The sequence below is a fragment of the Capnocytophaga canimorsus genome, from assembly GCF_002302565.1.
In the GTDB taxonomy this organism is placed as follows: Bacteria; Bacteroidota; Bacteroidia; order Flavobacteriales; family Flavobacteriaceae; genus Capnocytophaga; species Capnocytophaga canimorsus.
This window is the reverse complement of sequence record NZ_CP022382.1, coordinates 771,716-887,058: the sequence shown is the minus strand read 5'-3', so window position 1 is coordinate 887,058 and position 115,343 is coordinate 771,716. Positions and strand designations below refer to the sequence as shown.

Below are 115,343 nucleotides of genomic sequence, written 5' to 3'. Positions count from 1 at the left end.
AGCCAAGCCTGAAATCCCATAGCAAAAACCAACAAAACCGATAGTAGTGTAATTTTTTTGTTCTTCTTCCAAAAGCCAAATGAGGCTATTGCCAAAGCTAAAGTGGCAAATCCGGAAAGTGCCCCAAAAAGGCGATTTATGTATTCCACCCAAGTATGTACGGGGTTAAAAATTGCATAGCTATGCTTTGTGTATGGTTTCCAGTTGGTAGGCTGATAAATTTCCGTAGAAGTAAAATCTGATTTTGCTACCCAAAGCGCTTGCTCTCTGATGATGATTTGCCCTTTTTTATAATCGTGTTTGGGTTTCCAGAGTAGTTGCGAAATTTCCGTAGGCGGAATGTAGTATCCAAAGCATTTTGGCCAATCAGGGCAACCCATTCCGCTACCCGTCATCCGAACTACAGCTCCTGCCACAATAACTAAATATACTAATATTAGTGTTGTTTTTGCTATTTTTTGAAATGAAAACATTTTTTATAGGTTTAAAGTCCAAAGTTTAAAGTTCAAGTGCTAATAACTAATTCCTAACCCCTAACCAACTACATTCTTTTGAAACGATTGTGTGTCCACAGGTAATACTCGGGTTTTTGGTATATCTGCTGGTTGAGGCGTTCAAAAAATAAGTCAGTAATTTGGTAATTTGGCATTTCATTAGGGTTTTCAGCAAGGATTTCAAAGGTACATTGATAGTACCCACGCTTTACTTTTTCGATTTTTGCATAAACCATCACGGTATTGAGCTGTTTGCCCAAACGCTCAGCTCCAGTAAATACGGGTACGATTTTTCCTAAAAATTCTCTGCGATAACTTTTTGAGCTTGATGGAGATTGGTCTGCAGCGAAACCATAACAAGCAATGGTGTTTTCATCGCGGTGTTTTTTCATTTCCGAGGCAGCAGCATATCTTGATATTAAAAAGCCACGATGCTTCATACGGATTTTTTTGACCAATCGGTCAAAATACGGATTGGTAATGGGGGTGTAAAGTCCGTAAGATTTGTGTTTTAGGAAATAGCCTAAGGACATTAACCACTCATAACTGGCATAATGTCCGCATAAAAATATGATACTCCGTGAATTCTCATAAGGTTTAATCAGTTCGATATTGGTGTAAACCATACGTTTTTTGATTTCCTTTTCCGACATATGGTATGACTTTACCATTTCTAAAAACATATCACACATATGGTGATAGAATTTTCTTTCAATGTTTCGTTTTTCTGCTTCCGTTTTATCAGGAAAAGCGATGCTGAGGTTTTTTCGGACTACTTCTACTCTATATTTGAATATTTTATACACAAAAAGGTAAACAAAATCAGAAAAAATATACAGCCATCGGAACGGTAGAACCGACACTAACCAAATTACTGGAAAAGCAAGTATGTAGATTAATAAGTTCATCAAGGGTTAAAAATTTAGCAAATATAGTTATATTTGGCGGAAAATTTCAATTGGAATTTATGGAAAAATTATCATTGATTACGGGTGGGGTGATATTGGCGAATGTTTTGTTTTCGATGCAAGGGTTTAATAAAGTGGATTTTTTTGACCGATATAAATTTCATATTGGTAAAATCCGTCGAGGAGAGTATTGGCGAATGTTTACCAGTGGTTTTCTACACGCTGATTGGCAACATTTGATTTTTAATATGCTTACCTTGTATTTTTTTGCTGATGTAGTACTTTTTGCTGTGGGTAAGGTAGGTTTTTTACTTATTTATTTGGTTGCGCTTTATTTGGGTAGTTTATTTTCGTTGTATTTTCATCGCAAAGAAACGCATTACACAGCCGTTGGTGCCAGTGGCGCTGTAATGGGGATTTTGTATGCCGCTATTATGTTTGCCCCAAGTAATTACATTTATGTATTTTTTATCCCGATGCCTGCCTATGTTTTCGCTATTGGGTATTTGTTTTATTCGGTATATGGAATGAAATCGCGCCGAGATAATATTGGTCACGCTGCTCATATTGGTGGGGCAGTAGCAGGTTATATCATTGCAGTGTGCTATTTTCCGAAAATAATTGTGGTACATCCTGTTCTGAGTGTGGGGTTATTACTTCCAATAGGGCTACTTTTCTTGTTAAAAAATAAAAATAAAATTTAATTTCTTTAACGTTTCAATAGAGAAATGTAAAATGAAATAGACAATAATTACTATTTGGTTAATCTATTGATAAATAAATAAAATTTATGGATAGATTGTGTATATTTGTAACGTGGCTGCAAATCCAATTTTGCAGTCGCATTTAAAAAAGAAGTGTTTTCAAAAAGTAGGATACAGAAAAACAGACGCTGTTAGGCTGAGCCGAGTCGAAACTTGATGTCAAAAATTATTATCATACTTTTTGTAACATCATCAAACAAAAAATGTTGGGAAAAACTTTAATTGGAGTTATACTATAGATATAAGGTATAACTGATTTTGATTTATAAGATAATTATCTTACGAGAGCTCATTTTTCGTAAGATTTTGGTCGTTTGATTGTATTTGTTTAAGAAGATAATTAGAAACTAAAGCCCAACACAATGGAAGTACGAAAAACTCTCCCAATGAAGGTATTACTGTCTGTAATCAGTACACTCACGCTTTTCGGAGCCGATTTGTTCGCTCAAAATCATGTTCCTTTTAAAAAAGACCGTTATCAAGAAACGATAAAAGGGGATATGATTGTTGTAGGAAACTCCATTCTAAATGTAGGAAGTTATCCTGCAAATACGCCTTATATAGGAGATAATGGTTCAAATGCTTTTATTGAGCTCAATTATATTGATGTAGATGGCGCATATAATGGTACTACTAATAAAACACGTAATTCGAGTTCTGCAAATGTGACCTATCCAGCATCTGCTTGTATCAAACTAAGAAAAGCTGTGCTTTATTGGACAGCAGCTTACACTAACGTAGGTAAAGCGGCTGGTAATATGGTACCTCAACGTTACAAAAATGTAAAATTTAAGGTGCCTGGTGCGGCTAATTATACAGAGCTGACAGGGACAGCGATTTTTGATAATCCTAGTATAATAGTTAGTGGACAGGATAGAACAGAGGAGAATAAGCAACGTGCTTATGTGTATGCTACAGAGGTAACACATCTGCTTAATACAACTAACTTTTCAGGAACTTATACTGTGGCAGACATTCAAGCTCCTATAGGAAGGGAAGCCTCAGGGGTTGGTTATACCGCAGGATGGACGCTTTTCATAGTTTATGAAGATTCAAATATGCCTAGTAAACACATCACCTTATTTGAAGGTTTTTCTACCATAAACAATGCACATTCAAAATTAGAAATTCCAGTGTCTGGATTTAGAACTATTCCTTTGGGACCCGTTAGAGCAAAATTTGCTTTCTCAAGTTTAGAAGGGGAATTAGGTATAGCGGGAGATAAGTTAAGTATGAAAAGCCCAACAAATTCGGGGGTTTTGATTGATGCTGGTAATCAGCGATATAGTACTGGAGCAAATCCTAATTTCTTTAATAGCAAAATTACTAATACTTCTGGGGTTAATCTTGATAGAAATCCAGCCAGTACCAATTTGCTAGGATTTGATATAGGTATATTTGATATACCAAATCCTGGTAATAATCTTATAGCCAACAATTCCGATGAAATTACAATTGTTCCAGAAAATGCCCCTTCCCAAGGAGGGCAAGATGCATTTTTCCCTTTTATGATGGCTTTTGCTGTTGACGTTATCGAACCCAAAATCGTTATGGAAAAACGGGTTTATAGCGTAACGGGAACACCTGCCGATATTACAGGGCAAGATGTTACCTTGGGGCAACAATTACAATACCGAATTAAATTCAGAAATATCGGTAATGATGATGCTAAACAATTGAAAATTAAAGATAAACTTAATGTTAATTTACATTTTGATGATGTAATTACCAATCTTGTATTACCCACTGGGGTAACTTATCGCTATGAGCCTTATAATAAAGCCAATCCTGATAATAGCCATTATATTGAGTTTACCATTCCTGAAGATTTGGTAAAACAAAATAGTACAGAACATACCATTAGTTTTAACGTAAAGGTAGCCGAGAATTGCGATCAATTCCGTGATGCTTGTTCCAATGAAATTAAAAACATAGCCAGTGCTTCGTATTTCGGGGTTCAAAATACTACGACCATTCCTTTCCAAGCTGAGAGTTTTAACCAGTTTACCACTTGTGATGGTGGCGTGGTAGGTCCTTCCAATTTTATCGTTGATACAGCCGATTGTACCAGCAAAAGCCAAGCCATTTTGTGTGGCGATAAAATAACCCTTACCGCTGGTGCTGATTTTGATAATTATAAATGGATAAAAATCAATCCTGCTCCTATTCCTGATCAAGTTATAAAGAATGGAAAATTTCCGTCAATAGAAGTTACCCAAACAGGAGTTTATCGGGTAGAAAAAACAACAAATCCACCTTGTAGAAATATGACCGAAGAAATTACGGTGGTGCTTCACGAGCAGGCAAATGCGGTAAATCCTATAGAACCTTATGCTAGTGAAGTGTTGACCTGTGGAAATGACGGAATTAAATACCCACAAATTTACTTATGTGGTAAAAATAGTAGTAAGAATTTGATTCTCAACATAGGTAATGCCGTATCGTATGCTTGGCAAAAACGAAACGATTGCCCTATTCCTACTGACCACGTAGCCAGTTGTCCCGTTTATAACTTATATGGTTGTACGTGGGCGACACAAAGCACTCAAAATAACTTTAATGTTTCTCAAGCGGGGGATTATCGAGTGAGCATTACCTATCAAAATAATTGTGTTACTACTTATTATTTTAAGGTTACCAAAACGGAAATTGATCCGAAAATTAGTCGGCGAAATATCATTTGTAACACGCCAGGGCGTATTGAGGTTACCAATGTCCCCAGTAATTATGAATACGCATTACGAAATAGTGGCAATGTAATTGTAGTTAATTATCAGAATTCTAATATTTTTGATAATATCACCAATGAAGACTCATACACTGTTTTGATACGTCAAAAATTGGCTGCGGATGCTACCTATAAACCTTGTATTTTGGAAAGCAATCCCATACAAATAATTAAAATGACCCCTAAACTAGTGGTTTCTACTACTCCTTTGGCTTGTGAAAACTCCAAAGGAAGCATTCGGGTACAGGTGGCAGATGCGCTACCACCTTACAATTATGTAATTACAGATGCCACTTCAAGCATTGTAGCACAAGCTACAGCGACTCAAACCTCTGATATTACTTTCTCTGGCTTTAATGAAGGTACCTATCATATACAGGTAACCACTCCTGATGGTTGTAACCTTTCTAAATATGAAGAGGTAACCCGTATCGCACCATTACAAGTTAATGCTCAGGTGGTGAGAGGGTTGATGTGCGGTACAGCAATAATTCGTGCCGATGTTATAGGAGGAAAACTCGACTATGCCTTTTCCATTGATGGCGGAAATAACTATGTTTACAATTATGGGGAGTCTTTCTATGAATTTACAGTAACTCAGGCACAAAACTATACCATCAAGGTAGTCGATGCTAATAACTGTGAGGCAACTGATGATGTTGCTGTACAGCCTTTGCCAGTGCCTGATTTTGAGGTAAAACAAACTTTGAGAGATTGTGCTGCTTCACTTACTCTTGAAATTATCAATGTAACCAATGCTAATGGCTATACGCTTTCGTATAGTGTTGATGGTGGGGCAACTACTCAAAGTAGCCCTGTGTTTGCTAATTTGAATCCTACACAAAACTATGTACCTGCTTTAGTTTATAGTTTAGGAAATACAAGTTGTACATTAACCAAATCCATTACCATCAATAAAGGTAACGGACCTATAACCGTAGCCTTTGCAGGAGTTTCGAAATTGGTAGGTTGTGTAGGAAATGATAAAGCTGAGGTGCGTGTAACTAATGTTCAAGGCGGAACGCCACCGTATGAGTACAGCTTTGATAATAAGCAAACTTGGCAAAGTCAAAAAGAAGGGCAGGTAGCTCCAGGGGTAGATATTCCTATATTTGTTCGCGATGCTCAAGGGTGTGAGTACCAGATGAAAGTAACTATTCCTAATGCTCCAGTAAATCCTATTTTTCAGTCTTCGGTTACATATAATTGTGAAGGAAAAGGAACCATTACTCTGACTAATGATAAGCCTGGATACCAATATGTCTATAGCATTGATGGAGGAGCAACCACTCAAACCTCTCCTGTTTTTGATAATTTGGGTGAAGGTGAACATACCATAACTATTTCTTATGCTGACCCTACCGCTCCTACGCCCAATATATTATTTTTGGAAGATTTCGGGGTAGGAACGCAAAATGTCACTACGCCTTATATCAATCCAAAATATTTCTTTGAGCCTCAAAGGCAAAGAAATAACACGAATACCATTTTATATACTGATGGTACACGACGCATTGTAAATGGCTTAGGTGAGCCTGAAACGTACACGTATCACGATAATTTGAATATAAACGATGGGGAATATGTGGTATCTAATCGTATGAACCCAATTATTTGGGGAAGACAACCTAATGATCGTTCAGGAAATCCTAACGGAAGAAAATTATTTATCAATGTGGGAGATGTTTTAGGAACTGAGGGAGCCATTCTTTATCAGAGAGAAATGAAAGATGTTATCCCAAATCAAAATATTCGATTTTCGATAGCCGTATTTAACTTGATGCAAAGCGGAGCAGATGAAGTAAATCCTGATTTATCCATAGAATTATATACCAGTGAGGCTGATATTGCAGCTAATAATCCGCTAGTAGCTCAACGAATCACGCCTCGCGTTCCTCAAAATACAAGTGAAAACGATTGGTACGTTTATAATTTCTCATTAAATCCAGAAGGACATACCACATTGTATGCTGTGGTACGTTCGTATAGTTTAGTAACAGCAGGTAACGACTTAGTACTTGATGATATTTATTTGTATCAAATTCCTGAGACCTGTGGTTTTACCAAAACTATTAAGGTGAGGGTAGAATCTGATAAAGCGTTTGCTGAGGTGGCTAATTCTCAAATTACAACAAATGCTACTTGTTTTGGCGGAAACAACGGTTCGTATCGTATAACGCTTAAAAACTTTGATACGGCAAACGGATACGTCTATTCAGTAGATGGTGGTGCTTGGCAAACTTCTACGGCTAATCCGTTTGTGATGCCGAATTTGTCAGCAAAATCTTATAACGTAAAATTCCGTTACGATGCTACCTCTACCAATTGTGAGGTAAGTAAGGACTTTACCATTACAGCACCTGATGAAATTGTAGTGAATGATATCCCTGACCAGTTAATCCGTTGTGATGTAACTTCGGTAAGCGTCAATGTAGTTGCTCGTGGAGGTACAGGAGCGCTTAAGTATAAGCTTACGTTACCTGACAATACTCCCATAGTACAAAATTCACCCTTATTTACAGGATTAACGCAAGTAGGGCAACATCGCCTTGAAGTAACTGATGCCAATGATTGTGCTGCTCCAGTAAAAACTTTCGAAGTTACAGCCGCTCAAGCACCTAATGTATCTGTTGCAACAACATCTAACTATTGTTATTCGGCTGCTCAACCCGCAAGTATTACCGTTGAGGTTACGGGTGGAACAGCACCGTATCGTTATTTGCTCAATAATGTTGAAAAACATCAAGGGAATGATACTTCTTATACCTTTAACGGATTAACGCCCAATACATATAACATTAAGGTAATTGATGCCAATGGCTGTGATAAACCGCTTACTGAAACCATAGCTCTTGCATTAGATGCGTCTAACACCACTATTGTTAAGCCAATTACTTGTAAAGTAGCTCCTGATAACCAAGGAAAAATACAAGTTACTATAAGAGGCGGGTATCCACCTTATACTTATACAGTTAATGGCGGAACTCCGCAGAACGTAACGGGAAGTACCATTGAATATAGCACCGATACGCCCGATACCTATACCTTTGAAATTATTGATAGTAAAGGCTGTAAAACAACTGTGGCACGTACCTTAGCTCCAGCAGTACAGCCTACGGTAACCCTCACACCAACTCACGTGAATTGTTTTGGAGATAGTACCGGAAAAATCGTAGCGACGGTTACAGGGGGTGTGCCTCCTTATACCTATTTCCTTAACGGAGTAAACAAAGGCAGCCAAAATACTTTTGAAAATCTCCCAAAAGGAACATACAGAGTTAAGGTAGTAGATGCTTATCAGTGTGAAAAAGAGGAATCTGTTACAATCACCCAGCCCAATGCGGCTCTAACGGCTAATGTGGTGGTAGAAACACTGATTAGTTGCCGTGCAGACAAGACAGCCAAAGTAACAGTTCGAAATGTTAACGGAGGAACGCCACCTTACCAATACCAATTCAATACGGGTACGCCTTCAAATAATGCAACGGATTATTTGCCTGTTGGAACACATCAGGTAAGGATAATCGATAGCAAAGGTTGTACGTTATTGCATACTGTGGTGGTAGCCCCCGAGCCAACACCTCCAACCGTAAATACTGATCCTATAATTACCTATAATTGTGATGGTACGGGTAACTTTACACTTACGCCTACACCTGCAACGTTTGATTATGAATATAGTACAGATGGAGGTGTGAATTACACTACCAATAATGTATTCAATAATATGACTCCAAAAGTTCATCAAATACATATTCGTTACAAACAAAACAATGTGGCTCCTGCCGAAGATTGTTGGCAAACCATTTCGGTTTCTGTCAATGTGGAAAGCGGAAAAGCATTCTCATTAGGAACACCCATTGTAGAACACGTAAGATGTAATGGAGAGAATAACGGAAAAATCACAATTTCGGTAAGTAATTTTAATAATGTAGAAGGGTATCGTTATAGTGTTGATAATAAGGTTTCTTGGGTGAATATGACTACTTCTCCAATTGTTTTGCAATCACTTGTTGCCAATTCGTATAAGATTTTTGTTCAATACAAAAAAGCAGATGGTACTTTTGATTGTGAAAAAGAAGTTGATGTAACGGTTACACAACCTAATCCATTGCAATTACAACCCCCAACAATAACCGTTCCTGTGCAGTGTAACAATGCTGGAGCAACGGTTGAATTACAAGCCACAGGCGGAACATCGCCTTATCAGTATAGTAAAGATAACGGAGCTTCTTGGCAGAATTCTAATGTGTTTACGCCTTTATCAGCAGGAAATTACACCTTTGTAGTAAAAGATGCAAAAGGTTGTGAGTTTTCGTATCCAACACCTTTTGAGGTAACTGCACCTAAAACAATTACTTTCAATACGGAAATCGAACCTTGTTATTCTGGAAATAATGATGCAACCATAAAAGTAACGGTCACCGATGGTAACGGAGGATATAAGTTTAATATTAACGCAGGAGCTTGGCAACATCCGTTAGCGGGAAGTCCAATGACTTATACATTTAATAATCTTTCACAAGGTACTTATGCTATTCGTGTTTCTGATGCGTATGGTTGTGAGCAACCAGTTACGGTAACCATACATCCTCGTTTGATGATGCAAGTCAAAGCCACTAAGGCAAGTTGTAATGATGGTAAAATAGAGGTTACAGCACAAGGTGGTGATGGAACGTATGAGTATGCTTTTGTACCTAAAGGAACTATGCCTACCAATTTTGTTTCTACAAATACTTATGCCGTACCTTCGGCAAATGTAGGGGAATATGATGTTTACTTGCGTTCAGCGGAGTGTACAGTTTCTCAAACGATAAAAGTTGAACAGGCTCCGGCAATTGGCTTTACGGCAAATGCAGTAACTCCGTCTTGTTATGGTCAGGCGGTAACTGTAAAAGTAACCAATATTGTAGGGGAAGCACCTTATACCTTAACTATTGCCGATGCGGCAAATCCGGCGACTGCTTTACAAACCGTAAACAATTATATCAATACAAGTTATGATTTTGTGGGGATTAGCCCTACTATAAATAGCGTTGAGGTTAAGATTATTGACCGATATGGTTGTCCGAAAACAGAAATCATAAATATTACGCATCGTCCTCAATTTACAGCAACTTTTGAGAGTAAAGCTACGGGCTGTATAAAGCCAAATAGCACTGTTCCATTGGAAATGAAGGTGCCTCAAACGGTGATTGATGGATATTCTACCGATTACGATATGTATTATAGTGTAGATAATGGGGCTAACTGGCTCACATTGGCATCTGTTAACACCATTAGTAGTTTTAAACCAGGAGAAAGTTTTACGGTTCAAATTAAAACAGTAACCAAAGGTGCAGGGGCTACTGCTACTGCTGTTTGTTTGACCTTACTTGATAAATACAAGGTATCTTATCCGCTTAGTGACCTCATTGTAAGTACTACCTTGAATAGTATAACCAACGGTTGTCCAGGTACAGGAAATAGTCAATTTGAGGTTACCTTAACGGCACAAGGAGGAACTCCGTTTCCAGGATCTCCTGCTTATTACGAATTTACTATGGATGAAGATCATAATTCTCCTACGGCAAATTGGCTACCTGGAAATAGCTCCTCAACTGGACCTGGGGGTACGCTCGACCAATACACCTTTACAGGGTTAATACCAGGTAGAAGCTATAAATTCTATGTACGAGATAAGGATAATTGTATTAAGGAAAATAATGAGGATATTTATGCTGGTGATGTCCTACCTATACGTATAACAGGCAAAGTGATAGACGCTTGTCCAGGTGGAAAAGGAAGAATTGAGTTCACCATTAGGCATCGAGCAGGTTCTACTATGGGAAATATTTTCAGTTATGTTATAAAAAATAAAGCTGGAGTACCTGTAAGCACTATAAATCCAGCAGCACCACCTAATCAACTTGGTACTTGGAGTGGAAACCTTAATGTATTACCAGCAGGAGGAGAGGTAAATCACACTGCCATTGCCTTACCAATCAATGAAGAATATTATATGGAGGTGTTCCCTACAACAAACAATCAATGTATTTGGGCAAGTGAGAATTTCCGTGTTAATGAATTACCCCCAATGACTGCTACTACGCACGTAGTACGTGGCATTACTTGTAATTTACCAGGAATAATTGAAATTCAAAATCCTACGGGAGGTAGCGGAAAATACCTTTACAGATTAACCAGCCCTCAATTTACAGCTCCAATATTTGGTAATTTAGGAGAAAATATTATTGAAATACCGCAATCGGTTCTTAATGCAGGGGTAACAGGCAGTATTATTGTTCAGGTATCTATGTTTGATCAAATCCCGAATGTGCCTCGTTGTGAAGAAGATTTAGGACCAGTAACTATCAATATGGTAAGTCCGCCTGCTGTACCTATGGCAACAGCGGATAGTTGTACCGAGCCACTATCCATAGAGGTAACCTCTCCTTTAGGAAATCAGTTTGAATACCGATTAGGTACAGGTGCTTGGCAAGATGACAAACGTTTTACAAACCTAACGGCAGGTAATTACACCCTTGTAGTTCGTGATAAAACAACAGGTTGTGAAACCACTAACACAACACCTATTGTGCTTTATGACAAAATGAAGGTGGAAGTTAAGCAAACCAAATTGTTAGGTTGTAATGGAATAAATGCTGAAATTGAAATTAAAGTGCCACAAGGCTCAGGAGTTTATCATTATGAAGTTTCAGGTCAAGCCAATATCCCCAAAACACCATTACCTCCAAATCCGTATCGTATGACGGTTGCACAAGCAGGAACTTATACAATCAAAGTATATGACGAAGGAGCTCATTGTACTACTCCTATAACCACAACGGTTGTGGTAGCAGAGGCAATAAAACCTCAGTTTACAGCAAAAGGCTTTGATGTAAGTTGCTTTGGAGCATCGGACGGACGTATCGTCATTACAGAGACAAACTTAGGAGATGGTCCTTACACCTATACTATAACGCCAAGTACAGGAACGTATGATGCCGCTTCCAAAACCTTTACAGGGCTTACTAAGGCAAGTTACACCATAACCTCTCGAGGGCAAAATGGTTGTGAAACTCAATTTACTGTGGACGTGGGTGGACCCGATGCCATTAGTTCAAGTACAGGATTTGCAACGGTAACTCCTTTTGGTTGTGCTACGGGTAACAACGTACAGAATGCGTGGGTAAGGCTTGATCCCACTAAAATCAGTGGGGGAACGCCTCCGTACACCTACAAAATGGTTTACGATAATGCTACCCCTGCAAATACTGCCGATGATGTAGAGGTCTTAGGGCTTGAAATGATGATCAGCAACCACTTGGGCGGATCGGTGAAAGTATTGGTTACTGATGTTAATCATTGTGATCTATCTATTACCGAAACCATTATTCCTTTTGATGAGTTATCATCAGTAACGCCTACTGCTACCCCAATGGTTTGTGGAGGTACAGCAACCGTTACCCTTAATGTAGGTTCAACCACTGGTACCGCAGCCAAATGGAGGTTCTATCAAGGAGATACACCTCCTGCTTTGACTCATACGGCTTGGCAAACTTCAAATAGCTTTGGAGGATTGAACATAGGTACTTACACTTTCTGGGTGGCACATACCGATACAGGCTGTATGCTTTCAACCACTTATGAGGTTAAAAATCCTAACAATATTGTAATAGAGGTAGCAAACACTACGCAGGTAAGTTGTAAAGGAACGTCAACCGGAAGCATTACCTTCAATGTAACAGCAACTGGATACACTGCAGATTATACTTGGCAAATTACAGGACCATCACCCAAAAATGGAACAATAGCAGGAGGAGCTTCAACTACAGGGGCAATTACAGGGTTACAGGCAGGAAGCTATGTCTTCACAGCAACCCAACAAAATAATCCGAAGTGTAGTGAAACCTATAACTTTACCATTACCGAACCTGATGCCAACCTTACCGCAGCCACGCAAGTAACCCCTATTTCGTGTCGCTCTAACACGGATGGAGCTATTGAAATTGTCGGTACAACAGGTGGTTGGGGCGGATATACCTACTATGTAGGAACTACAGCACCTACTTCGGTAAGTTATGTAAATACTCCGTTGTTTAATGGTTTGGGTGCAAATACTTACCAAGTTTGGGTTAAAGACAGCAAAAATTGTGAGCAACAATTACCTGATGTGGTATTAAAAGTGCCAGACCCTATAACAGCCACCTTGAAAGTTTCCACTCACAATTGTATGGCAGCAAACGGAAGCATTACCGTAGAAAATACAAGCGGTGGTCAGGGAAGCAATTACACCTATCAACTTATCCGAAATGGCAATGAACACGGAGCGCCACAAACGGCTAATGTGTTTACAGGTCTTGCTGGAGGAACGTACACCGTGAGAATTTCCGATACTTGGGGATGTACAGTAACTCTTCCTGCAACTGTGGAAATTTTTGAACCTATTGTGATTAAAGCAGTGGCTATTGCTAAAGAGGTTACTTGTAATCCGAATACAGGAGGTACAGCTACCATTGATTATGAGGGTGGTTCTACCAACATACGATTTACCATAACCGATGGCGGAACTCTTAACCGAACACAAGTAAACAATCCTACCTTTACAGGTCTTCCAGCAGGAGATTATACCGCACACGTTTATGATATTACATCAGGATGTGCTACAACCACCACAATGTTTAAAATTACCGACAAAGTAGATGTAACTTTCGATGTAGCCAAAGCTGATGTGAAGTGTAATTCAGCAAATGATGGAAGTATAAGTGTTACTATTCCTGTAAGCAATACACAACCTCTTTATCAGGTTACGTTAAATAGTACCATTGCTGGTTTTGTGCCTCAAACCCAAAATGTAACAGCAACGCCTATAACGGTTAATTTCCCTAATTTAGCTGCGGGTAATTATACGGTAAAAGTGGTTTCGTCCAGAGGCTGTGAGGAAACAAAACCGATGACAATAGATGAGCCTAATCCGTTAATGGTAAATAACGCAGCTACGGTGATAACTCCGTTTGCGTGTAGTATAACCAATGTTCCGCAGTTAGCAACTATAACTGTGGTGGCTCAAGGAGGAACACCCCCGTATCGTTATAGCTTGGATAATACTGACTTTAATAATACTACGGGTACGTTTGCCATTACGGATACTGGGGCAGCTCAAAACTTTACGGTATATGTAAAAGATGCCCACGGATGTGAGGCTACTTCGTTACCGATAGTGATAAATCCGTTACCAAAAATCACTAAGTTAGAAGTAACACCATTAGCAGCCATTAGGTGTGGAAGTCCAGAACGTATTAACCTTGAAATTACAGGAGGAGCTAATGAAGGCTATCAAATTGAGGTAACGAATACGGCTTCGGTGGTAGTAGCACCGCAGACTTTGGCAGCAGGAACTCAAATGGCTATCTTTGACTTACCAATGCCAGGCTTCTACGAGTTTAAAGTTACGGACATCAAAACGGGCTGTTACACCACCACTGCTTATAATGTAGCGGGATACAGAACGATGCAAGTTCAAGCTACTCCAAGTCAGAACATTTCGTGCGACGGAGCTACTGATGGTAAAATAACTTTTGAGATTTCGGGCTACAGCGGTACAGCTACCTATCAGGTGTATGACACTGCAGGAACGGCTCTTGCAGGGGCTTCCGATAATATTCCAGCAGGTACAACTACTGTTATAATAAATAATATTCCGCAAGGGAATTGGTATGTGAAGGTAACCCAAACGGCTTATCCGTTTTGTGAGGAAAGTTCCGGAGTTGTCTTCATCTCTGGACCGACACATGCGTTGACCATCGATGCAGCCATCACTAATCATTTGACTTGTAAGGATAACGATGCCACTATTAGCGTAGTAGCTGACGGCGGTTGGGGCGACTATCAGTACCAATTGGTGGGGCATCCGCTTTATGGAACGTATACCACCACGACCACCTTTATAGGGTTAGGAGCAGGAAATTATACGGTACAAGTTATCGATAAAGAAGGTTGTTCAGTAACCCAAGTAGTTACAATCGCTCCACCGACACCTATTGCGGCAACGGCAAGTATGAGTTCCACTCCGATAAGTTGTTTTGGAGAGAAAACAGCTTCTATTGAGGCTACTGGAGTTAGCGGAGGTTCGGGTAATTATCAGTATGCGCTGATTACATACACGGCTTCTGGAGCTATAGAATCGGCAGCTCAAACCAGTCCAATATTCAGCGGATTAGGAGCAGGAAATTATGCTATAAAAGTAATTGATGGTTGGAATTGTGACTTTACCACCCCTCAGGTTACCATTGCTGAACCTACACCAGTAAAAGTTTCAGCAGAAATAACCACAAATATTACTTGTCTTAATACTTTGGCTACCATAACCCTTTCAGCAACAGGAGGAACGCCACCATATACGTATAGTGATGCTCCAATGGGTACTTTTGGAACAAGTAATGTGTTTAACAAAGGAGTAGGAGTTCATACTTTCTATGCTAAGGATGCTAACGGATGTCTTTCTAAGATATCAAATACCATTGAAATTTACCCAATACCTGATTTGAAATTGACCGTTGATACCACCGATGCTTACGTGAAATGTAATGGTGATAGTTCGGCAAGTATTAAAGCAAAAGCAACTGGCGGATTGGGCAATTACCAATACGAATTACTTGATGGAGCTTCGGCTTCCTTCCCAACGCCTATCGTTAGTATCGATGGTTTATTTACAAACTTAGCAGCGGGTACTTATCACGTAAAAGTAACCAGTGTGGATTGTGAGCAAATAACAGATGCGCCAATTGTTATTAACCAAGCTCCTGCAATGGTAGTAAATCATACGAAGACTGATGTAACTTGCTTTGGCAGAAATGATGGTGAAATTCGGGTGGAAGCCACAGGTGGAACAGGCGAGATTAAATATGCCATTTCACCACGATTAGATCGTTTCGAGGCTAAAAATCATTTCGATAAGCTAACTCCAGGTAATTACACCGTTATTGTTCAAGATGAAAACGGATGTTTTGAGGAGCTAACTTTTGTCATCGCTGAGCCAACTCTAATACGAGTTAATGAAGTTTCTGTAACTGATGAGAAATGTTTGGGTGCTTCTGACGGAACGGCAACCATCGCCGTTACAGGTGGAGTAGCCCCTTACTATACCTCGTTGAATGACGATAAGGATTCGGCAGATTGGCAACTCAATAAGTTCTATTATGACAATTTACCAGCTACCGCAGGAAATGTAATTTTCGTGAAAGATAGTAATGGTTGTATAGGGCACGTTATTCTCTCTGAAATAAAACCAGGGGTTGACCTTCAAGCCACCGCCACTGCCCAGTATGGTTGTGCGGCAAATGTGATTGAAAATAAAATAGTAGTGAAAGTAAATCCGCTTTATATGTCACAAGTAACTTACGCTTTAGATGGAGGTACACCTACCACCGACCCAATTTTCAGAGGAGTTTCCGTAGGAATGCATACGGTAACCATAAAACACGACAGAGGTTGCGTGGTGGAGCTACCAGTTGAGGTGGAACTTAAATCGCCACTTGCTTTAACTCCAACTCAGCAAGATGTTTCTTGTCACGCAGCTGCAGATGCTTTCGTGTCGGTAGCCGTTACCGGAGGTTCAGGTAATTATCAGTATGCGATTTCACCAAATCTGACGCAGTTCGGAAATTCAAATAAATTTGAAGGACTCAGCGGAGGTACTTACATTGTGGTTGTTCGCGATACGGATTATGGTTGTGAAGTAGAGCATACCTTTATCGTTGATGAACCATTACCATTGCAATTGAATTCGGTAAATATAACAGACGAATCTTGTTACAATGAAAAAGATGGTACGTTTACTTTTGAAATAGCTGGAGGACGTGCCAACTATCGCTACCAATTGGTAAATTCACGAGGAGCAATACATACTTCTCAATCTGGTATATCTGCGGGAAGTATAATTACTTTGAATAATCTTCCTTCTGGAACATATCTTTTGGAATATGCCGATTCAGGAACTTGTACCAATACGCATCAGGTAGTGATTAAAGAAGCACCGAATTTGGCGCCAGTAACCGTGAAGTTGGTTTACGAATGTGCTGAAGTGATAGGCAATTCAGTTACGAATTATTTGGAAGTAGTGTTTGATAATACCCAATTAGACCTAACCAATACTACTTATGCACTTAACAGTAGTGATATTGCCGATGCACGAAACTTCTCCGAGTTCAATGGTTCTCGAGCCATCATCAGAAATATACCCGTAGGAGCAGGTCAATATATTACCATTTTCCACAACGGATGTAAGCATACCATTGTTGCCAGTCAGTACTTCAATGTGGAAGACTATCAACCACTAATGCTAAACGATACTTCCGATGCCAGAACGGCTAATCAAGTTCGGGTAGAGGCAAAAGGCGGTGCGGCTCCATACACTTATTATTTCAATGGAGTATCTTACCCAACCAATGAGTATTACTTGAGAAAAACCGACCCAGGATATGTGAATGCTGCAGGTAAAGAAGTTAAGAGAATTACGGCTCGTGTGGTAGATAATTTAGGATGTGAAAGAGAAATTTTGATAGAAAGAGAATTTTTCGAGATTGAAATTCCAAATTATTTCACTCCGAATGAAGATGGAGAAAATGACCACTGGGGTCCTCGAAACACACGTAACTATCCGAATATTGAAACCTATATCTACGATCGATATGGCAGACTCATAGTTACCCTTAAAAAAGGAGAAACTTGGAATGGTAAATACAAAGGAAAAGAGTTACCTTCTGGCGACTATTGGTACACCATTAGGCTTAATCAAGATGACGATAATCGTGAATTTGTAGGGCATTTTACCTTGTTCCGATAATTCGATTTATAAGTTGTAAACAAAAAGGGCGAGTTGTAACATTACAACCGCCCTTTTTAATTGGTAATATTTGATAATTTGTGAGTAGTGATTATTCGAAGAGTTATCAAGAGGTAATTCTAAGTGTAGACGTGTAAAGACGACAGCTTCCATTACTTTGTTGTCAGGTACGGTAATGGCACGGAGTAAGCCCAAGTGATATGGGCGGTTACAACGAAAAAATGAACCGAGCCAAAGTGTGGTTGGACGACTTGAAGATTTCAATTTTTAATGCCATAGAAAGTTTTGCCCCTAGCAACGTACAACAGTAAAGACTATTGGAGGTTACGTGATTATTTAGATGTATTGGATTGTCTTCACGGGCAAAGTTACTTCTATTTCACAAGTAATAAATCGCAAATTATGGAGTTGTGCGAGTGGATAGAGACTCGAACCAGCGACAATGCTAATCCATTCAAAGGAGCAAATATCAGTACAACGGCAAATGCAACAACATACGACTCTAAGTTTACCTATATAATGTATCACATCAAGAGGTAGGGAAGCGGAATAAAATACACGGCTCAATTGCCGTGTTTTTGTACTTTTATATATATTTGTCTGTGATAATAAAATCCTCAAAAAATATAGATTTCATTTTGAATTTGGGTACATTTCGTTTTGCGGATTATAATTATTTTTTTTATAATCATTTGAATTTATAGCTAACTTATATAGTTTGTCGCACTCTAAAATCCTCCTTTGAAGAGAGTAAGTCTATGAAAATAGGATACATAGCAAAAGGCGGAAGATGTTTTTTTAGCTTTTACATCCCCTATTACTTCCTTGTTTTTCACTCACACCCTTCAAAGGGGGAATCAGTACGATAAACCATTTTGGGTTAGCTATGTCTATCCGCTAAGTCCTTGATAAAACGTTTTTATATGATCAATTTCAAAGCTATTATCTTGCCCCAAAAGGAATTGGAAAGCAAAAAAAGCTCCCACTACAATGAGTAACACCCCTGCGTAAAAAAGCATCTTTTTTGAAGTTGAAATTGCTAAACGAGTTAACAAAGCCATTATACTTGCAAAAACTAAATAAAGCAAGACTACCAAAAAATTATGATTTGCCCATCCAGTGATTAGCAACAATAATAGTACGGGAGCGTAAAGCCAAAACAACCCTTTTGTAACTCTATTTTTATCTTGATTTCGCAACAAAACATAACCCAAAACCCCGATAATCAGTAAAAAAAGAGGTAAAACCAAAGAATGATACCCATAAAGCAACACACCGCTTATCAAATAAGCCAAAATTCCTAAACTACTATTGAGTAAGATTGTTTTCATAAAAAAAAATTTTTCAAATAAATACAGTACGATTACAACTTTGTAGCCATAAAAAACCACAACCGAAATCAGCTTCATCACAATTCGCTGTTACATATTCTTCAGGGACAAATAGACACCATCTACAACTACATTTTCTTCGTGCTACACTTGGAATGCTAGAACCATTTAAATTTTCTCCTAGATAGTATGTTTCTTTCAATCCTTCAATGTAGTCAATAAACACTTTTGATACTTTTTCTTTTCCTAGGAATGAACCAGAATAATCATAATCATCTAATGAAGTAAACATTAACATAAAATCTTCTTTGGGAATATTATTAGCTAATCTGATGGTTGCTTGATTGAATGCCAAATATTTATCCTCATTTCCAAAATCCGAAATAAAATCTTTAATTACTCTAATATCAGCTCTAATTTCATTATCAAAATCTTAGTTTAAAAGGTATTCCAATTTATCAGTCCAAAGTTTTTGTTTGACATCAAAAGAAGCATTTTTAAAATCTTCACGCACTACACCTATCCCTTTCTCTCCGATAAATTCCTTTCTAAAAGACTTTTTTTCGGAAATGGTTTCTGTTCTGTCACAAGATGCAACAAAGGCAACGAGCAAAATAACTACAACAAAAGTTTTAATTTTAAAATTTAAATTAAACAAAATATCATATAGCTATATTCAATACTTTCAGCAAATTTACCTCCTTTCTTGTAACCTTGTTATTCGATTTTAGAATAAAATGACTTTTATACTTGTTTTTTCGTAAAAAAACGCTACCTTGCCAGAAAATTATAACCACACAGCTATGATTTTCTTAATAAACATCCGCAAAAAACGTATTGAAAAAGGTATTTCACAAGAAATGATGGCTTCGGAATTGGGAATTTCACAATCTGCTTATGCCAAAATAGAAAATGGTCAGCAAAAATTACCTATCCGAATGCTGATGCGTATAGCAAATATACTTGATGTCCCGATAGATAGCCTCTTTGAAAAGAAATAAAAATGAACAGACAACTTACCACTTACTCCTCAAAAAAAAATCATTGATTGAATGTAGGAAACTTTAACTTGAAATTATTCAAAAATTATCTTCCTTTTTAATTAACTTCATATACTACCACACCACATAACTTAAATAATAAAAAAGAGCAACTTAGGGTTTGCTCTTTTTTATGTTTTTCGCTTTTACTTTATCTTCTGTCCTTTCTCTTTCCCAACTTTTATTCCCACTCAATGGTGGCTGGTGGTTTGGAGCTGATATCGTAAACCACGCGGTTAACACCTTTTACTTTGTTGATAATCTCGTTGGAAATTTGCTGTAAAAACTCGTAGGGTAGGTGTACCCAATCGGCGGTCATTCCGTCAGTAGATTCCACAGCACGTAGTGCAACACATTTTTCGTAGGTACGCTCATCGCCCATAACCCCTACGCTGTTAACAGGAAGCAATATGGCACCAGCTTGCCAAACTTTGTCGTATAATTGGTGTTTTTTAAGTCCGTTTATGAAAATGGCATCGACCTCTTGGAGCATTTGTACTTTTTCGGCGGTAATATCTCCTAAAATACGAATGGCAAGTCCTGGTCCGGGGAACGGATGCCTACCGAGCAGTTCGGGGTCAATACCCAGTGAGGCGCCCACACGGCGTACTTCGTCTTTAAAGAGCATCCGCAAGGGTTCTACCACTTTGAGTTTCATAAAATCAGGGAGTCCACCCACGTTGTGGTGACTTTTTATGGTTGCAGAAGGTCCTTTTACGGAAATGGACTCAATTACATCAGGATAAATGGTACCTTGTCCGAGCCATTTGGCATTTTCTACCTTTTGTGATTCATCATCAAAAACCTCTACGAAAACACGCCCGATGATTTTTCGTTTTTGTTCGGGGTCGGAAACCTCTTTAAGAGCTTGTAAAAATCGCTCAGAAGCATCAACCCCTTTCACGTTCAGCCCCATACCTTCGTACTGTTTGAGTACGTTTTGGAATTCGTTTTTACGAAGTAGTCCGTTATTCACAAAAATACAATGCAATTGTTTGCCAATGGCTTTATTGAGTAACACGGCAGCAACGGTGGAGTCCACTCCTCCTGAAAGCCCCAAAACTACCTGTTCATCGCCTATTTGTTCTTTAAGATTTTTAACGGTCATTTCTACGAAATTATCAGGTGTCCAACTTGGGGTGATTCCTGCAATTTCAATGAGGAAGTTTGCTAAGAGTTGTTTTCCGTGTGTAGAATGATACACTTCCGGGTGGAACTGAATGGCATAAGTGGTTTCGCCCTCAATGCGATAGGCGGCATTAGCAACATCTTTGGTACTTGCCAAACATACTCCACTTTGTGGTAGCTGTTTGATGGTGTCGCTGTGACTCATCCACACTTGGCTGTTCTGCGGAATATTTTTGAAGAAAGGTTCGTCAGCTTTAATGAATGTAAGATTGGCACGTCCGTATTCACGGATGTTTGACGGAGCTACTTCACCACCATTGAAGTGTGCCAAATATTGAGCACCGTAGCATACCCCAAGTAAGGGTTTTTTGCCACGAATTTGGCTTAAATCGGGGTGTGGGGCTTCTTCATTTCGTACCGAAAAAGGTGAACCTGAAAGAATCACCGCCGAAAAATCACCAACATTTTCGGGCAAGTGATTGTACGGATGAATTTCGCAATAAATATTCAGCTCTCGAACCCTACGGGCAATCAGTTGGGTGTATTGCGACCCAAAATCTAAAATAAGTACACTGTTCATTGATGTAATGCTCTATAAATTAAATCGTTAATTGTAACGAATTTGTAAATCATTGTTTGAAATAAACCTTGGCAAATATAAAAACTATTTTTTGTTTATTACCTATCAAGTAAATAAAACATTAGCCAAAATTGAAAACGATTTGGCACGTAAATTGGTTGTTTGCTAAGTAAATAGCAAAGTTATGAAACCCCAAAAAGCACCCAAATGTGATTTACAAGCCCTTTCAGGAGTATATTTTGCCATCGGGCTGGTAATAGTAACGTGTTTTAGTTTGTTGGCTATCAATACTGAATTTAAAAAATCGCCTATGGAGTTGGTTCAATTCCCCGAAGTTAACCATTCGTTAGACGAACCTATTTTTCAAATAGTTGTTGAACCGCCTTTGCCTACACAACCACTAACAACATACGTATATGAAGGTGGTTGTCGTTTACCACTCGACACTTTGGATATTCTTGCTGTAAAAGATACTTTATTAGAACCAGAGCAGGATATACCTTATTATATAGTCCAAGATAAACCTAAATTTGAAGCCTGTAAAGATGTTTTGGGAGAAGAGTTTAACCGATGTTTTAAACAAGAATTAGACAAACACGTAAAAGCTCATTTTAGCTATCCAGAAGATTGTCGGGACATTTGTGTACAGGGTAGAGTTTTTGTTAAGTTTCGGATTACCCAAACAGGAGAAGTTGAAGTAATGCAAACGCGAGGCCCGCATCCGTCTTTGGAGAGAAAAGCTGCTGAAATCATCGAAAAATTGCCTTGTTTTATCCCTGGAACAAGTAACGGACAGCCTGTTAATGTTTTATATATTTACCCTATTACCTTTAAACTGCAATCTTAAAATCACAAAAAGATGAAAAAAAATTACTTTTCTTTGGTAAGCATTTTATTTCTAAGTTCAAACAGCTTTGCTTTTGAGATTGATTTGTTTGTTGAAATCCAACACGATTCTATCCGACCTGTTTGTGGTGAGCCTATCATAAATCCCAAAAATTTTTCTGTTGAAGATATCGGTTTTCCTTTCAATGCAGTAGATGAAAAACCGATGTTTGAAGTTTGTAAAAATGTACCCAAAGACAAACAGTTTGATTGTTTTAAAGAAAATTTAGATAAGCATATTCAGAAAAACATGTATTATCCTGAGCATCATCATTGTGAAATGCCATTAAAAACACGTGTTATTGTCCAATTTCGTATCAATATCGATGGAAGTGTTACCATAGCAAATGTGCGTAGCCCCGATGAGTTTTTTGACATCAAAGCACGGGAAATTATTCAGAAGTTACCGCGTTTCATTCCAGGGAAGCATCAAGGAAAACCCGTAGCGGTTTATTTCTTTTATCCCATATTATTCAAGTATGATTAAGTAAAAGCCCACAGATAAGAAGAATCTCTGTGGGCTTTTTTAAAATTGAGTGTCTTATGATTGGAATTATTTAACGTTGTGCATTAGTTTTTTCAAAATCGGATTTAGTAGCATTACCAATACAGCGGCGGCAGCAGGAATAATCGTAAAGAGGAAAAAGAAATGACTTAGCGAATAATTCTCTTTAATGACTTGTACTTGTCCGCCTAAAATGGCTGCCAATTTTTGAGCAATAGCAATGGCAATGTACCACATTCCGAACATAAAGGCAAGCATACGAGCAGGTACCAATTTTGAAACGTACGAAAGCCCCACAGGCGAGATGAACAATTCCCCAATGGTATGTAGTAAGTAAGTGATAACCAAAAATACCATCGAAATTTTTACACCTTCCGATGCCTCCATAGCCCCCAGACCTAAAACTAAAAAACCTAAGGCTACGAAAAGCAATCCGAAACCATATTTAAAAGCAGCTGATGGGTTGTATTTTGAGTCCCAAATCTTGGAAATGGTAGAAGCTAAAGCTATGATAAAGAAAGAGTTTAGGATAGAAAACCACGATACTTTAATTTCAGAAACCTCTGCCGAAAACTCGCGTTGAAGCATCCAGATGGCAGCCCCCCAAATGAGTATAAAACAAAGGAATAGTACAAGGTTTGAGGTCGCGATTTTCTTCCAAGTTACTTGAGCCAATCGGATTAAAACATACGAAATCAAAAGTAAAGGAACTATGGTGAGTAATGTATTTATGATGTTGAAAACCAGTAGTCCGTTGCCTTCCAATCGGCGGTCAATGTAATCTCGAGCCACCAAAACCAACGAGGTAGCACCTTGTTCAAAACTCATAAAGAAGAAAATCAAGAAAAAGGCTAACATAATTACTCCGAACATACGGTCTCTGACAATTTTTTCATACCGAACGATACGTGAAATCACTAAGTAAATGAAAACCAAAAGGGCAAACACAATCATAATGGTTTGTCCGCGAAGCAAATGCCCTCCTAAATTGGTGTCTAAAAAGTGAAAAATATCCACGATACCGTTTTTGGAAAGGGGGTCATTGAAGGCATATATGAAACCAATAACTCCTACTAAAGCGATAAGTATATAGTCTATCACCGTAAACGGATTTCTTTTTTCGATTAGAGTTTCATCGGTTTGGGTTTCTGATTTTTCCACTTTCTTATTCGGTAAACCTAAATCGCCCATAATGGGGCTTGCCAACCAAAACTGAAAAGTACCTAAAAGCATAAAGATACCAGCCAACCCAAAGCCCCAATGCCAACCAAGAGTTTCAGCAACATAACCACAAAGCATCATTCCAAAAAAAGCTCCTGCGTTTACCCCCATATAGAAAATGGTATAAGCGCCGTCTTTTTTTTCAGGAAGATTTTTGTACATAGCTCCTAGAATTGCAGGCATATTGGGTTTGAAAAAACCCGTTCCTAAAACTAAAAGAGCCAATCCTGCGAAGAAAGTAGCGTGAGTATCGAAAGCCATTGAGGCGTGTCCGAGGGTCATAATAATCGCCCCTATAATTACCGCCCAACGTGAACCGATGTATTTATCGGCAAGAATTCCTCCGAAAATGGGTGTGATATACAGAAACATAACATAAGTTCCGTACAGGGCGCCAGCCTGTTCGGCAGACCAGCCCCAGCCGGACATCGGGTCGCCAAAAAGTACTTTAGCCGTTAAAAATTGAATGAGCAAAACACGCATTCCGTAAAAGGAGAAACGTTCCCACATTTCGGTAAAAAACAAAATAAATAACCCAGAGGGATGCCCTAAAACTTTCGATTTGAAAAATACTGAATTTTGCGTATCGGTGGTCATAAATTTACGGATATAAATGTGATTAAATTTTTAGTGAATGATTATGATTTGAGTAAATCGGGTCGTCTTTTAAGGGTATGTTCGTAGGCTTTTTGTTCACGCCAAGCCTCAATTTCAGGGAAATTACCACCGAGTAAAACCTCAGGAACTTCCCAACCCTTATACGATGCAGGGCGAGTGTACACGGGCGGAGCTAATAAATCATCTTGAAAAGAATCGGTTAGTGCCGAAGTTTCATCATTAAGAACCCCTGGTATGAGGCGGATTACAGCATCACATAGTACGGCTGCCCCCAGTTCGCCCCCTGAAAGGACATAATCACCAATGGAAATTTCTTTGGTAATGAAATGGTCGCGCACCCGCTGATCTACCCCTTTATAATGCCCACAGAGAATGATGATGTTTTCATACAAAGATAATCGGTTTGCCATTTTTTGATTAAGTGTTTCACCATCAGGGGTCATATAGATGATTTCGTCATAATTACGCTGATTTTTTAATTTTGAGATGCACTTGTCAATAGGTTCAATCATCATCACCATACCTGCCCCTCCGCCGAACTGATAATCATCTATTTGTTTGTAATTTCCTGTGCTATAGTTTCTTAAATTATGAAAATAAACCTCTGCCAATCCTTTTTCTACAGCTCGTTTCATTATTGAACCCTCAAAAGGACTCGTTATCAATTCGGGAAGTACCGAAATAATATCAATTCGCATTTATCGTAATTCTTTGTTTTTGTTGATTTCGTTTTGCAACTGCCGACGTACTTTTTGCTCTCGGTCAATTGCCGATGCACGGTAGCTTTCGTACTCGGCTTGTAGCTCCTCCAAATCTTTAAGCGATTTTTGAGTAATTACTTTACCTTTTGAGTAGCGCAGTATGTAAAAGACCAATAAAAAGGTTAAAAACAAAACAATGCTCCACATAATAATTGAATACAACCCTTTGGAAATAAGTACTCCGAAGAAATTAAAGCTATCTTTTTCATTATTAGTAGTCTCCAAAGATTTTTCCAAATCGGTTATTTTGACATTGAGCTGCTCAATTTGTTTCTTTTGGTTCTCAATAGTTTCTTTTTTTTCGAGCATCTCATTTTTGAAGCCTTTTAAGGTGTCTGAAATGTTTTTTTGTAAAAGCATCAATTTAGAACGGTCAATGACCTTAAAATGCTGATAAGAATTTGATTTTGAAATTACTTCGTCAAACTGATTACTAATGGTGTTTTCACGTTTTTCGCTGGGTTGTACCTCTTGAGCAATTCCTTTTGAAAAGATAAATACAAAAATCAACAACAAGCACATTGTAAAATTCTTTCTCATAACCGATTTTATTTTTTTTTCAAGGAAACAAATATACTAGGTTTTTATGAAAGGAGAGTAGTAAAAACACTCAATAAGTATAAAATTTTCATTGTTTGAACTTGATATCTAAGAAAGAAATAAATGTCAAAATTTTGATTTACAGGTTTTTGTATTGTATTTAAAACAAGTTTGATAAAAATAAAAATTTAACGAAATTGCAAAACTTATTTAAAAAATATGGTAGGTAATCGGATTTTCTGTACATTTACCCATCAAAAAATAACTTTTTTCTGATGATTATAAATAAAACCGAAATATTAAAAAAACTTAATGATACCTCAAAAGGCAATTTTATGGCTTACTTGGGTATTGAATACGTTGATGTTGGCACAGACTATTTGACAGCTAAAATGCGGGTTACTCAAAACCTAACTCAAATTGATGGTGTTTTGCACGGTGGTGCCACGATTTCTCTTGCTGAAACGGTAGGAAGTGCGGCTGCTTTTTTTCTTTTTAGGGCTGAAAATCAAAAAGTTCGTGGTGTAGAATTAAGTGCAAATCACTTGAAAAGTGTTAAAGTAGGTGAAACGGTTTTTGCAAAGGCTTCGTGCGTACATCGTGGAAAAACCATCCAACTTTGGCAGATTAAGGTAACCGATGAGCATCAGAATTTGATTTCACTTTGTAAACTTTCAACCGTAACGATTTCTTAAATAATAACTTAATCTTTTTATCATTTGGAAAAAAATACGCTTCAATATAACGAAATTATTGGTAAAGCAACCGAATTGCTTGAAAAAGAAATTCCTTTTGTGATTTTTAAAAATCCGAATAGTATGCAAATTCAGCTGATTCATCAGGAAGATAATCAGTTGTTCTATTTCAATGATTCTTTTTCGGTAGAAGGTTTTGTTTTAGCTCCTTTTGATAAGGAAAAACCTACCATTTTTTTACCTGCGGAATATGCTTTTCAGGCTCAAATTGAGTCAATTGATGTTCCAACTGCCACTAATGAAAATCTACCAAACGATGAGGAAGAAACTTTCCGTTACAAAAAAATGGTGGAGCAAACCATTGAAACCATTCAAAACGGAGTTATTGAAAAAGTAGTGCTTTCACGAGAAATTAGCATTTTACAAGAAGGAAATCCACTATCAAGTTTTGAAAGAATGACTCAGAAGTACGCTGATGCGTTTTGCTATTTATTTTATCATTCTGAAGTGGGTACTTGGTTAGCAGCAACACCCGAGATATTGCTTAAAATCAAAGGAAATCAGATAACTACGATGGCTTTAGCAGGGACGCAACCCTATGTTGAACAAAAAGATATCATTTGGAAAGAGAAAGAAAAACAAGAGCAACAAATTGTAACCGATGTAATTGTAGATAAAATACAAGAGTGTGTAAATCAGTTACAAGTATCAGATCCACAAACGGTTAGGGCGGGTTCGGTAGTGCACTTGTGTTCTCACATAGAAGCAACGCTCAAAGAGGAACAAGATGTTTTTTCTGTCGTAAATCAATTGCACCCAACACCAGCGGTTTGTGGTTTTCCTTATGAAAAAGCCTTTGAGTATATTGCTCAAAATGAAGGATATGACCGAGAATTTTACACGGGATACTGCGGAATGATTTCAAATATTGCTGAAAATATTTTAGACTTTTATGTGAACTTGCGTTGTATGAAAATCACTGCAGAGCGCATCTCTGTGTATGTTGGTGGAGGAATTGTTAGTCAATCAGACCCCGAAAGCGAATGGCAAGAAACCCAAAACAAAGCTCGAACAATGCTTTCAGTAATTTGATTTTATAAATATCTTAAGGTCAATGAAATATGTTCGTCGTTTTTTAGGGATTATAGCTGTAATTGTCCTTATGGGTTGGTTGTTTCGAGGTGATATCTATCGCAATCTTATCACTTATCAATCCGTTGGAAATAGAGGAAATTTCGCCCTAAATAATAACGAATTGAAGGTAAAATTGGAAGGTATTTCTATAGAAGATCTTGATATAGAGAATGTTATTAATATTGCTCAAAAAGTTACTTCTGAAACTTTAACTTTTTCTTTTGAAAAGTGTGGAGATAATCCTAATCTGCTATTAGAAACTCAAAAAGCCAATTGTATGGGATATGCTCAATTTTTTGCCTTGGTTTGTAATTATATGCTGAAAAAGAATAATTTGCATAAAGAATGGGTAGCTAAAGTTTATATAGGGAAGTTGAAGTTTTTAGGCAATGATATCCATCAATATTTTCAATCGTCGTTTTTTAAAGACCACGATTTTGTTGTTGTTGAAAATATCAGAACCCAAGAAATCTATGCTGTTGACCCGACTCTTTACGATTATTTTATCATCAAAAAAGTTCGTTTTGTCAGATAGTGGATTGTATAACATTGAAGTAAAAAAAATGAGTATTTCTAGTGCTGGGTTTTGTTTACATCTTGCTTTCGTAACTTTTTTGCCTTTGATAAAAGGTCTTCTTTTCGAGATTTTATACCTTCAAGTCAATATTACACTTTGATATGAAATTGTTTTTTACAAAAAAGACATTTACTTAATGTGTTTTTCCAATTTTTTTCTTACTTTGCACGTCAAAGAAAATTAGATACCATATTTTGATACTCAACATAGCATACATACGTACATTGGTTCTGTTTTTTGCAGTGGGGTTATTCTTTGCCTATGGTCAGCAACCAGCCGAAAAAAGTAAAAAGATAGAAATTGTCAGTGAAAGTGATTTAACTATCGACCAAGAAAAATATCCAGGAGCTACGATCTTCAATAAATCAGGGGATAGTCAGGTGCAATTCAGGCATCAAGGAATAGATGTTTGGTGCGACGTAGCGGTACTTTACGATAAAAAAAATGAGGTTATTGCCTTTGGTAATGTCTTTTTACAACAAGGAGATTCTCTTAAAATGGATAGCCAATACATTGCCTATGACGGAAATTTAAAAACGGCAGTAGCTCGTGAAAAAGTAGTACTTCGTAATGATAAAATGCGACTCGAAACCGAAGAGTTATTTTTAGACCGAAATACTCAAGAGGCATATTACAACAATTTTGGAACCATTATAGACCAAGAGAATACGCTAACTAGTCAATCGGGTAAGTATTACATCATCCCTCGAAAAAATCATTTCACCAATTCGGTTAAGATTGTAAATAAGGATTTTACGGTAGAATCACAAGTGCTTGATTATTATCATATAACAGGTAATGCTTATCTGTATGGGGCTACCACCATAACTGGGCAAGACTATAAAGTTTTTTGCAAAAGAGGCTTCTATGATACTCGTAATGAACAGGGATATTTTATGAAAGAAGCTAAAATTGATTACGATTTTAAAACTTTAGTTGGCGATAGTCTTTATTTTGACAAACGGAAACAATTTTCTTCTGCAACTAATAACATCGTAATTACCGATACCATCAATAAAACTATTGTTAAAGGACATTATGGTGAACTTCATAAGGCTCAAGATTCGATGTTTATTACTCGCAAACCTTTAATTATTACTTTAGTAGAAAAGGATTCGATGTATATGCACGGCAAAAAGATTTTGATTACAGGAAAGGAGAAAAATAGGGTAATTCGTGCCTTTCCTGACGCTCGTATCTTTAAGGTGGATATGCAAGCAAAATGCGATTCTATCCACTCTTCGGAAATCAATGGGCTTACCCAATTGATTGGTCGTCCTGTGGCTTGGTCGGGTGAAAGTCAAATGACAGGAGATAATATCCATCTGATTTCCAACTTAAAAACTGAACAAATGGACTCCTTAAAAGTGTTTGATAATGCCTTTGTGGTGGAAAAAGATACCCTTGGCGACGGATACAATCAAGTGAAAGGCAAGAGCCTGTACGGAAAATTTGAAAATAACCGACTCAAACGTATTGATTTTATTCAAAATACGGAATCCATACAATACGTTTATGACGATAAAAATCAATTGGTAGGCATCAATAAATTGGCGTGTAGTCGTATCAAATTGCTTCTCGATGAAAAGCAACAGATTGATAGCGTTGTTTTTATTACGGATCCTTCAGGAGCGCTATATCCTGAAGACCAGCTTCATATCAACGACCGAAAATTTCGTGAATTCGTGTGGCGAGGTGATGAACGCATTCGAAATAAAGATGAAATTTTCAGTGATGAAGAAAAAAATATGCAGCCCCAACCCATTAGTGGTTTGAAAACACCAGAAGAAAATGATATTGAGGAAATAAATAAAGCCTTTGAAATTCAAGAAAAAACATCTGAAGAAAAATAACGTATACATCTTATTATGAATAAAACCATAGCTCAATATAATGAGGTTATTAGTCAATGTAAACAATTGTTTGTTAGTAAAATGACTGATTATGGGAGCGCTTGGCGGATTTTGAGATTGCCTTCACTTACCGATCAAATTTTTATCAAGGCTCAACGCATTCGAGGGTTGCAGGAAAACAAACCTAGAAAAATTCAAGAGGACGAGACTGCTGAGTTTGTTGGGATTGTCAACTATTCGGCAATGGCTCTAATTCAAATCGAAAAAGGAGTTGCTCAGCAACCTGACCTTGATACCCAACAAGCTACCCAATGGTATGACAAAGTAGTGGAACAAACCCGCCAACTAATGGAAGATAAAAACCACGATTATGGCGAGGCTTGGCGTGATATGCGAGTCAGTTCACTTACTGATTTAATTTTGCAAAAATTACTGCGTGTCAAACAAATAGAAAATAATCAAGGGAAAACTTTGGTCAGCGAAGGCATTGCAGCAAATTACCAAGATATACTTAATTATGCAGTTTTTGCTTTAATCCATTTGAACGAAAATAAATAATTCTTTGCTTCAAAATATGAAATATCTTATTCATTTAATACGACTTATAGTAGGTGTTATATTCATCATCAGTGGGCTTATAAAATTGAATGACCCTGTAGGTTTTGCTTTCAAATTAGAAGAATATTTTAGTGCCCAAGTACTTAATTTGCCTTTTCTTGAGCCTTTGGCTTTGGTGTTGGCTATTTCGGTTTGTATTGCTGAAGTGCTTTTAGGGGTTATGCTTCTATTGGGATACGCCAAAAAAGTAACGCTTTGGTCGCTTTTGGCAATGTTGGTGTTTTTTGCTTTTCTGACTTTCTATTCCGCGTATTATAATAAAGTTACTGATTGCGGTTGCTTTGGAGATGCTATTAAATTTACCCCTTGGCAATCTTTTGCTAAAGATATGGTTTTAATGGCAATGACCCTTATACTATTTTGGGGGCAAAAATACATTTCGCCTATTACTGAGGGAAGCGAACCCCTTTTTGTGACGCTTATGGCTTTTGTAGCTTGTGTTTTTTTTGTGATGCACGTGTACAATCATTTGCCTGTGGTCGATTTTCGTGCATATAAGGTGGGGACAAATATTCCTGAAGGAATGCAAATTCCTGAGAATGCCCCTCAACCCAAATTCGCTTATCATTGGAAATTTCAAGTAGATGGCAAAGAGCAAGTTATTACCACTATGGGAGATTATCCTAAAGTAGAAGGACAGTTTTTGGAAGTAAAAACGGAAGAAATTGATAGAGGGTATGTCCCTCCTATACACGATTTTACCATAGAAAAAGAGGATTTTGACTATACAAGTGAATTTATACAGGAAGAAAAACTGCTTTTGGTGGTTTGTTATCGACTTGACAAAGCCGAGAAAAAAGCTTTTAAAACCATCAAAGAAGTTACTGACAAAGCACTTAAAGCTGGGTATAAAGTGGTAGGAATGACCTACACCCTACCTTTGGCTGAAACTATCGTGAAGGATTTTGAACTTAATTTTGATTTTTACCTGACCGATGAAACCACTCTAAAAACCATAATCCGTTCTAATCCAGGTCTTGTGTTACTCAATAAAGGAACTATTATTGATAAAAAACATTTTAACGATGCAACCAAACTGCAGCTGTAACTTCTTACAATTTATAATAAATTGACAACAAAGCTATTCTGGGGAGGATATGTGTGGTTTGTTCTGTTATCAAATCGTTAAAAATAGAGCTATTCACTTTTGTTTTGGTGTTTAATACGTTGTTGATAGTTAAGTTAATACCCCAAGGAGCCGATTTTTTCTGATAGTTTAAAGTTAGATTTAATATTTGAAAATCACTTTTTTGATTGTAGGTATGGTTGGTGCTTTTAAAATAGGCATACTGTAAACCACTGGAAAAAGAAGCAAACGTATGGTCAGAGGAGACCGACCAATAATCTGTTGTTAATTTTGTTTGCGAAAGCCCTTTAAAGGTATTGAAAGTTTTATTATATGAAAACGTGAATATATTTGATTTGGCATATTTCATTCTAATTTTTCCCTTTAAAGTATGTGAAAGGTGCTTGTTTTCTGAGAGAATTTGGTTTGTTTTGTGATGATAATTCAAAGATTGATATTGATACAATAGCTCAAGTCTAGCTCGGTAAATATTTCGTTCAATACGGGTTGAAAAATTCCAAGTTTTTTCAGGATAGTTACCCCAAAGAGGAGTAGTAAGTTTGTTTATCCCCTCATAAAAGACTTCTTGTATGATGTTCCTTGACTTTTGGCTGTATATTAATTTAGAAAACAAAGATGCTTTTAAAAAATAGCTTGTTTTATTGTACGACAAGGTAAAAGTGTCAAATATTTCATTGAATAAAGTGGAATTTCCTTTAAAAAATTGGTTATAAGATTGCAAAGTTAGATTTCTTGCCATTAAATTTTCATTAGGGAATTCGTTTTTACGCAGATAATAAAATGAAATATCTTCGTTATCGTTTAGTTCGTATTTACTTTCAAAGGCGGGCTCGAAAGCGAAAGTTGTAACTTGGCTTCTATCAGGTTGGGATGTATTTAGCACATAATAGTGATTGAAAAAGGAAAATTTTGACACTAATTTTTTAATTTTAAAACGATAATCAACACCCCAAAAGGCATCTGTAAAACCGTGTTTGATGTCGTTGCCGAATCCTATTCGAGCTAAATCGTAAATATTGTTATCATCAAGAATTTGCGCCTCCCTTATGTGCAATTGCTTAATTTCCAATCGACTGCCAATGTTAAAATAAAGATGTGATTGCTTGTTTACAATCCAATAGTGTTTAAAAAGTACATCTAAATAATTTTGATGATGTCTTTTGGTTTGTGCTATAGAATACAAATCACTACTAACAAGGTGAAGTAATTTATTCTCTGAAAATGCTGGGGTTTGCCAATTGGTTTTCGGATTAGTATTTTGGTAAATGTGGTTGGCTACAAATGTGATGGTATGTTTTTCGTTATAAGCTTTGTGCCATTCGAGGTATTGTTTTAGTGAGATGTTATCATCGTTAAATGTGGAGGCGACGTTTTTTATATTGTTTTTGCCAAAAAATGTAGTGAGATGTGTATCAGATGTTCTATGGCTCATATCCCAATGTAAGTTATAAAACCACTTTTCCTTTTCAGATGGATTATAATCTAATTTTACATTTGCCATTGTTAATAAATCTTGTTGTATAATACTTCTTTGCCGAAATTCAAAAAACGGATTGGTATTTGCCAAATGTTCTATGCGATGTTCATACTGATAATCGGAGAAAAGTTTGGAAAACACCCCAAAACCACTAATATATAGCTTATCGTTAGGTGAAAACCCGTAGTTAACGGCTCCAAAATCCGATTTATGATTGCTCATATTATGATTATCCTTTACAAAGTTGGATAAATTGGTGAGTAATTTTGGCTTTTTTAAAGAAAATCGACTGCTTTCTCCTTGAAAGCGAACCAAATCTTGAAAACTAAAAGCTGATTTTCCGAAATTATTGCCATTACCTATGACACATAAATTCAACTCAGGACGGTAATAAAACACAGAGGTGTGAAGCAGGTGGTGTTTTTTAAAATTCGCCCCTATTTCCGATTCTCCAAAAACAAATCGTTTTTTTTCTTCTTTTAGTAGTACGTTCATTGCCAAATCTTCGGAGGTTGAAACTTCTTTTAAAAAAGATACCTCATTGTAACGGTCAATAACCTGTATTTTGTCAATGGCATCAGCAGGAATATTGTCAATAGCTAATTTGGAACCTCCGCCAAAAAAGAGCTTCCCTTCTACGAGCATTTGTGTTACTTCTTTTCCTTGTACGGAAACGATTCCGTTTTCATCAACTTCCACACCGGGTAACCGTTCCAAAACATCTTTCATTTTACGTTCGTTACCCAAGGTGAAAACATCTACCTTGTACGTGATGGTATCTTTTTTTATTACAATCGGGTGCTCGTACGAAATGACGACTTCCTTAAGTACTTCGCCTTTACTTTTCAGTAAAAAATGATGCTCTGATAGGTTGTCTTCGGCACGTATTTCAAGGCTTTGAGGAGCATAACCCAAATAGGAAACCGATAGTTGATAATCTGTATTATGGTGAAGCTCCAAGCGGTATCGCCCACGATGATCGGTAATGGCAAAAAGCACTCCGTTTTTTTGATTTAGAGGTCGTGCCAAAACATTAGCTCTTTCCAGCGGAGCAAGGCTATCACTTACCGTACCAGTAAAAACGCGTGTTTGCGTATATGCTATACCACAAAAAAAGAATAAAAATAAGGTGATTTTCTGCACGATAACTTATAAACGTCTAGGACCAAAATCTTTCTCCATCATTTTATTAAACTCATCGGTATATTGGTCAGAATTGATTGTTTTCTCTATTTTTGGGAAGTTCAAGTCAGGAGCTGTATCTAAAAATTCAATACGTTTTAAAACGGTTTTAAAACGCGCCCCTTGTTGTTTGGCGATAAAGACTACCCCAGGCAAACCAAAATACTCATCTGGTCCGCACTGCATCGGAAAATCGGGGCAAAACCACGCTTCCATAATATAAGTACCTATCCCTCTATAATCATCGTATTTGACTTCGCAAAAAGCGTAATAACAGGTGTATCCGTTAATTTCAGCCGATTTTTTGGTAATTGTCCACTTAAAAAAATCTATGGGATATTCTACAAAAAAACGTTTGCTATCTCTTTTAAAGGTTACATCTTCAACTACTTTATTATCAAAGTAGTAAAATTTTCGATTTGATGGCGGACGATAGCCTTCAGGAGCTAAGAGTTTTCCGTAAAAGTTATACCGAGCCTTATTACCAACGATCAAAAGCTCGTACTCCAAATCTTTAATTCGGTTTAAACGTTCCTCTATCCGTTTTTTAACGTTAGGGTCTTTGATATTCATCAGCTCCGTTTCAGACATACTCGCCAAAGTGGTATAAACAAAGCGATAATTTTGGGCATAAGTGTATGAAAAAGACCCTAAAAATAAGAAAACTAAAAATATTTTTTTCATAAGGATTATTTTTTAAAGAGGTTGCTTACTGGTAAAGTAAGCAACCTTGTATTTGGTACTTGTTTCTACATTAAAAAAGTTTTTCTTTCAGGCTTCGACTACGCTCAGCCCGACAATCAGAACTACCATTGTGCTTTTTATAACACACTTCTACTGCTCTACGCAAATGGGTAACAAGGTATTTTCTGCACCAACCTCATCACAAACATCATAATACCACCAAAAAGCTTCTCTAAATTGTTCACTGTCATTGATGCCTCCACATTGTGAATATTCGTGGCGAACAGCATTTCTCGCGTATTCAAGGCATTCTTGTTTATACGTTTTAACTTCAATAACTACTTTTTTTGCCTCCTTTTCCTCCAAAGTAATGGTGTTTCCATACGCAACTACCCCAAAACCAAGTGCTAAAGCACTAAATAAAAACCTTTTCATAATTAAGTAATTTTAATTGTTATTTATTGCAAAAATAAAATAAATTTATAAAAAAAGCAAAAAATAAATAAATTTTAACTTTTATTTAACTATTGAGATTTTATATATGCCTTGTCAAAAAAAGTGAGTTATTTTTTTGCAATTTCAAACAAGGTGGTATATTTGCAACACTGTAATTTGAGGCAAAAATGGCAAAAAACGGTACTGATTTGACCATTTTTATTTAGATAAAGAGCTTTATGGCAACAACTAAAGACGAAATGTCTTTTTTAGATCATTTGGAGGAATTGCGTTGGCATTTAATACGTGCTACTTTAGCTGTTTTAATTGTGGCTGTGGTGGCGTTCTTCTTCAAAGATTTTATTTTTGATGAAATCATCTTCGGTCCTAAAAAGGGCGATTTCATTACTTATCGTATGTTTTGTGAAATTTCACAAATATTTGATTTCGAGAGTACTTTTTGTTCTCAAGAATTGCCATTTACCATCCAAAATCGTACTATGGCAGGGCAGTTTTCGGCACATATCTGGACGTCCATTTGGGCTGGAGTAATCATTGCTTTCCCGTATGTTTTGTATGAAACGTGGCGATTTATCAGCCCTGGCTTGTATGAAAATGAACGAAGTATGGCTCGTGGTTTCATTTTGGTGGCTTCATTTTTATTCTTTTTAGGGGTTTGTTTCGGATATTATTTAATAGCTCCGCTTTCGGTTAATTTTTTGGGTACTTATACGGTGAGCCATCAGGTGGCTAATCAGATTGATTTGGCTTCGTATATTGCGGTAGTACGCTCTTCGGTGATTTCGTGTGGATTAGTATTTGAGTTACCTATAATCATCTATTTTTTAACCCGATTAGGACTCATTACCCCCGCTTTTATGAGAAAATATCGCAGACACGCTTTGGTTTTGGTACTTATTTTGGCGGCTATTATCACCCCCCCCGATGTAGCAAGTCAGATTATTGTTGCCATTCCTATAGCTTTCTTATATGAGGTAAGCATCTTTATATCAGCGTATGTGGTTAGAAAACAACAAATCGCATTAAAAAAACAAGAAATAAATAAAAACAATATATCTATTTAAAAATTTTTAGGTTTATGAATTATAAAGCCTACTTGGAACAACTTCCTGACGCCAAAACTTTGAAACAGATTTGTAAAGGGCGCGCAGTTATTGATTGGATTATTTGCGGACACGAATTTGAAACGTACCACACTTACTACAAAAGCAAGCAAGAGGAATACGATGGTTCGGAAGCTCAAATTGGGTTTGGTTTTGAGGAAGAAGACGGCACTTCGCTTTCTATTTACTTTATTGATAAGGCTTGTATCATTGTGCCTTCAACCAGTTTTGAAGACACCAAAGAAGCCAATAATCAAGCCTTTGAGAAAAAAATTCCAAAAGTGTTTTTGCCCTATTACCGCAAAAATTTTTCGGATACTGATATTCCTTTCGTGATTTGGACACTCGATGGAGTTACTTGGCAAGGGGAAGAAAACTTTGAAATAGATGAAAAAATAGAGAAATTTGCACAACTTACCACCGACCCTAAGGTGTACAAAACATGGGCTGTTGATTTCTTTGGCGATGATACGTTTTTGAAGCCCGATATGTCTGAAAAAACCATTTCTGATATCTATCAAGGTAAAGTACTTACCGAAAGTATGGTCTTTACTATCGTTTCAGAAGTGCACGATTGGGTAGATTTAGAAGATGAGTTGGATGAAATTCCTTATCGCTTTGATTTTTAGCGAAAGCCAAAACGATAGTAGCTTAATGGCACAATCTTTGGGAGATATCGTATATTTTAGTATATTGCGAGTTGAAAGTCATAATGTATGAAGTTAATCGTTAACGATATTGTTAAAATATACAAAGGGCGTAAGGTAGTTAAAGGCGTTTCTTTGGAGGTAAATCAAGGTGAAATTGTTGGGCTTTTAGGTCCTAATGGAGCAGGTAAAACCACTTCTTTTTATATGATTGTTGGGCTTATTAAACCTAACGGAGGGTCTATATATCTTGATAATAAAGAAATTACCCAGTATCCGATGTATAAAAGAGCTCAAAGCGGTATTGGTTATTTGGCGCAAGAGGCTTCGGTATTTCGTAAATTGAGCATTGAAGAAAACATTTTAAGTGTATTGCAACTCACTAAACTTTCCAAAAAGGAACAACAAAAAAAAACCGATGAGCTTATTGAAGAATTCAGCTTGGGTCATATTCGCAAGAATCGGGGGGATTTACTCTCGGGAGGAGAACGCAGACGTACCGAAATTGCCCGTGCACTGGCTACCAATCCGAGTTTTATTCTGTTGGACGAGCCTTTCGCAGGGGTTGACCCTGTTGCGGTGGAGGATATACAACGTATTGTAGCTCAGCTTAAAAATAAAAATATTGGTATTTTAATTACCGATCACAACGTACAAGAAACCTTAGCGATTACCGACCGAACCTACCTGATGTTTGAGGGAGGAATTTTGAAGGCAGGAGTACCCGAGGAATTAGCTGCTGATGAAGTGGTACGAAAAGTGTATTTGGGGCAGAATTTTGAACTTCGTAAGAAAAAATTATTTTCCTGACAATGAGTAATTATATCGAATATGATTTTGTAATCACTCCTTTGGGAGAGGCTTGTGAAATTTTGGTAGCGGAATTGGCTGAATTCGGATTTGAAAGTTTTGTTGATTCTGAAAGCGGAATTTTGGCATACGTACAAGAAAAGGATTGGTATCCAGAAATTTTAGACGATATCTATATCCTTAAAAATCCTGAATTTAAAATATCATATACCCAAAAACTCATCAAGCAGGTCAATTGGAATGAGCAATGGGAGAAAAATTTTAATCCCATTACGGTAAATGAGCAAATTACGGTACGAGCTCCTTTCCACGAAAAAACAAACACCCCTTTTGACATTGTTATCGAACCGAAAATGAGTTTCGGTACGGGGCATCACGAAACCACACATATGATGCTTGAGTTTTTGCTTAATACACAACTTTTGGGTAAAAAAGTACTTGATATGGGTTGCGGAACGGGCGTCTTGGCAATTATGGCAGCTAAAAAAGGAGCTACTGATGTAACGGCAATAGATATTGATACGTGGTGCTACGAGAATGCTCAAGAAAATATTCAACGCAATGAAACAGAATTTATTAAAGTACTTTTAGGAGATGCTACGTTGCTGAACGACCAAAATTTTGATGTAATTATAGCCAACATCAATCGAAACATACTGTTGGAAGATATCCCTATTTATGTTGAGTCGTTATGCGAAGGCGGAACACTTTTTTTGAGTGGATTTTATCAGGAGGATATTCCTGCTATTGCTGAAAAATGCAGTCAGAAGGGCTTGACTTTTGTTCAAAAATTGGAACGAAACCGTTGGGTAGCCTTGCAATTCAATAAATAAAACAAGAAAAGATGAAATTACAATACCAAGAACAAACTGTGGTTGAAGTCCTTGTGGAAGAACAAGTGGAAAAAGAATACTCCATCGTTTTATACAATGATGATGTCAACACGTTTGATCACGTTATCGAAACATTGATGATGGTTTGTGACCATACTCCAGAACAAGCTGAACAATGTGCTATAATTGTGCATTTTAACGGAAAATGCAGTGTAAAAAGCGGAGGTTATAACGAGTTAAAACCCGCTTGTACTGCACTTTTAGAAGCAGGGCTTAGTGCCGAAATACATTGAAGTAATTTTTTAAAAAGAAAATAGAATGAAGTTAGCCGTAATAGCCCACGATGGGAAAAAAGCCGAAATGGTGTCTTTTTTAAACAAGCATTTGACATTTTTGCATTCGGCAAACATTGAAATTGTAGCTACTGGAACTACTGGAATGCACGCTCAAAATGCAGGTTTGCAGGTGGAACGTGTACTTTCAGGACCTCACGGAGGTGATGCACAAATTGCTTCACAAATTGCTGAAGGTAAGGTACAAGGCGTGTTTTTCTTTCGTGATCCGCTTGATAAACACCCTCACGAGCCCGATATCAATATGCTGATGCGTATTTGCGATGTGCATAATGTTCCTATTGCGACCAATCCAGCAACTGCCGAACTCATTCTTAAGGGGTTGGAAAATGAAATGTCCTAATTTTGTTTCGCTTAACAATATAATACAAATAAGTTCTGATTCAATTATTTACAAATAAAAATGTAGCTCAAATTGTCATACGCTCAATAAAAAGTATTTTTTAAGTATGAAAAAATTACAATTACCCCTATCGAAAAAAAATTATCTAATAGGAGCTATTTTTTTAGGGTTGCCTTTCTTTACATACGCTCAATCTGATTTACAAAGGCAGTTCAGTTTGGAAGCCTCAATAATATCGTTAGGCGTTGCCTATGAACAACCTCTTTTAAAAAATACTGAAGCTGAATTGTCCGTAGGAGTTACTGACTTTTTTAGATCAGAAATGGGATACTCAATAAATTCACTAACTGAAAAATTTTCACCCTATACCAAAGTTGCTCTTCGTCATTATTACAATCGTAATCATCGTGAACATAAAGGAAAGGATAATTCCTTTAATAAAGGAAATTTCATTGCCTTTCAAAATAAAATACTATACGGAGCTACTCGTGATAATGATATAAGAATGATTAATGAAGTGCATTGGGGTGTACAAACACAACTCGCTAAAAGATTACTTTTTACCTTTCATATTGGTATAGGGCATTACTATCGCAAATCGTACGTTAAGCAAGAAAGCAATAGTAAATACTGGCTTTTCGCTCCTACCTTGGGGCTAAAATTAAAATATGTTTTGTGGTGAAAACCACTAGTTGTTTGGCTATAAGTAATAACATATAGTAACAAAATAATAATAAGATGATTTTTTGATGAAAAAATAATATTTTAAAATATTGTTTTTTAGTATGTTGTAAAAATATTTTAATTTTTCTGTGAATAAAGTTTGCATAAATAAAAAAATGTACTACATTTGCAACCGCAATAAAGCACTAAGGGTTCTTAGCTCAGCTGGTTCAGAGCATCTGCCTTACAAGCAGAGGGTCACTGGTTCGAATCCAGTAGGACCCACTTAGTTTAGATTTATGGTTATTTAGGGTTCTTAGCTCAGCTGGTTCAGAGCATCTGCCTTACAAGCAGAGGGTCACTGGTTCGAATCCAGTAGGACCCACTAAATCCTCGAAAGAAACTCTTTCGAGGATTTTTTGCTTTTGTAGAATGCCTAAAATAGCTATCTTTGTGCAAACCTAAATTTAGTTATGTACAAGCAAATTATTCGACCGCTTCTTTTTCTTTCAGACCCCGAAAAAGCACATCATTTTGTGTTTAACTTCCTTAAAATGGTTCATAAAGTACCAGGGGTGCCTACTTTAATAAGAAAAATACATCAAATAAAGCATCCAGCATTGGAGCGTGAAGTTTTTGGTTTGAAGTTTAAAAATCCAGTAGGACTTGCCGCAGGGCTCGACAAAGATGCCAAGCTTTACAAAGAGCTTTCAAACCTTGGCTTCGGATTTATTGAAATTGGAACGGTAACCCCAAAGCCTCAATCAGGAAATCCGAAAAAAAGACTTTTTAGATTAAAGGCCGATTCGGCAATTATTAACCGTATGGGCTTTAATAATGAAGGGGTTCAGGCGGCCGTAAAACGATTAAAATCCAATAAAAACGTTCTGATAGGGGGAAATATCGGTAAGAATAAAGTTACTCCAAATGAAAAGGCAACCGATGATTATTGCATTTGCTTTGATGCCCTTTTTGATTATGTGGATTATTTTGTAGTTAATGTAAGTTCACCCAATACGCCTAATTTGAGAACGTTGCAAGAAAAAGAACCGCTAACTCAACTACTCAATACTTTGCAACAACGTAATGTACAAAAAGTAAAACCCAAGCCCATTTTGCTTAAGATTGCGCCCGATTTAACCGATGAACAGCTATTAGATATTATTGATATTGTAAAAGAAACGCAAATTGCTGGGGTAATAGCCACTAACACTACCATTGCTCGTGAGGGGCTTAAATCTTCAGAAAGCCAAGAAATAGGAGGACTAAGCGGAAAACCCTTGAAGCACCGTTCTACGGAAGTTATTCGCTTTCTTTCGGAAAAAAGCCAAAAGGCGTTTCCTATTATTGGGGTAGGAGGGATACATTCGGCAGCAGATGCGATTGAAAAACTTGAGGCAGGAGCCTCTTTGGTACAACTCTATACAGGGTTTATTTATGAAGGTGCAGGGCTTATAAAACAAATCAATCGGCATATTATTCAAATGAATAAAAAATAGAAAATTTATGGTAAGGAAATACCTGTTTGTTTTAACTACTTGTTTGATAGTCGCTTGTAATACGACTAAAAATCAGCAACAAAAAGCTAATGAAAATCCGCCTAATGTCATTTTTATTATTGCAGATGATATTGGGTATGCTGATTTTAGTTGTTATGGTGCCACAGCAATTCAAACCCCTCAAGTGGATAAATTATCGCAAGAAGGCTTACGCTTTACCAATGCCCATACTACAGCGGCTACGTGTACCCCTTCCCGATATTCTTTATTTACAGGGCAATACAATTGGAGACGTAAGGATACTGGAATTGCCACAGGCGATGCAGGTATGGTAATTCGTCCTGAGCAATCCACTATAGCCAGTCTATTTCAATCAAAGGGTTATGTTACTGCCGCCATTGGTAAATGGCATTTGGGGCTCGGCGATACACAAGGTTCTCAAAATTGGAACGGATTTATAACTCCAGGACCTACAGATATTGGGTTTTCACATTCATACATAATGGCTGCCACTGGCGACCGTGTGCCCTGCGTATGGATAGAAAACCAACGTGTTGCCAATTACGATGCCCAATTCCCTATTGCGGTAAGCTATGACAAGCCTTTTGAGGGCGAACCTTTGGGCAAAACGCATCCGCACTTGGTAACTAAGCAGAAACCTTCGCTGAATCACGGACACGACCAAGCCATAGTTAACGGAATTTCTCGTATCGGATATATGAAAGGGGGCGGAAAAGCACTTTGGCAAGATGAAAACATTGCCGATACCATCACTGCCAAAGCCATTCAATTTATTGAACAACATAAAGAAAAACCTTTTTTCTTGTATGTCGGAACTAACGATATTCACGTGCCTCGTTATCCGCATTCGCGTTTCGTGGGTAAAAGCGGACTTGGGCTTAGGGGCGATGCCCTGTTGCAGTTCGATTGGACGGTAGGTCAAATTATCGAAACTCTCCAAAAAAATCATTTGCTGGAGAATACTTTAATTATACTTAGTAGTGATAACGGACCAGTAATAGATGATGGTTATCAAGACCAATCTGAAGAAATGTTAGGGGAGCATCGTCCTTGGGGAAATTTCCATAAAAGAGGCGGAAAATACAGCAATTTTACGGCAGGTACGCGTGTTCCGTTTATTGTTAGTTGGAAAGGAAAGATAGCACGTGGTGTTTCCGATGCTTTGGTCTCTCAAGTGGATTTGTACGCTTCTATGGCCGCATTGCTCAATAGTGATTTACCTCAAGGAGCGGCGGCTGATAGCCAAAATCAACTTCAAACTCTGTTAGGCAAAGATGCTAAGGGGCGTGATTATGTAATCAGTTCAGCAGGGGCTTTATCCATTTACGACGGAACTTGGAAGTACATCGTGCCCAATCAAAGAGCACACTATAATAAACTTACACAAACTCCCTTAGGTAATTCCTCTGAAGAACAGTTGTATCACATTAAAGAGGATATATCAGAGATGAAAAATATCGCTACGGAGCACCCTGAGCAGGTACAGCGTCTTAAAGCCTTACTCAAAGCCGAAACTGAAAAAGGGTATATGCGTTAGAAGTATCTATAATCTTCAAATCTTTTTAATTATTTAATTTTCAATTATTTTAATCTAAAAAATATGTCAGACGATAAGAAAGTAATTTTTTCGATGTCGAAGGTGAGTAAAACTTACGCTTCGACGAATAAACAAGTGCTTAAGGATATTTATTTGAGTTTCTTTTATGGGGCTAAAATAGGTATTTTAGGGCTTAATGGCTCTGGAAAATCTTCTCTTTTGAAAATAATTGCAGGAGTTGATAAAAATCATCAAGGCGATGTGGTGTTCGCTCCTGGCTATACGGTGGGTTATCTGGAACAAGAACCTCAACTGGACGAAAATAAAACGGTGATCGAAGTGGTTCGCGAGGGAGCTGCTGAAACAATTGCCATTTTGGAAGAGTTCAACAAGATAAATGATATGTTTGGGCTTGAAGAAGTCTATTCCGACCCCGATAAAATGCAAAAATTGATGGACAAACAAGCTGAATTACAAGATAAAATTGATGCTTGTGGCGGTTGGGAGATAGACAATAAGCTGGAAATAGCAATGGACGCCCTCAGAACGCCAGAACCGGATACGCCTATCAAGGTTTTATCAGGAGGAGAGCGTCGTCGTGTGGCGTTGTGTCGTTTGCTTCTGCAACAACCTGATGTTCTGTTGCTTGATGAGCCAACCAACCACCTAGATGCTGAGTCTGTATTATGGTTAGAGCAACATTTGCAACAATACGCAGGAACTGTAATTGCTGTCACTCACGACCGATACTTTTTGGATAATGTTGCGGGTTGGATTTTGGAATTGGATAGGGGAGAAGGAATTCCTTGGAAAGGAAATTACTCTTCTTGGCTCGACCAAAAGGCAAAACGATTGGAGCAAGAGGAAAAAACGGCTTCCAAACGACGTAAAATCCTTGAAAGAGAATTGGAATGGGTGCGTCAGGGAGCAAAAGGACGTCAAACCAAGCAAAAAGCACGTTTGCAAAATTACGACCGACTTTTGAATGAAGATCAAAAACAATTGGATGAAAAGTTAGAAATCTATATCCCGAACGGACCTCGTTTAGGAACCAACGTAATTGAAGCAAAAGGAGTTGCCAAAGCTTTTGGAGATAAACTATTGTATGATAATTTGAATTTTGTATTGCCACAAGCAGGAATTGTCGGAGTGATTGGACCTAACGGAGCTGGTAAATCGACCATTTTCCGTATGATTATGGGAGAGGAAAAACCTGATGCTGGGGAATTTATCATCGGGGATACAGTTAAAATTGCGTATGTTGACCAAACGCATAAAAATATCGACCCTAACAAATCCATTTGGGAGAATTTCTCTGACGGACAAGACTTAATTATGATGGGAGGACATCAAGTGAATTCCAGAGCTTATCTGAGTCGTTTTAACTTCAGCGGAAGTGATCAAAACAAAAAAGTGGCTACACTCTCAGGTGGGGAACGTAACCGATTACATTTAGCAATGACCTTAAAAGAAGAAGGAAACGTACTTTTACTCGACGAGCCGACCAACGATTTAGATGTGAATACGTTACGAGCTTTGGAGGAAGGTTTGGAAAACTTTGCAGGTTGTGCGGTGGTCATCTCACACGACCGATGGTTCTTGGACAGAATTTGTACGCATATTTTAGCTTTTGAAGGAGATTCCCAAGTGTATTTCTTTGAAGGAAGTTTCTCTGAATATGAGGAAAATAAACGCAAACGTCTTGGCAAAGAAGTTACCCCAACCAGAATTAAGTATAAGAGGCTGATACGTAGTTAATTATAACAAAAAAGGATTTGAAACTAGTTTCAAATCCTTTTTGCTTTTCAGATATTGGGTTGTTATTTATTCTTTGCTTCAATCCATTTACGAGCATTTACAAACGCTTCTATCCAAGGTGATACTTCATCGTGGCGACCTTCGGGATAGTTTGCCCAATTCCATTGGAAAATAGAACGCTCAAAATGAGGCATTGATACTAAGTGACGCCCTGTTTTGTCGCAAAGCATTGCTGTATTATAATCCGAACCATTAGGGTTGGCAGGATAGCTTGCGTAAGCGTATTTTGCTACGATATGGTATTGATTTTCAGTCTCTGGTAGAAGAAACCTTCCTTCGCCGTGCGAAATCCAGATGCCCAATGTAGCTCCTTCCAAAGATGAAAGCATCACCGAATTATTTTTTTGTATGGTAACCGATGTAAATCCGCTCTCGTGCTTTTGCGAAAGGTTGTGCTTCATTTTTCCGTGAACTGGGTGTTCGGGGTGAATGAGTTCCAATTCCATAAATAATTGACATCCATTGCAGATACCTACCGAAAGCGTATCTTCTCTTTTGAAGAAATTGTCTAAGGCTGTTTTTGCTTTTTCGTTGTATAAGAACGCTCCTGCCCAGCCTTTGGCACTTCCCAGTACATCAGAATTTGAAAATCCGCCAACAGCTCCGATAAATTGCACATCTTCAAGAGTTTCACGTCCCGAGATAAGGTCGGTCATATGTACATCTTTTACATCAAATCCTGCCAGATACATAGCATTAGCCATTTCGCGTTCCGAGTTGCTTCCTTTTTCACGTATGATAGCAGCTTTTGGTCGATTTTGAGGCACTTGCGGTAGCTTTCCATCAAAATGAGTAGGCAAAATGTATTTTAGCGGTTGATTTTTGTAGTTTTCATAACGTGCCTCCGCCATATTGTTGTGCGTTTGCTTTTTATCCAAAAGATAAGAGGTTTTGAACCAAATATCTCGTAATTCAGCCACTGAAAAAGCGAAAGTGTCTTCAAAGTTTTCTATCTCAATGGTGTCGGTCTCAACTACTTGTGCTATTTTTTGGAAATCTACCTCATTTTCTTTCAGAAATTGTTCCAAAGAGGCGTCATTCTGTGCCTGTACCACTACGGCAATATTCTCGTTAAACAAAGCCTTTACGCTGTCTTTTTCGTTTAGTGAAGACAGATTTACACTTAAGGCAATGTTGTTTTCTGCAAAGCACATTTCCAGAAGTGTGGTGATAAGTCCGCCACTTCCCACGTCGTGTCCTGCTATGATAAGCTGTTGATTAATAGCTTTTTGTAATGTATTAAATCCGTTTTTGAAGGCTTGGGCATCGGCAATGGTAGGGGCTTGTGTGCCTATCTTGTTCAGAATTTGTCCCAAAGAAGAACCTCCTAATTTGAAAATATCTTTGGACAGATTGATATAATACAACGAACCTCCGTTTACTTTTGCCACAGGCTCAATTACTTTTTTGATATCCGAGCAGTGCCCAATTGCCGAAATGATGACCGTTCCAGGGGCGATAACATTTTCTCCGTTAGGGTATTTTTGCTTCATCGAAAGCGAATCTTTTCCTGTTGGGATATTGATTCCTAATTCAATGGCAAATTCCGAACATCCTTTTACTGCCTGATACAAACGAGCATCTTCGCCTTGGTTATTACAAGCCCACATCCAATTGGCGGAAAGCGAAACGCTCTCCAAACCTTTTTCCAAAGGAGCAAAAACGATATTGGTCAAGGCTTCTGCTACGGCATTTCTACTTCCTGCCACAGGGTCGATAAGAGCCGTAAGCGGGGAGTGTCCTATACTGGTTGCTATACCTTCTTTTCCTTTGAAATCCAAAGCCATCACTCCTACGTTGTTCAGCGGAAGTTGTAAGGCACCCACGCATTGTTGCTTAGCTACACGTCCGCCCACGCATCGGTCTACTTTATTGGTTAGCCAATCTTTACACGCAACGGCTTCGAGTTGAAGCACTTGGTGTAGGTAGTTGGGTATTTGTTTTTTGTCGTAATTTAATTCTTGATAATGTTGTTTTTGAGTAATATCGTTCATAATGGTTTTGGGCGAACTTCCGAACATATCGGCAAGAGCCAAATCCATAGGGGTATCGCCTTTGGTTTGGGAACTGAAAACAAAGCGTTTATCTCCTGTTACTTTTCCTACTTGGTACATAGGAGAACGTTCGCGTTCGGCAATTTTACGTAAGAAATCGGCGTCTTTTTCTTGTATTACCAGCCCGATACGCTCTTGTGATTCGTTTCCAATAATTTCTTTGGCAGATAGGGTAGGGTCTCCTATCGGAAGTTTGTCAAGGTCTATTTTCCCACCTGTTTCTTCGACCAATTCCGAGAGGCAATTCAGATGTCCTCCTGCACCATGGTCGTGGATAGAAATAATAGGATTTTCATCGCTCTCTACCAAAGCTCGGATGGCATTGGCTACGCGTTTTTGCATTTCAGGATTGGAACGCTGAATGGCGTTAAGCTCAATTCCTGAACCAAAAGCACCTGTATCTGCTGATGATACGGCAGCACCTCCCATTCCGATACGATAATTTTCACCTCCCAGCACCACAATTTCATCATTGGTTTGAGGTTGTTTCTTCTGTGCCATTTCTTTTTTGCCGTAGCCCACGCCCCCAGCAAGCATAATGACCTTGTCGAAGCCCAATTTCAAAGCATCTTCTTGATGCTCAAAGGTTAGTACCGAACCTGTAATAAGTGGTTGTCCAAATTTGTTACCAAAATCGGAAGCTCCGTTTGAAGCCTTGATAAGAATATCCATTGGGGTTTGATAAAGCCACTGGCGTTCGTCCATTGCTTGTTCCCAAGGGCGTGTTTTCTCCAAACGCGAATAAGCAGTCATATAAACAGCGGTTCCTGCTAAGGGGAGTGAACCTTGTCCGCCCGCTAAGCGGTCGCGTATTTCTCCGCCAGAGCCTGTTGCAGCTCCGTTGAAAGGCTCAACCGTAGTAGGGAAATTATGCGTTTCTGCTTTTAATGAAATGACTGACTCAAAGGGTTTTTCTTGATAAAAATCGGGTTTATCAAAACTTTTTGGAGCAAATTGTATCACCTCAGGACCTTGCAAAAAGGCGACATTGTCCTTATATGCCGAAACAATGCTATTGGGGTGAGCCTCTGAGGTTCTTTTTATCATTTTAAAGAGCGAAAGCGGTTGTTCTTGTCCATCAATTACAAAAGTTCCGTTGAATATTTTATGTCGGCAATGTTCGGAATTGACCTGTGAAAATCCAAAAACCTCCGAATCGGTAAGTTTTCGTCCTATTTTTTGGGACAAGTTTTCCAGATAAGTAATTTCTTCGTCACTTAGTGCAAGTCCTTCTTTTTCATTGTACAGAGCGATATTGTCAATCTCGGTAATGGCTTCGGGCTCAATGTTTATGGTGAAGATATTTTGTGTTAAATCATTGTATTTCTGCAAAAGCATAGGGTCGAAATCCGAAAAATCGGCAGTAACTTCCAAAAATTCTTCGATACGACTGATGCCTTCAATGCCCATATTTTGGGTAATTTCTACGGCATTGGTACTCCAAGGCGTAATCATCGTTGCACGAGGTCCGATAAAGGTTCCTTTCAATTCGTTTTGAGACAAATATGAAGCTCCGCCAAAGAGCCATTCTAACTTCTGAATGGTTTGTGTTGAAAAAACTGCCGAACTTTGTACGGCGTAAATGGTTGGGGTTTGGTTCTTAAAGAAATGTATCATAGTGATTTCATTTTGAAGCCACAAATTTAATTTTTTTTACCAAAATGGAAAGTATTTTTATTTACGTTTTCTGTATTAAAATTTGCATATACCTAAAAAATAGTATATTTGTTTTATTTTAAATAAAATTAAGAGTATTTTGTATGTAAAGTAATGCTTTACTTTTGTAATGTAATGAATATCAGTTTGTTTTTTTTTAAAAATACTTGAGTGTGGCGCTATAAATAGCTTTAATGAACGAATTTTTACTTTTAGAAAAGATGAAGAAAATAATTTTGGGAATAGTAATTTTGGTAGTGTTTTTATCTTATGGACAAGAATTAGCTGTTACTCATCAAGAAACAAATTGGTTATCTGGTATTTTTGATTTTTTTCTCAAGATTAAAAATGGTCTTATGTTACTTCTTTTTTCGATATGTGCTGCCTTTTTATATGTCTTAGGTTGGTTTTTGGGGTTGAATTATAAGGAGATATCTGTTTATTTTAATTTGTATTTTCAAACAATAGTGCCTATTGTAATAGGAGTATATTTTGTGGGTAAATATTTTATAAACAAGAGATTAAATGTTTTTAGCTTATTAACCATCGTTATGCTTGTTGGTAATATATATTTGCTTTTATGGGTATATAAGCGGTATCCAATTGTGAAAATCAATTATAGTTTTAACAAATGTGTTGCAGATTTGCAATGGTTAGCAAAATATTTTAAAACACAATATGTTGATGTCAATATCTACATATTTGTTGTTGGTTTTATACTGAATATAGCACTTTATTTACTATTTTACCGTTTGAGTAATTACTTGAAAAAGTAAATCAATTTCATTGCAATAAAATCCAGATTTTTTCAGCTTTAAATATTTGTAGCTGATATTATTAGCTTGATGTGTTTTTTAGGGGGTTCGCTCAATGAAATGCACTGACAAGTTGCTCCTAATTACCAATAAAAAAAGCCGAAACGGTAGGTTTCGGCCAAATGATAGGTATGTAAAGAAAATAATGTTTATACCTCACGGGTAATGTCCCAATGCTCTAAATACTCGGCTACACGTTGCACAAACATACCACCCAAGGCACCATTTACCACGCGGTGGTCGTAGCTGTGCGAAAGCATCATTTTGTATCGGATACCGATAAGGTCGCCGTCGGGGGTTTCAATCACTGCAGGAACTTTACGAATAGCTCCTATGGCTAAAATACCCACTTGAGGCTGATTGATAATAGGCGTACCAAATACATTGCCAAACGAACCGATGTTAGTAACGGTGTAGGTGCCATCTTTTACCTCATCGGGTTTGAGCTGTCCGGCACGAGCACGAGTTGCCAAATCGTTAACTACTTTTGCCATACCGCGCAGACTGAGTTGGTCGGCATTTTTTATCACAGGAACAATCAAGTTCCCGTCGGGCAGGGCTGTAGCCATACCAATGTTAATATTTTTCTTTTTGATGATTTTGGTGTCTTCTACCGAAATATTCATCATTGGATAATCTTTTAGGGCTTGGGTAACAGCTTCCATAAAGATAGGTGTAAAGGTGAATTTTTCGCCCTCGCGTGTTTCGAATGCTTTTTTGACCTTATTACGCCAATTCCAAATGCGGGTAACATCTACCTCAGTAAAGCTTTGTACGTGCGCCGAAGTTTGTTTGCTTCGGGTCATATGTTCGGAAATCATTTTACCCATACGCGTCATCTCAATGATTTCGTCACCAGTGGCAGTAAGTGACTTAGCATCAGTTTTTTCCGATTCCGACTGTTTTTCCTCCATAGGTGTAATGCTCGGTACACTATCGTAGGTTTTCATTTGTGTGGGTACGAAAGGTACTTGCTCGGCAATTTGACTTATTGGGGTTTTTTCAGATGCTTTTTCAAGGGGAGTTGGTGTCGTTTCACTTGAAGTTTCTTGTAGTACACGACGGCTTTCCAAATACATCAAGATATCGTCTTTGGTTACACGATTATCTGCCCCTGTACCTAATATTTTGTTAAGTTCTAATAAGGAAATGCCCTCTTTTTTAGCGATGCTTTTTACTAAAGGCGAATAGAAACGGTCAAGCTCGGGTGGGAAGTTATAGTCGGTTGTGGTCTCGGTAGAAACTTGCTCTGGTTCAGGGTTGGATAGCTTATAGGCAACCTCAAACGGATTGTCAAAAGTGGGGCTTTGGAACGTTTGATTAGTAGGTTGTTGCTCAACCTCAGCAGATAATTCCTCTGTGGAGGGGGCTTCTTGAGTTTGTTCCGTTTCGATAATGGCCATTACCTGCCCAATTTTCACCACTTGGTCAACCTCAAACAAAATTTCAGTAATTACGCCACTAACTTCTGAAGGAATTTCTGAATCCACCTTATCGGTAGCCACCTCAACAATACTTTCTTCTGCTTCAATTGTATCACCTACTTTTTTAAGCCAAGCTGTAATGGTAGCTTCAGCAACACTTTCGCCCATTTGAGGCAATCTTAATTCATATTTAGCCATTGTATTTTCAAAAATTATTTTAGTAATGAATGGTAGTATTTCCGTCAGATATCGGAAAGCCCCCAAATATATAAAAAATGTGTGTATTTACGCTTTTTCAAACGTTAAAATTAACGCTGGGATTATAGTTTTAGGGTATGTTCAAAGGGAATACGCTGTAAGATGCTTCTACCCAAAGTGATTTCATCGGCATACTCCAGTTCACTTCCCACCGATATACCACGTGCTATGGTAGAGGTGATGATGTTGTATTTTTCGATTTGCTTGTAGATGTAAAAATTAGTAGTGTCGCCCTCCATCGTGTTGCTCAGTGCAAAGATGATTTCTTTAACACCCCCGTTTTTTACCCTTTCTACCAATTGAGAAATGTTTAAGTTGAGCGGACCTACACCATCTATGGGTGATATTTTTCCACCAAGTACGTGATATTTACCAAAGAATTGTCCCGTATTTTCAATAGCCATTACATCTCGAAAATCTTCTACCACACAAATCAGTTCGCCATTACGGCTGTGATTGGCACATATTGGGCAAATGGGTGTGTCGGAGATATTGAAGCAAGACTCGCAATACCCAATTTGCTGACGTAACGAGGATAGTGCATTTGCTAGTCGCAGACTTTGTTCTTGGGGTTGTTTGAGTAGATGTAGTGCCAAACGTAAGGCAGTACGTTTCCCAATTCCAGGCAGTTGTGCAATTTCGTAAACGGCGTTTTCTAATAATTTCGATGAGAATTCCATAAAGTTATAATCGTGCGACAAAGGTAATAAAATGCTTTAAAAACTTTGTTTGTTGTTAGTTTTTGTGTTTTTTATAATTCTGATTTAAAATCAATTGTATTCACTATTTAAAATTATTCCAAATAAATTTTGTTTTTTTGGAAAGCTGTTTTATATTTGCCCTGTCATTGTTTGTTTTTCATACAGCGTTTTTGGTTTTACTGCTTTGATTGGGTATGAAGCTGCAATGATGATAGGTCGTAATAGTGTTTTTATATTTCAAATGCGGTTCGCAGAGTGAAGAAAAGTTCTTGTGTAATAAAATGTCAGTTGTTATTGTTTTCACTTGCGAATTAGTTAGTTTTAAGCCGAAAAGTCCGCTCTTGTGGCGGACTTTTTGGCTTTATTTATGGGGTTTAAAGGGGCAAATCTACCTCAATTTGGTTTCGGGTGAGGTCTTCCAAGGTTTCTGCCTTGCGGATTAAATGGGCTTGGTCATTATACCAAAGTACCTCGGCAGGACGAAAACGCGAGTTGTAGTTGCTCGACATTGTAAAGCAGTACGCCCCCGCATTGTGAAAACATAAAATATCACCTTCTGATATTTCAGAAATCTGTCGGTTTGAGGCAAAAGTATCCGTCTCACAAATATATCCCACCACTGAATAAAAGCGTTTCTTACCGTTTAAATTCGATAAATTTTCAATATGATGCGAAGCTCCGTAAAACATTGGGCGTATTAAATGATTAAACCCCGAGTCAATTCCTGCAAAAACCGTAGAGGTGGTTTGTTTCACCACATTAACTTTAGCTAAAAAGTACCCCGATTGGCTCACCAAAAATTTACCAGGTTCAAAGGCAAGGGTAAGCTCTCGTCCGTATGATTTACAAAAGGCATTGAATCGTTTTGAGAGCTTTTTACCCAATTCTTCAATGTCGGTTTGAATATCGTTCTCTTTGTAGGGAACTTTAAATCCGCTTCCGAAATCAATAAACTCTAACTCAAGAAAATGTTTGGCTTGTTCAAAAAGAATTTCCGAGGCGTACAGAAAAACATCAATATCAAGAATGTCGCTTCCAGTATGCATATGAATGCCGTTGATACGCATTTTGGTATTTTCTACAATACGAAGTATTAACGGCACTTGATGAATACTAATTCCGAATTTACTGTCGATATGCCCAACCGAAATGTTGTTGTTGCCCCCTGCCATTACGTGCGGATTGATACGTATACACACCGGAATTTCAGGATGTTTGCTTCCGAATTGTTCCAAAACCGAGAGGTTATCAATATTGATTTGAACGCCCAGTTCAGCCGCTTGTTCAATTTCTTCCATTGAAACACCATTGGGAGTAAAGATGATTTGTTGCGGAGCAAACCCAGCCATCAGTCCCAGCTGTACTTCTTGTATGGATACGGTATCCAAACCGCTTCCGAGTTGTTTGAGTAATTTCAATACAGAAATGTTGGAAAGCGCTTTTACTGCATAGTTTATACGCAAATGCTTCACTTGGGTAAACGCTGAGGTAAGTCTTTGATATTGTGAGATGATTTTATGAGCGTCGTAAACGTATATGGGATTACCGAAGCGCTCGGAAATAGCCAGTAAGTCTGTTGTTTTTATCATTTTATAAATCAAATTTAATAAGGTTCATATTTTGTTTGTACAAAAATAAACTAACTTTTAGAATTTCAAACAATTTTTGAAAATAATAATATTATTACAACAAGAAGTTTTATTTATAACAAACAAGGAGATTGAAAATGTTCAATCTCCTTGTTTATGCTTATTATATTATGATGTATTATCGTTTCGGATTTACTTTCCGCTGGAATAGGTTTGTCCGTTTTTCAATGCTTTCTGGCGGAATAAATCATCAAGTGACACAATATGATAGCCTTGCGATTTTAAATTTTTAATTACTTGCGGAATTGCCTGTACCGTACTTTTATGAATGTCGTGTGCCAAAATAATCCCTTGTGGTGAAGTTTTTGACATTGCTTCGGCTACACGACTTGCCTCACGGTATTTCCAGTCGAGAGGGTCAACATTCCACATAATTACAGGTCTGCCTACCATTGCCAAATTTTCCTTAGTATGAGCACCATACGGAAAGCGGAAATATCGTGGTTTTTCACCCGTGATTCCTGACACAATCTCATCGGTAAGGTTGATTTGTCGTAATGCTTCCTCGTCTGAAATTTTACGAAAATCTTTGTGGTCATACGAATGATTACCGATGTTATGCCCTTCTTCTGCCATACGCTTAAGTGTTTGTTTTTGAACCGATGCCGACTTCCCTAATACGAAAAAAGTAGCCTTTACATCTTCCTCCTTTAAAGCGTCCAAAAGCTGTGAGGTGTACACCGAAGGTCCGTCATCAAAAGTAAGTGCCACACACGGAACTTTCGAGCAATCTACTCCTGAATATGTTGGTTTAGAAATATTTATATCAGAAATTTGAGTACTACTTTCTTCTTTTTTGAAAATTTGCAAGAAAGTGTCGCTAACATACTTTTCAATAATATCTTTTGGAACTTGTATTGTGAAATCTCCCATTGAACCACTAGCAATCTGATATTTATCGAAAAGAACATACCAATCGCCTTTCTCATCAAAGAACAATCCGTCATAGTTTTTTTCGTTAGGAAGTGTTCCTTCTGTCAGAGCCTCTTCCAATGATTGCAACACTTCATTTCGCTCCTCATCATTGGCATAACTTGAAGATTCTTGTATGCGTTTTTTCAGCAAATCGCGACCTATATTTTTCATTTCTTGTGCAAATTGTTCAAAACTTGTTTCATTTTTGAAAAAATCTTTAGGTTGAAGTTTCTTTTTATTTTTCAAATCGAAAGCCGAAACAATGAAAGAATCATCGTAAGTATTTCCGTAAGAAACATTTCGCTCGTGAAGAAATATAAGAAAATCTGCTGAATGATATTTAACTTCAAAGTGTTGATTAAAATCCAAACTAGATACAGATTCCTTATTTCGGTCTTCCTTGAAAGTTTGTTTAAATTCGTTTACAAGAGTTTCAGTAAAAGCTTTTTCACTTTGATTTACAAACTCATACGCTGTAACTGGAAATGAAGCCGTTAAATGGCTTTTTTCGGGGTCATTGCCAATTTTCACGGTGTAAACCTGAATATCATCTTCGGAATTGGTAATGATAGTTTCTTCAGGAAGTGGCACAAATTCAGTGATTTCTGCATTCGCCTCTACATTTTCATCAGATGAATTGGTTTTCGTTTTGGTGTTGTTACAAGCAACTAACAACAAGGAGAGTACTCCAGAGTAAAGAAAGTTTTTCATATTTGTTCAAGATAATTTTATGGGCAAATATAGTACTATTTTAACCAAAGGACAAAGGGTAAGTTTTTTAGAAGGATAAAGTGCCAAGTTCCAAGTTCCAAGTACTGAGTTTCAGGTTTAAAAGCAACTAATCACTAATTACTATCTGCCGAAAGCCAAGCATTAGAGTTTGTTTTGTGTTATAGTAAAATTGCGTACCTTTACACTCTGAATAAAATTAAACTAATGCGAATACATTTTATTTCAATAGGAGGTGCTGCGATGCACAATTTAGCTTTAGAACTTTCCCAATTGGGTAATGTGGTGAGTGGTAGTGACGATGCTATCTATGAACCTTCTCGTTCCCGATTGCAACAAGCGGGACTCTTGCCCCAAGCTATGGGCTGGTTCCCTGAAAAAATAACCTCTGATTTAGATATTGTTATCTTAGGAATGCACGCCAAAAAGGATAATCCTGAACTTCTAGAAGCACAGCGTTTGGGACTAAGAATTTGTTCCTATCCTGAGTTTATTTATGAGCATTCCAAAAACAAAACCCGTGTGGTAATTGGGGGAAGTCACGGAAAAACGACCATTACATCAATGGTTTTACACGTGATGAATTACTGCGGAATAGCGGTAGATTATTTAGTAGGCGCTCAATTAGAAGGATTTGAGCGTATGGTTCGGCTTTCACAAACGGCAGAGTTTATGCTTATTGAAGGAGACGAATACCTTTCCTCTCCCATTGATTTAAAATCCAAGTTTCATTGGTACAAGCCTAATATTGCATTAGTTAGCGGAATAGCTTGGGATCATATCAATGTTTTCCCAACACCTGAAGTTTATGCCCAACAGTTCAAAGTATTCGTTGATAGTATCGTTAATGGTGGGATACTTGTTTATAATGAAGAAGATACACTACTTGTTAAAATAGTAAACGAAACTGAAAATCCTATTCGTAAACTTCCCTATCATACGCCTCATTATCACATACGAAAAGGTATTACGTATCTAATTACCGAAGAAGGAGAGCTTCCTCTGGAAATTTTCGGGAAGCACAATATGAGTAACTTGGAAGGGGCTAAGCAAATCTGCCAACATATGGGGGTTGATGAAAATGACTTTTATCAAGCGATACTTTCTTTTAAAGGTGCTTCAAAGCGTTTGGAAAAGATGTATTTATCTGAAAAAGTGGCTGTTTTTAAAGATTTTGCACACGCTCCAAGTAAGGTACGGGCAACTGTAGCTTCGGTGGTGGAGCAATTCCCTGAAAAAGAGGTCGAAGCCTTTTTAGAGTTGCACACTTTCAGTAGTTTACGCCCCGAATTTTTGAAAGAATATGCAGGTTCACTTGATGAGGCTACTTCTGCTGTGGTTTATTATGATGAAGGTGCATTAAAAACCAAAGGTGTGGCAGATATTTCTCCTGAATTTATCCGTGAGATGTTCCAAAGAGAAGATATCAAAGTTTTTAATAAATCTGCTGATTTTCAAGAGTATATCTATAATAAAACCTATAATAATTCTGTGTTGTTACTGATGAGTTCAGGGAATTACGGAGGACTTAACTTTCAGAACTTAATCGACAAAATCATAAAAAAATATTAAAAACAAGGCAGAATGAAATAATATAATTAGTTTTGTCGAGATAAAAACGTAAAAAATAAATTCAATGTTATCATTACAAACTTTACTACAACAAGGTGTTGCCTCTGAAACCGAACCACTCGTTGAAGAAAAAACACTTTCCGTTATTGATTTGATTTTGAATGGAGGTACTTCCAGTGTTGTTATTATAGCCATACTCTTACTTATGTTGGCAGTAGCGCTTTTCATCTACTTTGAGCGTACTTTTGCCATTAAGGCGGCTTCCAGAGTAGATAAAAACTTTATGTTTCAGATTAAAGATAGTATTACCGCAGGACGTATTGATTCGGCAAAGATGCTGTGTGCTCAATCGGATACTCCTGTTGCTCGATTGGTCGAAAAAGGCATTACCCGTATAGGCAAACCTTTAGAAGATATCAATAAAGCTATTGAAAATGCAGGTACACTTGAGGTGTATAAATTAGAAAAAAATACAGCAATTTTGGCTACTATTGCTGGTGCTGGACCGATGATTGGTTTTTTAGGAACCGTTATAGGGATGATTTTGGCATTTCACGAAATGGCAAGCAGTGGAGGTCAGGCAGAAATGGGGGCTTTAGCCAGTGGAATCTATACCGCTATGGCAACTACTGTGGCAGGACTCATTGTAGGGATTGTTTCTTACATTGGGTATAATCATTTGGTAGTACGAACCGATAAGGTAGTACATCAAATGGAGGCATATGCTGTTGAATTTCTGGATTTACTTAACGAACCTATGTAAGGTCAAACCTCTAAACATAATTTAAGATGAAAATAAGAGGTAGAAATAGGGTAAGTGCCGAGTTTAGTATGTCGTCAATGACAGATATTGTATTTCTGTTGTTGGTCTTTTTTATGCTTACAGCCAATAGCCCCAATGCGTTGGATTTACTATTGCCAAGGGCCAAAGGAAAGTCAACCAATACACAAAACGTTTCGGTAAGCATTAACAAAAACTTGAATTATTTTATTGACAAAAAGCAAATTGAGCCTGAAAAATTAGAACAAGAATTGAGAGTTTTACTCAAAGATGTTGAAAAACCTACCATAATCTTGCGTGTGGAAGAATCTGTACCTATCGAAAAAGCGGTTACCGTGATGGATATTGCTAATCAAAATCAATATAAGGTTATTTTGGCAGTACGACCTAAATAGAACGATCCTTTATGAGCATAACAGATACCAAACATAAACGCAAATCATTGATAATAACCATACTTTTGATGAGTTTGGTGGTGTTTTTGTTGTTTTACACGGGGCTTAAATATTTAGACCCTCCTCCAGAGAGTGGCATTGATGTGGTTTTTGGGGTAACTCCTGCAGGTCAAGGGCAACGTACCTCACCTCCGAAGCAAGAGGTGGCACAGCCTCAAGAGCAACTCTCTGAATCTACACCACCTACACAAACAACCCCCAATCCCGTAAAGGAAGAAGTCCTTACACAGGAAAATCAAGAAGAGGTAGTACTACCTAAAGAGGTTAAGAAAGAGGAAAAGATAGACAAAAAGGTGGAACCTAATAAAGATACCAAGCCTCAAAAAACAGCTGAAAATCAAAAACCTAAAGAAAAGCCTCAGCAATCGTCTAAACCCTCAAAAGAAACCACTGATGCGTTATCTAATATTTTTGGAGCAGCTGACGCTAAAGGAGAAGCTACTTCGGGGCAGGGCGATGATAAACAGTCTGGATACAAAGGAGATCCTCAAGGAAATCCGTACGCTAATTCGTTTTATGGTTCAGGAGGTTCAGGAAGCAGTGGTAAAGGCTGGGGATTGAATGGGCGTAGCCTTAAAGACAGTGGTTTAGTTAAACAAAATTGCAATGAATCTGGCAGGGTTGTGGTTCAGATTGAAGTAAACCAGTCTGGTAACGTAATCAAAATAACCCCTGGGGTTCGAGGAACGACCAATAATCATCCGTGTCTTATGGAAGCGGCTAAAGAAACGGCAAAAACTTATCGCTGGAATGCCGATAAAAATGCACCGATTAGCCAAGTAGGTTTTATCGTCATCAACTTCAAACTCGGAGAATAACATATGTGAAATATTATAAAATAGCCTGATTTTTTCGGCCTATTATTTTGAAAATATATTTTTAATGAATTATAAAGAAACACTTGCGTGGATGTTTAATCGCCTACCGATGTATCAAAATAAAGGCAGGGAGGCTTTAAATCATAAACTAGATAATATCAGATTATTATCGGAGCGTTTGGGAAATCCTCATCAGCAATTCAAGTCGATACACGTGGCAGGAACCAATGGTAAGGGGTCGTCGAGCCATATGCTGGCATCGGTATTGCAACAAGCGGGGTATCGGGTAGGATTATACACCTCTCCTCATTTGAGAGATTTCCGTGAGCGTATTAAAATCAATGGCGTTGAAATTTCAGAACAATATGTGGTTGATTTTGTAGCTCGTCATCAATCGTTTTTTGAATCAACTTCCCTTTCTTTTTTCGAAATGACGGTCGGCTTGGCTTTTCAATATTTTGCTTCTGAAAATGTGGATATTGCTGTTATAGAAGTAGGTTTAGGAGGGCGGCTCGATTCTACCAATATAATAACTCCGCAGGTTTCGTTAATCACCAATATATCGAAAGATCACACCGATATTTTAGGGCACACCCTTGCCGAAATAGCTTTTGAAAAAGCAGGAATTATCAAGCAAGGCATTCCTGTGGTAATCAGTGAAAATGACCAACAAACGGCTGTCGTTTTTGTAAATCAAGCCCAAGAAAAACAAGCTCCTATTACCTTTGCTAGTACTTTATCCTGCAACTATATTACGGATTTACAAGGGATATATCAAGCAAAAAATATAAAAGGAGTTGTGGCTGTATTGGAAATTTTAAAGAATAAAGGTTGGAAAATTACTTCGGAAAATATCACTTTAGGATTACAAAATGTAGTGAAAAACACGGGACTTAAAGGGCGTTGGCAAACCTTATCCGAAACTCCAAAAATTATTTGTGATACAGCACATAATTTAGCAGGACTTTCTTTGGTTATGCAACAATTACAAAATCAACAGTTTGAAAAATTACATATCGTACTAGGTTTTGTTAAGGACAAAGATGTACAACAAGTGTTGGAGGTGTTTCCAAAATCGGCAACATACTATTTTTGCTCTCCTGCCATTCCTCGTGGGTTGGAAGTTGAAACTTTAAAAGCATTAGCAGAGACTAAAGGGCTTCAAGGACAGGTATATCCCTCTGTTCAAAAAGCATTGGAAAAAGCTAAGGAAAACGCTCATCCAGCTGATTTTATTTTTGTAGGAGGGAGCACTTTTGTGGTAGCAGAAGTTGTCTAAATGATTTTAAAAAGTTTCAAGAACAAGTACGGAGACAATCTACGTGTACTTAACCAAAGTTGAAATGTGTTAAGAAATCATTTTGCTAAACTTTTCTTTGTTGTTTAAGTATTTTCTTTTTTTATTATGCTTGTTGTCAATAGGATTGTTTTATTGTTTTTGTAATGGCAGGATCTGAAAATCTTCTTAGAAAAAACATATAAATAGTTTGTGGATTACAAAAAAAATGTTATTTTTGCCCCCAGTTTAAAAGGGAAGCTATGTAGTAATTGCTTCTGTACTTATAGAATTTTTTATCCTAGTAAAGATATTTTAAAGAATCAGAGTCATGAAAAGAACATTTCAACCATCAAAAAGAAAGAGAAGAAATAAACACGGTTTCAGAGAGCGTATGGCTACTGCAAACGGAAGAAAAGTATTAGCGAGAAGAAGAGCTAAAGGAAGAAAAAAATTAACAGTTTCTTCAGAACCAAGACATAAAAAATAATGTCGATGGTTGGGTTTTACAATATATAAAGGTGTTATCTTTTTTAGGTAACACCTTTTTTTTAAACAAATTTACTATCTCATTAAATCCTACGTTAATAATTTGTTTGATAATTTGTGAAAAATCTTTTTATTCCGAAATCTTAACGGACGGAATGGTTGAAAATGATTAAAAATATTAAAAAATATTTGAAGTTATATCACCAAAAATGTGAAGAAAGTCTCAAAAAGTGGGGATACTACTATCCACCTCGCAATTGGGAAGAATTTGAAAAATGGAATCAAGACACTTTTGAAAAATATTTACAAGATTTGAGTGATGAAATCAGTAAAACAAAATCATATATTAGTTTGCTGAACAACATAAAAGAGTTTGGTTTTTATCTGGCTTTTAGTAATCAAGATTTTGAGTTGCTGAATAATGTTTTGTATCAGACTGCCCGGCAAGAGATTTTATCAACTTCTGTAACAGAAAGTGGTACAGACCATTGCAATGCTTTTTTTGATGTACTTTCAGCCTTTGCCTGTAATGATTTTCAAATTATAGAAAGCCTTTTTCCAAAAGAATTGCCACATTCCAAAGGGCAATTTTACACTGAAAATGCAGTCAATTTGCTAAAGGTAATTTACTTTAAGGAAGAAGATTTAAAGCAAATAGCTTTGCAAAAGGCAGAAAAGTTTGTACAAAAGAAAATAACGGCTTGGGAAAAATTTGTGGTATTGTATTTTGTGGCGTTGGTTGAAAAAGACGCTCAAAAAGCATCAAATTGTTTGCAAGAACTCTGTGTGGCATACCAGAAATTAGGTTACCCACGAGAAAAGATAGATAAGTGTTTTGCTCAAGAAATTCACGGGCTATATCGTTTGGTACACGAACTTGATGCGGATTTGTTTACCAAAATTGAGATGCCAACACACGATTGTTTTTTTCAGGAATTTGAAATTTGGCAACAAGAAAATCAGTTTCCAAAAGGAAAATTATTCTATATCTATCCGCCAAAAATGGATTATATGAATCAAATTTTCAATGCCCAAATGCCAAAAATGGAACTTTTTGAAAAGACGTATTCTGAAAATAGAAAGTATATTTTCAAAAATGCAGACAAATTTGCTGTGGATTTAACAAGAAGTATAAAAGAAAATTTGTAAGTTGCAACCTAAAAGTGTGTGATACAGATGTATTCTTTATAAGTTGAATTAGAATTTATATATATCATAAAAAAATCAATCTTTCTCAACAATTTTTGCTATTGAGTTGGAGAGAAAATCAAAAAAAAATAAAAATCATAAAGAAATGCCAAAGCGTAAAGATTTAAATTGTGTATTGTTAATTGGTTCAGGACCAATCATTATCGGACAAGCCTGTGAGTTTGACTATTCAGGTTCGCAGTCATTGCGTTCGCTACGTGAGGACGGCATCGAAACGGTGCTTATCAACAGCAATCCTGCAACCATTATGACTGACCCTTCAATGGCTGACCACGTCTATTTGAAGCCTTTGACTACCAAATCCATAGTTGAAATTCTGAAAAAACATCCCAATATTGATGCCGTTTTGCCTACAATGGGAGGGCAAACCGCCCTAAATCTTTGCATTGAAGCCGCTGAAAAAGGGATTTGGAAAGATTTTGGTGTGGAAATCATCGGGGTGGATATCGATGCCATCCAAATTACCGAAGACCGAGAGAAATTCCGTGTGCTTTTGGACAAAATTGGCATTCCGATGGCTCCGTCCGAAACGGCAAATTCCTTCCTTCGAGGAAAAGAAATCGCTCAGAAATTCGGTTTTCCTTTGGTGATTCGTCCGTCGTTTACATTGGGCGGAACAGGAGCTTCTGTGGTGTACAAAAAGGAAGATTTCGACACGCTTCTCACACGTGGTTTGGAGGCTTCTCCCATTCACGAAGTGTTGATTGACAAGGCGTTAATGGGTTGGAAGGAATACGAATTGGAACTTCTTCGTGATAAAAACGATAACGTGGTAATTATCTGTACCATTGAAAATATGGACCCAATGGGTATCCACACGGGCGACTCCATTACCGTTGCTCCGGCGATGACGCTTTCCGACAGAACGTTCCAACGTATGCGTGATATGGCAATCAAGATGATGCGAAGTATTGGCGATTTTGCGGGAGGTTGCAACGTACAATTTGCCGTTTCTCCTGACGAAAAAGAAGATATTATCGCCATAGAAATCAATCCGCGTGTGTCACGTTCTTCGGCATTGGCTTCCAAAGCAACAGGCTATCCGATTGCCAAAATTGCAACAAAATTGGCTATTGGTTATAACTTGGACGAACTTTCTAACCAAATCACTAAGTCCACTTCGGCACTTTTTGAACCTACGTTGGATTATGTTATCGTAAAAATTCCGCGTTGGAACTTTGACAAATTCGAAGGTTCTGACCGCACTATCGGTCTGCAAATGAAATCGGTAGGAGAAGTAATGGGTATCGGTCGCTCGTTCCAAGAGGCGCTTCATAAAGCTACGCAATCACTTGAAATCAAACGCAATGGATTGGGAGCAGATGGCAAAGGATACAAAAATTATGAGCAAATCATCGACAAACTTACCAATCCGAGTTGGGATAGAGTCTTTGTGATTTACGACGCCATCGCGATGGGTATTCCGCTTTCGAGAATTCACGAAATCACTAAGATAGATATGTGGTTCTTGAAGCAATACGAAGAACTATACAGCATTGAGAAAGAAATTTCAACCTATAAAATAGAAACGCTTCCGAAAGATTTACTATTGGAAGCCAAACAAAAAGGCTTTGCCGACCGCCAAATCGCTCATATGTTGGGATGTTGGGAAAGTGAAGTCTATAAAAAACGTGAAGAATTGGGTATCAACCGCGTATATAAGTTGGTAGATACGTGTGCTGCCGAGTTTAAAGCACAAACGCCGTATTATTACTCTACGTTTGAAGCTCCAATTCGTGATGCGAACGGCAATCTTTTCACAGCGAACGATAGTATCGTTTCCGACCGTAAAAAAGTAGTTGTGTTAGGCTCAGGCCCCAACCGCATTGGGCAGGGCATTGAGTTCGATTACTGTTGCGTTCACGGAGTGCTTTCGGCTGCCGAGTGCGGTTACGAAACTATTATGATTAACTGCAACCCTGAAACGGTTTCTACGGATTTTGACACGGCGGACAAGCTCTACTTCGAGCCTGTTTTTTGGGAACATATTTACGACATCATTCGTCACGAAAAACCCGAAGGTGTTATCGTTCAGTTAGGCGGACAAACCGCTTTGAAATTGGCTGAAAAACTTCATAAATATGGCATTAAAATCATCGGAACGAGCTTTGACGCGTTGGATTTGGCAGAAGACCGAGGGCGTTTTTCTACTTTATTGAAAGAATTGGGCATTCCGTATCCGAAATTTGGTGTTGCCGAAACTGCCGACGAAGCCTTAAAGTTAGCCGATGAGTTGGACTTCCCGCTTTTGGTGCGTCCGTCGTATGTGTTGGGTGGGCAAGGAATGAAAATCGTTATCAACAAGCACGAATTGGAAGAACACGTGGTGGATTTGCTTCGTAAAATTCCGAATAACAAACTTTTGCTCGACCATTATTTAGATGGAGCTATCGAAGCCGAAGCCGACGCCATTTGCGATGGCGAAAACGTGTACATCATCGGAATTATGGAACACATCGAACCGTGTGGGGTGCATTCGGGGGATAGTAACGCCACACTGCCGCCCTTTAACATCGGTGAGTTTGTGATGCAACAAATCAAAGACCATACGCACAAAATAGCCAAAGCCCTAAACACGGTGGGACTGATAAACATTCAGTTTGCCATTAAGGACGACACGGTGTACATCATCGAAGCCAACCCGAGGGCGTCGCGTACCGTTCCGTTTATCGCCAAAGCCTATGGGGAGCCGTACGTGAACTACGCTACCAAAGTGATGCTCGGTGAGAAGAAAGTAACCGACTTTAACTTCCAACCGAAATTGGACGGATTTGCTATCAAACAGCCCGTGTTTTCGTTTAACAAGTTCCCGAATGTGGATAAGCGTTTAGGACCCGAAATGAAATCTACCGGCGAGAGCATTCTTTTCATAGACGACCTCAAAGACGACCAATTCTATGAACTCTATGCAAGAAGGAAAATGTATCTGTCCAAATAGGCGGTAGGAATTAGCAAATAGAAAATAGTAAGGGCGAATTATAATTCGCCCTTTTTTTAATATTTTCGTAACTTTGCAAACAAAAAAGTTAACATTGAAAAACATAATAAAATCACCATTGAATTATATAGGGGGGAAAAGTAAAATTTTAGATCAAATTTTACCTCTTTTTTCAACAAACATTAACTATTTTGTAGATTTATTTTCGGGTGGATGTAATGTAGGGATAAATGTCTCTGCTAATAAGGTGTTTTTTAACGACAATCTTTCCTTTTTGGTGGATATGTATAGAATATTTCAAAAAAATGAATTGGAAAAAATAACAAACTATATAGAAAATAAGATTAAAGAATTAAATCTTTCACAAACCAATGAAAAGGGTTACAAAACATTAAGAAATCAGTACAATGAAAATAAAAATCCTTTGGATTTGTTCGTTTTGATTGCCTTTTCATTTAATCATCAAATTCGTTTTAATAATAATCATGAGTTTAATAATCCTTTTGGAAGAGAACGAAGTAGTTTTAATCCTAAAATGAAACAGAAGTTGGTTGCCTTTATCAATAGAATAAAAGAAATTCAACCTGTTTTTTCTGATAAATGTTTTTCAGAATTTGATTTTTCAGAATTACAAAGTAATGATTTTGTGTATTGTGATCCTCCTTATTTAATAACCACAGGGACTTATAATGATGGTAAAAGAGGATTTAAAGGTTGGACACAAAAAGAAGAATATCAATTACTTGAATTATTAGATGACCTAAATGGAAGAAATATAAAATTTGCATTATCAAATGTTTTAGAGCACAAAGGGAAGTCAAATGAAATATTAAAAAATTGGTTGAGATATAATCCTAATTATAGGGTTAACTATATTGATTTTCATTATGCAAATTCTAATTACCAAACTCTTGTTAGGGATAAAAAAGCAAGTGTTGAAGTGTTGATAACTAACTATGAGCCACCTAAAAAGCAAGACTTATTTTCAATTAACAATATTGAACTATAATGAGATATATAGGCAATAAAGAAAATTTGTGTGATAAAATTTATCATACACTACAGATAAAAAATATAGAAGGAAAGTCTTTTTTTGATTTTTTTGCAGGAACTACGAGTGTAGGTCAATATTTTAAGTCAAAAGGATATAAAGTTTTTTCTTCTGATTTAATGTATTTTTCCTATGTCTTACAAAGAGCTTATATTACTAATAATAGTTTCGATTTGTTTGATAAATTATTGCAAAATATTTTGATTGATAGCACAAATTTATTTGAAACGAATTTAGAAAAAGTTGTTTCGTTTCTTAATAAAATTTCAGAAAAAGAAGGGTTTATTTATGAAAATTACACACCAACCGGAACACAAGAATTAGAACAACCAAGAATGTTTTTTTCGGATCAAAATGGAAAAATTATAGATGCTATTCGTTTACAAATAGAGCAATGGAAAGAAGAAAATTTAATCTCTACAAATGAATATTTTATCTTAATTGCTTGTCTACTTGAATCGGTTTCTTTCTATGCTAATGTGGCAGGTGTCTATGCAGCTTTCCATAAAAAATGGGATCCGAGAGCGGTCAAGAAAATGGTTTTAAGACCTATAAAATTAATTACTAATGAGGAAGAAAATAGATCTTTTAATCAAGACTCTGTGGAGTTATTAGAAGAAATACAGGCAGATATTTTTTATCTAGATCCGCCCTATAACCAACGGCAATACGCTCCAAATTATCATCTTTTAGAAACTATAGCAAAGTATGATAACCCACAAATAAAGGGAGTGTCAGGTATGCGAGATTATCAACAACAAAAGTCCAAATTTTGTAATTCTAAAACAGCATTAGAAGAATTAAATAAGATTGCTCTCAAAGGAAAGTTTAAATACTTAGTTCTTAGTTACAACTCAGAGGGAATTATGAAAGAAAAAGATATTTTCTCAGTGCTACAAAAATGTGGAAAAGTAGAATTAGTAGAATTTGATTATCTACGTTTTAAAAGCAATAATAATGGTGAAAGTAAACATAAAAAATATATTAGAGAACAACTTTATATTTTGGAAAAATGAACAACCTTTGGATATTAACAGAAGAACGACCTAAGAAAAAGGTACTCGCTGTAATTTTACAAAAATTCACTCAGGATTATAAATTATCAGGGTTTATTGATTCTATTAGAATTTTACCTATTTTACAAGGTGGAAAGTTTGCTTTTACTTATGAAGTAACAGGATTTCGCTGTAATAAGGTTAATAAAGTTTATATAAAAACTGTTTCTGGCAATTCGAGTTTTACAGATTTTTTAATTTTCTTTCAAAAAGAGGAACCTAAACAAAAAGATATACCGATTTATGCAATAGAAGAAACAAAAACGGATGATAAAGAAAGTCGGAATACAGGGGTTTATCAGCGTTGTTCAAAGTTTGTTTTTATTGATAATTATTATCCGAACACCAAAAAGATAATGCTTTATAATTTACAGATAGAGCAAAAGGAAAAGCCAACGGAAACTTATATTTTTGGAACAAGATTACTTTTAACATTAGGAGTTGAAATTTTAGGTAAAAAACTTGATAAAGAGATATTTATTCCTTTTGGAACAACAGACGAAGTTATTGATTTTAAAAATAATATGAGACAGCCTCCTAAAGGGAATGTACCTATTTTGTTAAATAAACAGAAAGACAAAATAGAAATCTCGGGACGGCTTTTTAAAAGTAATGGACTTTCTCACGACCCTAATATAGGGGCGTTGAGTATTATTTCTACTGTTTTGAGAAAATTAGGTTGGGAAAAGAGAATTGTAATCACTCAACACGGATTAGAGCAAAATCATATAGGGAAAACCAATAAATTTATTCAAATTGCCAATAGAATTGGGATAGAATTAGATAAATTAACCATTCCAAAAGTAGAAATGAATAAAAGTTATTGGAAATATGATAAAGATGGCGAAAAATTAGGAACAATATTTATACATTTAGTGGTTGAAAATTTTACGCAAGGATGTTCTATTTTTGAAAATCACGCAGGTAGTGAAAAAGGGTATTTTATTCCAAAACAGGGAGAACCTATTCCATTGGCAAAATATAAAGATCGGGAAAAATACAAGGCAGGGAATAAAGATGAAATTATACACATTCCTGACCTTATCCTTTTTGATTTTGTTCGCAATGAGGTAATTAATATTGAAGGGAAAAAATATGAGTTCAGACATAATGGAATTTCCGAATTGGCCAATTATGATTATATTGAAAAACATTATATTAAAAAATACTATCCTAAAAGTAATATTATTAGAACCGTAGTTTTGTACGGAAGCCAAGAAACTCGAATTATAGAGATTGAAATTGGATTTTTACTGAATGAAAACGGACAACTTATTTTGGGAATAAAGGCTCCTGAACTTTTCCAAGAAGCGATTAAAAATTTACTGGATTTTTGGAATTAAAACAAAAATACCACTTAAAAAGATAAAATACATATAGATATACAAAAACTGATGTAATAAAACGATATATTCTCCATCCCTATAGACAGACGCCCTTACGGCGTCTTTTCTTTTTAACAGCATTTTAATACTAACCTGCTGAATTTTTACCACTTACGGCACGGATATTGCTACGTATATCATAAGAAATCCCTGCAAGTGATGAGTGTTTACTCATAGGATTTTGATAATTCCCGTACAGAAAAGCATTCTTACAGCAGGGAAGCGAGGTTTGACCTACATTATATAAGTTCTGACCCATAAGAAATCAATATTTACCAACAGGAAATGAATTCTGACTGACAAGAAATCAATCTTGACCGATAAGAAATGGATTCTAACCAATAGGAAATGAATCTTGACCGACAATAAATGGATTCTGACCGGTAAAAATCCATTTCCTGCAAGTAAAAATCTGTAAAATCAATAGAAAATAAAGAGTTTAACACCAAAAACACAATTATTATGAACGAGAATTTACATCAGAACGAACAAAACTTGAATCAGAATGACCAAAATCTGAATCAAAACGAGCAAACACCAACTCCAAAGAAGCGAAACATGCATATTTCAATGGAGGAATGGATTCAGCGAATGCGATTGGCGTTTTCTAACGGGAAACTGCCTAACATTCAGGAGCAGATGGGGCTATTGGGCTATACCACCGAAAAACTTGATGAACTTTTAACAAAAGTGGTGCGTTTGGAAGAATTGCATCAAATCCAAAAGACGGAATACGCTCAGCAATACGCCGAAACGGAGAAGTTTGACCAAAAATTTTCCGAAATCAATGATTTGTATACCAAGCATTTGGCTTTCTGTAAAATCCTTTTTAAAGGCGATACCTTAGCAGGTGCTTCGCTCGACTTTGCAGGGAAACGCAAAACGGCATATAGCGATTGGTTGGTGCAAGTGGGGAACTTCTATTCGCAATTGCTTAAAAACCCATCGTTTTTAACTAAGTTGCAGTCTATCAATATCAAAGAAGAAGATTTAAAAGCCGTACAAAATAAACTCACAGAGGTCATCGCTCTGAAAGAAAGTCAGAAAAAGGAAACCGCCGAGGCTCAAAAAGCTACCGAAATTCGCGACAAATTCTTCGATGAACTTTACCCGCAGTACAGTGAGTTTGTGGCTTACGCCAAAGTTGTATTTGCTCATAGTCAGGAGCTTGAGGCTTTGGGCATTGTGACCAAAAAAGCATAAGAAATTGAAATATTATCGGTAAGGACGTCCGTTGTGGCGTCTTTACTTTTTTTATGTTGGTAATAGATTGAAATATGTTTGATTTTTATTTCTTTGTACTTTTGGTTTAAAACGATAAAAAGAACTTTATTCAATGTAACAGTCACTTGGTCAAACTGAGCGAAGTCGAAGTTTTTTTTATCCCAATGTATTTATACAAAAAGTCATAAAATTTATATCTTTGAGCAGTAATACCTATCAAAAAGTAAGTTGTGGAAGAAAAGAAAACGTTTAGTTTATTGGTTTATAGATTAAATAGAGCGCTTATAAGTATTTTTATTTTCCCTCTATGGATACTGTTAACCATTATCTTAGTTGTAAATATTAAAATTCCGTATCTCAAATGGATAATTCCTTCGTTCGTTTTCATTGGGCTGACTTTATTGCTAATATATTCTATAATCAGCCGACTTATAGTAACTGTTGAAAACAACAAACTTGTATTTCATTGGAACAAAAAATTATTGTTTAATTACAAAGAGATTCCTACGATTGACATTTTGGAAATAACAGGGATTGTTTATGGTTTTAATGAAAAAGAAATACTACGCAAGATTGTAACCCGAAACAAAATCATTACTATAGGAAGCGGAAAGTCTTACCCACTGTTTAAAAGCGATACAAAGCAATTCGTTGATTTTCTCAAAAGTGAAGTAACTGAATTGAAAATCAAAGATGAATGGGACCTTTGGGCAGAAAAAGGATACTTAATTTGGGCGTATCGCATCAACACGGTATTGTTAGTGCTAGTGCCACTTGTAACCATCATTATCAGCATTATAGAAGGGGGAAAACCAAAAAAATTATTGCTTGTGTTTGTTATCCTCCCAAAATTGATAATATATCAATTCGTAATGGCGGGAAAAATAAAGAAAAATAGGAGTATATAGATTTGATTACTGGTAAGAATAAAAATATCTTCAGTAAAATTTGATTTTGTTAACTATACATACTTCACTCCGCAATCCGGATTTGGTTTCTAATCCCAAATAAAAAGCTAAGACAGAAACAAAAATCAATATGCAAAATATGTACTTAAGTAGTCGCCTTAATAAAACATTTTTGATTATATTTGCACAAGGAACATTTTAAGTATGGTCTAAAAACGGAAAGACGATGAGAAATATTAGCTTTATTCTTCTTTTAATGATGCTTATAGGTTGTAAACAGCAACCCAAAAATCAACAAGTGGTAAATGCCACTTCGCAGAGTAGCCTAAACGAAATACCAAATGATAGTGTTGCTTTACAAAATCTCATTCGTGAGGTGTATCATTGGGAAAGCACCCACCGTTCGCAAGGTGATTTTATACCTGCACAAATTGCTCAAGATGAGTCTTTTTTTCATAATTTGGATATGGCGAACCACGAAAAGAAAAGCAATGAGATTGCTCGTTCTGGCTTTTTTACAACTGATTTTGTCAATCTGTATGATAAATTAGGGCTACTTATCGACCATTACTTGACCGAACGCATTTTTATTTGGGAATCAGGCAATCAGCCTCCCTTTGGTAATGGGGCTAATGTTTGGTGTAATTGCCAAGACACACCTTCGGAGGATTTCTACAAAAACATCGTTATTAAAAATATTGTAATTACTGATGATGTTGCTCACTTTTCTTGGTCTTGGAATGCCAATGCCAATTGGGATGATTTTAGCTATCAGGTGGAAGCTCAAAAAGAAAACGGCACTTGGAAAATAGTTTCATTGCAAGGCTTTGAGGAACTTGAAGAACGCCTACAAGCAATGGCTCTCAAATAGGTTACCTTGGTAAGGTTAATCCTCCACAATAAAAATTTATACGGATAAAAAACTATAGAACACCTCTAAAAAGGTGTTTTTTATCAAGCTAAGCGAAGTCGAAGTCTTACAATCCTAAAACTTCGATGTTACTCAGCTTTACACGGAATTCTTTTCTGTTTTACAGCGCATTTTTGTATATATTTACTACCCAATTACTAATTTCTACTGCTTAAATAAAACATTCATATGGAACTAAAACTATCAAAACCGATTTGTTTCTTCGATTTGGAAACCACTGGAACTGACATTACTAAAGACCGCATTGTTGAAATCTCCATACTAAAAGTATATCCCAATGGGAATAAAGAAAGTAAAACGTGGTTGGTAAATCCTACAATTCCGATACCCAAAGGAGCAAGTGATGTACACGGAATTACCAACGAACGCGTAGCCAACGAACCCACTTTCAAGGAACTTGCCAAAACCATTCATAATATGATTAAAGACTCGGACTTGGCGGGTTACAATTCCGACCGCTTCGATATTCCTCTTTTAGCGGAAGAAATGCTCCGTGCCGACGTCGATTTTGATTTAGGAAACCGCGTAACGGTAGATGTACAAACCATCTTCCACAAAATGGAACAACGCACCCTGAGTGCCGCTTATAAGTTCTACTGCGGAAAAACGCTGGACAATGCGCACTCGGCAGCAGCGGACACCAATGCCACCTATGAGATACTAAAATCACAACTCAACCGATACAGCGAACTCGAAAACGATATGAAAAAACTCAGCGAGTTCACCACTCGAAAACAAGCGGTGGACTTTGCCGGATTTATTGCCCTGAACGACAAAAACGAAACCATTTTCACCTTCGGAAAGCATAAGGGCAGAAAAGTAGAAGAAATACTGGAAGAAGAGCCTGGTTACTTCGGCTGGATTTTAAATGCTGACTTTCCACTCTACACCAAAAAGGTACTAACAGCCATCAAACTAAAAGGATTTTCAAAATAATTTAGCTTTAAAAAATTCTTTTTTTGAAGTATCAGTTTGTTTAAAAATTGATGTCGTTCAGTTTTTGTCCTTTACCAATGTTTAATAATAATGTAACCTATGAAAATTATTTGTGTAGGAAAAAATTACGCAAACCATATACAAGAAATGGGCGGTGAAAAGCCTAAAGATATCGTGTTGTTTATCAAACCTGATACGGCAATTCATAATCCAGAACTTCCTTTTTATATCCCTGATTTTACGGCTGACCTACATCACGAGGTAGAATTAGTAATTAAAATCAACCAAAACGGAAAACACATTTCTGAAAAGTTCGCACATAAGTATTATGATGAAATTACACTTGGAATAGATTTTACAGCTCGTGATTTGCAAGCACAACTGAAAAAGGAAGGACTTCCTTGGGAAAAATCAAAAGCTTTTGATGGTTCGGCAGTTGTGAGTAGTTTTTTACCCAAAGCACAATTTGGTAAGGCAATAGGTTTTTCGTTAAATAAAAACGGAGTAACTGTACAGCAAGGCAATACCGCTGATATGATTTGGAATATTGACCAAATTATTAGCCAAGTTTCTAAGTTTTTTACCCTACGTAAAGGTGATTTTATCTTTACGGGTACCCCAGCTGGCGTTGGAAGCGTTCATTCGGGTGATTTTTTAGAAGGTTTTTTAGAAGGGGAAAGTGTGTTTTCCTTACGGATAAAATAAGGGAGTAGAAATATTTCAAAAATATTTCACTGATAATTTGCACAATAAAATAAAAAAACGTTACTTTGCACTCCGTTTTGAATAATGTGTATTTAAATAAAGAATTCAGAGATAATGGCAAGAGTTTGTGAAATTACAGGAAAGAAAGCAATGGTGGGAAACAATGTTTCACACGCAATGAACAAAACCAAGCGTAAATTCAACGTAAATTTAACTAAAAAGCGTTTCTACATTTCAGAAGAAGATCGTTGGATTACGTTACGAGTATCAACATCTGCAATCAAAACCATCAACAAAAAAGGAATTGCGGCTGTTTTGAAAGAAGCTAAACAAAATGGATTTTTATAATATATCCATAACATAAAAATAACGTACTACAATGGCTAAGAAAGGAAATAGAATTCAAGTTATTATGGAATGTACAGAGCATAAAGAATCAGGTATGCCAGGTACATCTCGTTACATTACAACGAAAAACAAGAAAAATACACCTGATAGATTGGAGCTTAAAAAATTCAATCCTATCTTGAAGAAAGTGACAGTTCATAAAGAAATCAAATAATTTTAGAGAGTCATGGCAAAGAAAACCGTAGCAACACTTCAGGGAAAATCTAAAAAATTGACAAAAGCCATTAAAATGGTAAAATCTCCTAAAACAGGTGCTTACACTTTCGTTGAAAGCGTGATGTCTCCTGAATTAGTTGATGAGTTTTTGAAGAAAAAATAAATAATTCTCTGAATAAAAGAATAGAGGTCGTCTATAATATGTAGATGACCTTTTTTCGTTTTCTTTTTTTTATTATATTCGCATAAAATAATTTGAAAAATGGCACTTAATTTTTTTAAAAACATATTCTCCAAAGAGAAAAAGGAAACTTTGGATAAAGGGCTTGAAAAATCAAAAAATAGTTTTTTTGACAAACTTACCAAAGCTGTAGCTGGAAAATCCAAAGTAGATGAAGATGTTTTAGATGATTTAGAAGAAGTGTTGATAGCCAGTGATGTAGGGGTAAACACAACCTTAAAAATCATCGACCGTATTGAAGCACGAGTTGCCAAAGACAAATATTTAGGCACAAGTGAGCTCAATCAAATTTTGAGAGAAGAAATTGCAGGACTACTCTCCGAAACCCAATCGGGAGAAGAAACCGACTTTCTTATTCCTTACAATAAGAAGCCTTACGTAATGATGGTTGTTGGTGTAAATGGTGCTGGAAAAACAACTACCATAGGTAAGCTTGCTCATCAATTTCACAAAAAAGGTTATAAAGTAATTTTAGGGGCTGCTGATACTTTTCGAGCCGCTGCTATTGACCAGCTACAAGTTTGGGCGGAGCGTGTGGGCGTACCCATTGTTAAGCAACAGATTGGAAGTGACCCCGCTTCAGTGGCTTATGATACATTATCATCTGCTGTGGCTCAAAATGCTGATGTAGTGATTATTGACACTGCTGGACGATTACACAATAAAATCAATCTGATGAACGAACTTACTAAGGTTAAACGTGTAATGCAAAAGGTTATCCCAGATGCTCCACACGATGTACTTTTGGTTTTAGATGGTTCTACAGGACAAAATGCTTTTGAACAAGCCAAAGAATTTACTAAAGCTACGGAAGTGAGTGCTTTGGCTGTTACTAAACTCGACGGCACAGCCAAGGGAGGCGTAGTTATTGGAATTTCTGATCAATTTCAAATTCCCGTAAAATATATTGGGGTAGGTGAAGGCATTGATGATTTACAAGTGTTTAACAAACTTGAATTTGTGGATTCTTTCTTTAAAAAATAAAAAAATCCTGAGCTTATGCTCAGGATTTTTTTAACGCACAACACTACTAAGATTATAGGTTTATCGTAATCGGTCTGCAGATTTTACAAGTTTTTCGTCCCGATAGATAGCCTTATTGGCTAAAAACAAAAAAACGATAGAAAGAATCGGTAGAAAAATCCCAACACCTTTCTCAGAAATTTGACTTTCTCCAGATGAGGTTAGCATTCGATATACAAATACTCCTAGTAAAGTAAGATTAATAAGTATATTCAATCGATTGAATACAAATTGATTTTGTCTTTTTTTATACCCAAATATAGCCACAATAGCCAATATAGCCGAAATGGCGAATAGCCCTCCACTCAAAATGTCGTGTGTATAGGCATATACCTTTACATTGGCTTGTGTATAGAGAGCAAAAAACAAAGGCAAAACGCCAGCCAAGATGACAACAACAAGCATATAAAGGGTTTGTATTCTTTGAATCATTACTCTTAAAAATTTAGGTTTTGCAAATTTACATTTTTTTTGGTGATTTTATTACGATAGATTGAAAAAAATTACAAAACTGCTCGTATCATTCGTGGATTTCCGTTTAAATCATTTCTTAATATGGGTTTAAAATCTTTATTTTCCAGCATTTTAAGAGTGTCTTTGCTTAGATATTGGTTGATTTCAAAAAATAATTGTCCGTTATCGTTCAGTGATTTTTTAGCAAGTTCAGTGATTTTCTCATAGAAAATGAGTGGATTTTCATCAGAAACGAAAAGAGCCAAATGAGGTTCATAATCCAAAACATTACGCTGCATTTCTTGTTTCTCACAATAGCGAACGTATGGAGGATTAGAAACAATCACATCATATTTTTTTGTTAATTTTTGGGTGTGAAGAATATCTACTTGCGAAAGACAAATAGTAACTTGATTTAAAAGGGCATTTTCACGAGCTTTAACTAAGGCTTCTTCAGAAATATCCCAAGCCTCTACCTTTGATTTAGGCAAAGCCTTTGCCAAAGAAATTGCAATAGCGCCACTTCCGCAACCGATATCTAAAATGGAAATAGCCTTATTTTGAGGTATAGAGGTAAGTATCCAGTCCACCAACTCTTCGGTTTCCTGACGAGGAATAAGTACGTGACGGTCTACCAAAAAACGATTGCCAAAAAACTCGGTTTCGCCTAAAATATATTGTATAGGTTCTTGGGTTATGAGTCTATCCGAAGCACTTAAAATCTGGGTTTTAATACGCTCTGATAGCTCAAAATCAGGAGATAAAAGCACTTCAACTTTTGTTTTCTTAGCATAAAATTCAAGTAATAAAAAGTAGAAATTCCGAATTTCATCAGCGGTATAAATAGCCGATAGTTTTTGATGAAGATATGCTTGAAATATTTTTAAGTTCATTTTCCTTATTTTTGCAACAACGAAAATACAATCAAAAAGTTAAACCTACAACATTTCAGTCTAATAAAAAAGAGATATGGCTACACACGAATTTTTTATGCAACGATGTATTCAATTGGCTAAAAACGGTTTAGGATCAACTTACCCTAATCCGTTGGTGGGTAGCGTTATTGTTTATCAAGGGAAAATTATCGGAGAAGGTTGGCACAAAAAATCAGGAGAAGCCCACGCAGAGGTATGTGCCATCAATGCAGTCAAAGACAAATCATTATTGGCAGAAAGTACCATTTATGTCAATTTGGAGCCGTGTAGCCATTACGGGAAAACGCCTCCCTGTGCTGATTTAATTGTAGAAAAAGGAATCAAAAGAGTGGTTATAGGTAGTGTTGACCCTTTTTCAGAAGTTGCAGGAAAAGGAATTGAAAAATTACAAAATTCAGGAATTCAGACACTTGTAGGTGTATTAAACAAAGAATCTTTAGCCTTAAACAAGCGTTTTTTTACATTTCATAATTTAAAGCGTCCATATATTATCTTGAAATGGGCAGAAACCCAAGATGGATTTATAGCTCCGCAACAAAGGCAAAGCACTTCACCTCAATGGATTACTAATTCGTATTCTCGACAATGGGTTCATCGTTTAAGAAGTGTTGAGCAAAGTATTTTAATAGGAACGCAAACTGCTTTGGATGACAATCCTAAGTTGGATTCTCGCGACTGGGCTGGAACTTCTCCACTGCGGATAATCATAGACCGAGAGCTAAAAATTCCAAGAAATTTTTCAGTTTGGAATGAACAAATTCCGACACTATTTCTTTCCGAAAAAGAGCAAAAAAATACTCAAAATACTGAAATCGTACGTATTGATTTCTCAAAAAATCTACCCAAACAAGTGTGTAATTTATTATACCAAAAAAACAAACAAAGCCTCATCGTGGAAGGAGGAACGCACGTCATACAACAGTTTATTGATGCTGATTTATGGGATGAAGCTTGGGTTTTTACCGGGGATAATCATTTCGTTTTAGGTAAAAAAGCACCTACTTTATACACAAAAACTTTTGAAAAGAGACTGCAAATAGAAAACGATAGTTTAGTGATTTACAAAAATCCGAAGTTATGAATGATACTTACAAAACCATAGATACTTCCGTAGAAGAAATTGTATTTAAGGAAAAAAGCAGTAAGTTTTTAGGATATGCTTTTCCTGTAAAATCAGAAGATGAGGTAAAGAAGCATCTAGAAAATGTTAAAAAAGTACATCACGCGGCACGACATTGGTGCTATGCTTGGCGATTAGGGAATGGTACAACGCAAAAACATCGCGCTAATGACGATGGAGAACCTAATAATTCGGCAGGTATTCCTATTTATGGGCAAATTCAATCCTTTGAATTAACGGATATTTTAGTGATTGTTGTACGATACTTTGGAGGTATTAAGTTAGGCGTTGGAGGTTTAGTTCAAGCTTACAAAACTACTGCTCAACTTACTTTGGAAAAAGTTCAGATTGTTGAAAAGCGAATCACTAAAACGATTATAATTTCTTTCGATTATAAAAATATGAATAAAGTGATGCGTGTAGTAAAAGAAAGGAATCTTCAAGTTTCAAAACAAATTTTGGTAGAAAAATGTACACTTTACATTGATGTGGCATTTAGTGAAGCTGAGCAAATCGTTTCTGTTTTTGAAACTATTTATGAGTTAGATGTATGTATGAATTGATATAAAAAATAACTCTTTGATTGATAAGTTTTTGTAATGAAACTTTTAAAAAGATGAAAAAAAAGTATCAAAAAATCTTGTAAAAAAGAAAAATTATATTACCTTTGCACCCTCAAAACTACGAGTATAAGTGTTATGGCGAGGTAGCTCAGTCGGTTAGAGCGCAGGATTCATAACCCTGAGGTCACGGGTTCAACTCCCGTCTTCGCTACAAAGTTGTAACTTTTTGAAAAAGAGCTTTTTGTACTCCAAAAAAGCTCTTTTTTTATGTTGAATATTATCCATTTAATCCGTAGTGAGTATAAAAGCGAGTATAACCTCTCTTTACCAAAATCCGAAGATATGAAGCCATTCCGAAAACCTCAAATATTTCCTAAAATCGTTTCGGAAAGTCCTTTGTCTTCTTTTTCAGACAAACAGAAGCAGGAAATTATGGCTAAGTACAAACGTTGGTATGTTTACTATTATTTCCGAAATAAAGACGGAAAAATGGTTAAACAGCCCTCAATCTACTATAAACTCAATCAGGAATATAAAGAGTTTGATGATAGGTATAAAGCTTTTCATCGGCTGCGAAATGTAGTAGAAAAACTTTTGAAAGAGGGCTTTTCTCCCTACGAGGGCGAAGAAGCAGACAATAAATACACTTGCTTTTCGGCTTTGGATTATGCTCTCGAAATCAAAAAAAGCATCGTTAAATCAACTACTTTTACTGATTACGAAAGCCGTGTAAACCAATTCAAAAGGTATTTAAAAGCACGAGGATTACATAACTCAAATATTGCAGATATTACTAAAAAAGATATTAACGAGTATTTAAATCACATACTCATCAAATCCAGTCCAAGAAACCGAAATAATACTCTTGCTGTATTGAGTGCTGTTTTTTCAACTTTGGAAGAAGACGAGCTTGTAACACACAATGTAACCGATAAAATCAAAAAACTACAAGCTAAACCTGAACGCAACAAAACCTATACCAAAACCCAACAAAATGAGGTGTTTACACTTATGGAGCAAAAGGATAAGGATTTGCTTCTGTTTGTGAAATTCGTATCCTACAATTTTTTACGTCCTATTGAAGTATGCCGTCTCCAAGTAAAAGATATTGATTTTGCAGATGCTAAGATGAATCTTCGTTCCAAAAATAAATTAGTCAAAATCAAAATCATTCCTGAAATTCTGATGAAAGAAATTCAGCATTTCAAAGATTTAAACCCAGATTTCTATCTTTTTGCACCAAACGGAGCAAATCATTGGGCTACCGACGAAACCAATAAAAGGGATTATTGGAGTAAGCGTTTTAAAAAAGTAAAAGACGAATTAGGTTTAGGCAAGGATTATGGGCTGTATTCGTTTCGTCATACGTTTATTACAAAGCTATATCGAGAACTCCGAACCCAATACGGACAAATGGAAACTTATGATAAACTAATGCTCATCACAGGGCACACAACGCTGAATGCTTTGCAGCAATACCTACGTGATATTGACGCTGAACTTCCTGAGGATTATAGTCATTTATTGAAATAAAAAAAGCCCTATGTTTTAGGGCTTTGTTGTTAATTTAAAAGTTCAAAAGTTAAGCAAAACATATTTGCTTTAAATCATCTGCTAATTTATGTAATCCGTTTTGGATTTGCAAGGCTTTCTTTTCTGATAATTCAATATTTGTTCCTGACAAGCGTCTTAAATGACTTGGATTTATTCCTAAATATTTTGCTAATTCGCTTTTATTGAACAAGGAATAGTATTCAAAAAATGTATTCAAGTCCAAGTAATAAGCAACCTTTGCATTTCTTAATTCGGTAGCTTCTGCTGTCTTTCCCTCTTCCTCTAAATAATCTACTTGCAAATCAAGTGCTTCTTTGAAGTTTTCTTTTACTTCTTCAATAGTCTCCCCTGCGGTTGCAACACCTTTCAAGTCCTCAGAATAAGCAGAATATCCTGTTGCCGATTTCTCTAAAATCAATCTAATTTCCATAAGCTATAAATACAAAGTTTAACTAATTTAAAGGGCAGGGCTTATTTAAGCCCCGCCTGTTTCAGAATCGACTGCTCTGTACCTTTCTTCAGCTCTGTTGCTGGGTGTCTTGGTAAAATCACAGTGCCTGTTTTGGTCTCGTGCTTGTATAGAGAGTGCTTTTTACCCTCTCTATGCAGAAACCAACCATCTTCTTTTAAAAGACGTAACATTTCTGATACCTTCATTTTTTAAATGAACTTTAAATTAACATTGCAAACATATGAAACATTTTTGTTTCTTACAAATATTTTGAAACATTTTTGTTTCTTTTTATCTATCTAATCTTTATTCCTTTGGTGGTAATATCATCAATACCTGCTTTCATACCCGCAATATCTTTTTTCATTTCGTGAAGTTGAAATGTATTGATTTCAATTCCTGCCAAATGTTTAAGCTGTTGAGATTAATGTTTACATTAACTCCGCTTGAAGTGTTATTAATGTTCGCATTAACTCCGTTCAGCAACCAAAACTGCGAAATATCGATTTCCTTTCTTCTTTTTGTGGCTTCCAAATATGTTTTTTGAATATTTTTACTTGTCAAAATATTATACTCACTAAATAAAGACCCATCGAAGAACCCGTATTTAACAAGTTGCTTGACAACCTCCTCAATAAGCCCACCAGATAACCCGCCGAGCCTTGCCAATTTGTTTTTTAAAAGTTCCGAAAACTCCACGAAATACCCGTTTCGGTAAATTTCACAAAGCAGTCGCAACACGATTATCTCGCCCTTTACAGCGAACTCCCCCGAGATAGCCAACATTTTCTCATCTTCGAAAACACCAACGTCCAAAGGGAAATAATCTAATCCTTGTTTATTTGGTCGTGCCATATTTTTATCTTTCGTTTAAGAACTTATTTTTACCTCCCCCTCCTATTTTGGACTCTTCGGGGCGTCCCCCAAATACCAACGTCAGCCATAGAGCGAGGGAGGGGTGATTACTTCAATAACTCGGGGTTTTCGTAAATGTTGCCGATGATTTCAAAATCAATATTTAATTCTTTGTAAATTTCAATACCTCTTTCCATTGTCGCCCATCTTCCTAAATTATTGTAAATGCAGAACATTCCACTTTCAAAACCAACATAATAAAACGACACTTTTGAAATAGGAGCTAAAATGTCACCCTCATAAATCTCTTTACCATTTTTATCATAAAGTCCTGTGAATTGTCCTACCGATTCCGAGTGAACCTCTACGCCGTCTCCAATAATATCCCACACATCTTGTCCTTCAGGTAAAATGTATTTTTCGCCTATGTAATTGACTAAATCCCCATAAAACCATTCATTGGGTATAAACCTTTTGGAAAATCCTCTAAATTTTATTTCTCGTTGCATAACTCTATTTTTTTAAAACAAAGCCAATTGTTTTTGACCTTCTAAAACTTTATTTACATTTCTTACGGCCGTTTCAAAGTACTTGTCTTTGAGTTCTATTCCGATGCCTTTTCTTCCAAGTTTTACAGCCTCATAAACTTCACTACCAATCCCTAAAAACGGAGTAAAAACCGTCTCACCAACATTACTCCACATTTGTACGCATTTTCGGATTACCGACGGTATATGTAGATTGCAAACCCGCAGAACTCAAAATCAATACCGATTGGCTTATTGTTTATTTGTATATGAAGAAGTTTATATTTCACTTAAATATTCTTGACTAATAATCAATTATAAATTTTACATTATCGAGTTAAAGTAAATATTCAACAATTACGAGGTTATGTAAAAAAGTGATATATTTGTACAAAACTTTGTTTGTTAAAAATAGATTTTAGTTTCATAAATATTGATAATGAAAAATATTTACTTGTTTCTGATGTTGTTTTTGCCTTGGTTGGTATTGGCACAAAATGATAAATTTACGTATGGTGTAAAAGGAGGATCAGCATTTTCTAATTTAGGAACGGACTCTAATGGTGGCAGTCCTCGTATTAAATGGACGTATTTTTTTGGTGGATTTGCGGAGTATCGCCATAATGAGAAATTTGCTTTTCAGGCTGAATTACTATACAATCGGATACGTTCTAATTATCGTCCGCCCTATGATGGTAGGCGAAGAGCCTATGCTTATAACAAAGATATTCGTTTGCAAAGTATAGTAATGCCTTTGTCAATTAAGTATTACGAAGGCAAAAGCGCTGCTTTCGTAGTGGGAATGAATATGGGGTATATCGCTCGTGCAACAGCACAATCGGATAAAATCACCAATTTTTACGGCACTCACGATAGTTTCGGACCCATAACTACTCAAAAGCAAATCATTACAAACAATATCAAAAACACGTATTTGACAGCTTTTATAGGGTTAGAGCACCATTTTTCAAATCGTATATTTATTGAGGCTCGTTTGCATTTGTTCGGTTCAAGCATTTCCAAAGATGATGAAAAACGTTTTACCCCTATTATTGATCATTTTATCGGTGTCGGATACAAATTTTAAATTTTAGTTTGAAAAGAAAAATATCCACAATCCGTATACTATCGGAATACTTTCCACAAGAAAAGTGCTATGTAACTGATGTTTGCTTTTTGCTGGAGTCAGCCAAAGTAGTATCGCTGTAAGTAAAACAATGCTTGAGTTTGCCCAGTACCATATTGAGCTTGGAAAGGTTCTGAAATAGAATAAGAAGGTATATAAAGTAAGTATAAATGTGCCTAATCGTTTGGTGTTCAGAATACCAATCTTTTTTGGAATATTTCCTGATTCTGATTCTTTTATGTCTTGAATATCAAAAGGTAAAATAAGTACGAAAACCAATAAGAAACGTTGTGTAATTGCTGCGTAAACATTTAGGTTTAACGAGATTTCGGTATGAATGATGGGAAGAATCACGGAAATCAATGTCCAACAAAGAGCCACACTAGCTGTTTTTATTCCTATCAATTGCCTTAGGCTACTTTTATAAGGTAAAATGGGGAAAGTATATGCTAAGGTCAGTAAAATTGTGAGGAATAGAATTTGTTTTTCTTTAACAGGGGCAGATGTAAAATAAAATAACAGATAGCAACTCAAAAAGCAGCTTGTTAGAATAATGATTTTTAGTTTTTTAGAAAAAGATTTATTGTTTTTTAGTATGAAGGGTATGTATTTTACAAAATTATAGGCAACAATCCCTAAGAAGAATAGTTGTGGCAGAAGCACATAGTGGTTGTTGCTGGTAAGCTCTCGTAAGCTGATAAATCCCATAGCTGTTAGGGCAAGTGCCACGTGTAAGCTACTTTTTAGGTAAAAATCGAGTAATTTTCGTATGAATTTCATACTGCAAAAGTAGTTAAATCGTTATGAAAACAGCGTGGTTTGAGGAGTAAACGCATAAAAAACAGTTTGAGTAAAGTTTTGATAGAAGATATTAGGTTATTACTTCTGAAATTTAGAGGTAAATTAATTTCGTAAGTTTGCTCCATTTAAAAATTGCAATTTCTCAAATTTAATTCTAAATTTGTACGTTTAATAATCAAAATTGATTTACATACAATTATGAATACAGAAAAATTTGAATTGCGTCATATTGGGATAGCTCATAATGACGTTCCACAGATGCTCAATGCAATTGGTGCTGATAGTTTAGACCAATTAATCGACCAAACCATTCCTAAACATATTCGTTTGCAATCGCCTTTAAATCTGCCAAAAGGTATCAGCGAATATCAATTTTTACAACACGTAGGGGAATTGGCTGAAAAAAATAAAGTTTTCAAATCTTATATTGGGTTGGGTTACAATGAAGCGATTACACCTTCGGTAATCAAGCGAAATATTTTTGAAAATCCAGGTTGGTACACTGCTTACACGCCGTATCAGGCTGAAATTGCACAAGGTAGGTTAGAGGCGTTACTTAATTATCAAACTGTTGTTCTTGACCTTACGGGAATGGAAATTGCCAATGCGTCTTTGTTAGATGAAGGGACAGCTGCTGCTGAAGCAATGGCAATGTTACTTGATTTACGTACTCGCGAGCAGAAAAAGAATAACGTTAATAAATTCTTCGTTTCTGAAACGATTTTTCCACAAACGCTTTCTGTATTACAAACCCGAGCTGTTCCTTTTGGTATTGAGTTAGTAGTGGGCAATCACGAAACGATAACTTTGGACGAGAGCTACTTCGGTGCGATTGTTCAATATCCTTCAGGAACTAACGGAGAGGTGTACAATTATGCTGATTTTGTAGCTAAAGCTCATAGTTTGGATATAAAAGTAGTTGTTGCAGCTGATTTGTTGAGTTTGGTTCTGCTTGAAGCTCCTGCAAAATTTGGTGCAGATGTGGTGGTAGGAACTTCGCAACGTTTTGGTATTCCGTTGGGTTACGGAGGTCCTCACGCAGCTTATTTTGCAACACGTGACGAATACAAACGTTCCATTCCTGGGCGTATCATTGGTATTACTATTGATGCAGACGGAAATCCAGCTTTGCGAATGGCTCTCCAAACACGTGAGCAACATATCAAACGCGATAAAGCAACTTCTAATATTTGTACGGCTCAAGTGTTGTTGGCGGTAATGGCAGGAATGTATGCGGTTTATCACGGACCAAAAGGTTTGGAGTTCATCGCTGGTAAACTTCACAATGCTACTGTAACTTTGAAAAACAATTTGGAAAAATTGGGATTCCAAGTGAATACTAAAAACTTCTTCGATACACTTTCAGTAAAAGCAAAAGCTGAAAAAATCAAAGCTATAGCCGAAGCTAATCAAATTAATTTCTACTATCCTGACGCGGAAACTGTAAATATCTCACTTAATGAAACTGTGGGAGTAGAGGAACTCAATGCTATTTTAGCAGTTTTCGCAGAAGCAGAAGGCAAACAAAAAGTAGAGCTAACTTCTTTAGAAGAAAAGAGTGTTATTCCAGAGGCATTGCGTCGTCAAAGTGAATTTTTAACTGCTCCTGTGTTCAATTCGTATCATAGTGAAACAGATATGATGCGTTATATCAAGAAGTTAGAAAGAAAAGACCTTTCTTTAAATCATTCGATGATTTCGTTGGGTTCTTGTACAATGAAACTCAATGCAGCTACCGAAATGCTTCCTTTAAGTATGGCTCAGTGGGCAAATATTCACCCGTTTGTTCCTAAAAATCAGGCAGAAGGTTATCACCAAATGCTTACCGAGCTTGAAAAATCACTTTCTGTTATCACTGGATTTGCAGCAACATCGCTTCAGCCTAATTCGGGAGCTAATGGTGAATATGCAGGTTTGATGGTTATCCGTCAGTATCACATTTCTAACGGAGAAGGACATCGAAATATTTGTTTAATTCCTTCATCAGCTCACGGAACAAATCCAGCTTCGGCAGTAATGGCAGGAATGCAAGTAGTGGTTACCAAAACGGACGAAAAAGGAAATATCGATGTTGCCGATTTGAAAGAAAAGGCTGAAAAACACAAAGATAATTTGGCTGCGGTGATGATTACTTACCCATCAACACACGGGGTTTTCGAGTCATCTATTGTTGAAATTATTGATATTATTCATAAAAACGGCGGACAAGTGTATATGGACGGGGCAAATATGAATGCTCAAGTGGGGCTTACCAATCCAGGAACCATTGGAGCAGACGTTTGTCATTTGAACTTGCATAAAACCTTTGCAATTCCGCACGGAGGTGGTGGACCAGGTGTAGGACCTATTTGCGTGGCTAAGCATTTGGCTCCGTTCTTGCCTACTAATCCAGTAGTTGCCACAGGCGGAAGTGAGGCTATCACGGCAGTTTCTTCGGCTCCTTTCGGAAGTGCGTATGTTTGTTTAATTTCTTATGCATACATCAAAATGTTGGGAGGCGAAGGCTTGGCAAACGCAACAAGATTCGCTATTTTAAATGCGAACTACCTAAAAGAAAGTTTGAAAAAACATTACGAAATCCTTTATACGGGAGAGCAAGGCAGAGCCGCTCACGAAATGATTTTGGATTGTCGTCCGTTCAAACAAAATGGTATTGAGGCTATCGACATTGCTAAACGTTTGATGGACTACGGCTTCCACGCACCAACGCTTTCTTTCCCAGTGGCAGGAACGCTGATGGTAGAACCTACTGAAAGTGAAAGCAAAGCTCAATTGGATTTATTCATCGATGCGATGATTTCTATCCGCAGAGAAATTGAAGAAGCTACTCCAACTGACCAGACCAACGTGTTGAAAGAAGCTCCACATACGCTTTCAATGATTACATCCGATACGTGGAATTTGCCATATAGCCGACAAAAAGCAGCTTTCCCATTGGAATCTATTGCCGAAAACAAATTCTGGCCAACCGTTCGCAGAGTGAATGATGCACACGGCGACCGAAACCTAATTTGTTCTTGTGCGCCTATTGAAAGTTATATGTAATAATTAAATAATTTACTAAAGACCTTAACCTTTCGTTAAGGTCTTTTATTTTTGATTTTGTGTGAATTATTTGTAATTTCGCCTCGTTATTAATTTTATTTTAAAAAAGTTTATATGAAAAACGCATTGCACTTTTTGGCAAATAGTCAGCCAAATTTTATTAACTTCATTCGTGTAGCTATTTTTGTGGTAATGGCTTGGATTGGTGGTTTGAAAGCCTTTCAGTATGAGGCAGATGGGATTGTTCCGTTTGTAATCAATAGTCCGTTTATGAATTTCTTTTATCAAAATACAGGAAAAACAGCGGTTAACGATAAAGGAGAAACTGTAGCCGAGTATATGTTACATAAAAATCCTGAAGGTAAAATGGTGGCTAAGAATATAGAATGGCATAAACAAAACGGAACTTACCTATTTTCTTATGGTTTAGGAACTGTGATTTGCCTTATTGGTTTGTTGGTATTATTGGGCATTTGGTCACCCAAGATAGGTTTGGTAGGAGGTTTACTTACCTTTGGAATGTCCATCGTTACGCTTTCATTTTTGATCACCACTCCAGAGGTGTATGTGCCTAATTTAGGGGGGGATATGCCTACACCTAATTATGGTTTCCCATATCTTTCAGGGGCAGGACGTTTAGTGCTTAAAGATATTATTATGATGGCAGGAGGTTTGGTAGCAGCTTCCGATGCAGCACAGCGAATACTGAGAAAAACAGCTTAGTTTTCTATTTTTTCACTAAGATGACTAAAATTCTTTTGCTTTCGGATACACACAGCTATATTGATGAGCGTATTTTGCAATATACAAGTGAGGCTGATGAAGTATGGCATTGTGGTGATTTTGGTAGTATTGAGGTGGTAACACAGTTACAAAAAATAAAGCCTTTAAAGGGGGTCTATGGTAATATTGATGATGCCAAAATACGAGCCGAATTTCCGGAGGTGAATCGTTTTTTTTGTGAAGAGGTAGCCATTTTGATGATTCATATAGGCGGATATCCTCAAAAATATACCGCTTTGGCAAAAAAGGAAATTGAAACTCAAAAGCCACAGTTGTTTATTTCAGGACATTCCCATATTTTGAAAGTAATATATGACAGAAAGAATCAACTATTACATCTTAATCCTGGAGCTGCGGGGAAGTATGGTTGGCATAAAAAACGAACGATGTTGCGTTTTGAAATCCATAAAACAGAAATCAAAAATATGGAAATAATAGAATTAGGAGCGTCTTAAAATTTAAAACGTTTTTATCCTTATCGTTTGAAAAGGTTAAAAACTTTTTTTGATTTTAGCTTTTAAGAAAAATAAGAGATGCATTTTTCTTAAAATATTGAAAGATATAAAACGTAAACCCCTGTTTTAATGAAATAAAATGGAAAAAGAAACGTTTTAAAATTAACATTGGCTTAACATTGAAGCCTAAAAAAAAGCGCACTTTTGTGCCGTCTAACAGAGAAACTTTATAACTAAAAACTGATGAAAAGATTAAACAAATGGATTTTAACTTCCGTACTGTTTTTAATGGCAGTAGCGGTGTATTCTCAAGGGATTGTACAAGGAACAGTTTCTGACGGAGAAATGGCAATGTCTTTACCAGGAGCTAACATAATGGTAAAAGGAACAAAACAAGGGGCTTCTACCGATTTCAACGGAAAATACTCCGTGAATGTTAGCCAAAATAAGGGAGTATTGGTGTTCACTTATGTAGGTTTTGTAACCAAGGAAGTGCCTTATACTTTGGTAAATGGTAAAGCTACAGTAAATGTAACTTTAATGCCTGATGCAGAGTCACTAAATGAAGTAATTGTAGTGGGAAGTGGAATTATTGATGTGGTGAAAGATCGTCAAACACCTATTGCAGTTTCTACCATTCCGTTATCGGTAATTGTAGAAAAAGCAGGAAATCAAGAATTTCCTGATTTGATGAAAAATACGCCTTCTGTACAAGTGGCTGGACAAGCTGGGGGATATGGAGATGCTCGTATCAATATCCGAGGTTTCAAACAAGATAATACAGCCTATTTAATTAACGGACAGCCTATCAATGGAATGGAAGATGGTAAGGTGTATTGGTCCAACTGGTCAGGATTGTCTGATATTGCTAATGCCATACAAGTACAACGTGGTTTAGGTTCTTCAAAATTGGCAATATCTTCAGTAGGAGGTACGGTAAATATCGTTACTAAAGCCACAGATAAGAAAGAAGGAGGTTTTGTAAAAGCTACTTACGCCAATGATAATTATGTGAAATCTACAGTAGGATATAATACAGGTTTGATGAAAAATGGTTTTGGTGCGAGTGTTTTGTTTACACATTGGCAAGGAGATGGTTACAATGACGGAACACGAGGACAAGGACAAAATTATTTCATTTCATTAGGATGGAAACTCAATGATGCTCATATGTTGAATTTCTTGGTAACCGGCGCTCCGCAATGGCACGATCAAAATTTCAACAAAAAAATATCTGATTATTTGAAATATGGTAGAAAATATAACAGCAATTGGGGGTATCTTAACGGACAATATATGTCAGCTCGTCGCAATTTTTACCACAAACCGATTGCTAACTTAAACTGGGACTGGACTATTTCCGATAAAAGTTCATTGGCAACCGTTTTATATGCTTCAGTAGGACGTGGCGGTGGAGCCTCTGGTTTAGGAAAGTTTGTTAATACGTCTAATGGTCTTGTTGATTTTGATAAAATAGCAGAAAATAACAGCAAAGTACCTGGAGGAATTGCTATATCTGATACTCGATTAAGACTTTCAAATGCTTTTATAATGAGAGCATCGTATAACAATCATCAATGGTTTGGTGGGGTTACGAATTTCCAACACAAGTTTAATGAAAAATTTACCGCAAATATAGGAGCGGATATTCGCCAATATACAGGAACCCACTTTAGAGCGGTGACAGATTTTTTAGGATTAAATGCTATTGAAGATAATTCTGCTAAACGTTTTCATAAGAAAAATAAGGTAACACAAAGTTATACGACCAATCCGTGGAAAGCACTAACTCAAAATGTTGAGGATAATGAAAGAATTGATTGGAATTATGGTGAGACCATTACTTATGGAGGTATTTTTGGACAAGTAGAGTACAATACTCAGCACATTTCTACTTATTTGCAAGGGTCGCTATCTAAACAATATCATCAAAGAGTAGATGAATACCAGTATGATGTAAACAATCAAAAAGCAGAAAAAGTTACTAATGACGGATTTAATATCAAAGGAGGATTTAACTGGAAGGTTAATGAGCAACATAGCTTGTTTGTTAATGCAGGATATTATTCTCGTCAACCTTATCACGATAATATCTATCTGAACTACACCAATGATGTTAATCCGTTAACCCAAAATGAGAAAATATTAGGTTTTGAGGGAGGATATCAGTTTGTAAGTGATTTATTTAGTGGGAATTTGAATTTGTATAGAACTTTATGGAAAGATCGTGTTACGGCCTCTTCTCAAGTTGATACAGGTACAGGGTTAACTACTTATACAACTAATTCTGGTCTTACACAATTGCATCAAGGGGCTGAATTTGATTTCAAGTTTAAACCATCAACTTTCGTGAACTTCAACGGATTTGTATCTTACGGAAATTGGAAATATGATGATAACGCCTTAAAACGGACTTATGATGATAATTTGGTACTTACAGATGAAAAAGTTGAAGACGTAAAAGGCGGTAAAGTAGGTGATTCTCCACAATTTCAAGCAGGTTTAGGTATCGTAATTAAGCCTACCGAACGTTTAAAAATGGATATGGACTGGAAGTATAATGATGAACTTTATGCCGATGCTGTTTTGAAAGATAATTTAAAATTGCCTTCATATAGTGTATTTGACGCAGGGATATCTTACGAAATTCCGATGCTTGAAAAGACGAATGTTAAGCTACGTTTCAACGTTAATAACTTGTTCAATACTATCTACATTTCTGAAGTTGGCACAGATAGAGGAAAAGTGTATAAAGTAGATAATACAACAACCGATATATACAAAGGTTTGGATGCACGTAACTTAGTTCGTTTCGGATACGGACGTACTTGGAACTTTAACGTTACGTTCTCATTCTAAAAATATATTTCAATGAAATAAAACAGAAACTGCTCGAAAATTTCGGGCAGTTTCTTGTTTTGTAGCCTTGATAAGTACTTATTGTTTTATAAAAACACAAAAATCTTTTTCTTACCTTTGCCGTACCCGAAAAGTAAAACATTGTTATGTCGGAAATTTCTAAAACCAGTACACGCACCCTTAAACAATTATATCAATTTGTAAAGCCTTATCAAACAACGTTTTTTTTGGTGGCTTTTTTGGCAGTATTGGCTTCAGTTTTTGCTACAGCTCAGCCTTATCTGATTAAAATTACTATAGATGATTACATCGTAGCGAAGAATTATGATGGGCTTGTACTGATGACCTGCATTATGGTCGGATTATTGATTTTGGAGGTTATCACTCAAATTCTATTCTCTTTTTATGCCAATTGGGTGGGGCAAACCGTCATTCGAGATATTCGAAAAGCCCTATTTTCCCATTTGTTGCAATTAAAAATGAAATATTACGACAAATCATCAGTGGGAGTATTGGTTACTCGTGCGGTAAACGATATGGAACGAATAGGCGAGGTGTTTAGTTCCGGATTATTTGAAATAGCTAGTGATTTGCTTAAAATGGCGGTGATTACTGGGGTAATGTTTTTTGTGGATTGGCGTTTGGCTCTGATAAGTTATATCACGATGCCTATTATTTTATATGCAACACGTTGGTTTCAAAAGTCGATGAAGTCTGCTTTTTCTGATGTTCGAAAGGAAGTGGCAAATCTTAATGCTTTTGTACAAGAACGTATTTCGGGTATGAAAATTGTTCAGCTTTTTGCTCGAGAACAAGCTGAATTTGATAAGTTTAAGAGTATTAACGAAAAACATAAAAAGGGTTGGCTCAGAACCATTTGGTACAACTCTATTTTTTTTCCTGTAGGTGATTTACTCTCGTCTATAACCATTACACTGATTGTTTGGTACGGAGGTTTTCACGCCATTTTAGACAATTCTTTGGATTTAGGAACGATTTTCCTATTCATACAACTCTCGCAGATGCTTTTTCGTCCGCTTCGCCATATTGCCGATAAATTTAACACTCTACAAATGGGAGTTATAGCCTCCGAACGGGTTTTCGCCATTTTGGAAGCCGATGAAAATCTAGAAAAAGGAGGAGGCAAAGAGCTTAAAGCGGTTCAAGGAAATATTCGTTTTGAAAATGTTCGTTTTGAATATACTCCTAATGAAGAAGTTTTAAAAGGAATTACGTTTGAAGTAAAACAAGGGCAAACTGTGGCTATTGTTGGAGCTACAGGTGCAGGAAAATCAACAATAATAAATTTGCTTAGTCGTTTTTACGATATTAAAAGTGGGGCTATTTATATTGATGAGGTTGATATCAGTACTCTAACCCTTGATTCTTTACGCAAACACATTGGGGTAGTGCTTCAAGATGTATTTCTGTTCGCTGATAGTATTTTAAACAACATTACGTTACAGAATCCTCAAATTACTGAAGAAGAGGTGATACAAGCAGCTAAAGACATCGGTATTCACGATTTTTTAATGCAACTTCCAGAAGGATATCACTACAATGTGAAGGAGCGAGGTACAATGCTTTCTGCTGGGCAACGTCAGCTTATTGCATTTCTGAGAGCTTATGTATATCAACCTGAAATTCTTATTTTAGATGAAGCTACTTCTTCGGTAGATACGTATTCTGAAAAACTTATCCAACAGGCAACCGATAAGATAACACGAGGTAGAACCTCTATAATTATTGCGCATCGTCTTACTACCATCGAAAAAGCGGATAAGATTATCGTTTTGGATAAAGGCAGTATTGTTGAAACGGGCTCGCACCGAGAATTGTTAGCTTTGGAAAACGGATATTATCGAAATTTATATGAAGTTCAATTTAATAAGAAAGAGATTGAAAACCAATAAAATAATTATATTATGAGATTATCATTTAGTATTCTGATGTTATTTTTTTTAGGGGTTATACAAGCCCAAGACAAGCCCAATATTATTTTCATTCTTGCTGATGATATGGGGATTGGTGATGTGTCTCCCTATGGACAAAAAACAATTCAAACTCCTAATATTCAGAAGTTATCCGATGAAGGAATGACTTTTTCTGATTTCTATGCAGGAAGTACCGTTTGTGCTCCCTCTCGTGCTTCAATGCTAACAGGTCAGCATACGGGGCATACCAAAGTGCGTGGCAATGGTGAATATCCTTTAGATGATAAAAAACAAATATTTCCTGAAATTTTGAAAAAGGCAGGTTACCAAAATGCTATCTTTGGCAAATGGGGAATGGGACTTAAAAACAGCCCTAGTACACCATTAAGCAGAGGTTTTGATGCCTTTGCAGGTTTTTTACATCATATAGATGCTCATTTCCAAACCCCTGATAGCCTTGATGTTATCCGTCAAGGACGATTAGAACGAATGGCATTACAGCAAGGAACCTATGCTAACGACTATTTTTTGAATCAAACCCTTGATTTTATTGATAAAAATGCCAATAAATCTCCGTTCTTTATATATTTATCACTCACTGTGCCACACGCCGAACTTTCCGTGGCTGACATCCATTATGAAAAACAATTTGATAGTAATGGAACAAGTATTCACCCCAACGAGAAAGCGTTCAAAGGCGGACATTATGGAGCTCAAGAATTTCCGAAGGCCGCCTATGCTGCTATGGTTTCAAGTATTGATTATTACGTGGGGCAAATACTTCAAAAAGTAGCTGATAAAAATATTGATGATAACACTATAATTATTTTTTCAAGTGATAATGGGACTCACGTAGAAGGCGGAAGAACTGCTCAAGATGTAGCATATTTTCAAAGTAGTGGGGAGTATCGAGGAGTAAAACGTGACCTATATGAGGGCGGAATTCGAGTACCTTTCATTGTGCGTTGGAAAGGACACGTAGCCCCCAATTCGCAAAGTAATTTCAGAGGAGGTTTTTGGGACCTATATCCTACTTTTTCAGAAGTAGCTGGGGTTTCTCTTTCCAAAAATGATCCCTTAGATGGGATATCGTTCAAAAATGCATTGTTGGGTAAAAGACAAAAAAAGCATAAATATTTGTATTGGGAATTTCACGAGTTTGGTGGTAAACAAGCTCTTATAAAAGGCAATTGGAAGGCAATTCGTTTGAATGTAAGCCAAGACCCTAAAGGAAAAATAGAGCTTTACAATCTCAAAGACGATGTTTCGGAAACTCGTAATTTGGCGGATAAGTATCCTTGTAAAGCCCGAAAAATGACCAAATATTTAGATGGAGTTCGTACTCGTAGTGAAATTTTTAATTTTACCTTTAAAAAGAATAAATGATAATGTTTTCATAAAATGATATGAATGAAACATTATTTTGTGTACATTCGCCCCCGAATTTAAAATAAAAGCATTATGAAATCATACTTATTTATGGGTGCTATTCTTTTGGCACAATTGTCTTTTGCTCAACAGGTTACTGATTCATTAATAGTTCCGATGGCTAAAACAGAAGCAGAACTTAAAGCAGAAAAAGAAACTTTGAAAGCTGAAAAGCAGCAGTTGAAAGCTGAAAAGCAGCAGTTGAAAGCTGAAAAGCAGCAGTTGAAAGCTGAAAAGAAGGCTCAGAAGGCTAAAGAAAAAGCCCAAAAAGAAGCAGAGAGAGCTGAAAAAGAAAGACAAAAAGCCTTAGTACAAGCAGAAAAACGAAAAAAAGAGTACGCTAAATTGCAAGTTAAGGTTCAAGGAATGAGAACTAAAATTGCCGATAAACAGTCTGAAATTGCTAAGGAAAAGAATAAGTTCGAAATGAAAAAAATGAAAGGTAAACTTTCTCCTAATGATGAAATCAAATACAAAGAGCGCATTCTTAAAAAAGAGCAGCAGCTTAACAAATTAAATACCGAACTTTTCAAATTAGAGAATAAAGCGAAAAGATTGATGTAAAAAATAAAGCCTCCCAAAGGGAGGCTTTATTTTTTACATTTTCCAATGGAATTCAATATTTTGTACAATTTCAGGGTGTAAACTTTTTCCTACAGGACAAGTTTTAGCAGCATTTTCCAAAATAGTTTTGTGTTTTTGGTTTACTTGCACAGGGATTTGAAAAAAGACATCTATTTGTGCAATTCTTCGTGGATTTTCTCCCATATGTTTGGTAATTTCAGCGGTCATTCCAGTTAAATCAATATCCAAATCACGGGCTTTAATTCCCATAATAGTCATCATACAACCCGCAAGGGCAGTAGCTACAGTATCAGAAGGCGAAAAAGATTGTCCTTTTCCATTATTATCTGTAGGGGCATCGGTTACTATTTTATTGCCCGATTTAATGTGTTCCCACTCAGTTCGTAAATCACCCAAATAGGTGGCTTTTGCAGTAATACTCATATCTGATGTTTTTAATTATTGGCTTCTTTAATTTCTAAGTTTTCGTATTTCATAATATAAACTCCTTGATTTTCATATCCTCCTCCTTTTAAGGGATTTTTTTGGTAGAAGAACTTGTTTTCTACGTGTGAAGTTTCTTCAATAATGGAACTCGCATTAGAAAAATTAGCAGTTACAGCCAAACGTAATACGGCATCCATCGTTAAGTCAAAACCTCGTATGGCGTATCGGTTAGGTAAAATGCCATAGGTTTTGAAGTATTGTTTTGAAAAATAATCAGCCCCATCGCTATGTTTATTGAATGAAGGATAAGTAAATTTTAGGTCAGACAATTGAGTAAGGGAAATGTTATTATTGTCGTAAACACTTCCTTTTTCAATGGTGGCTAAAACAATTTGTAACTTATTGTTTTGAATGTAAATGTTGTGTAATGCTTGAATTGTGTTGGTAACATACGCAATATCGTTGGATTGTAACAGGAAGAGATTATTTTTTTGAGGGTCAATCACTTTTTGTATGCTACCACTAGTTACATTGTCAATTACTATTGCTGAAGGAAATTGATGTTGTAATTTTTCACGGATTGTAGCGTTTTTTGCATCTGCCAGAATAAAAATTTTGGAATTTGAAAAGTTGTCAGTGATATAGTTTAGCATTTTTAGCTGTTGAATTTCATCGGGAGGTAATGTTTGGAAAACATTAGGCTTCAAATCAATATTTTTATTGGAAAGTGGCGCAAGAATGATAGTTTCAGGGCTTGTGATATGGTCAGATAGGGTATTGAAAGGTTTGGCAAGGAAAGGACCAATGATGAGTTGCGATTTACGAACTGATTCATTATTACTGATTTTAGCAATACTTTTCTCTGAGCCTTCACTGTCAAAAACATTGACTTTGAATTGGTAACCCATTTTTTGTAAAGAATCCAAAGCGATTAAAGCCCCTGTATAGAAATCGGTAGCATATTGTGTGATTTTATCTCTATCACTGGTCAACCGATTTTTTAAGGTAAGATATATATCTCCTTCATTTTTAATATTTTGAACTCTGAAAGGGAGGATATAAGAAATTTCTTTTACATTTTTGGTTGATGCTAACGACTCCAAATTTAGATTTGAATCTTTTGGAGAGCTATTCAGGTCGAGGTCATAGGTAGAAGCATTTTTAAAGCGTTCAAAATTTGCCTTCGGAATCCATATCTGAGAGTCTGATTTCAGGCCTTTTTTCAATTCTGGATTTAATCGGATAAGTTCGGCTTCCGATAGCCCGAATTTACGCTCCAAGCTATAAAAACCTTCTCCTTTTTCGGCGAAGTACAAAACGGCATCTTGTGGGTGAGATGTATCGGCAGTATCGGAGAAGGAAGGAATCCAAATTTCTTGTCCTTCTTTAAGATTATCAGCATTGATACCCGGATTCATACGTTCTAAAACCTGTTGTGTAGTTTGATGATTTTGAGCAATTCGCCATAATCCTTCTTTAGGTTTTACTACGTATTTTTTCTGTCCAAAGATGCCTTTTTGTACCATTTCTACTTTCTGTTCATAGGTAGGAATGGTAATTTCTTCTCCTTCTTTTAATCCTCTGGTGTACAAATCCATATTGTATCGTTTAAGGGTATCCATAGAGAGCCCATATTTCTGTGAGAGTCCAAATATGGTTTCTTGGCTGGTTACAATATGCTTTTTAAATCCAGAAGGTTTTTGAGTGTTGTAGTGCTTTACATTTCCTAGCGGGATGGTGAGTACCAATCCTGATTTTATCCCGTTTTCGGCACTTGGGTTTAGTTTAAGAATGTCTTTTGGGGAAATTCTGTAAATTTTAGCGATTTCATCCAAATGGTCATTTTCTTTAACGGTATAGCTTTGTTGTTGAGCCCAACCCCAACCGTACATAACCATAAAAGCAAAAAAGATAGATTTTCTTCCCCAGCGAAATATTTTTTTGTTTGATACTTTCATTTTCAATTGTTTTAATGCAGTACGCAAAATTACAATTAAAGTTTGAAGTAGGCAAGGGGAAGTTTAAGGATAAAACGTAAAGAATAAAGTAAAAGAGAAGAAATTTTCTTAATGAGTTAATGTTAAAATTTGGTGAAATTTCACCAAATTTTAAACGAAACTTATTAGTTTAAAACCTTGAATACCTATTTCTTACTTAAATTGGTATAAAGTTATAAAAAATCCTTCGGTACTACCGAAGGATTTTTGTTTTTACCATTTTCTTACGAGGTTTTATCTTTCAATGGTTTGAGTCCTATCTGGACCTACCGAAACTACCGTAATGGGTACTTCCAAGGCTTCTTCCAAGAAAAGGATATAATCCATCAGTTCTTTGGGAAGTTCTTCGTTTGCTTTAAGTTTGGTTAAATCTTCTGACCAACCTTTCAATTCGGTATATATAGGAGTCACATTGTGTGGCTCAATATTGTAAGGCAGATAATCCGTTTCTTTGCCTTGATATTGGTATGCAGTACAAACCTTTAAGGTGTCGAATCCGCTTAAAACATCGGCTTTCATCATCATTAGTTGGGTAACCCCATTGACGCGTACAGCATATTTTAAGGCAACCAAATCCAACCATCCACAACGGCGCTTTCTGCCCGTTGTAGCCCCAAATTCATTACCTACTCGTCCCATAGTTTCTCCTACTTCATCGAAAAGTTCCGTAGGGAACGGACCGCTTCCTACACGGGTGGTATATGCCTTGAAAATACCGATAACCTCCCCAATTTGGGTAGGAGCTACCCCTAATCCGGTACAAGCTCCAGCGGCTGTGGTATTTGATGAAGTTACAAACGGATAAGTACCAAAATCAATATCTAAAAGTGAACCTTGAGCCCCTTCGGCAAGGATTTTCTTCCCGCTTTTGATGGCTTGATGCATATATTCTTCACTATCGATAAAGGTCAGATTTTTTAAGGTTTTGATGGCTTCAAAGAACTCATTTTCCAATTCTTGAAGGTTATATTCAATATCCACGTTGTAATGCGAAATCATCTCTTCGTGTTTATCGGCAAGGTTACGATAACGAGTCTCAAAATCAGAAAGTTCAATATCGCCTATGCGTAGCCCATTGCGTCCTGTTTTATCCATATAAGTTGGACCAATACCTTTGAGTGTAGATCCGATTTTTGCTTTGCCCTTTGATGCCTCTGAGGCAGCATCAAGTAGCCGATGTGTGGGTAAAATTAGGTGCGCTTTGCGTGAAATTAACAAACGCTCTTTAAGATTGATGTCAAATTTTTTAAGTGCATCCATCTCTTTTTTAAAGATAATGGGGTCAATAACCACCCCGTTGCCTACCACATTTATGGCATTTTTATGAAAAATTCCTGAAGGAATAGTATGTAAAACGTGTTTTATTCCGTTGAATTCTAGGGTATGTCCCGCATTTGGACCTCCTTGAAACCGAGCTATAATATCATAGTTTTGTGTTAAAACATCTACAATTTTTCCTTTTCCCTCGTCGCCCCATTGCAAACCGAGTAATAAATCTACTGCCATCTTGGTTATTGTTTTTCTTGTGCGTTATCTTTGTTTTCTTTATTCTGTGTCGCGTAAAAATACAACGAATGATTTGAAATTTTAACGTCAAATACCTCCTCAATTGTTTTTTGAATGGCTTGAATTCGGGGGTCACAAAACTCAATGACCTCTCCGGTATCGGTTAAAATCACGTGGTCGTGTTGACGATCAAAGTAAGATTTTTCATAATGAGCTTGATTTTGACCAAACTGGTGTTTACGTACCAATCCGCACTCTAAGAGAAGCTCTATGGTGTTATATAGGGTAGCACGGCTCACGCGATACTTTTTATTTTTCATTTTGATATATAATGATTCAATATCAAAATGCTCTCCGCTTTCATAAATTTCTTTTACAATTGCGAAACGCTCAGGGGTTTTTCGATGCCCATTTTCTTCCAAATATTTGGTAAAAACCTTTCGGACAATTTCTAAATTTTCTTCATTAGCCATTGCTTGGTGTTTTCTTTTTTTAGTTCAACGTACAAAATTACAAAAAATTAGTTATACATTGCCTCAATTTCTTTTCGATAACGTACATAGATTACTTTGCGTTTTAATTTTAAAGTAGGGGTAATTTCATTTCTGTCAATCGAAAAAGCTTTCGGAAGCAAAGTGAATCGCTTAATTTTCTCATAATCAGGTAAATCCTTTTGAAATTTCTGCAAACGCTTGTTAATAAAATCAATTACCTGACTATTTTTAATCAAATCCGTAGTGTTTTTGTATTTGATATTTAAATCAGCCATCATTTGTTGTAAAACCTCAAAATTAGGTACAATTAAAGCGGAAACAAACTTTCTTCCGTCGGCAATAACGGCTATTTGATCAATAACGTTATCCTTACCTACTTTACCTTCAATGTGTTGCGGAGCAATGTATTTGCCATTGGAGGTTTTCATTAGTTCTTTGATTCGGTCGGTAATGAAAACATTATTGTATTTATCCAAATTTCCAGCGTCACCTGTCTTTAAAAATCCGTCTTGGGTAAAGGCTTTTTGGGTTTCTTCCGGATTTTTGTAGTACCCTTTCATTACCATACCTCCTTTGACTAAGATTTCGTTGTCTTCGCCTATTTTCATTTGCGTGTCGGGCATAAGTCTGCCTACCGATTTTAGGTTGAAATCAATATCGTCCCAACACGAAACGGTGGCTAAAGTTTCTGTCATTCCGTATCCTAGTTTTACATTTACCCCAATGGCTTGAAAAAAACGCCCAATGGAAGGTTCTAAATTGGCTCCTCCGCAAGGCATAAAACGAATACGTCCACCCAATGATTGTTTTAATTTTGAGAATACTAATTTTTCGGAAATTTGATATGCTTTTTGCAAGAACCACGACGGTTTTTTATGCTTTTGTTTGGCTTTAAGCATCTGTTTTCCGCTTCGAGTAGCAAATGAAAAAACAAGTCGTTTTACCAATGAAGCCCCCGAAATCATATCGTAAACCGTTCCGAATACTTTTTCATAAAATCTTGGTACAGCACACATTACCGTAGGCTTCACCTCCAATAGGGCAGATTTGATTTCCAGCGGATTTTCCAAAAAATGGTTTGTAGCCCCTTTGTAAAGAGAGTAGAAAGTCCAAGCTCTTTCAAAAACGTGTGACAAGGGCAAAAATGCCAAAGAAACATCTTCTGAAGAGAGTTTTAGACGAATGTCGTGATTTTTAAGTTGATGAGCTAAATTTTCGTAGTCCAACATTACTCCTTTGGGGTCACCTGTAGTTCCAGAGGTGTAAATTATGGTAAATAAATCATTCAAACTTCGGTTTTCTATTTGGGTTTGCAACTGCGCATCTAGCTTTGCAGATACACCATATTTTATGAAATCTTCCCAAGTGATAGACCATTGTTTTTCTTTAAGAGGAATGTTATCCTTCATCAATATGATTTTTTGAAGTGAAGGACTTTTTTCAGCAAATGCTAAAGCTTTATCATATTGTTCTTCTCCACCTACAAACAACATTTTTATCTCGGCGTGATTTACCACAAAAGCGGCTTGTTCAGCGGTGTTTGTGGCGTATATGGGAACTGTAATTGCCCGAATTTGCAGGGTAGCAAGGTCGGCAATTGTCCATTGAGGCATATTCTGAGAAAATATACCTACGGTGTCTTGCGGTTGAACACCAAATGCTAATAAGGCTTTTGAAAGTGTGTCAGTCATTTGCCCGAATGTTTTCCAATCGATGCCCTCCCAACCTGTTGAAGTTCGGTGCATTAAGGCATTTTTTGATGCGTATTTGTCAACATTTTTACGAAAAACATTAACGTAATGAAGATTATTCAAATTCATAACTAAGCAATTAGTGGGCAAAAATAAATATTAAATTTAATAAAAAGTGTGCTGTACCTCAAATATTCTAATATATTCAGGTGGATTGTTTTTAAGTGTCTGAAAATAAATAAGATATTTAGGTTTCGTTTGATTTCCACTTTTCAGCATAATAGCGAATTACATTTTTATCAAAGTAAGGTTCTTCATCTATTCTACCTAAACAAGGAATTCCACTTTTTTTCAAAATGATTTCTTCCGAAGATGCATTTTCTTCCCCACTAAAAATAATACCATAAGGGGTTAAATTTCTGTTTTTTAGTGCTTCTATAGTAAGTAAAGTGTGGTTGATACTGCCTAAATAATGTCGTGAAACGATGATGATTCTATCCGAGGGCAGTATCAAATCGGCAATAGTTGTTGTTTCGTTAAGCGGAACTAACAGCCCCCCAGCGCCTTCTATTACCAGATGATTTTCAGTTTTTGGACGAATAATTTTGTTTATTTCGATGGTGGTATCATCTAATTTTGCTGACAGATGTGGGCTGGCAGGTATGCTCAAAGCATAGGCGTTGGGGTGGAAAAAGGTTTTGGAGTTTGAAATCCAGCGTTTTATTTTGTGTGTGTCCGAGTTTTCCAAATCTCCTGATTGAATTGGTTTCCAATAATCTGCATTTAGAGCTTCAGTCAATATGGCAGCAACAATGGTTTTTCCTACTTCGGTAGAAATTCCTGTTACAAAATAGGTCTGTTTTTCCATTTTAATCAGATGATAAAAAGTTGTTTTTAAGGCTATGGTTTTTCTTTTTTGGAAACATCCATAACGGGAACAAGTCCGTTAGAAGGCATATAGATGATTTGTGGCAGATTGCCTTTGTCAGCTAATTTTTCTAGTGTTCTGATAAACAAATACTGATTATATACCGAGTTTAATGTTCCGTTCTCAATCCTCATAGCTTCAGCCATTCCTCGAGCGCGTTCAATTTCAGCTTGTGCATTCAATTTTTCGGCTTCTAATCGGGCTTTTGCCTCTTCAATTAAGATTTTACGGTTTTGTTCTGCCTTTGCCATTTCAGCTTTTCCTGCCATTTCTTGTTGCCATACATTGTAGATAGGTAATCCAAACATCAACGCTGAAATGATAGTTATCATACCCAATGCACCCAATGAAATAGCTAAAATAGGGACCTTATTTTTCATATTTTTAAGATTTTGTCTTTTAAGCAAAGTTATATTTTTATTTTGTAAAAGCAAAAACTAAAATGAAATGAGTTATTTGAGCTTGGTTATTAGAATGTTACATAAATTTTCAATTTCGGAAAATGTATTGAAACTATGCAAACAGATGCGTAGGCGTTCTTGTCCTTCTGCCACTGTGGGAGATAGAATAGGAATTACCCCAAAGCCCTCTTTTTGAATATCTTCCGAAATTGATTTTACGAAATCATTTCCCGACAAAACGATACCTTGAATAGCTGATTGTGAGGGGATGAATCTTGATTTTAGTCCTATTTTTTCTGCTTTTTTTAGAAAAAAAGCGATATTTTTTTGCAGAAGTTCTCTATTTTGTGTTCGAGATAGTTCTTGATATCCTGCTAAAATGTGAGCAACGTTGTGAGGTGGCATCGCTGTGGTATAGATGAAAGAACGGGCAAAATTAACTAAATATTGCTTTAGTTCGTTAGAAGACAATACACTGGCTCCGTGTCCGCCAAGGGCTTTTCCGTAGGTCATTATTCGGGCGAAAACACGATTTTCTATTCCTAAATGCTGCACCAAGCCACAACCGTCTTTGCCCAAAACCCCAAGTGCGTGAGCTTCATCAACGATTAGAAAGGCATTGTATTTTTCAGCTAAAAGCACCATTTTTTCCAAATCGGGGCTATCACCATCCATCGAAAATACCGATTCAGTAGCGATAAAAATATTATTAGAATTGCTCGTGTACTTTTGTAACAACCGCTCCAAACTCTCCAAATCGTTGTGTTTGAATTTGTAAGCTTGTGCTAAACCTAAGGATATTCCGTCACGAATGGAAGCGTGTATGTACTCATCAAAAAGTATGATATCGCCACGTTTGGGTATGCTAGAAAAAAGACCCACATTGGCATCGTAGCCCGAATTGAAAAGTAAACAACTCTGTGAGTGGTGAAATTCAGAAATGGTATGTTCTGCAATTTCGTGTAAGGGCGTGTGCCCCGAGATGAGTCGTGAGCCCGTAGCCCCGTGCTGAATCGGATATCTTGAAAGTATTTCTTCATTAAATTGTTTAATTTCACGGCTTGAGGCAAATCCTAAATAATCGTTAGAATAGAAGTCTACTTTAAAATGATTAACTTTTAGGGTGCGTAGTGCATTTTTTTCTTTGCGCTGATTTAGCCTTTCTGTGATGTGCTTAGGGATGCGTGGCATAGTTATACTTTTAGATTCCAATCTGTTACCGACTCTATAGGTGTGTCATTATATTCCAAAGTCCAACCTAATGATTTAGTAAGGATTAAAATATTCGAAAGTTCGGAAATTAAACGATTTTTAGCATTAGTTTTCAAAGTAGTAGCTTCTATTTTTTTTCGCAGTTGCTCATCTACTTTCTTGCGAATTTTAGACACATCTTCCGCCTTAAACGGATTCATTTCACTTCTGCTGACGTCAAAATATTGTAAATCAGGATATACTTTTATTTCTACTTCGGGTATAGATTTGATAATCACTCTTTTGTTCTGTTCGTCCAACTCATAAGTAATCTTGCTCAAATCGTATCCGACGGTTACATCAGCATTGACCACTACCAAAATATCCTTTTCGAAAGAAAAAATATCCATAAAATATTTTTTACTTTCTTTGTATGAGATGACCTCTGCGAAATGTCCTTCAGTAACGATGAGTTTGCTTACATTTTCAATTTGCGTTTGAATTAGTGCCGAATTTGCTATTATCGTTTCTTGAGTTTGTTTCTTATTTATAATAATCTGAAAAACAACTAATAAGATAACTGCACAAGAAAAACCAATTAAAAATCTTTTCATATTAAAAACTCAGAGTTATAGTCCAGAAATATTTTGCTCTTTATCCGATTCTACTTGATATGAAAAACGTATTTTTCTGGTTTCGTTAGGCTTAAGTTGAACCTTCCATTTTAAAATTCCTTTTTCGGCATCATTAATAGCCTCATTAGTTGTTCCAAGCGAAACTTTAATAGTTTTTTCCGAACTAATCGGATATTGGTCTTCTACATCAACCGTTACATTTTCGTTTTTGTTGTTTCGCAAAGTGATTTCGTAGGTAAAGGATTGTAGCTTTTTGGAAGATAATATTTTATTTTCTGATTTTTCAGCTATAAGTTTTCGTTCAGCAACGATTTTTTTATCTTTGCCTAAGCTCAATTGTAATTGCTGTTGTGTTTCTTGCGGATTGATGTAGGTTTTGCCTACGTAGTTGTTTTCAAAAACGACATTAGCTTGTCCAGCAAGCAGATTGTATTTTCCGTAATTTTCTAATTTAGCCAGTAGGTACACGTTATTATCCAACTTTGGAGCGGTATAATGCGTGAAATCTACAGGAATCTCTAATTTTTTTAGCGAAACGCTATGATTTTTTCCATTGGAAAGAATCGTATAAGGGACATCAATATCAAAATTAACATTAAGTTGTGTTTCATTTACCACCACCAAATCGTTCAAAGATTTGTCTTCCAAAGATATAGCCGAAGAGTTAGCAGAAAGCGCTCCCGTTTCCAAATTTTTAGTGTAAGCTGCTGGTGCTTTAAGAATAACCACTTCTTCAATGTATTGAGTTTGATAACCAACAAACCAGGGGTGTAAAGTTGGTGCTTGATGCTGATGATTGACATAACCACTTGATAGTCCTATCTTTATGTTTTTCCAATCAACGCCTGTAAATTGCGTTACATTGGCGTTGTAATTCAAGGCAATAGGTTTGTTTATCTTGTCAATACGAATTTCGTAAAATGGAGTCCATCTTGCTTGATGAGTAATGTAGTTAATTTCAAAAGGAGTTTCTCCGCCTTTCTCATTCATCACTTGAAGTACTAATTTTCCGATATTTTGATTGTTTTGCCCCTTTGAAGTACCCAATTGAAATTTCAAAGTATTTAATTTTTTTTGTAGTGTTTCTCCTTTTTCAGAGAGTATTTTGATTTGTTTTTCGAGTTCAAAACGCTTGTTTTGATAATATTCTAAAAGTTTTGAAAGCTCAGCTACACTCATATTTTGCCCTGATAAAGTTTGGTTTTTATCCAGTAATTCTAATGATTTTACCACTGCATTTTTTTGCATTTGATTTTCTTGAATTTCTTTTTCAGTGCGTACCATTTCATTGTAAATGGGTTGGGTCGTTTCGGAAATGTAATGGTTTTCAATTCCATCAATGGGCTCATTTGAAAATCGGACAGAAAGCACCATTACATTAGGTAACGATTTGATTTGTACTGTATTTTCATCTAAAGCGTTGGCAACATTAAGGAGAATCACCTCAGAGGTTCCTTTAGGAAGTGTTGCTTTTGCAGTTTGTTGTATTTCAGCACCATTAAAATACACTTGTGCTTTCTCTGTTTTCACGTGAGAAAAGATAGGAGCTTGAGCAAACATCGGAACCCAAGCAAAAGTCGATAAAAATAAAAGTAGTTTATTCATCATAAATCTGTTTTTAAGTCTGATAATATCAATAATTATGCCTTTTTTGAATTAAACAAAGTCTCTACAAAAAAACATTCAACAAAAAAAGGGTTGTTTGTTGGCTGATTTTTTTCGTAATTTGCCCATTATTTCATATATCAATGCATATTCAAGAGCAAATATACGACGTTATTGTAATAGGAGGGGGAGCTGGTGGTTTTTTTTCTGCTATCAATATAGCTGAAAAACATCCTGATAAGCGTGTTTTGATTTTGGAGAAAAATAAGGAAGCTCTGGCTAAAGTGCGTATTTCAGGCGGAGGCAGGTGTAATATAACAAATGGTGAATTTATTGCTTCACAGTTGGTTAAAAATTATCCTCGCGGAGAGAAAGAATTGCTTGGGGCTTTTCATAAGTTTATGACTGGTGATACCATACAATGGTTTGAAAGTCGGGGAGTAGCTCTAAAAACTGAACCTGACGGGAGGGTTTTTCCTCAATCTGATAGTTCACAATCCGTGGTAAATTGTTTGCTGAATGAGGCTAAAAACAATAAAGTATTAGTGGAATACCAGCAACAAGTTCAAGCCATTGCACGAAACGATAATTACTGGCAAATCAGTACCAAGACTACTGTTTTTCGTACTGAAAAAATAGTGATAGCTACAGGAAGTAGCTCTAAGATATGGAACTTGTTACAAGCCTTAGGGCATACTATCATTCCACCCGTGCCTTCTTTGTTTACATTCAATACCCAAGATGATTTCATAACCAATTTGTCAGGAGTAGCTTTACAAGCAACTGTTTTTTTGACTGATTTGGATTCAAATCCATTGAAAATCAAAAATAAACGTGTTGATTGTGGTGGGGTTTCTGCACCTTTACTAATAACACATTGGGGATTTAGCGGTCCAGCAATTTTGAAGCTCTCGGCTTGGGGGGCGAGGGCTTTGGCAGATTTGAACTACAAATGCAAACTTCAAGTCAATTGGTTAAATTTTCAAGGTCAGCTAAGTACTTTACAACAAGCAATAACTGTTCTACAACAAGGAAAATCGGAAAATGCCCGAAAGCTAATATCAAATTTTTGTCCGTTTCAACTTCCTAAGCGGTTATGGATAAAGCTGTTACATCGGGTAGGTATTGACTTGCAGCAAACTTGGGCAGTAGTGAATAAAAATCAATTACATCATTTGGCAGAGCAGTTGATTTTGTCAGAATTTGTAATTAACGGAAAATCAACTTTTAAGGAGGAATTCGTCACTGCGGGTGGAGTTGCTCTTAAAGAGGTCGATTTTAAAACGTTCAAAAGCAAAGTACTTCCTGATATGTATTTTTGCGGGGAAGTACTTGATATTGACGCTATAACGGGTGGATTTAATTTCCAAAACGCTTGGACGGGCGGCTATTTGGTAGCCGAAAATATTTTTCCTTAAAATTTGTTGCTATTTCTGGTGGATAACCAATTTTTGCCCTATTTGTATGTTTGTACCTTTAATTTTGTTCCAGCGTTTGATGTCAGAAACCGATACTTTGTAACGAGTAGCAATTTTACCCAAAACATCTCCTTTTTTCACTTTATGAATGATACGTTTTCCGCCAGAGACGTATTGGTCGCCTTTCACCAATTCAGGAAGTGGTTTTTCGCGTTTAGCGATTTCTTCATTAATGTAGGAATAAACAATTTCTTCATTGGCTACGAACTTTCCAATTTCTTCAACAGGAAGACGAAGCCCATAATTTTTACCCGCAACGTAAGGAACCACATCTAACTGATAGGAAGGGTTAAAAAATTGAATTTCTTTAATATCCATTCCTGTTATTTCAGCGATGTTTTTGAAAGGAACAGCTTGTTTTACGCGTATGGTATCCGTTTCGAAGTGATGATTTTGCCTTTTTTGCGGATTGAAGCCGTGTTCGGAGGCATATTCAAAAATGTATAAAGTAGCCAAAAAAGCAGGTACATATCCAGCCGTTTCGCGTGGCAGGTGCGGACGTAAATTCCAATAGTTTTGTTTTCCATCAGAGCGTCGCATTGCTTTGGTAACATTACCAGGACCAGAGTTGTAAGCTGCTAAAACCAAATCCCAATCTCCAAAGATGTCGTACAAACGACTCAAATAACTTGCGGCTGCTTTAGTAGCCCGTACAGGATCACAGCGTTCATCTACGTAATTACTCACCTCTAAACCATACATTCTTCCTGTGGCGTACATAAATTGCCATAGCCCTGTAGCCCCCATATACGAACGAGCCTTAGGGTTTAATGCTGATTCTACTATGGCTAAATATTTCATTTCCAGTGGAATTTTTTTAGCGTTCATTTCCTGTTCAAACATTGGGAAATAATAATCGCTTAAACTCATTAGTCGTTCTAATGACGAACGTCGGTTTTTTAAAAACGATTTGATTACTCTTTCTAAAATCGGATTGTATTCAATGTTGAAAGGTGTCTTTTGATTGAGTGCCTCTAATCGGCTTTTGAGTACTTCGGTAGGCAGTTCTTCGTAAATAACATCGGAGGTGGGCTGGTTAGCAACAGCTTCGCTCATTTGAAAAAACAACTCGGAGTTGGTAAGTTCACTAAGCCATTTTCTGTCAAAACTTTCTGCCTGAGGGTGATCTTTCAAAACGTAAATACCTTGCTTTTGAATGTATTCGGAAGGCGATTCAATCTCTGAATTGTCTAGAATATCAATAGATTTTTCTTCAATTTCCGAGAGGGTATCACTAGGCACTTGCTGAGGTTGTTGCCCTTGAATTACATTTATAAAACAAAGTAATGAAGCAAATATAAGAGATTTTGTTTTCATAGAGGTCTTTTAAAAAATAGGTTACAAAAATCAAAACTTATATCCGAAATCGCAAATTTTTATATTGTTAAAAAAACATAATTCTGAAAAATGATTCAGTTATCTGCATATTTCCTCTATCCACCAAGTATCAATCAAAGAAATACTAAAAACTCCTGAAATAAGTGTGATTTTTAGTAGATTATGCAATAAAATGTATTGTTTTTGCTTGTTGCTTATCCAAAGGAAAAATATATAAAAATATAAAAAAACGCAGGTAAAGGCAAGATAGTACTTCATATTTCCTACATCAAAATGGGTTAATAATGCATAAATGGGGATAAAGCACATTAAAACTGCAATTGAAATGGCTATTTTCGACACTTTTTCGCCGTATTTTACAGCAATAGTTTGGTAATTTTGAGCTAAATCTCCTTTTAAACTTCTTAAATCTTTGGTTAAATCTTTAATGAGGATTAGTAAGAAAACCAAAAAGGCGTGTACGAATATGATGAGGTCAAAATTTTTGTAATACAGAAAGATAGCGAAAAAAGGAGTGATAGCAAGTAGAGCAGCAGTAACGTTGCCAACAAATGGGATTTTTTTTAGTCGATGCGAGTAAATCCACATTCCGAAAATGTAGGCAGAGAAAAACAAAATAGCTCTGAAAGAAACGTATCCAGCAACAAAAATAGAGAAAAAATTGAGTAAAAAATAAGCGGTAAGTTTGGTGTTCTGGCTGATTAAACGATCAATCATTGATTTAAATGGGTTGTTAATCAAGTCTTTTTCGTAATCGTAGAAGCTATTGATAATGTAACCTCCTGCAACAGCGAAAGCCCCTGCTACTACCAGCATAAAAAGCACATCGTTAAAGAAAACTTCCTTAAAGCTCTCATTTTTTGAAAACACAAAAACAGCCGCTAAATATTGGGCGACGCAGATGGTCAATATATTGTACCCTCTTACCACCGAAAACAATCCGAGCAATTTTAGTAGGTAACGTTTTGTTCGATGTGATACAATCATTTGGGTTGGATAATCTCAGGAAACTTCTTACTAAAGCTATTTTAAAACTGATATACAACTTCTATTTTATGTCCTTCAAGAGTTTTTTTAGCTTTCTCAATATCTTCGGTAAATCCTAACATATATCCGCCTCCACCTGAGCCGCAAAGTTTCAAGAAATAATCCCCAGTATCGATACCTTTTTTCCAAAGAGCGTGAAATTCAGAAGGAATCATTGGTTTAAAGTTATTAAGAACCACTTTTGAAAGTTTTTTCACATTCTTGAAAAGGGATTTTACATTTCCTTTCAGAAAATCATCAATACAAGCGTCCGTATATTTGATGAATTGCGTTTTTAACATACTCTGAAAGGCTTCATTTTTCATATTTTCCATAAAAATACGAACCATCGGTGCTGTTTCACCTACAACGCCACTATCTAACAAAAAAACTGCTCCTTTGCCGTTTATCGTTTGAGAGGGTATCCCTGTAGGCTCAATATTATCTTTGGAATTGATAAGAATTGGTAGACTCAAATAGCTATTCAAAGGGTCTAAACCAGAGGATGTTCCGTGGAAAAAACTTTCCATTTTCCCGAAAATATTTTTCAGTTGCAGAAGTTTTTCTCGGGTTAAATTCTCCAAAACCGTGATTTTATTGTGGGCGTATTGGTCGTAAATGGCTGCAACCAAAGCTCCGCTACTCCCAACGCCATAACCTTGTGGAATGCTACTATCGAAGTACATTCCGCTACTGATGTCTTTTTTTAGTTGCTCAATATCAAAAGTAACAATTTCAGGATTTTCTGAGGATAATTGTTCCAGATGGATAGCGAACTGAGCTAACGCTTGGTTTGACTTTTTTGCTTCTGCCTGTTTGCTTTCATCAATTTGGTCAGGCATTTTTAAAGCTCCATTGTAGAAATTATACGGAATAGCCAACCCTTTGGAATCCTTGATGATGCCATATTCCCCAAAGAGTAAGATTTTTGAATAAAATAAAGGTCTCTTCATTTAAACTATTTCGGAGTTAGGTGTTGTTTTATTTTTTAATTTGGTTGCGTTGTGAAAAGTATGATAAACATTCTTTTTTAGTATATCAAACTTTTAAAATCAACATTTCTAATTCGATGAGTTAGAAATTTGGTCGCAAATATACTGCTTATTTTCACAAAATGCAATCAATTCATCTTTAATAAATTGCAAAACTTCGTTTTTGTGAGAATCGGGATATAAAACGTGTACGTTGGCACCAGCATCTAAAGTGAAGCAAACAGGAGTTTTGGTTTCTTGCCGGAACTTCCAAATGCGTTGAATAACTTCTAAAGTGTTGGGTTTCATTAGTATGAAGTAAGGAAGACTGGTCATCATCATTGCGTGAAGTGTTAAGGCTTCACTTTCAACAATTTCGATGAACTTATCTAAATCGCCATCTCTAAAAACAGGAATTAATTTATTAAGATTTTCGTGAGCTTGTTCGAAGCGTTTTTGAGCAAAAGGATGATTGTGCATCAAGTCGTGTCCTACAGAGCTACTCACTTGCTTTTGTCCTTTATCAATAAGCAAAATCGTATCCTGATAATTTTTAAAAACATTGTTAATTTCAAAAGGATACGGAACTCCATAAAGGTCAGAACTTTGCGGAATAGACTTATGTTCTCCCCAGACCACAATATTTCCTTGTATGCTTCGACAGGCACTTCCTGAGCCCAAACGAGCTAAAAGTGAGGCTTTTTGCCAAAAATCGTTTTCTGAAATATTAGGGTTTAACTGCCTTTCAATCTGCATCAAACATACTGACAATGCTGCCATAGCACTTGCTGAAGAGGCAATCCCACTACTGTGCGGAAAGGAATTTTCTGAATATATTTCAAAATGATAATCCTTCAAAAAAGGCAAGTATTCGTAAATCCGATTGAAAAAAATAATTATTTTTGGGTGGAAAGACGGCTTTGGCTCTTTTTCAAAAAAGAAAGTAAACTGAAAATCATCAGTAGGTGTTTCTAATTTTTTAAAACGAACTGAAGTTTCTGTATAACAATTGGTTAGTGTGAAACTAACGGAAGGATTTGCAGGGATTTGCCCCTCAAGTTTTCCCCAATATTTAACCAAAGCAATATTGCTTGGTGCTTTCCAAGAAACTGTTCCAGAGGCTATATTAAAATCGTATTTTGGAGAAAAAAAATCAGTATATACCATATTGTAAAATAATATTTTGACAAAGGTACGGATAAAAAATCTTAAATAAAAATTCATACCTTTGCCCCAAAAAGATATCTTATGAAATTAAATTATGTATTGTTTGCTACGTTCGGATTTGTATTATCTTGCAAAAACATTGAAGAAATAAAGGTAGCCCCAGAGGCAGAGAGTAATACTCAAAAAGCTGAGGCTCAATTACAAGCACAACGCTCAAATACGAATCCTTTTTCGGGGCAAAATGTGTCATCAGCTACAACATTTTCATCAGCTGTTGGGGTTAAGATAAACCCACCACACGGAGAGCCAGGGCATCGTTGTGATATTCCCGTAGGTGCACCCCTTGATGGTTCGCCACAGGTTCAAAATCAGCAACCTGATGTGGTTGTTTCTGCATCTCAACCCATTGAGCAACAGATTGATGTAATACCTCAATCTACTCAACCTGTTGTTTCTGGGCAAACTCAAGCAGGGTTTTCCGGAAAACCCAATCCGCCACACGGTGAACCAGGGCATCGTTGCGATATTGCTGTGGGAGCGATATTGCCTTAAATTGCTTTATACATTAAAAATTTTGTTTTTGATTGAGCTTTATGGTCAAATAAAACGAATGGGTAAGACTCAATTGCCCAATTACTCAAATTATATTATTTTTGTCCAAAGCTACACTATTGAATTATGATTAAAAAAATTAGTAAAGTTGTTTTTGCTACCCCTTTAACAACTGCTGTGTTTCTTGCTGTTGCTGTTGTGGTGGGAATGGGAATAAAAAAAATGATTAAGTTTATTTTCTCTACTCGGCTGATGGCGATTTTGTTTGTCGTTTTTGCCGTGGCTATGGCTTTGGGTACGTTTATTGAAAATGATTATGATATTGAAACTGCCCGAATTTGGGTATATAACGCTTGGTGGTTTGAGTTGATTATGTTCCTTTTTATGATCAATTTCATTGGGAATATAAAGCGTTATAATCTGTTGAAACGAGAAAACTGGTCAGTGTTTTTGTTGCATATTTCGTGGGTATTTATCATCATCGGGGCTTTCATTACCCGATATATCAGTGATGAAGGCATAATTTCCTTACGGGAAGGTGAAACGGCCGATTTTTATATTTCCGACCGCACTTATGTAACTGCCTTTGTCGATGGAAATCATCAGGGCGAAGGGTTTAGAAAAACCCACCAAAAGGAAGTTTTATTTTCCAAAAGGGCAAAAAATAGCTACCATTGGAAGTCTGATTTTAAGGGAATTCCTTTTGAGATATCTTATAAAGATTTTATACGCGGGGCATCTGACGGTTTTGTGGAAGACCCAGAAGGGGAGTATTATCTGAAAATTGTTGAAACTATTGGAGGAAATCGGCACGAGCATTATTTGAAATACGGAGAGGTAGCTAACTTTCATAACATATTGTTTGCTTTAAATCGTCCGACCCCAGGGGCAATCAATATTACGATGACTGAGGAAGGAAATTATATAAACTCTCCTTTTTCAGGGACTTATATGAATATGGCTACTCAACAGCGCTTTGATGTAGTTAAAGACAGTCTTCAGCCTTTACAATTCCTTTCCTTATACAATTTAGGGCAGAGTGCTTTTGTAATTCCGCAGCCCTTGGTTCGGGGTAGGGAAGGAGTACAACAACTTCCGCAAGAACAGATTTCCAAAGAAAGCCCCAATGCGGTGGTTTTTGAAGTAAAATCGGGTGAAGAGGTGAAAGAGGTTGCCGTTTTAGGAGGTAAAGGATATATCAATCCTCCTACAACTATTAGCGTTAACGGATTGGATTTTCATCTGCATTATGGTTCTCGGCGCGAAAATTTGCCTTTTTCAGTTACTCTTAACGATTTTATAGCGGATAAATACCCAGGAACAGAAAAAAGTTATTCTTCTTTTATGAGTAAGGTAACCGTAAAAAGTGATGACGTGTTTGATTATGATATTTATATGAACCATATTTTAAATCACAAGGGACATCGACTTTTCCAAGCTTCCTTCCATCCCGATGAAAAAGGCTCGGTATTGTCGGTCAATCAAGATTATTGGGGGACTTTATTTACCTATATCGGGTATGTATTGCTCTATATCGGATTGATAGCCTTTATGTTCCTTGGAAAATCCCGATTTATAAAATTAGGGCAACAACTCAAAGAAATACAGGCAAAACGTATGAAAATTTCGGTTTTATTACTGTTATTTTCAACCCCAATGTTGGCACAAAATTCTGATTCGCATCCTTTTTTGTTTGATAAAACCAAAATTGATTCGCTATTACAAGCTACTACTGTAGATGCAGCTCACGCCGAAAAATTTGGTGAGTTGGTTATACAAGATGCTGGACGAATGAAACCCATACACACCTTTAGCTCTGAGTTACTTCGAAAAATGAGTAAAAAGGATACGTTTAAGAATATGGATGCTAATCAGGTGTTTTTATCAATGATGTTAAATCCGGTAGTTTGGTATCACGTTGATTTTATATTCATTAAAAAAGCTAATGATAGCTTACATAAAATTCTTGGGGTGGAAAAAGGCAAGAAATATGTCAGTGCTATTGATTTTGTTGACAAACAGATGCGCAGTAAGCTAGACCCTTATTTGCAAGAAGCCTATGCCACCAACACACCAAATCAGTTTCAGAAAGATTTTAAAGAAGCTGACCAACGCTTACGTTTGTTAGACAGAGCTTTATCTGGAGATATATTGAAAATCTTTCCGCTTTTGGAAACCGATAATAGCAAATGGGTCTCACCGGTTGAATTTAGGTATAATCCTGAGGGAGTGAAAGATACCTTGTATGCTAATTTTATTCACGGTTCGGTGCCTTTGTATCTGAATATGTTACGCGATGCCATCAAAACGGGTAATTACGAAAATGCTGATGCTTTGTTAGAAGCTTTTAAAAAGAACCAAAAGAACCACGGTGAAGCTGTGCTTCCTGCTCAAAAGAAAATACAAGCCGAAATAGTTTATAACAAAGTACATATATTCAATAGATTATTTCAATATTATCTGTTTGCAGGGCTTGTACTGTTTTTTGTTTCTGTAATTCAGATATTTTCAAGTAGAAATAAAGTGTTGAATTTCATTGGTAAAGCATCTTGGATTTTTCTTTGTGTTTCCTTTTTATTGCATACTTTGGGGCTTGTAGCCCGTTGGTATATTTCTGGTCACGCTCCTTGGAGCGATGCTTATGAGAGTATGATTTACGTGGCTTGGGCAACGATGCTTATGGGAGTGATATTTGCGCGTCGCTCTCAACTCACCTTGGGGGCAACTGCTTTTGTAACCTCAATGATACTGATGATTGCTCATTGGAACTGGATGGACCCTTCTATAGGTACGCTTCAGCCTGTGCTTAATAGTTATTGGTTGATGATTCACGTAGCGGTTATCGTGGGGAGTTATGGACCATTTGCTTTGGGAATGATTTTAGGAGTGGTATCTATGTTCTTGATGATTTTTACCAATTCAAAAAATAAACAGCGAATCTCGTTGGCCATCCAAGAATTAATGATAGTTGGCGAACTTGCC

Annotated in this window: 97 protein-coding genes and 3 tRNA genes (2 of these 100 running past the window's edge); 60 read left to right on the top strand and 40 right to left on the bottom strand. The window is 36.7% G+C overall.

The genetic code is table 11. The annotated features are described in order from the left end of the window. Positions 1-473 carry the 5' portion of a COX15/CtaA family protein gene (locus CGC47_RS03865; protein ID WP_095900011.1) on the bottom strand. Its footprint begins 538 nt before the window's first position, so only the first 473 of its 1,011 coding nucleotides appear in the window; the start codon lies at positions 471-473; its stop codon lies off the left edge, out of view. A 68-nt stretch (positions 474-541) separates the two neighbouring features. Further along, a complete protein-coding gene (locus tag CGC47_RS03860) occupies positions 542-1,402 on the bottom strand; it encodes a lysophospholipid acyltransferase family protein (RefSeq protein ID WP_041986773.1) in 861 nt (286 codons plus the stop codon). 59 nt (positions 1,403-1,461) lie between these two features. Here CGC47_RS03860 and CGC47_RS03855 point away from each other — a divergent pair, with 59 nt between their 5' ends. From CGC47_RS03855 to CGC47_RS03845, 3 genes are all read left to right on the top strand, one after another. Next, complete coding sequence (locus tag CGC47_RS03855) at positions 1,462-2,106, top strand: rhomboid family intramembrane serine protease (RefSeq protein WP_013996787.1); 645 nt, start codon at positions 1,462-1,464, stop codon at positions 2,104-2,106. Positions 2,107-2,552: 446 nt separating this feature from the next. Beyond that, on the top strand, positions 2,553-17,720 hold the full coding sequence (locus tag CGC47_RS03850) for a T9SS type B sorting domain-containing protein (protein WP_232779690.1): 15,168 nt from the start codon (positions 2,553-2,555) through the stop codon (positions 17,718-17,720). 285 nt (positions 17,721-18,005) lie between these two features. Continuing rightward, complete coding sequence (locus CGC47_RS03845; RefSeq protein WP_197063703.1) at positions 18,006-18,260, top strand: hypothetical protein; 255 nt, start codon at positions 18,006-18,008, stop codon at positions 18,258-18,260. 350 nt (positions 18,261-18,610) lie between these two features. On the opposite strand, the gene CGC47_RS03840 is transcribed toward CGC47_RS03845, so the two are convergent. Genes CGC47_RS03840 through CGC47_RS03830 form a run of 3 tightly spaced genes read right to left on the bottom strand, consistent with a single transcriptional unit; the run spans position 18,611 to position 19,709 of the window. After that, positions 18,611-19,051 carry a hypothetical protein gene (locus tag CGC47_RS03840; RefSeq protein ID WP_095900009.1) on the bottom strand — a complete coding sequence of 147 codons (441 nt, stop codon included), beginning with the start codon at positions 19,049-19,051 and terminating at the stop codon, positions 18,611-18,613. A 13-nt stretch (positions 19,052-19,064) separates the two neighbouring features. Further along, positions 19,065-19,436 carry a bacteriocin fulvocin C-related protein gene (locus CGC47_RS03835; protein ID WP_231552406.1) on the bottom strand — a complete coding sequence of 124 codons (372 nt, stop codon included), beginning with the start codon at positions 19,434-19,436 and terminating at the stop codon, positions 19,065-19,067. A 48-nt stretch (positions 19,437-19,484) separates the two neighbouring features. Next, positions 19,485-19,709 carry a hypothetical protein gene (locus tag CGC47_RS03830; protein ID WP_042001881.1) on the bottom strand — a complete coding sequence of 75 codons (225 nt, stop codon included), beginning with the start codon at positions 19,707-19,709 and terminating at the stop codon, positions 19,485-19,487. 145 nt (positions 19,710-19,854) lie between these two features. Here CGC47_RS03830 and CGC47_RS03825 point away from each other — a divergent pair, with 145 nt between their 5' ends. Continuing rightward, positions 19,855-20,052, top strand: coding sequence for a helix-turn-helix domain-containing protein (locus CGC47_RS03825; protein ID WP_042001943.1), 198 nt, complete (start codon positions 19,855-19,857; stop codon positions 20,050-20,052). A gap of 220 nt (positions 20,053-20,272) precedes the next feature. Here CGC47_RS03825 and guaA read toward each other — a convergent pair whose 3' ends face one another. Then, complete coding sequence (gene guaA, locus CGC47_RS03820; RefSeq protein ID WP_042001877.1) at positions 20,273-21,799, bottom strand: glutamine-hydrolyzing GMP synthase; 1,527 nt, start codon at positions 21,797-21,799, stop codon at positions 20,273-20,275. A 184-nt stretch (positions 21,800-21,983) separates the two neighbouring features. On the opposite strand from guaA, the gene CGC47_RS03815 reads away from it, so the two are divergent. Further along, positions 21,984-22,646 (top strand): energy transducer TonB, encoded by a 663-nt coding sequence (locus CGC47_RS03815; protein ID WP_095900007.1) that lies wholly within the window; start codon positions 21,984-21,986, stop codon positions 22,644-22,646. A gap of 12 nt (positions 22,647-22,658) precedes the next feature. Further along, a complete protein-coding gene (locus tag CGC47_RS03810) occupies positions 22,659-23,171 on the top strand; it encodes an energy transducer TonB (protein ID WP_095900006.1) in 513 nt (170 codons plus the stop codon). A gap of 66 nt (positions 23,172-23,237) precedes the next feature. On the opposite strand, the gene CGC47_RS03805 is transcribed toward CGC47_RS03810, so the two are convergent. The 3 genes from CGC47_RS03805 to CGC47_RS03795 are packed head-to-tail and all read right to left on the bottom strand — an operon-like array spanning position 23,238 to position 26,329. Continuing rightward, on the bottom strand, positions 23,238-25,007 hold the full coding sequence (locus tag CGC47_RS03805) for a peptide MFS transporter (protein WP_095900005.1): 1,770 nt from the start codon (positions 25,005-25,007) through the stop codon (positions 23,238-23,240). Positions 25,008-25,048: 41 nt separating this feature from the next. Then, the gene (gene trmD, locus CGC47_RS03800; RefSeq protein WP_042001874.1) at positions 25,049-25,726 is read right to left on the bottom strand and encodes a tRNA (guanosine(37)-N1)-methyltransferase TrmD; all 678 of its coding nucleotides are present in this window, start codon (positions 25,724-25,726) and stop codon (positions 25,049-25,051) included. Continuing rightward, the gene (locus tag CGC47_RS03795) at positions 25,727-26,329 is read right to left on the bottom strand and encodes a coiled-coil domain-containing protein (protein WP_052456185.1); all 603 of its coding nucleotides are present in this window, start codon (positions 26,327-26,329) and stop codon (positions 25,727-25,729) included. It lies immediately after the preceding gene. Positions 26,330-26,604: 275 nt separating this feature from the next. Between CGC47_RS03795 and CGC47_RS03790 the strand changes: the two genes are divergently transcribed. From CGC47_RS03790 to CGC47_RS03765, 6 genes are all read left to right on the top strand, one after another. Next, the gene (locus CGC47_RS03790) at positions 26,605-27,024 is read left to right on the top strand and encodes a PaaI family thioesterase (protein WP_095900004.1); all 420 of its coding nucleotides are present in this window, start codon (positions 26,605-26,607) and stop codon (positions 27,022-27,024) included. Between the two features lie 24 nt (positions 27,025-27,048). Beyond that, positions 27,049-28,116, top strand: a complete 1,068-nt coding sequence (locus tag CGC47_RS03785; RefSeq protein WP_095900003.1) for a chorismate-binding protein — start codon at positions 27,049-27,051, stop codon at positions 28,114-28,116. Between the two features lie 22 nt (positions 28,117-28,138). Next, complete coding sequence (locus CGC47_RS03780) at positions 28,139-28,693, top strand: hypothetical protein (protein WP_042001871.1); 555 nt, start codon at positions 28,139-28,141, stop codon at positions 28,691-28,693. 236 nt (positions 28,694-28,929) lie between these two features. After that, positions 28,930-30,588, top strand: a complete 1,659-nt coding sequence (locus CGC47_RS03775; protein ID WP_095900002.1) for an OstA-like protein — start codon at positions 28,930-28,932, stop codon at positions 30,586-30,588. A gap of 15 nt (positions 30,589-30,603) precedes the next feature. Beyond that, positions 30,604-31,146 carry a DUF1599 domain-containing protein gene (locus tag CGC47_RS03770; RefSeq protein WP_095900001.1) on the top strand — a complete coding sequence of 181 codons (543 nt, stop codon included), beginning with the start codon at positions 30,604-30,606 and terminating at the stop codon, positions 31,144-31,146. A 16-nt stretch (positions 31,147-31,162) separates the two neighbouring features. Then, entirely contained in the window at positions 31,163-32,254 is a 1,092-nt protein-coding gene (locus CGC47_RS03765; protein WP_095900000.1) for a BT_3928 family protein, read from the top strand. A 4-nt stretch (positions 32,255-32,258) separates the two neighbouring features. Here the strand turns inward: CGC47_RS03765 and CGC47_RS03760 are convergent, their stop codons facing one another. The 3 genes from CGC47_RS03760 to CGC47_RS03750 form a co-directional block, all read right to left on the bottom strand. Continuing rightward, positions 32,259-34,913 (bottom strand): carboxypeptidase-like regulatory domain-containing protein, encoded by a 2,655-nt coding sequence (locus tag CGC47_RS03760; RefSeq protein WP_052456184.1) that lies wholly within the window; start codon positions 34,911-34,913, stop codon positions 32,259-32,261. A gap of 6 nt (positions 34,914-34,919) precedes the next feature. Further along, on the bottom strand, positions 34,920-35,636 hold the full coding sequence (locus CGC47_RS03755; protein WP_042001865.1) for a GLPGLI family protein: 717 nt from the start codon (positions 35,634-35,636) through the stop codon (positions 34,920-34,922). A gap of 150 nt (positions 35,637-35,786) precedes the next feature. Beyond that, positions 35,787-36,071 carry a hypothetical protein gene (locus CGC47_RS03750; RefSeq protein ID WP_042001862.1) on the bottom strand — a complete coding sequence of 95 codons (285 nt, stop codon included), beginning with the start codon at positions 36,069-36,071 and terminating at the stop codon, positions 35,787-35,789. Positions 36,072-36,310: 239 nt separating this feature from the next. Here CGC47_RS03750 and tatC point away from each other — a divergent pair, with 239 nt between their 5' ends. The 12 genes from tatC (at position 36,311) to ettA (ending at position 45,659) form a co-directional block, all read left to right on the top strand. After that, positions 36,311-37,156, top strand: a complete 846-nt coding sequence (tatC, locus tag CGC47_RS03745) for a twin-arginine translocase subunit TatC (RefSeq protein WP_042001859.1) — start codon at positions 36,311-36,313, stop codon at positions 37,154-37,156. Between the two features lie 14 nt (positions 37,157-37,170). Continuing rightward, a complete protein-coding gene (locus tag CGC47_RS03740; RefSeq protein WP_042001856.1) occupies positions 37,171-37,824 on the top strand; it encodes a hypothetical protein in 654 nt (217 codons plus the stop codon). 87 nt (positions 37,825-37,911) lie between these two features. Then, positions 37,912-38,652, top strand: coding sequence for an LPS export ABC transporter ATP-binding protein (gene lptB, locus CGC47_RS03735; protein ID WP_013996806.1), 741 nt, complete (start codon positions 37,912-37,914; stop codon positions 38,650-38,652). A gap of 2 nt (positions 38,653-38,654) precedes the next feature. After that, positions 38,655-39,485 (top strand): 50S ribosomal protein L11 methyltransferase, encoded by an 831-nt coding sequence (gene prmA / locus CGC47_RS03730; RefSeq protein ID WP_042001854.1) that lies wholly within the window; start codon positions 38,655-38,657, stop codon positions 39,483-39,485. 11 nt (positions 39,486-39,496) lie between these two features. Next, positions 39,497-39,778 carry an ATP-dependent Clp protease adaptor ClpS gene (locus tag CGC47_RS03725; protein ID WP_042001852.1) on the top strand — a complete coding sequence of 94 codons (282 nt, stop codon included), beginning with the start codon at positions 39,497-39,499 and terminating at the stop codon, positions 39,776-39,778. A 25-nt stretch (positions 39,779-39,803) separates the two neighbouring features. Then, positions 39,804-40,181 (top strand): methylglyoxal synthase, encoded by a 378-nt coding sequence (locus tag CGC47_RS03720; protein ID WP_013996809.1) that lies wholly within the window; start codon positions 39,804-39,806, stop codon positions 40,179-40,181. 106 nt (positions 40,182-40,287) lie between these two features. Next, complete coding sequence (locus tag CGC47_RS03715; protein WP_095899999.1) at positions 40,288-40,863, top strand: hypothetical protein; 576 nt, start codon at positions 40,288-40,290, stop codon at positions 40,861-40,863. Between the two features lie 191 nt (positions 40,864-41,054). Further along, positions 41,055-41,129, top strand: a tRNA-Val gene (locus CGC47_RS03710). Positions 41,130-41,154: 25 nt separating this feature from the next. Continuing rightward, positions 41,155-41,229: transfer RNA gene (locus CGC47_RS03705), tRNA-Val, on the top strand. An 88-nt stretch (positions 41,230-41,317) separates the two neighbouring features. Continuing rightward, positions 41,318-42,343, top strand: a complete 1,026-nt coding sequence (locus CGC47_RS03700) for a quinone-dependent dihydroorotate dehydrogenase (RefSeq protein ID WP_042001850.1) — start codon at positions 41,318-41,320, stop codon at positions 42,341-42,343. 7 nt (positions 42,344-42,350) lie between these two features. Continuing rightward, positions 42,351-43,901, top strand: a complete 1,551-nt coding sequence (locus tag CGC47_RS03695) for a sulfatase family protein (protein ID WP_042001848.1) — start codon at positions 42,351-42,353, stop codon at positions 43,899-43,901. 63 nt (positions 43,902-43,964) lie between these two features. Continuing rightward, the gene (gene ettA / locus CGC47_RS03690) at positions 43,965-45,659 is read left to right on the top strand and encodes an energy-dependent translational throttle protein EttA (protein WP_042001845.1); all 1,695 of its coding nucleotides are present in this window, start codon (positions 43,965-43,967) and stop codon (positions 45,657-45,659) included. Between the two features lie 62 nt (positions 45,660-45,721). Here ettA and purL read toward each other — a convergent pair whose 3' ends face one another. After that, positions 45,722-49,390, bottom strand: coding sequence for a phosphoribosylformylglycinamidine synthase (gene purL, locus CGC47_RS03685; RefSeq protein WP_095900367.1), 3,669 nt, complete (start codon positions 49,388-49,390; stop codon positions 45,722-45,724). A gap of 233 nt (positions 49,391-49,623) precedes the next feature. Between purL and CGC47_RS03680 the strand changes: the two genes are divergently transcribed. Then, on the top strand, positions 49,624-50,205 hold the full coding sequence (locus CGC47_RS03680; protein ID WP_042001842.1) for a hypothetical protein: 582 nt from the start codon (positions 49,624-49,626) through the stop codon (positions 50,203-50,205). Between the two features lie 188 nt (positions 50,206-50,393). On the opposite strand, the gene CGC47_RS03675 is transcribed toward CGC47_RS03680, so the two are convergent. The 4 genes from CGC47_RS03675 to CGC47_RS03660 form a co-directional block, all read right to left on the bottom strand. Next, positions 50,394-51,866 (bottom strand): dihydrolipoamide acetyltransferase family protein, encoded by a 1,473-nt coding sequence (locus CGC47_RS03675; protein ID WP_169922911.1) that lies wholly within the window; start codon positions 51,864-51,866, stop codon positions 50,394-50,396. A 122-nt stretch (positions 51,867-51,988) separates the two neighbouring features. Continuing rightward, positions 51,989-52,606: a recombination mediator RecR gene (gene recR, locus CGC47_RS03670; RefSeq protein WP_042001837.1), complete on the bottom strand. Its 618-nt coding sequence runs from the start codon at positions 52,604-52,606 to the stop codon at positions 51,989-51,991. Positions 52,607-53,001: 395 nt separating this feature from the next. Beyond that, positions 53,002-54,213 (bottom strand): diaminopimelate decarboxylase, encoded by a 1,212-nt coding sequence (gene lysA, locus CGC47_RS03665; RefSeq protein WP_095900366.1) that lies wholly within the window; start codon positions 54,211-54,213, stop codon positions 53,002-53,004. Positions 54,214-54,408: 195 nt separating this feature from the next. Continuing rightward, positions 54,409-55,902 (bottom strand): polysaccharide deacetylase family protein, encoded by a 1,494-nt coding sequence (locus tag CGC47_RS03660; RefSeq protein ID WP_042001835.1) that lies wholly within the window; start codon positions 55,900-55,902, stop codon positions 54,409-54,411. Between the two features lie 225 nt (positions 55,903-56,127). On the opposite strand from CGC47_RS03660, the gene CGC47_RS03655 reads away from it, so the two are divergent. The 11 genes from CGC47_RS03655 (at position 56,128) to CGC47_RS03605 (ending at position 68,907) form a co-directional block, all read left to right on the top strand. Continuing rightward, a complete protein-coding gene (locus CGC47_RS03655; RefSeq protein ID WP_095899997.1) occupies positions 56,128-57,492 on the top strand; it encodes a UDP-N-acetylmuramate--L-alanine ligase in 1,365 nt (454 codons plus the stop codon). Positions 57,493-57,556: 64 nt separating this feature from the next. Continuing rightward, positions 57,557-58,255, top strand: a complete 699-nt coding sequence (locus CGC47_RS03650; RefSeq protein ID WP_013996821.1) for a MotA/TolQ/ExbB proton channel family protein — start codon at positions 57,557-57,559, stop codon at positions 58,253-58,255. A 26-nt stretch (positions 58,256-58,281) separates the two neighbouring features. Next, positions 58,282-58,668, top strand: coding sequence for an ExbD/TolR family protein (locus tag CGC47_RS03645; protein WP_042001832.1), 387 nt, complete (start codon positions 58,282-58,284; stop codon positions 58,666-58,668). 11 nt (positions 58,669-58,679) lie between these two features. After that, a complete protein-coding gene (locus CGC47_RS03640; protein ID WP_042001829.1) occupies positions 58,680-59,546 on the top strand; it encodes a cell envelope integrity protein TolA in 867 nt (288 codons plus the stop codon). A gap of 64 nt (positions 59,547-59,610) precedes the next feature. After that, positions 59,611-60,825, top strand: coding sequence for a bifunctional folylpolyglutamate synthase/dihydrofolate synthase (locus CGC47_RS03635; protein ID WP_042001825.1), 1,215 nt, complete (start codon positions 59,611-59,613; stop codon positions 60,823-60,825). A 328-nt stretch (positions 60,826-61,153) separates the two neighbouring features. Then, positions 61,154-61,312: a 50S ribosomal protein L34 gene (gene rpmH / locus CGC47_RS03630; protein WP_002669412.1), complete on the top strand. Its 159-nt coding sequence runs from the start codon at positions 61,154-61,156 to the stop codon at positions 61,310-61,312. A 188-nt stretch (positions 61,313-61,500) separates the two neighbouring features. After that, positions 61,501-62,460, top strand: coding sequence for a hypothetical protein (locus CGC47_RS03625; RefSeq protein WP_232779689.1), 960 nt, complete (start codon positions 61,501-61,503; stop codon positions 62,458-62,460). 145 nt (positions 62,461-62,605) lie between these two features. Next, positions 62,606-65,458 (top strand): carbamoyl-phosphate synthase large subunit, encoded by a 2,853-nt coding sequence (carB, locus tag CGC47_RS03620; protein ID WP_013996737.1) that lies wholly within the window; start codon positions 62,606-62,608, stop codon positions 65,456-65,458. A 94-nt stretch (positions 65,459-65,552) separates the two neighbouring features. Beyond that, a complete protein-coding gene (locus CGC47_RS03615; protein WP_232779688.1) occupies positions 65,553-66,467 on the top strand; it encodes a DNA adenine methylase in 915 nt (304 codons plus the stop codon). Next, complete coding sequence (locus tag CGC47_RS03610) at positions 66,467-67,525, top strand: DNA adenine methylase (protein WP_095899996.1); 1,059 nt, start codon at positions 66,467-66,469, stop codon at positions 67,523-67,525. The genes CGC47_RS03615 and CGC47_RS03610 overlap by 1 nt, the downstream gene beginning before the upstream one ends. Then, complete coding sequence (locus CGC47_RS03605) at positions 67,522-68,907, top strand: hypothetical protein (protein WP_095899995.1); 1,386 nt, start codon at positions 67,522-67,524, stop codon at positions 68,905-68,907. Before CGC47_RS03610 ends, CGC47_RS03605 begins: the two co-directional genes overlap by 4 nt. 130 nt (positions 68,908-69,037) lie before the next feature. Here the strand turns inward: CGC47_RS03605 and CGC47_RS10775 are convergent, their stop codons facing one another. Then, positions 69,038-69,208 (bottom strand): hypothetical protein, encoded by a 171-nt coding sequence (locus CGC47_RS10775; RefSeq protein ID WP_156124844.1) that lies wholly within the window; start codon positions 69,206-69,208, stop codon positions 69,038-69,040. A gap of 203 nt (positions 69,209-69,411) precedes the next feature. Between CGC47_RS10775 and CGC47_RS03600 the strand changes: the two genes are divergently transcribed. From CGC47_RS03600 to ftsY, 9 genes are all read left to right on the top strand, one after another. After that, positions 69,412-70,152 (top strand): hypothetical protein, encoded by a 741-nt coding sequence (locus CGC47_RS03600; protein ID WP_172458711.1) that lies wholly within the window; start codon positions 69,412-69,414, stop codon positions 70,150-70,152. 251 nt (positions 70,153-70,403) lie between these two features. Then, entirely contained in the window at positions 70,404-71,081 is a 678-nt protein-coding gene (locus CGC47_RS03595) for a hypothetical protein (RefSeq protein WP_095899994.1), read from the top strand. Between the two features lie 226 nt (positions 71,082-71,307). Continuing rightward, positions 71,308-71,952 (top strand): hypothetical protein, encoded by a 645-nt coding sequence (locus CGC47_RS03590; RefSeq protein WP_095899993.1) that lies wholly within the window; start codon positions 71,308-71,310, stop codon positions 71,950-71,952. Between the two features lie 228 nt (positions 71,953-72,180). Next, on the top strand, positions 72,181-72,948 hold the full coding sequence (locus tag CGC47_RS03585; RefSeq protein ID WP_042001816.1) for a 3'-5' exonuclease: 768 nt from the start codon (positions 72,181-72,183) through the stop codon (positions 72,946-72,948). A 99-nt stretch (positions 72,949-73,047) separates the two neighbouring features. Next, a complete protein-coding gene (locus CGC47_RS03580) occupies positions 73,048-73,653 on the top strand; it encodes a fumarylacetoacetate hydrolase family protein (RefSeq protein ID WP_042001813.1) in 606 nt (201 codons plus the stop codon). Positions 73,654-73,767: 114 nt separating this feature from the next. Further along, positions 73,768-74,001, top strand: a complete 234-nt coding sequence (rpmB, locus tag CGC47_RS03575) for a 50S ribosomal protein L28 (RefSeq protein WP_013997710.1) — start codon at positions 73,768-73,770, stop codon at positions 73,999-74,001. Positions 74,002-74,032: 31 nt separating this feature from the next. Beyond that, positions 74,033-74,215, top strand: coding sequence for a 50S ribosomal protein L33 (gene rpmG, locus CGC47_RS03570; protein WP_013997709.1), 183 nt, complete (start codon positions 74,033-74,035; stop codon positions 74,213-74,215). Between the two features lie 12 nt (positions 74,216-74,227). Continuing rightward, positions 74,228-74,380 carry a DUF4295 domain-containing protein gene (locus CGC47_RS03565; RefSeq protein ID WP_013997708.1) on the top strand — a complete coding sequence of 51 codons (153 nt, stop codon included), beginning with the start codon at positions 74,228-74,230 and terminating at the stop codon, positions 74,378-74,380. A gap of 99 nt (positions 74,381-74,479) precedes the next feature. Continuing rightward, entirely contained in the window at positions 74,480-75,442 is a 963-nt protein-coding gene (ftsY, locus tag CGC47_RS03560) for a signal recognition particle-docking protein FtsY (RefSeq protein ID WP_042001808.1), read from the top strand. A 60-nt stretch (positions 75,443-75,502) separates the two neighbouring features. Here the strand turns inward: ftsY and CGC47_RS03555 are convergent, their stop codons facing one another. Both CGC47_RS03555 and prmC read right to left on the bottom strand, forming a co-directional pair. Beyond that, complete coding sequence (locus CGC47_RS03555) at positions 75,503-75,913, bottom strand: DUF4293 domain-containing protein (protein ID WP_042001805.1); 411 nt, start codon at positions 75,911-75,913, stop codon at positions 75,503-75,505. 71 nt (positions 75,914-75,984) lie between these two features. Beyond that, positions 75,985-76,827, bottom strand: coding sequence for a peptide chain release factor N(5)-glutamine methyltransferase (gene prmC / locus CGC47_RS03550; RefSeq protein ID WP_042001803.1), 843 nt, complete (start codon positions 76,825-76,827; stop codon positions 75,985-75,987). Between the two features lie 76 nt (positions 76,828-76,903). On the opposite strand from prmC, the gene ribD reads away from it, so the two are divergent. The 4 genes from ribD (at position 76,904) to CGC47_RS03530 (ending at position 80,085) form a co-directional block, all read left to right on the top strand. Then, positions 76,904-77,950 (top strand): bifunctional diaminohydroxyphosphoribosylaminopyrimidine deaminase/5-amino-6-(5-phosphoribosylamino)uracil reductase RibD, encoded by a 1,047-nt coding sequence (ribD, locus tag CGC47_RS03545; protein ID WP_095899992.1) that lies wholly within the window; start codon positions 76,904-76,906, stop codon positions 77,948-77,950. Continuing rightward, positions 77,947-78,552: an IMPACT family protein gene (locus CGC47_RS03540; RefSeq protein WP_042001801.1), complete on the top strand. Its 606-nt coding sequence runs from the start codon at positions 77,947-77,949 to the stop codon at positions 78,550-78,552. The genes ribD and CGC47_RS03540 overlap by 4 nt, the downstream gene beginning before the upstream one ends. Positions 78,553-78,689: 137 nt before the next feature. Further along, a tRNA-Met gene (locus CGC47_RS03535) sits at positions 78,690-78,763 on the top strand. Between the two features lie 56 nt (positions 78,764-78,819). Next, positions 78,820-80,085 (top strand): tyrosine-type recombinase/integrase, encoded by a 1,266-nt coding sequence (locus tag CGC47_RS03530; RefSeq protein WP_095899991.1) that lies wholly within the window; start codon positions 78,820-78,822, stop codon positions 80,083-80,085. Positions 80,086-80,134: 49 nt separating this feature from the next. Here the strand turns inward: CGC47_RS03530 and CGC47_RS10715 are convergent, their stop codons facing one another. The 5 genes from CGC47_RS10715 to CGC47_RS03505 form a co-directional block, all read right to left on the bottom strand. Then, positions 80,135-80,536, bottom strand: coding sequence for a type II toxin-antitoxin system HicB family antitoxin (locus CGC47_RS10715; protein ID WP_042001799.1), 402 nt, complete (start codon positions 80,534-80,536; stop codon positions 80,135-80,137). Positions 80,537-80,577: 41 nt separating this feature from the next. Then, a complete protein-coding gene (locus tag CGC47_RS03520) occupies positions 80,578-80,763 on the bottom strand; it encodes a type II toxin-antitoxin system HicA family toxin (RefSeq protein WP_042001797.1) in 186 nt (61 codons plus the stop codon). A gap of 157 nt (positions 80,764-80,920) precedes the next feature. Next, positions 80,921-81,412 carry a DUF4373 domain-containing protein gene (locus CGC47_RS03515; RefSeq protein WP_052456183.1) on the bottom strand — a complete coding sequence of 164 codons (492 nt, stop codon included), beginning with the start codon at positions 81,410-81,412 and terminating at the stop codon, positions 80,921-80,923. A gap of 107 nt (positions 81,413-81,519) precedes the next feature. After that, positions 81,520-81,921 carry a YopX family protein gene (locus CGC47_RS03510; RefSeq protein WP_042001794.1) on the bottom strand — a complete coding sequence of 134 codons (402 nt, stop codon included), beginning with the start codon at positions 81,919-81,921 and terminating at the stop codon, positions 81,520-81,522. A gap of 12 nt (positions 81,922-81,933) precedes the next feature. Beyond that, positions 81,934-82,116, bottom strand: a complete 183-nt coding sequence (locus CGC47_RS03505) for a DNA methyltransferase (protein ID WP_042001792.1) — start codon at positions 82,114-82,116, stop codon at positions 81,934-81,936. 262 nt (positions 82,117-82,378) lie between these two features. Here CGC47_RS03505 and CGC47_RS03500 point away from each other — a divergent pair, with 262 nt between their 5' ends. After that, on the top strand, positions 82,379-83,026 hold the full coding sequence (locus CGC47_RS03500; RefSeq protein ID WP_042001789.1) for an outer membrane beta-barrel protein: 648 nt from the start codon (positions 82,379-82,381) through the stop codon (positions 83,024-83,026). A gap of 3 nt (positions 83,027-83,029) precedes the next feature. Here the strand turns inward: CGC47_RS03500 and CGC47_RS03495 are convergent, their stop codons facing one another. Next, a complete protein-coding gene (locus tag CGC47_RS03495; protein ID WP_042001786.1) occupies positions 83,030-83,845 on the bottom strand; it encodes a hypothetical protein in 816 nt (271 codons plus the stop codon). Positions 83,846-84,064: 219 nt separating this feature from the next. On the opposite strand from CGC47_RS03495, the gene gcvP reads away from it, so the two are divergent. The 7 genes from gcvP to CGC47_RS10770 all read left to right on the top strand — a co-directional run bounded on the left by gcvP (position 84,065) and on the right by CGC47_RS10770 (position 94,934). Continuing rightward, positions 84,065-86,911 carry an aminomethyl-transferring glycine dehydrogenase gene (gene gcvP, locus CGC47_RS03490; protein ID WP_095899989.1) on the top strand — a complete coding sequence of 949 codons (2,847 nt, stop codon included), beginning with the start codon at positions 84,065-84,067 and terminating at the stop codon, positions 86,909-86,911. Positions 86,912-87,025: 114 nt separating this feature from the next. Beyond that, positions 87,026-87,634, top strand: coding sequence for a DUF417 family protein (locus CGC47_RS03485; RefSeq protein WP_042001783.1), 609 nt, complete (start codon positions 87,026-87,028; stop codon positions 87,632-87,634). A gap of 20 nt (positions 87,635-87,654) precedes the next feature. Beyond that, positions 87,655-88,149 (top strand): metallophosphoesterase family protein, encoded by a 495-nt coding sequence (locus CGC47_RS03480; protein WP_042001780.1) that lies wholly within the window; start codon positions 87,655-87,657, stop codon positions 88,147-88,149. Positions 88,150-88,392: 243 nt separating this feature from the next. Then, positions 88,393-91,008, top strand: coding sequence for a TonB-dependent receptor (locus CGC47_RS03475; protein WP_095899988.1), 2,616 nt, complete (start codon positions 88,393-88,395; stop codon positions 91,006-91,008). Positions 91,009-91,154: 146 nt separating this feature from the next. Then, positions 91,155-92,921 carry an ABC transporter ATP-binding protein gene (locus tag CGC47_RS03470; RefSeq protein WP_042001777.1) on the top strand — a complete coding sequence of 589 codons (1,767 nt, stop codon included), beginning with the start codon at positions 91,155-91,157 and terminating at the stop codon, positions 92,919-92,921. 12 nt (positions 92,922-92,933) lie between these two features. Further along, the gene (locus tag CGC47_RS03465) at positions 92,934-94,328 is read left to right on the top strand and encodes an arylsulfatase (protein ID WP_232779687.1); all 1,395 of its coding nucleotides are present in this window, start codon (positions 92,934-92,936) and stop codon (positions 94,326-94,328) included. Between the two features lie 75 nt (positions 94,329-94,403). Continuing rightward, complete coding sequence (locus CGC47_RS10770; protein ID WP_095899986.1) at positions 94,404-94,934, top strand: hypothetical protein; 531 nt, start codon at positions 94,404-94,406, stop codon at positions 94,932-94,934. A 33-nt stretch (positions 94,935-94,967) separates the two neighbouring features. Here the strand turns inward: CGC47_RS10770 and CGC47_RS03455 are convergent, their stop codons facing one another. From CGC47_RS03455 to CGC47_RS03410, 10 genes are all read right to left on the bottom strand, one after another. Continuing rightward, positions 94,968-95,378, bottom strand: coding sequence for an OsmC family protein (locus CGC47_RS03455; protein WP_013997692.1), 411 nt, complete (start codon positions 95,376-95,378; stop codon positions 94,968-94,970). An 11-nt stretch (positions 95,379-95,389) separates the two neighbouring features. Then, positions 95,390-97,339 carry a LysM peptidoglycan-binding domain-containing protein gene (locus tag CGC47_RS03450; protein ID WP_231552389.1) on the bottom strand — a complete coding sequence of 650 codons (1,950 nt, stop codon included), beginning with the start codon at positions 97,337-97,339 and terminating at the stop codon, positions 95,390-95,392. A gap of 273 nt (positions 97,340-97,612) precedes the next feature. Next, a complete protein-coding gene (locus CGC47_RS03445) occupies positions 97,613-98,884 on the bottom strand; it encodes an adenylosuccinate synthase (RefSeq protein ID WP_042001771.1) in 1,272 nt (423 codons plus the stop codon). A gap of 5 nt (positions 98,885-98,889) precedes the next feature. After that, on the bottom strand, positions 98,890-99,357 hold the full coding sequence (locus CGC47_RS03440; RefSeq protein WP_013997689.1) for a Fur family transcriptional regulator: 468 nt from the start codon (positions 99,355-99,357) through the stop codon (positions 98,890-98,892). 47 nt (positions 99,358-99,404) lie between these two features. After that, a complete protein-coding gene (locus tag CGC47_RS03435) occupies positions 99,405-101,198 on the bottom strand; it encodes an AMP-dependent synthetase/ligase (protein ID WP_042001768.1) in 1,794 nt (597 codons plus the stop codon). Between the two features lie 118 nt (positions 101,199-101,316). Further along, entirely contained in the window at positions 101,317-101,937 is a 621-nt protein-coding gene (bioD, locus tag CGC47_RS03430; RefSeq protein WP_042001765.1) for a dethiobiotin synthase, read from the bottom strand. Between the two features lie 32 nt (positions 101,938-101,969). Continuing rightward, positions 101,970-102,377 carry a hypothetical protein gene (locus tag CGC47_RS03425; RefSeq protein ID WP_042001762.1) on the bottom strand — a complete coding sequence of 136 codons (408 nt, stop codon included), beginning with the start codon at positions 102,375-102,377 and terminating at the stop codon, positions 101,970-101,972. A 72-nt stretch (positions 102,378-102,449) separates the two neighbouring features. Beyond that, the gene (locus tag CGC47_RS03420) at positions 102,450-103,589 is read right to left on the bottom strand and encodes an aminotransferase class I/II-fold pyridoxal phosphate-dependent enzyme (RefSeq protein ID WP_042001922.1); all 1,140 of its coding nucleotides are present in this window, start codon (positions 103,587-103,589) and stop codon (positions 102,450-102,452) included. A gap of 2 nt (positions 103,590-103,591) precedes the next feature. Next, on the bottom strand, positions 103,592-104,203 hold the full coding sequence (locus CGC47_RS03415; protein ID WP_042001759.1) for a DUF4230 domain-containing protein: 612 nt from the start codon (positions 104,201-104,203) through the stop codon (positions 103,592-103,594). 15 nt (positions 104,204-104,218) lie between these two features. After that, on the bottom strand, positions 104,219-105,832 hold the full coding sequence (locus tag CGC47_RS03410) for a DUF4139 domain-containing protein (RefSeq protein ID WP_052456181.1): 1,614 nt from the start codon (positions 105,830-105,832) through the stop codon (positions 104,219-104,221). Between the two features lie 140 nt (positions 105,833-105,972). Here CGC47_RS03410 and CGC47_RS03405 point away from each other — a divergent pair, with 140 nt between their 5' ends. Next, complete coding sequence (locus tag CGC47_RS03405; protein WP_231552388.1) at positions 105,973-107,247, top strand: BaiN/RdsA family NAD(P)/FAD-dependent oxidoreductase; 1,275 nt, start codon at positions 105,973-105,975, stop codon at positions 107,245-107,247. Positions 107,248-107,256: 9 nt separating this feature from the next. On the opposite strand, the gene CGC47_RS03400 is transcribed toward CGC47_RS03405, so the two are convergent. The 4 genes from CGC47_RS03400 to CGC47_RS03385 form a co-directional block, all read right to left on the bottom strand. Beyond that, complete coding sequence (locus tag CGC47_RS03400) at positions 107,257-108,624, bottom strand: lytic transglycosylase domain-containing protein (protein ID WP_042001753.1); 1,368 nt, start codon at positions 108,622-108,624, stop codon at positions 107,257-107,259. Positions 108,625-108,723: 99 nt separating this feature from the next. Next, on the bottom strand, positions 108,724-109,632 hold the full coding sequence (locus tag CGC47_RS03395) for a geranylgeranylglycerol-phosphate geranylgeranyltransferase (RefSeq protein WP_095899985.1): 909 nt from the start codon (positions 109,630-109,632) through the stop codon (positions 108,724-108,726). A 41-nt stretch (positions 109,633-109,673) separates the two neighbouring features. Beyond that, a complete protein-coding gene (locus CGC47_RS03390) occupies positions 109,674-110,624 on the bottom strand; it encodes a mevalonate kinase family protein (RefSeq protein WP_095899984.1) in 951 nt (316 codons plus the stop codon). Between the two features lie 108 nt (positions 110,625-110,732). Then, positions 110,733-111,809: a diphosphomevalonate/mevalonate 3,5-bisphosphate decarboxylase family protein gene (locus tag CGC47_RS03385; protein ID WP_042001751.1), complete on the bottom strand. Its 1,077-nt coding sequence runs from the start codon at positions 111,807-111,809 to the stop codon at positions 110,733-110,735. A gap of 81 nt (positions 111,810-111,890) precedes the next feature. Here CGC47_RS03385 and CGC47_RS03380 point away from each other — a divergent pair, with 81 nt between their 5' ends. Together CGC47_RS03380 and ccsA are read left to right on the top strand one after the other, a co-directional pair. Then, positions 111,891-112,361 (top strand): hypothetical protein, encoded by a 471-nt coding sequence (locus CGC47_RS03380; protein ID WP_052456180.1) that lies wholly within the window; start codon positions 111,891-111,893, stop codon positions 112,359-112,361. A 126-nt stretch (positions 112,362-112,487) separates the two neighbouring features. Beyond that, on the top strand, positions 112,488-115,343 hold the 5' portion of the coding sequence (gene ccsA / locus CGC47_RS03375; protein ID WP_231552387.1) for a cytochrome c biogenesis protein CcsA. Its footprint extends 378 nt past the window's final position; 2,856 of the gene's 3,234 nt are visible here — the first part of the coding sequence; it begins with the start codon at positions 112,488-112,490; its stop codon lies beyond the right edge, outside the window.

Coding starts and splice junctions, on each gene's coding strand:
- CGC47_RS03780 (WP_042001871.1), top strand. CDS start 28,139: ATGAAATATGTTCGTCGTTTTTTAGGGATTATAGCTGTAATTGTCCTT.
- CGC47_RS03640 (WP_042001829.1), top strand. CDS start 58,680: ATGAGCATAACAGATACCAAACATAAACGCAAATCATTGATAATAACC.
- ftsY (WP_042001808.1), top strand. CDS start 74,480: ATGGCACTTAATTTTTTTAAAAACATATTCTCCAAAGAGAAAAAGGAA.
- rpmH (WP_002669412.1), top strand. CDS start 61,154: ATGAAAAGAACATTTCAACCATCAAAAAGAAAGAGAAGAAATAAACAC.
- CGC47_RS03725 (WP_042001852.1), top strand. CDS start 39,497: ATGAAATTACAATACCAAGAACAAACTGTGGTTGAAGTCCTTGTGGAA.
- CGC47_RS03700 (WP_042001850.1), top strand. CDS start 41,318: ATGTACAAGCAAATTATTCGACCGCTTCTTTTTCTTTCAGACCCCGAA.
- rpmG (WP_013997709.1), top strand. CDS start 74,033: ATGGCTAAGAAAGGAAATAGAATTCAAGTTATTATGGAATGTACAGAG.
- CGC47_RS03445 (WP_042001771.1), bottom strand. CDS start 98,884: ATGGCAGTAGATTTATTACTCGGTTTGCAATGGGGCGACGAGGGAAAA.
- CGC47_RS03520 (WP_042001797.1), bottom strand. CDS start 80,763: ATGAAGGTATCAGAAATGTTACGTCTTTTAAAAGAAGATGGTTGGTTT.
- CGC47_RS03515 (WP_052456183.1), bottom strand. CDS start 81,412: ATGGCACGACCAAATAAACAAGGATTAGATTATTTCCCTTTGGACGTT.
- CGC47_RS03440 (WP_013997689.1), bottom strand. CDS start 99,357: ATGGCTAATGAAGAAAATTTAGAAATTGTCCGAAAGGTTTTTACCAAA.
- lptB (WP_013996806.1), top strand. CDS start 37,912: ATGAAGTTAATCGTTAACGATATTGTTAAAATATACAAAGGGCGTAAG.
- CGC47_RS03770 (WP_095900001.1), top strand. CDS start 30,604: ATGAATAAAACCATAGCTCAATATAATGAGGTTATTAGTCAATGTAAA.
- CGC47_RS03585 (WP_042001816.1), top strand. CDS start 72,181: ATGGAACTAAAACTATCAAAACCGATTTGTTTCTTCGATTTGGAAACC.
- CGC47_RS03610 (WP_095899996.1), top strand. CDS start 66,467: ATGAGATATATAGGCAATAAAGAAAATTTGTGTGATAAAATTTATCAT.
- prmC (WP_042001803.1), bottom strand. CDS start 76,827: ATGAACTTAAAAATATTTCAAGCATATCTTCATCAAAAACTATCGGCT.
- CGC47_RS03495 (WP_042001786.1), bottom strand. CDS start 83,845: ATGAAATTCATACGAAAATTACTCGATTTTTACCTAAAAAGTAGCTTA.
- CGC47_RS03795 (WP_052456185.1), bottom strand. CDS start 26,329: ATGAGAAAGAATTTTACAATGTGCTTGTTGTTGATTTTTGTATTTATC.
- CGC47_RS03555 (WP_042001805.1), bottom strand. CDS start 75,913: ATGATTCAAAGAATACAAACCCTTTATATGCTTGTTGTTGTCATCTTG.
- CGC47_RS03765 (WP_095900000.1), top strand. CDS start 31,163: ATGAAATATCTTATTCATTTAATACGACTTATAGTAGGTGTTATATTC.
- CGC47_RS03715 (WP_095899999.1), top strand. CDS start 40,288: ATGAAAAAATTACAATTACCCCTATCGAAAAAAAATTATCTAATAGGA.
- CGC47_RS03470 (WP_042001777.1), top strand. CDS start 91,155: ATGTCGGAAATTTCTAAAACCAGTACACGCACCCTTAAACAATTATAT.
- CGC47_RS03755 (WP_042001865.1), bottom strand. CDS start 35,636: ATGAAAAAAATATTTTTAGTTTTCTTATTTTTAGGGTCTTTTTCATAC.
- CGC47_RS03635 (WP_042001825.1), top strand. CDS start 59,611: ATGAATTATAAAGAAACACTTGCGTGGATGTTTAATCGCCTACCGATG.
- CGC47_RS03385 (WP_042001751.1), bottom strand. CDS start 111,809: ATGGTATATACTGATTTTTTTTCTCCAAAATACGATTTTAATATAGCC.
- prmA (WP_042001854.1), top strand. CDS start 38,655: ATGAGTAATTATATCGAATATGATTTTGTAATCACTCCTTTGGGAGAG.
- CGC47_RS03645 (WP_042001832.1), top strand. CDS start 58,282: ATGAAAATAAGAGGTAGAAATAGGGTAAGTGCCGAGTTTAGTATGTCG.
- CGC47_RS03510 (WP_042001794.1), bottom strand. CDS start 81,921: ATGCAACGAGAAATAAAATTTAGAGGATTTTCCAAAAGGTTTATACCC.
- gcvP (WP_095899989.1), top strand. CDS start 84,065: ATGAATACAGAAAAATTTGAATTGCGTCATATTGGGATAGCTCATAAT.
- rpmB (WP_013997710.1), top strand. CDS start 73,768: ATGGCAAGAGTTTGTGAAATTACAGGAAAGAAAGCAATGGTGGGAAAC.
- CGC47_RS03580 (WP_042001813.1), top strand. CDS start 73,048: ATGAAAATTATTTGTGTAGGAAAAAATTACGCAAACCATATACAAGAA.
- CGC47_RS03505 (WP_042001792.1), bottom strand. CDS start 82,116: ATGTGGAGTAATGTTGGTGAGACGGTTTTTACTCCGTTTTTAGGGATT.
- CGC47_RS03740 (WP_042001856.1), top strand. CDS start 37,171: ATGAATTATAAAGCCTACTTGGAACAACTTCCTGACGCCAAAACTTTG.
- CGC47_RS03435 (WP_042001768.1), bottom strand. CDS start 101,198: ATGAATTTGAATAATCTTCATTACGTTAATGTTTTTCGTAAAAATGTT.
- CGC47_RS03660 (WP_042001835.1), bottom strand. CDS start 55,902: ATGAAAAACTTTCTTTACTCTGGAGTACTCTCCTTGTTGTTAGTTGCT.
- CGC47_RS03850 (WP_232779690.1), top strand. CDS start 2,553: ATGAAGGTATTACTGTCTGTAATCAGTACACTCACGCTTTTCGGAGCC.
- CGC47_RS03750 (WP_042001862.1), bottom strand. CDS start 36,071: ATGAAAAGGTTTTTATTTAGTGCTTTAGCACTTGGTTTTGGGGTAGTT.
- bioD (WP_042001765.1), bottom strand. CDS start 101,937: ATGGAAAAACAGACCTATTTTGTAACAGGAATTTCTACCGAAGTAGGA.
- CGC47_RS03410 (WP_052456181.1), bottom strand. CDS start 105,832: ATGATGAATAAACTACTTTTATTTTTATCGACTTTTGCTTGGGTTCCG.
- CGC47_RS03840 (WP_095900009.1), bottom strand. CDS start 19,051: ATGAAAACAATCTTACTCAATAGTAGTTTAGGAATTTTGGCTTATTTG.
- CGC47_RS10715 (WP_042001799.1), bottom strand. CDS start 80,536: ATGGAAATTAGATTGATTTTAGAGAAATCGGCAACAGGATATTCTGCT.
- CGC47_RS03400 (WP_042001753.1), bottom strand. CDS start 108,624: ATGAAAACAAAATCTCTTATATTTGCTTCATTACTTTGTTTTATAAAT.
- guaA (WP_042001877.1), bottom strand. CDS start 21,799: ATGAACAGTGTACTTATTTTAGATTTTGGGTCGCAATACACCCAACTG.
- ribD (WP_095899992.1), top strand. CDS start 76,904: ATGGCTACACACGAATTTTTTATGCAACGATGTATTCAATTGGCTAAA.
- recR (WP_042001837.1), bottom strand. CDS start 52,606: ATGGAATTCTCATCGAAATTATTAGAAAACGCCGTTTACGAAATTGCA.
- CGC47_RS03565 (WP_013997708.1), top strand. CDS start 74,228: ATGGCAAAGAAAACCGTAGCAACACTTCAGGGAAAATCTAAAAAATTG.
- CGC47_RS03605 (WP_095899995.1), top strand. CDS start 67,522: ATGAACAACCTTTGGATATTAACAGAAGAACGACCTAAGAAAAAGGTA.
- carB (WP_013996737.1), top strand. CDS start 62,606: ATGCCAAAGCGTAAAGATTTAAATTGTGTATTGTTAATTGGTTCAGGA.
- CGC47_RS10775 (WP_156124844.1), bottom strand. CDS start 69,208: ATGGGTCAGAACTTATATAATGTAGGTCAAACCTCGCTTCCCTGCTGT.
- CGC47_RS03500 (WP_042001789.1), top strand. CDS start 82,379: ATGAAAAATATTTACTTGTTTCTGATGTTGTTTTTGCCTTGGTTGGTA.
- CGC47_RS03790 (WP_095900004.1), top strand. CDS start 26,605: ATGATTATAAATAAAACCGAAATATTAAAAAAACTTAATGATACCTCA.
- CGC47_RS03380 (WP_052456180.1), top strand. CDS start 111,891: ATGAAATTAAATTATGTATTGTTTGCTACGTTCGGATTTGTATTATCT.
- CGC47_RS03695 (WP_042001848.1), top strand. CDS start 42,351: ATGGTAAGGAAATACCTGTTTGTTTTAACTACTTGTTTGATAGTCGCT.
- CGC47_RS03480 (WP_042001780.1), top strand. CDS start 87,655: ATGACTAAAATTCTTTTGCTTTCGGATACACACAGCTATATTGATGAG.
- CGC47_RS03475 (WP_095899988.1), top strand. CDS start 88,393: ATGAAAAGATTAAACAAATGGATTTTAACTTCCGTACTGTTTTTAATG.
- CGC47_RS03810 (WP_095900006.1), top strand. CDS start 22,659: ATGAAAAAAAATTACTTTTCTTTGGTAAGCATTTTATTTCTAAGTTCA.
- tatC (WP_042001859.1), top strand. CDS start 36,311: ATGGCAACAACTAAAGACGAAATGTCTTTTTTAGATCATTTGGAGGAA.
- CGC47_RS03805 (WP_095900005.1), bottom strand. CDS start 25,007: ATGACCACCGATACGCAAAATTCAGTATTTTTCAAATCGAAAGTTTTA.
- CGC47_RS03455 (WP_013997692.1), bottom strand. CDS start 95,378: ATGAGTATTACTGCAAAAGCCACCTATTTGGGTGATTTACGAACTGAG.
- CGC47_RS03590 (WP_095899993.1), top strand. CDS start 71,308: ATGAGAAATATTAGCTTTATTCTTCTTTTAATGATGCTTATAGGTTGT.
- CGC47_RS03650 (WP_013996821.1), top strand. CDS start 57,557: ATGTTATCATTACAAACTTTACTACAACAAGGTGTTGCCTCTGAAACC.
- CGC47_RS10770 (WP_095899986.1), top strand. CDS start 94,404: ATGAAATCATACTTATTTATGGGTGCTATTCTTTTGGCACAATTGTCT.
- CGC47_RS03390 (WP_095899984.1), bottom strand. CDS start 110,624: ATGAAGAGACCTTTATTTTATTCAAAAATCTTACTCTTTGGGGAATAT.
- CGC47_RS03425 (WP_042001762.1), bottom strand. CDS start 102,377: ATGAAAAATAAGGTCCCTATTTTAGCTATTTCATTGGGTGCATTGGGT.
- CGC47_RS03825 (WP_042001943.1), top strand. CDS start 19,855: ATGATTTTCTTAATAAACATCCGCAAAAAACGTATTGAAAAAGGTATT.
- purL (WP_095900367.1), bottom strand. CDS start 49,390: ATGATACATTTCTTTAAGAACCAAACCCCAACCATTTACGCCGTACAA.
- ettA (WP_042001845.1), top strand. CDS start 43,965: ATGTCAGACGATAAGAAAGTAATTTTTTCGATGTCGAAGGTGAGTAAA.
- CGC47_RS03450 (WP_231552389.1), bottom strand. CDS start 97,339: ATGAAAGTATCAAACAAAAAAATATTTCGCTGGGGAAGAAAATCTATC.
- CGC47_RS03485 (WP_042001783.1), top strand. CDS start 87,026: ATGAAAAACGCATTGCACTTTTTGGCAAATAGTCAGCCAAATTTTATT.
- CGC47_RS03720 (WP_013996809.1), top strand. CDS start 39,804: ATGAAGTTAGCCGTAATAGCCCACGATGGGAAAAAAGCCGAAATGGTG.
- CGC47_RS03405 (WP_231552388.1), top strand. CDS start 105,973: ATGCATATTCAAGAGCAAATATACGACGTTATTGTAATAGGAGGGGGA.
- CGC47_RS03675 (WP_169922911.1), bottom strand. CDS start 51,866: ATGGCTAAATATGAATTAAGATTGCCTCAAATGGGCGAAAGTGTTGCT.
- CGC47_RS03420 (WP_042001922.1), bottom strand. CDS start 103,589: ATGCCACGCATCCCTAAGCACATCACAGAAAGGCTAAATCAGCGCAAA.
- CGC47_RS03540 (WP_042001801.1), top strand. CDS start 77,947: ATGAATGATACTTACAAAACCATAGATACTTCCGTAGAAGAAATTGTA.
- CGC47_RS03395 (WP_095899985.1), bottom strand. CDS start 109,632: ATGATTGTATCACATCGAACAAAACGTTACCTACTAAAATTGCTCGGA.
- CGC47_RS03655 (WP_095899997.1), top strand. CDS start 56,128: ATGCGAATACATTTTATTTCAATAGGAGGTGCTGCGATGCACAATTTA.
- CGC47_RS03680 (WP_042001842.1), top strand. CDS start 49,624: ATGAACGAATTTTTACTTTTAGAAAAGATGAAGAAAATAATTTTGGGA.
- CGC47_RS03530 (WP_095899991.1), top strand. CDS start 78,820: ATGTTGAATATTATCCATTTAATCCGTAGTGAGTATAAAAGCGAGTAT.
- trmD (WP_042001874.1), bottom strand. CDS start 25,726: ATGCGAATTGATATTATTTCGGTACTTCCCGAATTGATAACGAGTCCT.
- CGC47_RS03815 (WP_095900007.1), top strand. CDS start 21,984: ATGAAACCCCAAAAAGCACCCAAATGTGATTTACAAGCCCTTTCAGGA.
- CGC47_RS03415 (WP_042001759.1), bottom strand. CDS start 104,203: ATGAAAAGATTTTTAATTGGTTTTTCTTGTGCAGTTATCTTATTAGTT.
- CGC47_RS03860 (WP_041986773.1), bottom strand. CDS start 1,402: ATGAACTTATTAATCTACATACTTGCTTTTCCAGTAATTTGGTTAGTG.
- CGC47_RS03465 (WP_232779687.1), top strand. CDS start 92,934: ATGAGATTATCATTTAGTATTCTGATGTTATTTTTTTTAGGGGTTATA.
- CGC47_RS03600 (WP_172458711.1), top strand. CDS start 69,412: ATGAACGAGAATTTACATCAGAACGAACAAAACTTGAATCAGAATGAC.
- CGC47_RS03855 (WP_013996787.1), top strand. CDS start 1,462: ATGGAAAAATTATCATTGATTACGGGTGGGGTGATATTGGCGAATGTT.